Genomic DNA, 115343 nt, shown 5'->3' with positions numbered 1-115343 from the left:
TCCTTTGAAGAGCCAAATCACAGTCTGGTCTTCGTCACGCGAAGAGGGCAGGTGAAACGAACGGAACTGAAGGATTACGTTACCAAACGTTCCGGTGCAGTTGCGGCTTGTAAAGTGGGCAAGGACGATGAAGTGTTATCTGTGCATCTGAGTACTGGTAACCAAGATATTATGTTGATTACAAAAGAAGCCATGGCAATTCGTTTCCGTGAGGATGAGGTCAATCCTATGGGACGTGTATCCGGTGGTGTTCGTGGTATTCAGTTGAGAGATACCGATGAAGTTGTATCCGCCCTATGGGTTGAAGGAGATGAAGGTGAAGTTGCCGTGTTGTCCGATTTGGGATATGGTAAACGTTCATTACTCCTGGATTACGCTGTGCAGAGTCGTGGAGGCAAGGGGCTTGCCACATTCGAGTTCAAGGAAGGCAAACGCGTGAAACCGAATGGCAGCCGTATTGTTGGAGCGTTTTATTGCAAAGAGCAACGTAAGATCACTGTAATGACCAAGGAAGGCCAAGTGTATCCGATCTCTTCGGAAGGTGTTCCGATTACGGAGCGCAAACATATTGGCAAACTGCTTGTTCCTGTGGATAAACAGGACGAGATCGTTGAACTTCTGAGGGACTTCAATGAGAATCAACCATCATCATCTTCATAAAAACAAGCAAACAAGACTTTTCGCAGCGCAGCTAATCCTGTCATGCGAAGAGTCTTTTTTTGTTGTTCGAAGGCGGATTAGAAGATCACATTCATGCGAAGTTTAACAACCTTCGTCGATTACGGTCGATCGCTAGGAAATTGAAAAAAGGCAGCAGGAATGCGGCTTTGGAGGGCGAAAACTTAAGCAGGTGAAGTGATAACCGGTTGCAGAGAGGAGCGATGCAAGATGTATAATTCCGATTTTGCCAAGTGCTGGTCCAGACTAACCAAAGATTATAAACTGCATATGGATCAAGAGCTGGCACCCTCATTAACGGAGGCTCAGCTGGCTGTACTGGAGGTGCTTGAGGATCATCAGAAGATGAAACCTTCGGATCTGATTCCTTATCTGGCGACTACGCCAGCTGCCGTAACCATGCTACTCGATCGGATGGAGAAGAATGATCTGATTCACAGGAATCGGGATAATCAGGATCGACGCATTGTGTGGATATCTCTTTCAGAGAAAGGAAGAATGGAGACTGAGCGGGGGATCACCATCCGTAATGAATTCATGAACTCTGTTCTCAGTAACATTTCGATGCACAACCAACAATTGCTGGTATATCTGTTAGGCAAAATGACAACACCCAAAACCAAAGAGCCTGCATTATCCACTTCGGTATAATACAATGCTGATTCTTCTGAATAACCATAGGCGTACCTGCTCGTTTCATGCAGGAGCCCTATGGTTATTTTAATTACAAATTACATATGATACACACTGTGTCCAGCCAATTTGATTAAAGGCGTGAATCTAACACAGTTAGTATGTCCTAATATTATTTTTGTAAATTCATATGTAAAGAGTTGACTATGTAAATATTTTTGTTATAATAAATAATTGTTCCCCTGATATTTCGTGTACGAAATATTATATTCCAAAAGTAAAAGGGTGAATCAATGACTGATACGTATGAAGTATTCTATATTATTAATTCGTTCCGCCAAGTGAATCAAATGCTTTTTCGAGCATTTTGGAATGAAAACAAGGAGATCGAGCTGACTTCGATCCAGTTTATGGTGTTATCCATTCTGAGGGAGCGTCCTTCCATCGGCATCAACGAAGTGGCTGAACTATGCCATATGGGTAGTAGTTCCATGAGTGCAGTTGTGGAGCGACTGGTCAAAGGCGAGTATATTATTCGGACACGTTCGGATGCAGACCGCCGATCCGTTAAGCTGCAGATTACGGATAAAGGGGAACAGGTCCAACAGGAAACACACCAATTGTGGATGGAAAGAGTGTCACCCATTCTGGATATATCGAAGGAAGACCTTGAACACCTACTTAGAATTCATAGTCAGATGATTGAAAAGTTACAAGGAAGAGAGATGAACAACATATGAGTACGACTACTGCTGCAGCTCCATCCTCCGCGATGGACAACATCAAGAAAGGCCCGATTGTAGCTGCATTGTTAATTGGTGCCTTTGTAGCATTCCTGAACCAAACCCTGATGAATGTAGCGCTTCCTAAAATCATGGAAGACCTCGCGATTAATGCAAACAAAGCCCAATGGTTAACTACCGGTTACATGCTCGTGAACGGTGTGCTGATTCCGGTTACGGCATATCTGATTGCCAAATTCTCAACGCGTCAAATTTTCATTACAGCCATGACTCTCTTTACCATAGGTACATTAGTCTGTGGTCTTAGTCCAACCTTCACCATTCTGATGGTAGGTCGTGTTATTCAAGCGGCAGGTGCAGGGATCCTGATGCCTCTGATGACCGTTGTATTTCTGACCATCTTCCCGATTGAGAAACGTGGTCAAGCCATGGGAACCATGGGGATCGCGATGATTCTGGCTCCTGCGATTGGGCCTACACTTTCAGGTTATGTGGTTGAGCATTATTCCTGGAGATTGTTGTTCTACATCATCTTGCCATTTTCTATTATTGCAACGGCAATCGGTATTGCTTTTGTCAAAAACGTAACACGTCAATCCAGACCTAAACTGGATTATCCAGGCGTTATTTTATCTACACTTGGTTTTGGTAGTTTGCTCTACGGATTCAGTGATGCGGGTACCGATGGATGGGGCAGTGCAATTGTCATTGGATGCCTCGTGGTCGGTGCGATATCCCTGATTCTGTTCGTTATTCGTCAACTGACCACAGATCATCCGCTCCTTGAGTTCCGTATTTTCAAGTACAACATGTATACATTAACCACAATTATCAATATGCTCGTGACAATGGCGATGTTTGCAGGTATGATTCTGCTTCCTATTTTCCTGCAAAATATTCGTGGTTTCTCACCGATTGAATCAGGACTGCTGATGATGCCCGGTGCGATATTGATGGGGATTATGTCCCCAATTACAGGTCGCATATTTGATAAGGTGGGCGCACGCTGGCTTTCGGTTGCAGGTCTTGCCATTACGGCAATTACAACTTGGGGACTGAGTCGCCTGGCAATTGATACTACTTATGGTTACATGATGTTTATTTACACGGCTCGTATGTTCGGTATGTCGATGCTGATGATGCCGATCCAGACAGCAGGTCTGAATCAACTGCCTCAACGTCTGAACGCGCATGGTACTGCGATGTCCAATACATTGCGTACAGTTGCCGGTGCGATCGGTACAGCCATTCTCGTTACCATCATGAGTAGCAAGCTCAAAACACATCTGGCGGATGCAGTGGCTGCTGGCCAAGTTGACCCTAATAATAAGACAGCGATGTTAGCTGCTACAGCAGATGCAACGATTTATGGTGTTAACTATGCATTCATCGTGGCTACCGGAATGACCGTGGTTGCTTTAATTATGGCGTTCTTTATTCGTAAAACAAAACCAGCTGTTGAACCTGTTACGGTAGAACAGGAAAAAGTGACGGCAACAGCATAACGGATATCAGATAAATACCAAAAAAGAGAACTCTAGCAGTTGAAAAGGGGTAACCCTAACTGCCTGAGTTCTCTTTTTTTGGTGTTTGCGATATGAGGAGTAGGAGATGGCGTCCTATTCGGGCTGGATCGTTGGATCAATGAGAAATACAGGATCCGGCTCATGTCCGAACCGATGAAGATTAATGGTTCCGTTCAGTTGAAACTCCACACCTTCGCTAATCAGTTCCGTTTCCTGCATCAGGCGCGAGTGTTCGTCTGGTATGGAGATTTCGCCTTTTGCGTTAACGACACGGTGCCAGGGAAGACGTTCCTTGCGGCTCATGGAGTGCAGGATACGTACGACTTGTCTCGCGGCTCTTGGACTACCGGCATGGGCTGCAATCTGACCGTAAGTCATCACTTTACCTTCGGGAATCGCCGTGATGATCGCAATGACTTGTTTGGTAAATGGGGTCATCCTGATGTCTCCTCTCTGTATGTTAGGTATATAGCTGAAAATATTAAAAAACGTGTCGTTCAGATTCTGTATCTGAACGACACGTGATATGGACAGATCTAACCTGATCTTGTGCTCTTATAGAGGTTGTTCAAAAGCTTTTTGGTACACAGCAGCTGGCCATTCTGCCCAGGGAAATTCTCTTGCAGGCAACGATTGCAAAATAACTTCTTCCTTGGTAACCGGATGCGGAAAAGCTGCAATCGCTGACCAGAGAGCGATCTGTTGCCCGGGTTTATTCACGCTTGCGCCGTACTTCTGATCCCCGTACAGAGGGCAGCCGATTTCTTTCATTTGCACCCGAATCTGATGAGATCTGCCGGTGTGCAGTTCGATATGGACGAGGCTGTAACGGTCTGTCTCCCCGATAACACGGTAATCCAGAACAGCATCCTTACCGCCAGCCGTACCTTTAGGTACAACAGTAACGGTATTTGTGCGTGAATCTTTCAGGAGTGTGTGCTTTAACGTTCCCTGCTGTGCAGGCAACTTGCCATGTACAACAGCCGCATATATTTTACGGAAATGACGTCCTCGCACCGTCTCGGACAATCTCGAAGCTGCTTTGGAGGTCTTGGCAAAGATCATTGCCCCTCCAACCGGACGATCAAGTCGGTGTACTAACCCGAGATAGACATTGCCAGGTTTGTTATATCGTTCTTTCAGATCTTGCTTCAGCAATGTAAGCAAATCCGGATCACCTGATGCATCTTCCTGGGTAGGTACATTGACCGGTTTCGTAATACCTAACAGATGGTTGTCTTCGAACAGAATCGGAATCGCATCGTGATCATGCCGATGTTCTGACATGATTAAGACTCCCAACGGCCCAGAATACCACAAGGCAGATCAAGACCACTGCGTGTGATTGGCAGACCGATTTCACCTGCGGTTATGTCACCGCCGTACTGAGCAGACATCGTCATGGTCAGCATGTTGCGCAGAACGGTGGAGGAGATGCCCGTAGTGTAGGAGTTCACCAGCATGAATAATGGATTATCTGACAAGATCGTCATACATGACTTCAAGAAAGGATAAAGGTTCTCTTCCAGTTTCCATGTCTCACCATTCGGACCGCGGCCATAAGAAGGAGGGTCCATGATAATAGCATCATAACGATTTCCGCGCCGTTGTTCCCGTTGTACAAATTTGAATACATCATCTGTAATAAAACGAACAGGGCGATCAGCCAGTCCGGATAATTGAACATTTTCCTTGGCCCATTGAACCATGCCTTTAGCTGCATCCACATGCACGACAGAAGCCCCTGCGTATGCTGCGGCTACCGTTGCTCCACCTGTGTAGGCAAACAGGTTCAAGACAGAAATAGGGCGTCCTGCATTGGAGATTTTATCCATCATCCAGCTCCAGTTGGCGGCTTGTTCAGGGAACAGGCCCGTGTGCTTAAAGCTGGTAGGTTTAATGTGGAATTTCAGGTTTTCGTATCCGATCGTCCAGCGCTCGGGAATGGGTTTTTTCATATCCCAGTTACCGCCGCCGGAAGAGCTGCGATGATAGTGACCGTGCACTTGCCGCCATTCATTGGTCTCTTGCTCAAGGGGCCAAATAATCTGTGGATCGGGTCTGCGTAAAATCACATCTCCCCAACGCTCCAGTTTCTCGCCGCCTCCTGTATCGATTACTTCATAGTCCTTCCAATTCTTAGCTACGTACATAATGATTTATCCATCCTTCAAAAGTCATTTGGATACTATTGTACAACAAAAAAGGGCTTGTACGCCAGTTGGGGGACGGGATCATTGGAGGAAGGGATTACATCTGACCTTAAAAGGGTGAGGTATTTTGGCTGTGTTGAAATCCAACATGCGCCATATACTGAAAAACAAAGATAACCAAAAATTTAATTTGACAATGATAATCATTATCACATATGATTTTGTTAATTCAAATTCATTCTTTCTTCAGAGAGAATATTAACTTGATCAAACTAAAGTGAGGGAAAAATAGATGGCTAAATTGTTAGTGGCTTATGCAAGCATGACGGGAAATACAGAAGAAATTGCAGAACTGATTGTCGAAGGAATTACACAGGGGGGCCACGAGGCAGACCTGAAATCCGTAACGGATTGTAATGCATCCGATGTATTGGACTATGACGGATTCATGATTGGCGTTTACACCTGGGGAGACGGGGAGTTGCCAGATGAATTCCTTGATTTCTATGAGGAGTTGGATGAACTAGACTTGAGCGGTAAGAGAGCAGCGGTGTTTGGTAGTGGTGATACTTCGTATGAGCAGTTCTGTGGTGCAGTTGATCTCGCGGCTGCCAAGCTGCAAGAGCGTGGGGCGGAGGTATCTCCAGAAATGTTAAAAATAGAATACAGTCCGCTTGAGCAGGAAAAAGATACATGCCGTGACTTTGGCAAACGTTTTGCTGCTGCCGGATTACAGGTGTCCTAAAGATCATGTTAAGACATAATGTTCAGGCAGCAATGCCGGTCGGAAGGAATGACCTTCCCGGGCGTCTGCTTGAAGATTACAGATTGGAAGAAATGCTGCGCAGCCCACACCGGTTCATCCGCCCTGAACCCGTGTCTGAGCAGCGTCCTCCACTGCAATGGAGGCACCGTGTACAATATGCGGTGAGCCATGCGGTCAATGCCTTTTATAGTCTCTACCCGGATGTTCGCAAAGAAGTACCTGTGCAGTATTTACTTGAGAAGTGGTGGCCCAGAAAGACGGACGGTTTCGAATCAGTTCTCCATTACTGGGATGTGAAGAACAAGATCACGGATGAATTGTCACTTGCCATTGCAATGAACGATGAACTGAAGCATCCAGCCATTCTTTTTGAACAGTGGAGAACGGAGTTACCTTCATTATCCATGCATTTATCGATGATATTTCAGGCGGCCTGGCAGCCTGAAGGCTGGGATTCGCTGCTTATTCAGAAATATATGGTTGTCCATGATCCAAACGTAGTTGAGGCGTTTCAGCATATGGTCAGTGTATTTTGTTGGGAAGCGTTCGGGAAATTACCGGGTATGATCGAAATATACTGCTTGTTGGAAGGACGCAAAATCAGGTACATCCCTGGACGCCAGTCTCTGATACGTTCCATGGACTACATTCGCTTGATACGTGATAGCATGCCGCAAGCAGAAGTGGTGGAGTCAGAGCAATTTACGACACGTGATAAAGCGCGTATACACGAAGAGGTAGATCGCTGGAGAACGGAAGCCGTTGAACCGAAGAAAACATGGTTGATGTGAAGGCGGTTGAAGGATAAGGATATATCATGCAGATAGAGGAGGGGAAGTTGCCATGTCTACCAGTCTAAGTCAAGATATAAGCAGCGGCAAACGACGTGCAGGAACTTGCGAGTTCAGTCCGTTGCCAGTGCCCCAGTCGGTTATACGAAAGTTGCTTGATGAAGCTGATCCTTCATTATATGTGATGAGTTCAGAGCCTTGGAGGTTTATGTTGTTTGCAGGCGAAGGGAGACAGTTATATCTGGAAGCGGTCAGACAGAGCTATCCACCCCATCTGGCTGATCGCTATGGCGATTGGGCTACATATCAATACACGGAAGCGATCCCTACACATCTGGTTGTCGTGGCGCCTATGAATGCCCGTGAGGATGATCTTCTGCCGGCCAAAGCCTGGAGCAAACGTTTTAGTATTCTGGCTGCGGAACAGGGCTTGAATGCGGTCTGGAAAATCAATGATTATCAACAACATCCTGTGTTTATGAATTTGATGGGTTTGACAAGTGCAGAGAAGGTGTTAGGGGTATTCCATATCGGTTACGGAGACCAGCCTGCATTGCGGGATATGGATGCAAGCAGACCAGCCTCTGAACTGATGACGGTCTATGACCATCTGGTATAAAAATTCTTTTATTTACTGGTGTTGGATAGAAAATCACGAACGAGCTGACGATTGGTCTGCTCTTTGTTGTAGACGGAGTATAATCGATTGGATACCGTAAGCACATTGCCAAAAAAGAAGCGTTCGAATTGGGTCTGTCTGCCCCCGAATGATCCAGCCCCAAGCTCCCAGATCAGGCGAAACAGAGCGTTGCGTTCATGAGAAGCCATATCGTTCCCTTTCAGATATATATTCAGTGAAGGAGCGATATCGGATTGAAATTCTTCATCCTGAGGGATCATAATCACCCCGCTTGAACCCAAGAGTTGCAGAATTTCAATCATCTCAGGATAAAGTTTCGGGAAAAGGAGATTGGCTGCCATTAATGGTTTGGGTGCAGGTAATACAAATCCTCGTCCGTCTGGTATGGCACCTGCCTCCGCGGCCAAAGCCAATGCTTTTAACGATTCAAGACCTGCGAACACACGTGCAGTTTTCTCTATAACATGTGCTTCCGTATTCAGATCCAGCGTATCCGTGAGAAGCTGGATTGTACCGAGAACAAATTCCGTCTTGGCAATATAACGACACAGTACCTGATGACCTGCGTGAATATGAAAGTTGCTACCACTGAAGAGACGCGAGGACATTTCCTCACTTCCTGCAAAAAATATTCGTTCATGCGGAACGAGCACCCGGTCAAAGATGACGATATTGTCCATTTCTTCATATCTGGAACTCAGCGGATAGTTGGTGTGAGATTCGGCTGCATAGGTATCCCTGCATACCAGACTGATGCCTGGAAGATCATTGGGGACAGCAAAAGAGAATGCAAATGGATTTTCGTCATCAAATGGGGCGGGAGAAGGTGAAGGATAGACAAAAATTTCATCCGAAGTGGCAGCTTGTGTAGCCATCATGAATGCTCCGCTAATAATGAGGCCTTCCTCGGTGCGGTCTACGACCTTTGCGGCAATGGCATCCTCAGTGGCATCCAATTGCCCAGAGATTTTGCTGGCATAGGGCTGAATGAAGGCATGGGATAGCGTAATATCATGATCACGACAGTAGGCATAATAATTCTTTAGATTTTCTGCATATTGGGGAGATAATTCGTTCAGGAGATCGGCACCTGTGTAAAAGGACATGATGGCTGTATTCATGTAATCGGGTGAGCGACCAAGAAAGCCATGATGGAAATTTGCCCAGATATTCATTCCTTCCCGTCGTTTACGGAGGTCGTCGGCACTTGTTGGAGGCAGGAAGGATATGCCCACAGGTTTGCCGTCTGCTGGAGAGGCATACGTCATCGTTTCCGCAAATTTGGGATCAGATTGCAGATCATACATGTGCATCTGAGTTTCCATTAAACCAGCAAATGCTACATGTTCAGAGCGTTTTTCAGTAATAAGGTTACCTTTGTACCAGCAAGGGACGGACTGTGCATCAATTCGTTCACGATACTGTGTGCCACTTTTAACAGGCATTGTTATTCACCTCTTGGTTCTAATCGTTCATGGGCAGAATGACTTCTTACGTAGTGTACGTAGGTGATCTGTCCAATGTGCATTTAAGAGGTGAGAAGCATTTTTACAGATTAGGGCTTGATAATAATTATCATTCTTGTTACAATAGACAAAGAAAAAAGGAACCGGTAAGGGCTCCTTTAAATGGTTCACATGAAACGACTTATTTTACTTCAAAAGTCTTGCAGTCTGTTTCAGCAGACTGACTTGCTTCTTTGTTACTGTGACTCACAATGTAGATCGAAGAAGCGTTACATTTGTTCTCTTGAGCCCAGTGACGACAGGAATTAACTTCACACAATACGTCTTTTGCCATGATTGTTAACCTCACTTTGATTGGATTACATTCGTTGGTATAAAGAAACCAGATACAACAAGTTGCCGCTTGTGAATCTGGAAAATTTTTGCTCTCACGAAATTGGAGGGCTTTTTTGCGTTATACACAACGATGCATATTTAGAATAGCAAATTTTATTGAAGCTTGCAACCAAATGACTTCCTTCTGTGGCAAAATAGTGTACGTGCTGTGGTTATATTTGCAAAAAGGCAGTAGTATGTTATTATTTAATAGTAATAATTACGATTAATGAGTGAAACCATAAATGAAGGAGCATGTGGATCCATGAGCAAAATAAATCATATGAACCGAATTCCCCGCGCGAAGGGGATCGATATGGCTGCTTTTTACACGCCAAAAGAGTGTAGACGCAAAGCCCAGCATATTGTATTCTCCGATGAAAATGAACGCATCATTAATGAATTTATCACCATTCTGGGCATGAAAGAGAGGTTCAGAGAGCATGATGTATCAATCCCCAATAAAATGGTCATGTTCGGGCCTCCCGGTACGGGAAAAACATTAACGGCATCACATCTGGCGGAGCGCCTTGATCTTCCATTGCTTCTCGTGAGATTAGATGCGATCATTCATAGCCATCTTGGGGAGACGGGGAGTAACGTACGTAAGTTATTCGAATATGCACGAATGAATCCCTGTGTGTTATTTTTGGATGAATTTGATGCCATAGGCCGTACGCGTGAGAGCAATGATGAAGTAAAAGAGATGGCGCGTGTCGTCAATACATTGTTACAATGTTTGGACGAATTCGATGGGGACAGTATTCTGGTCGCTGCGACGAATCTGGAAACCCAACTGGATCATGCCATCTGGCGGCGTTTTGATACGAAGATGACCTATGGAATGCCTGATGATTCAAGTCGCAGATTGTATATCAGCAAGTTGGTGGGATCATTTGAACAGGAGACCCGGTTGGAAGATTACATATGTGAACACTTGACCGGGTGCAGTTATGCGGATATAGAGCAGATCGTGTTGAAAGCAAAGCGGAAAGCGATTATTGCCAGTAGTACACTTCATAAGCAACTGATCTCGGATGCTTACGATGAATACAGACCACGTGTATTAGAGTTTTGATTGCTATCATTCTGGATAAAGCAACAAGGAACAACGTTGAACTAGCCCAGTCTCCTGAATGGAGTTCTGGGCTAGTTGTCATGTTAGCATGTTGCGTTATACTTTAACGGCTGCTCCGTATGCTTTTTCTGTATTCATGGCTTCTTGTGTTGCAGTCCAGCGTGGCAGGCTTAATCTGAACATGCTGCCTTCCGGGCTGCTGGAGACAAGTGTCAGTTCACCACCCTGTTCCTGAGCGAGTAGGCGGCTATAGGTTAATCCTAGACCCAGGCCGCGGTTACGACGTTTCTTGAGTTCTCCACGATAGAAGCGTTCGAAGATTTTGGGTTGGTCTTCAGCCGCGATACCTGTGCCGTTGTCCTTGACATCAACGTACAGCATCTGTTCTTCTGCGTGTAGATAAATATCGAAGACAGCCTTTTGTTCAGGAGCTGTGGCATGAAGTGCGTTATTGAGCAAATTAACAATGATCTGCTGAATGCGCAGAGCATCCCCTATGGTAAAGAAGTTGACTGGAGGGGTGTGAAGCTGAACCTCTGGCATTTTGTCCTCATACGCAATCTTCCACTGATAGATGATCTCACCGACCAACAGCTTCAGATCCGTCCGTTCCTTGCGAACGGTAACACTTCCTGCAGCCATGGCGTTATAGTCAAGCAAATCTGCGACCATACGTTCCATACGTTCGGATTCCTTCAAAGCGATATCCAAAAATTCTTTCCCTTCCTGTGGACTCACGACATCGTCACGTACTGCCATAACGAGACCCTTGATGGAAGTTACCGGTGTCTTGAGTTCATGACTGACCCCTGCCAGCGAAAGTGTACGCCATTCTTCGAGTTGTTGGAGACGAGTGGCCATGTCTCGGAATGAATTGACAAGTTCATTAATCTCACGCTCTCGTGTATTGAAGTCAAGACTGACATCATAATTGCCACCTCGAATCTGTTCAGCGGCATAGGCTACCTGACGAATAGGTCTGGATAACTTATTGGACAGGAGATAGATTGTAAACCATCCACAGAGGATTAGTCCTCCGAGGATTAGAGCCACGAGCCATATCGTCTCTGGACCAAATGTAATGGATTGTTTGGACTGCATGACCCACACTTTGCCCAAGGTTTGATCGCCCTCAGATATGTTGACCGTTACACCTGCATATTTGTTGTTTCGCGGTTCAAGATAGTCGTCTGACAGTCGATAATGCACATCTTTTTGCTCCATTTTAGGCTGGGAAAAGATCAATTGATTGTTGTTGTCCAAGATCATGACGCAAAAATAATGATCTGTATTAAATAGTTTCTCTCGCTTGGTTACCAGTCTGTCCAGATCGGGTGGAACCCGAAGCATATTATCTTCACTGGTCACTCGATCGGCAATCTCCAGACCCAGCAGTTCTGCGGTTTTGAGGCTTTTCTCAATGGAAGTTGTTCGAATCCAGTAGAGTGCCCCGGCCGCAATAATCGTGAATCCAATACACAAAATGAGAAAATATCGCAGCGTCCAGTGTGACAGAATGGATATCGTTCGTTTGGGTTTCTTCTGTTTCAGTTGGCGATCCAAAATTGATACCCCATTCCTCGCAACGTCCGAATCTCTCCCGTCTCTGGCGACCAGTGGGAGAGGGCTTGACGTAGTCGTTTAATCGATAGGTCCACAGCACGGTCACTGCCATCATAGTCCATCCCCCATACCTGTTCAATAAGATGATCTCTGGTAAATGTCCGATTCGGATAATCGGACAGGAAGAACAGTAACGACAGGTCGCGAGGTGTGAGTGCAACCTCTGCACCGTTCAGCAGCACCTGCTTGGCAGCAAGATCAATGACGAGATTTCCAAAAGAACGTTTCTCTTCACCACCCGAGGTCCAATGTGGATTACGGCGCAATACCGCATTCACTCTGGCGACCACTTCTTCCGGTACAAAAGGTTTGCTCATATAATCGTCCGCACCGGCATTTAATCCGTTGAGACGGTCTGAAATGTCATCCAGTGCGGTTAGCATGATCACGGGACAAGCACTTTTTTCACGAATAATCCGCAGCAGATCCCATCCGTCCATTCCTGGCAGCATCACATCAAGTAATACCAGGGAAGGCGTTACGGTATCAAAAAGGGTAAGTGCAGTCGGTCCATCTGCTGCATGATGAACTTCAAATTCTGCTTTTCTCAGATAAGCAGCCAGTACTCGTGCAATAGCTTGCTCATCCTCGACGATAAGTATGGATTTCAAGAAAAGCGTTCTCCTTTCGCTTAGTAAACTTGTACTGATTTTACATGAGCAAGAGCGTAAAGCCAATCCTGTATTGCGGATCTGAAAAAAATATGGGACTTGTCTTATCTTGACTTCTTCCTGACACATTCAATTGATATGATTCACTCCAACAAGCAACCTAAACAATAATATACTGGAGGAAACATACAGATGAACAAGAAAGCAAAAGCATGGCTTATTACAGGTGTGGCGGCGGTTGCCGTAATTGGTGGCGGTGGTTACTATCTCGCAAATAGCTACTTGGGGAACAACGTTGAGATTGAGCAGGTGCTTCCTGCCAGCACAGCGACTTCCACAACAACTGTAGATAGCACAGGAACGGCTGTAGCCAATGAAACTGCTGGAGCAGAGCAACTGAACGGAGACTGGAACATCAGTGAAGGTTCCAAAGTATACTTCTCCGTAACCACTTCGCAGGAGACGGTTAATTTTGTGGACGAGCAGGTAACAGGGAATTGGACAATTAATGTAGACGATGCTTCTCAGATGAAAGCAGATGGACAGATTGAGATGGACGGAATTGATTCCGGAAATGGACAGCGTGATGGTCACGTGAAGCAAGCCGATTTCTTCGACATAGCGACATATCCACAGGCAACATTTACAGCGACTTCATTTGAAGGGGTGCCTGCGGAATGGCCTGTCGGTCAAACGGTTGATATCAAAATGAACGGTACCATTACGGTTAAAGGCATTGAAAAAGAAGTCACTTTTGATGCAAAAGCTGCTTTTGAGAATAATGAAGTATTGTTGTCGGCGACATCGATGGTAACGTTTGAAGATTTCGGAATGAAAAATCCGCACTCGGTTGTGCTCTCGACCGAAAATGATATCCAAGTACAACTTGAATTGAAACTCACCAAATAAGTTAAGTGTAACAATGATCATATACCTGAAAATCTGTTCTGTTCTGCCTTCCGGTGGACGGACAGATTTTTTTGTTTCTTTTGCAAAATAGTGTGATTAATATAGCTCAAATGTAACTGTCACAGGATCATATTGTTAAAATAACTGCTGTTTCCTTTGGATAATACCGTGTTACCCATCACTATTAAGCGCTTACAATGAGGAGGGTTCATCACATTCATTGATCCATGCACAATCAAACACAAAAAGGGGGAGATCAAGAGTGAACAAAAGGTACATAAGCGGGTGTCTGGTATTACTGATGCTGTTCTGTGATCTGGGCTTAATGGTTCGTCCAGCGGCTGCAGAAGAGGCGAAAGTGAACGTGGCACTTAACAAGCAGGTTACGGTAAGCACAGAATATTTGGAGTGGGGGAGTAAGAAGGAGCACTTGGTTGATGGTAAAAATGACACACATTGGGCTGCTACGGCGGGAGTGACAACGGAACAACCACAGTGGGTCATGATTGATCTGGGCGAAGACTACAATCTGTCCGGAGCGGAAATAACGTGGAGAGAAAACACGGTTGTGAAATATACGGTAGAAACATCTGCTGACCAGCAAGCATGGACCAACGTTGCTGATCAAAGTGAAAATGCCGATCCCAAACAGATCGCTGATCTGACGTTTCAGCAGAATGATGTACGATATATCAGACTGAATATATCTTTTTTCAAGGGTGAAGACGTCTGGCCGGAAATATTGGAGTTTAAAGTATGGGGAGAATCAGAAGGCACTCAACCGGCGAACATTACGGAATATGATTCAGTCGAAGTGAAAACCGTAACAAGAAGTGCGCCAGTTCTGCCAAATCAGGTAAAAGCATGGTACCAAAATGGAAAATCGGGAATGGTGCCTGTGACATGGGATCATATCGACCCTTTGGAATACGCTTCTACAGGAAATTTTACGGTAACAGGGACTGTATATGGTGCGCCTCCAGAGCCTCGGCCTGAAGCCAAGGTGATCGTTGAGGGATACCGTGCAGACTATGTTAGAGGTGTTGATATTTCCACATTGACTGCCATTGAGGACAAAGGCGGCAAATACGTGGACAGCAACGGAACAGAGCGTGATTTGCTCGATATTCTCAAGGATCGCGGTGTCAATTACGTGCGTCTTCGTCTGTGGAATGATCCACAGAAATCAGGGGGCTACAACGATAAGGAAGATGTCATTCGTTTGGCTACGCGGGTAAAGGAAAAAGGCATGAAAATCCTGTTGGACTTCCACTACTCGGATGAGTGGGCGCACCCGGGTCAGCAGCTTCGTCCCAAAGCATGGGAAGGTCTTTCATTTGAAGAGCTGAAGCAGGAAGTATACAACTATACGGTTGAAGTTGTGGGAGAAATGAAAGCAAAGGGCGCCATGCCTGATATGGTGCAGATCGGTAATGAGATCAACAGTGGTGTTCTGAATGGCCTGAGCAGCGATGTTGATTTCGACGAAAATGTTGCATTGCTGAAAAGTGGAATTGATGCTGTTCGTGCGGTAGAAGGAGAGATCTCCAATAACGCGGATAAGGTGAAGATCATGATCCATCTGGCTGAAGGCGGCAAGGCGGATATGTTCAAATGGTACTTTGGAGAGTTAAGTAAAGGCGGACTGGACTATGACATTATCGGACTGTCATATTACCCATTCTGGCATGGGACGTTTGCGGATGTACAGAATACGATGAATGAAGTGTCAGCTGAGTTTGGCAAAGATGTCATTATCGCTGAAACGTCTTATCCGTTTTCCTACAAAAACGGGGACGCTCATGGGAACATCATCGGGTCGGACGAAGCGCTTCATGTAGGGGGAGCAGACTTCCCCGCAACCGTTCAAGGTCAATATGATGCCATCGCCGGCATTATGGACATGATTGCAAATGTGCCGAATAATCATGGTGCAGGTTTCTTCTACTGGGAGCCAGCATGGATTCCGGCCGGTGTAGGCTGGATTGCATCTGAAGGCAATGCATGGGAAAACCAAGCGATGTTTGACTACGATGAATTTCCGGCTAACGGCGGCCATTCGTATGAAGGCAGAGCATTATGGTCCCTTGATGTGTACAAACGCGGATTAAATCTTCTGCCGGCAGACCGCCAACAACTGGCTGCGGCGCTTGCACGAGCCGAATCGTTGGTACAGACTGATTTTACTTCGGAAACCTGGAGTACTCTGGCTCCGGCAATCTTGGCAGCGAAAGACGTAAATCGTCAGGCATACACGCCGGGTGGGGTGACTCAAGCAGATACAGATGCAGCGACAACGGCATTAGAACATGTGATGCAGCAAATGCAGGTTATCCCTCCGCAGCTTGACGAGCTCAGAGCCAAATTAGTAGATGCGCGTACGTATCAGCAGGCTGACTGGTCTGCGGCCACTTGGGCGGTGTTGACCAAGGCGCTGGAAGGCGCTGATCAGGTCTTGAATGATCCAAGAGCAACACAGACGGATGCGAATACAGCGGTTAAACGTTTAGATGATGCCATTCAAGGTTTATCCAATGTGGACAAAACACAATTGCACCAGTACATTCAACAAATGCAGCAGCAGAATGAATCTTCCTATACACGCCGGAGCTGGTCTGTAATGCAGCAATCTTTGCAGGCAGCGATTCAGGTCCGAGATAACCATGCTGTTGTCCAGTCTGAGGTGAATTCAGCCCTGAATACGTTGAAACAAGCCTTTACTAATCTGGTCTCTCTGGAGGCTTTAACAACAGGCAAAACGGCAACGGCTTCAAGCAGTGCAGGGACTGGAGGCAATCAAGCCAACTCTCCTGAAGGTGCGATTGACAACAATCCAAACACTTCATGGGGAACGGATAAGAGCATTGACCGCTGGTGGCAAGTGGATTTGGGGCAAGTCGCAAACTTGCGCAAGCTTGAGATGTCGATGTGGAGTGGCGGCATCAAATATACGATCGAAGTGTCCAATGATAACCAAAATTTTGTGAAAGTAGTGGACACCACAAGTGATGTTGTTGTATCGACCGCACCTAGCCATGTTCTTCCAGAAGGCACGGAGGGACGTTATATTCGTGTAACGATTAAAACAGGTCCCACATGGGTAGGATTCATGGAATTTGAAGCATACGGTACGTTCCCGGCAGATAAATCGGCACTGCAAGCTACTGTAGATGCCGCTGAGAAATTAAAGCAAACCGAGTACACGACTGCAAGCTGGAATGTGTTCAGTAAGATGCTTTCTGAAGCGAAGGAGCTCATTCTGGATGTGGAATCTTCCACGCAAGATCTAAGCAAAGCGGATCAAGCGTTACAAGATGCTGTGAGTAAGCTTGTGCGTCAAGATACTACACCTGACCCTGGTCAGCCATCCCAACCAAGTGTACCTTCACAACCATCTAACCCGGGAACAGCTCCTTCGACGGGAAATCCGGCTGTAACCCCGCCAGTTGGATCTGGCACTGGACCAGTGAAGGGTTCAATAACGGTAAAAGGAACAGCAACCGGGGATGACAAGTACTCGATTCGTCCGGATGCATCCCAATTAACTCAGGCACTGCAGTCCATGGATACAGGAAATCGTACGTTGAAGCTGATTGCAGATGTGCCTGACACAGCCAAGACAGTCACATTCCAATTGGCTGCAAGCCAACTGGCAACATGGGTTCGTTCCGAGGAAGTGCAATCCCTAAATGTAGTCGTAGGACCGACTACCGTTCGTGTTCCTCTGAAATCACTGCCGCTAACCATTGCGGAGACTGCTGGAACGTTCGACATCGTAGTGGCAAAAGGATCGACAGATACACTGTCCACATCTCAAAAAGCAGCGATCGGTAATCATGCGATTGTTGATGTGAATCTGTTAATGAACAATAAGCCATTGCAATGGACAAACAGAGCGGTTGAAGTTGTTCTATCCAGTGTAGAGCAACCTAAGAAAAATGATGTAGTTATGGTTGTACATTCCATATCTCCAAGTAGGGAAATGAAACCTGTTACGTATTCCAAGTACGATGATAAGACAAAAACGATGGCGTTTAAACCGCTGGAATCCGGCAATTATGCCATTGCAGAAATTGAAGTGCCATTACATGATCTGCAAAATCACAATTGGGCTCTCCTAGAGGTGCAGAATCTCTACGGTAAAGGGATTATTACGGGCATGAGCGCAACTCGTTTTGCCCCGCAAGGTGAACTGACCAGAGCACAATTTTTGCAAATGATTATTAAAGCTATTGGTGATGCACGCCAGCCCGAACCATCTATTTCGCTCCCAACGGATGTGAAGGAAGGGCAGTGGTATGCCGATTCAGTAAGACTTGGCATTGAAATGAACATTATTCAAGGCCGGGCGGATGGAAGCTTTGGAGCGAATGAACGTATTTCACGAGAAGATATGGCCGTTATGCTGAATCGAGCGCTGCAGGTTGTGCAACGTGATCAGGATGCGAACAATGCTGCACAAGGAAATACTTTATTTGTAGATAACGCCGAGATCGCCGGGTATGCAAAAGGAGCCGTAGCCTCGATGCAACAACTTGGACTGCTGAACGGCATGCCTGATGGCACGTTTGCTCCGAAAGAAACAGCGAATCGTGCACAAGGGGCTGTTGCCGTCGCGAGACTGATGGAACGACTCTATTAGAAAATAGGAGCAGGTAAAGAGATCGGATCAATTGATTCGGTCTCTTTATTTTTTGCGGAAAAAAATGAGGTCCAGACTTCATTCCTTTCTCTAAATAGGCAGATGAATAATTTGTTAATGTCGTATTGACAATATCATTTTTATTTGTTATCATTTCGATAATATCAAAACGACAATATTAAGAAATGGGGAATGAACCATGTTTGGATTCCGTTTCGCGAAGTTTCAACCCAGTGAATATGTCATGAAGGTGAAAAATGGTAAGGTACAACGTCAAGGTGTCGGATTATCCTTCTATTATTATGAACCGACTACATCGGTGGTGGTGCTACCCGTGTCCTCGGTGGATGTACCTTTCATGTTCGAAGAGATTACAGCGGACTATCAGACCGTTACTGTGCAAGGGCAGCTAAGCTATCGCATTGTGGATTATTTGAAAATAACGCAGAGTCTGAATTACACGTATAATTTGCGCAAAAATCGGTATATTTCCGACGACCCGGGCAAACTGGATCAACGGGTGATCACCACAGCGAAAGTACTAACCAAGAAACATCTGGAGCAAATGCCGCTGAAGGAGGCCATTCAATCCAGTGAACGGCTGGCAAGCAGCATGAAACGCGAAGTTGTGCAAAGTGAAGAACTGGAGAAACTGGGCGTTGAACTAATGAGTCTATCCATCCTGGCCGTTCTGCCTAATAAAGAGACGATGCGTGCATTGGAAGCACAAGCGCGGGAAGAGATATTACGTCAGGCAGATGAAGCGCTGTATGTGCGTCGCAATGCATCGATTGAACAAGAACGCCGAGTGAAAGAGAACGAACTGAACACCGAAATTGCCGTGGAGACGAAGAAACAGCAAATTCGTGAGACCCAATTGCAGGCAGAGCGCTCGGTGAAACAGAAACAAAACGAGATGGAGCAGGAGCAGCTTCAGTTCAATACAGCGATGGAAGAACGTAAGCAGCAACTGATTGAATTAACCATTGCCAATCACAATGCAGAAGCGGATGCCAAAGCGTATGAGATTGCTGCCGTGATGAATTCGTTGCAACATGTACAGCCCAATGTACTGCAAGCGATGGCAAACATGGGCATGAATTCCGATAAGCTGATTGCACTTGCATTCCAGGAACTGGCTGAAAATGCCGGCAAGATCGGACAACTGAATATCTCGCCGGATCTGTTGCAGGGATTGATGTCTCCCGCGCCGAGCAGAGATCAGGGAGGTCGAGCGAGATGACCGAACACAAGCTGATTCTGGTGAAGCGCCGGACCAGACTGGAAGAGTTGATAGTTCGATATAACACGGTGCAGCAAGCCCAGTTCTATATTGAACGTCTGGGCGCAGACTTCAGTGATTATATGGAGGAAGACCGTCGTTATCGGTTATCTGTGCAGCAGGCGCAGCAGCAACTGGGACAATTGGGACGGGTTCAGACGATTGATCGGGAACATGTACCCAATTTTATCTTTGGAGAGCAGGATATCGTGGTTGTGGTTGGACAGGATGGGCTTGTAGCCAATACCCTCAAATACGTAACCGAGCAGCCGCTCATTGGTGTGAACCCGGACCCGATGCGGTGGGATGGTGTGTTATTACCTTTTACCGTGGAGGATCTGAGCTTTATTGTTCCTGATGTCATTCGAAAACAACGAGCCTTGAAAGAAGTCACTCTTGCCAAAGTAGAACTCAATGATGGACAGTATCTATATGGTGTGAACGATCTGTTCATTGGTCGGAAGACACATGTATCGGCACGTTATGAAGTTCGTTTGGGTACATCCGCGGAACAACAATCCTCCAGTGGTATCATTGTATCCACAGGCATGGGATCAACAGGCTGGTTCAAAAGTGTGCTAGCCGGAGCCACCGGAATTGTTGGATCGGCAGCATGGCAGAACATGAATTCCGAATCCGAGGTTGCTGCAGCATCCGCATCCATTCAGGGAAGCAGGCAGGACCTGAATCATTTTAACTGGGATGCACCCTACTTATATTTTTCAGTACGTGAACCGTTCCCAAGCCGGACGACTGCGGCCAATCTGGTGTTTGGACAGATTCATTCAAAGCAACCATTGCACATTGTATCCCAGATGCCAGAGGATGGTGTTATATTCAGCGATGGAGTGGAGCAGGACTTTCTGGAGTTTAATTCAGGGGTGGAAGCCATCATTGGTTTGGCAGAGAAGAGGGGGCGTCTTGTGGTCTAAACCTTTATTTTCAATCCGTTTCCGACTAGAATGGGTAACTAGATGTGATACATTGACGTCAGGAAACGGAAAGAGGGTTAACGATGCAGTCGATATTGTTGGTTGAAGATGATGCCAAGCTTGCAGGATTGCTGGCGGCTTATCTGACCCGAAATGGATTCCAGGTACAGGTCACAGATGATTTCCGTCATGTATTGGATGAATTTGTGAAGATGGAGCCGGATCTGGTGCTGATGGATGTGAACTTGCCTCAATATGATGGATACTACTGGTGCAGGCAGATACGCACACATTCCATATGTCCCATTTTATTCATATCGGCTCGTGATAGTGGTATGGATCAGATTATGGCGTTGGAACATGGAGCGGATGATTATATTACGAAACCTTTTCAATATGAAGTCGTTCTTGCCAAAGTACGAAGTCAGCTGCGCAGAGCCTATGGTTCTTACGCTGCTGTCCAGCAGGAAGTAACAGTGAAGAATGGTCCCATGATCCTCTATCCTGAGCGATTCGTACTGGAGTATGAGGAACGTTCAACAGAGCTGACACAGAAGGAAGCGATCCTGGTGGAAGCACTAATGGCAAAGGCAGGTCGAGTTGTCAGCCGGGAAAAATTGCTAGAACAGATGTGGGAAGATCAGCATTTTATTGATGATAATACGTTGAATGTCTATATTACACGTGTTCGCCGTAAGTTGAAGGAGCTGGGTGCAGAAGAGATTTTGGAGACGGTTCGCGGAGCGGGTTATCGCGTATTGGAACTGGATTCATCTTCACAGGGGAAAGGCAAATGAGACTTTTCCTGAAAGACCATCAGATGTTAGTCGGATTTTATGTGTTACAGATGCTGTTGGTTCCGTGTGTGTACTGGCTCTCTGGTGAGAGCCGCCCGATGAAGATTGTCCTATATGGCATGCTGATCAGTACTGTTGTGCTGTTGGTCTATCTGGTCATACGTTACCTTCAGCTGCGAGCATATTATCATCTGCTTCAACAACCACGTAAACGGGTTAACGAACCTTTCCAAGCGCTTGGAAATTCGGTCGTGGCGGAAGCCATCCAGGAATTGTTACATGAACTGGAGCGTAATCGGCAGAATGAGATAAGTCAATTACGTACTAGCAAGGAACAGCAGGTGGTATTCATGAATCGCTGGGTTCATCAGATGAAGACACCCTTGTCCATTATCCAGCTGACCCTGGAAGATGTGGACGATGAGACGGCGGGCAGTATTCAGGATGAGTTGGATAAAATGCGTAAAGGACTTGAAATGGTCTTGCATTCATCCCGGCTTGAACAGTTCGAAGGTGATTTCAGGGTGGAGCTGTTGTCCTTACATGAGGTGCTTCGGAGCAGTATAGCGGAAAACCGACGTTTATTTATTCGCAAAGGCATTACGCCGGATATCTGTATGGAGGGCGACCTTCAGATCTACAGTGATTCCAAATGGTTGCGGTTCATGTTCACCCAGATCCTGACCAATGCCGTGAACTATTCCGATAGCAAATCTGGCAAAAAAGTGATCATAACCGGTTATCAGCAGGAAGAACGTACAATCCTGGACATTCAGGATGAGGGAATTGGCATCTCTTCCGAAGATATTCATCGCGTATTCAATCCCTATTTTACAGGCGAACGGGGCAGGCAATACCACGAATCCACAGGGATGGGATTATATCTGGTCCGTGAGATCAGTGCACGTCTGGATAACCGTGTGGAGTTGTTTTCGGAGCCGAATAAGGGAACGTTGGTCAGATTCAGTTGGGTTCATACGAAAGTTCCGAAGTAAAGAGCGCTTTGCCCATGATATGGGTGAGGTGCTTTTTTACATGCACAGAAGTGGGATAGAGAAGCCAGGGGAACAGAATCTTAAACGTTCTGTAAGGGAAGTTTAAGGTAATTCGATAGCACCGTTACGGGAGGTCGGTTAGGATAAGAATAGAATTAACGTATAAAGAATGATGGATCAGGAGGGAATTACGCATGGAAATGTTACAGGTATCGGGACTGAACAAAGTATATCAGGGCAAAGTGCAGACTCAAGCCCTTAGTGATATTCATCTTACTATCAAACAAGGTGAGTTTGTGGGTATTATGGGCCCGTCCGGCAGTGGCAAAACCACATTGTTAAACATGGTCTCCACCATTGATGAACCCAGCTCAGGCAAGGTGCTGATTAATGGCATGAACCCGTTTGATATGAAAAAGAAAGAACTTGCCATGTTCCGGCGTCGGGAACTCGGGTTTGTTTTTCAGGATTTCAACCTGCTGGACACACTGACGGTTGCCGAGAATATTGTACTTCCATTGACACTGGACAAGGTCAAACTGAAGGAGATGGAGAGCAGACTTCATCGCATTACAGCAAAGCTTGGGATTGATCACATTCTGGATAAACGAGTGTACGAAATCTCGGGTGGACAGCGACAGCGCACAGCCATTGCGAGATCCATGATCAATATGCCTTCGATTGTTTTGGCGGATGAACCAACCGGTGCCCTGGATTCTACGTCATCCCAAGCGGTCATGGAGTCACTTGAACAGATTAACCAGCAGGAGAAAACGACCATTATGCTGGTTACGCATGATCCCCTTGCTGCAAGTTATTGCAACCGAATTGTGTTCATCAAGGACGGAAAGCTGGCAGCCGAGGTACACCGCGGAGATAATCGACAGACGTTTTTCCAGCGGATCATTGATACTTTATCCTTCTGGGGAGGGAATTCACATGAGCTTTCCTCAGTTCGCGTTTAATAACATCCGCCGGAATGGGCGAGCTTATATTGCTTTTTTTCTAAGTAGTGTGTTTATGGTCATGATATTCTTCGCTTATGCGGTGTTTATCTATCATCCTTATGTGACAGAGTTGCCAATGGGTGACACAACCGCAACGGGGATGCAGATCGCTTCCATTATTGTTTATGTGTTTGCATTTTTCTTTGTCATGTATTCCATCAGTGCTTTTCTCAAATCACGGAACAAGGAGTTTGGCATTCTGACCATACTTGGTGCAGAGCCCGCGCAGATTCGGAGATTGGTCATTCTGGAAAATATGTTGATCGGCTGCCTTTCCATTATTGTCGGTATCAGCGGAGGCCTGTTATTGTCCAAGCTGTTCCTGATGTTAACCACACGTTTTATCGGGATGGATGATCTGCCCTTTTATTTTCCGGTGAAAGCGATTCTGATTACGATCGGGGCCTTTCTGTTATTATTTTTCTGCATTTCACTCTTCACATTGGTATTTATCGGAAACAAACGGACGTTAGAGCTTTTGACAGGGACCAGCAAACCTAAAAAAGAACCCAAAGCTTCGTGGTTCTTCTCACTTCTGGGCCTGACATTACTTACAATCGGATTTTTAGCACTCCGCAGCCAGTTGAATGGCGGGACGATCTTGCTTGCAGCAGTGACAGGCATCGCGGGGACGTATTTTTTCTACTCACAACTTTCCGTGCTCATTATACGGGGATTAAAGCGTAATCGTAAAACGGTATGGCATGGTACTCGTCTGTTATGGATCTCAGAGATGAGTTACAAAATGAAGGATAATGCTCGGATGCTCTTTATGGTGACGGTAGTCATTGCGATTGCTTCGATGAGTGCAGTTGTGATTTTATCACTGGATCAAGAGAACCGGGAGCAGTTTACCAATAACGATTTTGCAATCCAGTACAATGTGTACACACCTACGGATCAAATGGATATGAGCGCTATTAATTCAGCACTTGAAGCCGCAGGCTTGGATTATCAGCAAATGTATCTGGAGTATTTCTGGTCGGATGCGGATCAGAGTGCAGTCTCGATCATGCCCCTCAGTCATTACAACCGATTCAATACAATTCTAGGCAAAGAGACATTCCAATTGGATTCAAATTCAGCATTGTTCGTAGATTCCCGTAATGAGAAGGATCAGGCTCAGATCGATCGAAACAGGTTTCGCAATTATGCGGAAGGAGACACATTGACCTTGAATCTGGAAGCTGGCCCAATGCAAGCAAGAGTTACAGCTACAGATGTGGAGCCAAGGTTTGCAACCTTGATCTATTCAACAGGTGTAGTTGTCCTCCCGGATGAGAAGTTTGAAGAGATCACACAACAGATCCATGAAAATAGGTTATCTGGCAAAGTTCTGTATCAGATTCCTGCCTGGGGTCATGCAGTACCTGACCGGCACTCCTCGGAAGCCATGGTTAGCGATCAGCTTCTATTCTCCGCGGACTCCATTGAAAACAGCAACGCTTCAACGGATAATCAATCCGGATATCTGAGTACGCGGTACGGTGATTTTGAGAGATACAGACAGGGTACAGCACTCTTTACCTTTCTGGGCATATTTATCGGATTGATCTTCTCGATCTCCTCCGCAAGCTTTCTGTATTTCAGACTGCATACCGATCTTGAAGCAGATGGGAAAATGGTACATTCTCTTTCGAAAATGGGTCTCAGTTTTCAGGAGATGAAACGATCATCCACCGTTCAGATTGCTATCCTGTTCTTCTTACCGATCGGCGTTTCCATAATTGAAACTTTGGTCGTGGTTAAGCCATTCCTGACTGAATTCGGTATTACCAATTATACGATGCCGGTCTTGACTGTATTTGGTGCCTTTGTACTTGCACAGACGTTTTATTTCTTCATTATACGTTCGAGATATATCGCTTCTCTGCGCAAAATGATGGTATAACCATCATAAGAAACAAACGGTCATAAGGACCGACCATGATGTGTTGATTGCCCGCATTTCTTGATTCAGATCAAGGAAAGGCGGGCTTCCTTGCGTTAAGATGAATGCATCAACAGATAACATTATCAAGGAGGACGATTATGATGAGTATCACGTCATTGCAAGAAGTTAAAGCATTCAGTGAGGATCGTTTTACGAAACGAGTTTTATTCCAACAGGGCGGTGGAGTGACCTTTATACTTCATTTTCTGCCAGGTCAGCAGCTTCCCGTTCATAAACATCCGGGCACAGACGTTATTTTGCTGGTGGTCGAAGGCACGGGTACACTTATACTGGATGGAAAAGAACAAGAGGTGAAACAAGAGGATGTAATCCATTGCGGTGGTGAGGTGGAGTTCGCATTCCGTAATACAGGAGATCAGGAAGTTCGTTTGTTCGTGGTGTTAAATAAAGTGCCAGCAGCATCGTATGCAAAGGACATCTAAGATATAATATCAAGGAATTGATTGATATAATGATTCACTGTTCGGCACTAATATAAGGGGAACTCTGTTCTGGAGTTTCCTTATTTATTTTTATTCAAGAATACCTTGATCAAGTGTGTATTCCCATCGCGAAACAAAAAGCATACTTGGGTCTGAGAACATCAGATCTAAGCATGCTTCTTTATATTCCGCCAGCAACTCGGACATTCATCCCGTCTCTTATCATTCTGCCTAGAAGTATCCCAACATTTCCTTGGCTTCATTCGACATCAGCTGTGGAGACCATTGTGGCTCCCAGACTACTTGAACGTCAATATCAGTCTTATTCGTATTCTCCTGCAAAACCCATTTCACCGCACCAACGATGGTATCGTGAAGTGGACAGCCTGGTGTAGTCAGCGTCATCCGTACATGTACTCGTTCAGGTTCTTCTCTTACTTCATACACCAGACCCAGGTCGACGATATTGACACCTAATTCAGGGTCATATACTTCCTTGAGACATTCCAGTAAATGCGTTGTTTGTTCCATCATGTTCACTCTCCAATCACCTTTTTAATATTAACGTCTGAATACTAAAGCAATATTCGCTATATAAACGATGGAGACCAGAGATAAGATTGTTCCTCCAACCATCATGACCTCTGCCAGATTAATCAGAATTCCACTGACAAGCAGAAGGCTTCCAGCCACCATGGCGAGCATACCCCAATGGACATACCGTTCACTCAGCATACCTGCCATCAGCAGTGTTCCGGGTCTGCCTGCCTGCTTGCCATATTTGTGGGTCCACCACAGAAAAGGCACGATTTTGGAGGCATATCCAAGTATGGTGAGGGACACCCAGCCCCCGAGATATACCCATCCAGACAGCAGAACAACCCTTGGATGGAGCAGCAGTTCGGTTCCTTGCGCGGAATAGATCAGTAGGGCGACAGCATATACGGCAAAGGCACGACTTACATAGACAGACCAGCGAATGCCCGGGCCGGGGTTGCTTTTGTGACGTTTCTCCTGAATTTGCTCCAAGTGATACACATAGAAGAGTAGGGCTGCAGTTAGGAGCAAGAGCGCGAACCAGAGCAAGCCTCCCTTGATACCTGTGAGAAATGCGACAACGCCTGTAATTACAGCTGAATTCCATAGAACCAGGACCACTTTCTGCAATCGATTGGAATAATCGTGGGACAGGTAGAACATGGGCAGCATTTTGTAACTGAATCCGGTAATTAACATGCCAAACCAGCCGAGTGTTCCCATCCAGATATGTGCGCCGAATAACCGTTCATGCAGACCATTCCAATCACCAAAGGCAAAATTCAGACCCATCAGCATACCGGATAGCCCGGTAAGAACCAGATAAAGACAGGAACAAGCTGCACTGATCGTTACCGGATTCCACTGTGAGGCGCGGTAAAGAGTAACGCCCATATTCCATCCGAACAACAGAATGCCTGAAAGTGCGAGTGTAGCAGAACCGGCAATCCAGATGACATCTGCACGAATGAAGCCGTATAACATGCCCACAATTCCGATACTGAACAAGAAATAGTGACAATATCCGAGAAACAGACTGTAGATATTCGATTGCAAAATAACATGTATCAACTGATATACGGCACCCATGGCCAGCATGGTTGCCCACCCAAGCACAAACAGATGGGCATGAAACCAGCCTTCGGGTCCTCTGAGTTCATCACCAAGCCAACCTGTCAGCGAGAGCAGAGAGAAGGCGTGATACATTACAAATCCAAAGATGCCCGTGATGATAAAAAGAAACGGCAACCTGGACATGGCTTTCGCCTCCTTACCCTTTTTCAATTCTCACTTTGGCTGTGCCATCGGCTTGATCTTCAACCGTGTAGGTGCAACCGAGATTGTTCAACTCTTCAATTAGGAATACAGGTACACGGTCATTGTGAATCAGCACGACTTCCCCAGGTTTGCAACGCTCCAGTGCGGCAAGTGTTCGCATCATGGGCTGAGGCGGTTCCAATCCACGATTGTCCAATATAACCTTGGGCGCCTGTGGAGGTTCAATATTTTCAATGGCAACAACTGGCTCCTCCGGATGTCCTTTGCATGAAGCTGATTCTTCATCTGACTCGGGTTCCAAATTAACTTCTGATCCAGATAAAACCATTGCAGAAATTGCCTTTGCACCGGTTTTATTTTTTTTGTGCACAAATGTGGTAACCCAGTGATCTGAACTCCTACGTTCAGATGTGCTGGAATACCCCTTCAGCTTAAGAATACCGAGCAGTGGCGTCGGTTTGAATGGAGCATGTAGTACAAACACATCGTCATGCTCAAGGCTTTTGACCGTGTCCATGATCAGCTGAAACGGCTCCAGCTTTTTACTCAGATGAGGACGCACATCCAATTCAACAATATGGACATCAGATGGAGACATGTGCGGTCACATCCAATCCTGCACCAGCTACATCCGTCTGCTGTACCAACTGTAGAGAAGATTCATACAGGGCAGCCATCCCACCGTACAGCGCATAGAAGAATGAGTCCGGTGCATCGAGGGAGAAGGACAGATATGCTTTGGGGTCCATGCCGAGCACACCCTCAAAAAGTCTTGCACTGTCATAAGCGTAGAAACAGAAATGAGTATAGTCGAACACAGGCATTTTTTCGTAAATAGTAATAATCTCTTGCGCATATTCCGCTTGCTCACGCTGTGCCATTTGAACCATGGTTGTGGCGTCTTCCAGCCTTAGCGTGATGCGAAGTGTAGTATCGTCAATGATTTCAACGTGGGCCATAGCGGTTCAGCTCCAATCTATAGTTTGCTGATTTTGACCTGGAAGGTTGTAGGACCCTGCTCAATATACTCCCAGTTGAAGCCATCAGGATGTGTGGACTGGAACTGGAATCGAAGTGGCTTTGGATCGTGATCGTTGATGAGCAGCATGGATTCCTGTGGTTGCAACTGATCAAACGTTTCGAAAATCACTTTATGTTTCAAATGCGGTGGATACTCCGTGGCATTAATGGTTGCAGCGTATGTGTTCATGTGTCATTCCTCCAAATTGGGATAGTGTGGTGTTGCAATTTGATTATAGAAAACGTGAAGAGGGGGCTGTGTGAGCAGGGTCACACATTTCTTTTTGCCATAATTTTGACTTATTTAGACCAGAATCCTGTTTGGAAAAGGGTTGTGGAGCATATATAGATGTGCAAACTGTGCGCTATGTTTCACTTCTTGTGATATTTTGCACAGTTCAGCGAGCGAGACATCCTTATATTTAGCGTCAAGATGACACTGGATGAGAGAAAACAGCTTTCTCCTTCGGCTGAAGTGAAGACAGCACCCTAGAGAAGGGAGGTACGTGTATGGATTCAAAATTAATGGACCCGTTTGGAAGAATACATGATTACTTAAGAATTTCGGTTACGGATCGCTGTAATCTCCGCTGTGTGTATTGCATGCCGGAGGAAGGAATGCAGTTCGAACCGACAGAACGAATCCTGTCCTATGAAGAAATCACGTCCATCGTTAAGGCGCTTGCTCCATTAGGTATTCGGAAATTGCGTTTAACTGGAGGGGAGCCTCTTGTTCGCAAGGGGCTGGATCAACTGATTGCGATGTTGTCCGCCATTCCAGGAATTGAAGATATCGCATTGACAACCAATGGCATTTATTTGGCAGCTTATGCGGATCTGCTGAAGGCTGCGGGGCTAACCCGGGTGAACATAAGCCTGGATTCTTTGAATCCAGAACGATTCGCAAGCATTACCCGAGGCGGCAAGGTGCAGCGTGTGCTGGACGGCATTAAGGCCAGCCAAGAGGCCGGATTTCATCCGATCAAGCTGAACGTGGTTCTGATGAAAGGCGTGAACGACGATGAAGTCGAAGACTTTCTGAGGATGACCCGGGATGAACCCATTCATATTCGTTTTATCGAGTACATGCCTATTGGTGAAAGTGGAGAAGGTTGGAGATCAGGGTATATGCCCCTCGAACATGTGCTGGAAACATGCGGAGCACGATGGGAGTACGAAAGCTGTGGAGAGATTTATGGGAATGGACCTGCAGATAGTTATCGCATTGCGGGAGCTGCCGGAACGTTTGGTCTGATTCACCCGGTGAGCAGCCATTTCTGCGGAAATTGCAATCGGCTCAGGCTGACAGCAGACGGAAATATCAAACCTTGTCTCTACTGGTCAGATGAGTTCAATGTTCGTCCACTCGTAGGTGATGACAAGGCGGTACAGGATCTATTTTACAAGGCGCTCGGAGCCAAACCCGAAACACATGACATGTTAAAAGCCTTAAACGGACAACAGATTGATGGCACGCCAACGCTGCGACATATGTCGCAAATCGGAGGTTAGCAACAGCAGTTCAGGATTCAACTTGCATCAACAGGTCACATATGTGGGAGGACAACAATGCGTAACAAAAGCATGCCCTGGATGGGCAAACTCAAATATTTTGCCAAACGTGAAAAAAGTGCGGAGGGCTGGAGTGAGATGTCCCCGGTCAATCGGGATTGGGAAGATGTCTACCGTCGCCGCTGGCAGCATGACAAAGTGGTGCGTTCCACACACGGCGTCAATTGTACCGGATCATGCAGCTGGCAGATCTATGTGAAAGACGGCATTGTCACTTGGGAAACGCAGGCTACCGACTATCCTTCAACGGGACCGGATATGCCGGAATTTGAACCACGAGGTTGTCCACGTGGAGCGAGTTTCTCATGGTATCTGTACAGCCCGCTGCGTGTCAAACATCCTTACGTACGTGGTGCGTTGCTGGACATGTGGCGTGATGCGCTTCAGACACATGGTGACCCGGTTCAAGCATGGTCCAGTATTGGGGATGATCCGTCCAAAGTGAAAAGATACAAATCGGTACGTGGCAAAGGTGGATTAATTCGCGCGTCATGGGGTGAAGTGACACAGATTATTGCCGCTTCGCTAATTCATACGATCAAAGAATACGGGCCAGACCGGATTATTGGTTTCTCGCCAATTCCTGCCATGTCGATGGTCAGTTATGCAGCAGGGTCACGGTTCCTTTCCCTAATGGGATCACCATTGCTCAGTTTCTACGACTGGTATGCGGATCTGCCACCGGCTTCACCTCAGATCTGGGGCGATCAAACGGATGTGCCGGAGAGCAGCGACTGGTACAACTCGGGATACATTCTGGTATGGGGCTCGAATCTGCCAATGACGCGGACACCGGATGCCCACTTCCTGGCTGAAGCACGTTATCGGGGAACGAAAGTGGTGTCGATCAGCCCGGACTATGCGGAATATGTGAAATTTGCAGATACATGGATGTCGGTAAAACAAGGAACGGACGGCGCTCTGGCGATGGCTATGGGTCATGTCATTCTGAAAGAGTTTTATATTGAAAAGCCTACGGACTATTTCATGCAATATGCCAAACAGTATACGGACTTTCCAAATCTGCTGATTGTGGAAGAAAAGGACGGGATACACACAGCAGGCAGATTTCTCGTTGGGGAAGACCTGGGTATTACGGGCAACAATATGGCATGGAAAACGCTTGTATACGATGAGAACAGTGGAACCTATGCGATGCCAAAAGGAAGTTTGGGCTTCCGTTGGGGTGAAGAAGGCACATGGAATCTCAAAATGGAACAGGTGGAGAACGGTGAGCCGATTGATCCTAGACTATCCATGCTCGGAGTCCATCATGATCTTGTAACCATTCATCTGCCGTACTTTGATGATGAGGGAAAACATGTCATGAAGCGGCAGATTCCTGTACGCCAGATCTGGCTGGGGGACAGATGGATAACGGTAACAGCCGTATACGATCTGGTACTTGCCAAATACGGAATTGAACGTGAAATGACACGTTCTGCGGATTCAGCAGAAGTAGTCACTGGTGCGGAGCAGTTGAGTGTACGTGTTCACCGTGGAGACGACATCTTGAATGCACCACAGGTAAAACCATTCACCCCAGCGTGGCAAGAGAAAATCACTGGTGTGGACGAAGAGACTGTCGTACAGATTGCACGTGAGTTTGCACTAAATGCGATCGATACCAAAGGGCGTTCCATGATCATCATGGGAGCCGGTATTAATCACTGGTATAACTCCGACGTCATCTATCGCGCCATCATTAACTTAATACTGATGACAGGCTGTCAGGGTGTGAACGGTGGAGGGTGGGCGCACTATGTTGGTCAAGAAAAACTGCGTCCGGCTGAAGGCTGGCAGACGATTGCCTTTGCTCGTGACTGGACCGGACCTGCACGTCTGCAGAACGGAACATCCTTCTTCTACTTTGCAACAGATCAATGGAGATACGAGGAGACCCAAGTAGGAGAGTTGACTTCGGCGCTTGAGGGTGAACCGCGGTTCCAGCATGTGGCGGATTATAATGTGATGGCTGCGCGTATGGGCTGGCTTCCATCTTATCCACAATTCAATCGTAACTCGATTGATCTGCATCAGGATGCACTGCAGGCTGGAGCAACGACGAAGGAAGAGATCGGTGCGTATGTAGCCTCAGAGTTGCAGAACAAAAATCTGAAGTTCTCAATCGAACAACCCGATGATCCAGCGAACTTCCCGCGTGTACTATTTGTCTGGAGAGCGAATCTGATCTCAAGTTCCGGCAAAGGACATGAGTATTTTCTCAAGCATCTGCTCGGTGCAACGAACGGATTGCTGAATGATGACGATCATGGACTGCGCCCAGAGCATGTGGAATGGGTGGATGAAGCACCGGAAGGCAAACTCGACCTGATGATCAATATGGATTTCCGGATGGCAGGTACGGCGATGTATTCCGATATTGTTCTGCCAGCAGCGACCTGGTATGAAAAAAGCGATCTGAGCAGTACGGATATGCATCCATTCGTTCATCCATTTAATCCGGCGGTAGCCACGCAATGGGAATCCCGTTCGGACTGGGATACTTTCAAGGAAATTGCGCGTGTATTCTCTGAGATGGCTGCGCAGCAATTTGATGGTCCACAGAAGGAGATCATAGCTACACCGCTGTTGCATGATTCACCAGATGAGCTTGCTCAACCATACGGAGAGATCAAAGACTGGAGTGCGGGAGAATGTGAAGCAATCCCGGGTAAAACGATGCCACATATTCAGGTCGTGGAACGTGACTATGCTGCCGTATATAACAAAATGATCAGCCTTGGACCTGTGGTGAAGGATAAACCTATCGGTACCAAAGGCATATCCTGGTCAGCCAGTGAAGAGTATGAAAAACTCAAGGGCATTCTGGGTGTGCACCGTAAAGATGGCATTGAACAAGGATGTCCGGATCTGAGCACAGACCGTAACGTTGCGGAGGCCATTCTGACCTTGTCCAGTACAACGAACGGCAAGATGGCTGTGCGTGCGTGGGAGGCGCTTGAACAGAAAACAGCATTACATCTGAAAGATTTGGCTGAGGAACGGTCGGAGGAATGTTTTACGTTTGACGAGATCACTTCCAAACCGAAAACGGTCATTACCTCGCCTGCATTCAGCGGATCGGAAAAAGGTGGACGTCGATATTCGCCATTCACCACCAATGTGGAGCGCCTGATTCCCTGGCGTACATTGACAGGCAGACAGCAGTTCTACATTGATCATGCGATGCTTCGTGAGTTCGGAGAGACATTAGCGACATTTAAACCTGTGCTGAAGCATACGCCGTTCCATCCAAACAGCAAACGTCCGATTGAAGGTGGCAAGGAGATTGTCCTGAATTACCTGACACCGCATAACAAGTGGTCGATCCACAGTATGTACTATGATGCGCTGCCGATGCTGACTTTGTTCCGAGGTGGCCCGACAATCTGGATGAACTACGAAGATGCAGAAGAAGCTGGACTGGTCGACAACGACTGGATCGAATGTTTCAACCGTAACGGGGTAGTCGTTGCCAGAGCTGTAGTGACGCACCGTATTCCTCGCGGCATGGCATTCATGTATCACGCGCAGGACCGTCACATTAACGTTCCGGGTACCAAAATTTCACAGACACGTGGGGGTACGCATAACAGTCCGACACGTATTCATGTGAAGCCTACCCATATGATCGGTGGTTATGCCCAGTTAAGTTATGGATTCAACTACTATGGCCCGACAGGCAATCAGCGTGACCTCAATGTCATCATAAGAAAACTGCAGGAGGTGGATTGGCTTGAAGATTAAAGCACAAGTCAGTATGGTCATGAATCTGGACAAATGCATAGGGTGCCATACATGTAGTGTTACGTGCAAAAACACCTGGACCAATCGTCCAGGTGCAGAATATATGTACTGGAACAATGTAGAGACCAAGCCAGGGGTCGGTTATCCGAAACAATGGGAGGACCAGGAGCGTTATCGGGGTGGCTGGGAGATGAAGAATGGAAAACTGGAATTGAAGTCCGGCACACGGGCAAGACGCTTGCTTAACATTTTCCATAACCCGGATCAGCCTACCATTGATGATTATTACGAGCCATGGACCTATGAGTATGAGAAACTGACGAACAGCCCGGAGAAAAAACATCAGCCTGTAGCCAGACCGAAATCCCAGATTACCGGTGAATATATGAATCTGGAGTGGGGTCCGAACTGGGAGGATGATCTGGCAGGTGCCCATGTAACCGGGATGGAAGACCCTAATATGAAGGGTGTAGAGGATTCGATCAAAATGGATTTTGAACAGGTATTTATGATGTATCTGCCACGGATCTGTGAACACTGCCTTAACCCGGCCTGTGTGTCCTCCTGTCCTTCCGGAGCGATGTACAAACGGGAAGAAGACGGGATTGTACTGGTTGACCAAAATGCATGCCGCGCATGGAGATTCTGTGTATCGAGCTGTCCTTACAAAAAGGTCTATTTCAATTGGCAGACAAACAAAGCCGAGAAATGTACGCTATGTTTCCCGCGGATTGAAGCGGGTCTGCCAACGATCTGTTCCGAAACCTGTGTGGGACGTATCCGTTATATCGGCCTGATGCTGTATGATGCAGACCGTGTTGAAGCCGCTGCTTCAGTTGAAAATAATCAGGATCTCTATGAATCCCAAATGGATATTTTCCTTGATCCGAATGATCCTGAGGTGATCCGCGAAGCGCGTGCGGCAGGGATTCCAGAGGATTGGATTGTTGCAGCGCAGCAGTCCCCTATTTATAAAATGGTTATCGATTGGAAAATTGCGCTCCCGCTTCATCCGGAATACCGCACCATGCCAATGGTATGGTACATTCCACCGCTTAGCCCGATTACCAATCGGGTAGAGGGACAGGGAAGTTCATTGGAGGCTAATGATATTTTCCCTGCGATTGATAACATGCGTATTCCGGTGGAGTATCTTGCCAATCTGCTTACAGCAGGAGATACGGATCGAATCCGTGAGGTCCTGCGGAAGATGGCAGTTATGCGCATTCACATGCGTAATCAGCAGACGGGTAAGACCAGTGAATCGGCATTGCTGGAAAGAGTGGGTATGGATGCACAGGAAGTGGAGAACATGTACCGACTGCTCGCGATTGCGAAGTACAACGACCGTTTTGTCATCCCGCCAGCCCACCGTGAGGAAGTGGAAGATCTCTTCAGCGAACAGGGAAGCTGCGGACTTGATTTTGCAGGGGGTCCAGGTTCTTGCGGGGTATTCTGATGGGAAAGGAGACAACGACAACGATGACGATCGATACCAATGAAGGAACAGGTCAGACTCTGGTTTACGATGCGGATACGAGAAGAATGGTCTGCAAACTGATCTCCTACCTGTTGCAATATCCGGATACAGCGTGGAGAGAGGGGCTATCGGGTGTTCAGGAAGCCATACAGTCCATTTCGGATGAGACGGTGAAGCAGATTCTGTTGACATTTGTGGATGATGCACAGGCGGTAAGCTCGATTGAATGGCAGGATGCCTATGTTCGTACATTCGATTTTGATAAAAAGTCTAACCTCTATCTCACATATGCTCTCCATGGCGATGAGCGGGATCGGGGTCCGGCTTTGATTGAATTGAAGCGCAGATACGAAGCTGCGGGATTTTACATGGAAGTAAGTGAGTTGCCGGACTATCTGCCTATGGTGCTTGAATTTGTGGCTGAGGCTCCCGAGGAAGATGCCTTAGGTGTGCTCTCCAGTTGCCATAAGGCGTTGATCACAATGAGCGAAAGCATTACGGAACAGAACAGCCCGTATGGACCATTACTCAGCCTGATGTTACAGGTCGTTCCTGAGCCTCCTGCCCCTGATGTGCCAGAACAAGAAGAAACCGTTAACCAACAACCAGCAGATCTTATGCAGATTGCGGCCCAGATGAGGAGGGGGAATCGGTGAGTACACTGGAACTGTTGTTATGGGGCGCTCTTCCCTATATGGTCATTGTTTTCTGTATTACGGCGACGATCTGGAGATATGTGACGAATCCCTTCAGTTGGACGTCCAAGTCCAGTGAGATGTTGGAGAAACGCATGCTGAAATGGGGCAGCTTACTCTTTCATATCGGAATATTCGCCGTAATCTGTGGACATATTGCCGGTTTGCTTGTTCCAGTGGAGTTCTATCGCTGGATCGGCCTGAGTGATGAAGGGTATCACTTGATGGCTATTGCAGGAGGACTGCCTGCGGGGATCATTGCATTTGCAGGTGCAGTCATTTTGCTGGTTCGCCGTTATGTTGCTCGCAGAGTACGGGCAACGAGCAGCATCGGGGATTGGCTGGCACTTGCCATGTTGATCATTGTCATTGTCACCGGAATACTGGCGACCTCGGCTAATGCGGTGAATCACACAGGTTTTGACTATCGAACAACAATTAATCCGTGGTTGCGCGGTCTGATCGTATTCCAGCCTGATCCGGTTCTGATGCAGACGGTACCAATGAACTTCAAAGTACACATTCTGCTAACCTTTGTCCTGTACTGCGTGTTTCCATTTACTCGTCTGGTTCACATGTTAAGTATGCCGCTCAGTTATCTGAAACGCAGTTATGTGTTGTATCGCAGAAGAGATGGAGCTGTGTATCCGAATCAGGAACAAAAAAAAGGAAAGGGCGATGTAGATGCAACATAAAGGAAAGATTCAACTGCCCTTGCAAACGGCAAGTCTCGTTCTTGGGTTCATGGTATGGGTTATCCTGTCCTCTCTCATGCCATTCATTAAAGAGGATATTGCGCTTACTTCTTCCCAGCTTGCATGGGCGACAGCGATTCCCGTATTGATTGGATCGATTGCCCGTATTCCGATTGGTTATTGGACGAATCGATATGGTGCACGCAATATTTTCATGATCAGCTTTGTCCTGTTGCTGGCCCCGGTATGGTGGATTAGCCGTGCGACGTCGTTCAGTGATCTGGTGATAGGTGGACTGTTCCTCGGTATTGGTGGGGCCGTTTTCTCGGTCGGTGTAACTTCACTGCCCAAATATTATCCGAAAGAGCGACATGGATTTGTTAACGGGATCTACGGGATTGGTAACCTAGGGACAGCACTGTCTGCTTTTGGAGCACCACTGATTGCCGATCGAATGGGATGGTCTACGACGGTTCTGCTCTACAGTATTTTACTACTGGGGATGGCTGCGCTGAATTTCGTTCTGGGTGACAAACAGGAAGTACGTGTTAACGCTCCATTGATGCAGCAATTGAAGGCCATATCACGCAACAATAAACTATGGTTGCTCTGCTTGTTTTATTTTCTGACATTTGGCTCGTTCGTGGCGTTTACGGTGTACTTGCCGAATTTTCTGGTTAGTCACTTTCAGATGGATAAAGTCGATGCAGGTATTCGTACAGCGGGATTCATTCTCGTTGCAACCATTATGCGGCCCGTGGGAGGTTGGCTTGGAGATCGATTTAATCCATTCAAAATATTAATGTTTGTGTTCGGCGGATTAACGATCGCAGCGATTGTATTATCCTTCGCGCCATCATTCTATATCTATACGATTGGATGTCTGACTGTGGCATTATGCGCAGGGACAGGTAACGGAACCATTTTCAAATTAGTGCCAATGTATTTCGTCAAACAACCAGGTGTAGCGAATGGGATGATCTCCGCTATGGGGGGACTGGGTGGATTCTTCCCTCCGTTGATGTTGACTTTGTTGTACAGCATGACCGGTCATTATGCCATTGGTTTCATGGCTTTGTCTCAGATCGCGTTGGTCAGTCTTGTACTTGTGATCTGGATGTTCTATCAGGAGAAGCTTCAGTTATCTGCCAGCATTCTGGAGAGTACCATTGAAGCCATTCTGATCACAGATACAAACAGTGTGATTACATCCGTGAATCCGGCCTTTACTGCGGTCACTGGGTATAGCGCTGAAGAGGCGGTTGGACAGAAGCCAAGTCTGCTGAAATCCGGTAAGCAGGATAAACATTTCTATGACCAATTATGGCTGGAATTACGTGAAAAAGGATATTGGCAGGGCGAGATCTGGAATCGGAAGAAAAATGGAGAGATCTATCAGGAATGGCTGAGTATTACGGCAATCCGTAATGAAGCAGGCGAAGTCAAATATTATGCAGGCATGTTCAGTGACATGGGCAGGCCAGAGCTCACAATCGCCTGATACATGTATCGGTAATTGTGCATACAGCAAGAGACCTTAACATCGATTGCAGGCGTTGAGGTCTCTTTTTGCACATACGGAATGGTGTAAGGATATGAGGTGAACAGCAGTTAATTAGGATGATCATGCATCCCGTTGTTCTTTCAAGGCTTGTAAATCAAGAATGATAATCCGGCTGCGATCGACTTCGAGCAAATGCTCTTTCGTAAGCTGGTTTAGAAGGCGGTTCGCTGTTTCTCTGGTAGTTCCAATGGAATTCGCGAACTCCTGATGTGTCATTGGCAGGTTGATGATAATTTGGTCCCCATGTGTCTGTCCATGTTGCTCTGCGAGCATCAAGAGGAAGGAAAGCACTCGGTTTCGCACATCCTGACCAGAAAGTACCTGCAATTTATCCTGTAATTCTCGTATTTTGTCTCCGAGTACACGCATGATTTTGATCGCAATTGATGGTGTACTCAGCATTAATCGTTCGAACAGTCTGACGGGTATGGCCAGTAGTTCGGTAGGGGTAATCGCTTCAGCGGTAGCCGGGTAGGGATGTGTGTTAAAAAAGCCGGTGTGTGGGAACATATCCCCTGTTTTGAGGAAAGAGACAATCTGTTCATGCCCGTTCTCATCCGTCTTATATGCTTTTACAATGCCAGTACGAATGAAAAAAACAGCTTCTTTTTCGCTACCTTCGCTAAAAATGACCGTTTTCTTATGAATGTTTCTGGAAATGGCGATATCTTCGACCTGCTTTAATTCTTCTGGACTAAGGTCCTGAAAGATGGGGAACTGTTGTAGAAACTCCGCTGCTGAATCTTTGTTTACCCTGCTCATGAGAATCTTTCCTCTCTGTGTTCATATTTCTGAACTTCGACATCATTCAATCCTAGGAGGTTAACTGTGAAGTGAAAACCAATACGCATTCAATCGTTATCCCTCATGAACATGGCGGCTGGGCCATGGTTAGTGTACCTTTTCTGGTAGGTGTGATTGCAAGTGAACCGCACTGGTTACATGTGCCCTTATTTGTAGCCTGGCTTGGACTATATCTAACCGCGTATCCCTTACTGCAGTCTCTGAAAAGAAATGCCAATCGACATCGCCTGTACAAATGGGCCGCAATCTACGGTACTGTAGCTCTAATCTGTCTTATTCCACCCGTTCTGGGTCAGACCTCATTGTTATTCTTCGGCCCTGTGTTGTGCGGTCTGTTACTCGTAAACATCTGGCATGTGAGACATAAAGTAGAACGCTCGCTTACCAATGACCTTTGTGCCATGCTGGTCTTCTCTCTAGGCGGAGCAGCCGCTTATCTCATTGGAGGTGGGCAGTGGGACTATGGCATGGCGATCGTAGTTTTGTTTTCTTTCTTACATTTTACAGGAAGTACGTTCTTTGTGAAATCAGTCTTTCGAGAGCGAACGAATAAGCGTTGGCTGATGTTAACTCGCATGGTACATGTCCTACTAATCATCATACCGATGGTGATCGGATATCCATGGATGTCTTTGGCGTATGTCTACTCCGCTGTGCGAACCTTCATATATGCAGGCAGGACACTACGCCCTATGAAGGTTGGTATCATCGAAATTATTGGAGCCGTGCAGTTCTTGCTTTGGTCTATTCTATTGTAATTGGCATCATTTCATCATAGCGTGATTTTTGAACACAGCAGGTGATATAGGTCACAACGTCGCAGGAATGTTTTTGATTCGTCAGCCAAGGTTAATGGAATGATGGAACATAATTGAACTTGAGAGGGGTCGGCCCGGATGTGGACTGCATTCATGTGGGGCGGCATCTCTGCCTCAGCGGTTGTCATTGGTGCACTTGCAGCATTGTTTTTAAAGATTCCTAAACGAGTCATCGGATGGATCATGGCTTTTGGGACAGGCACATTAATCGGAGCAGCAACCTTTGAACTACTCGGAGATGCGCTGAATGATGGAGGGATTATTCCTACTGCCCTTGGTTTTACGGCGGGTGCCGTCGTATATACCTTGTTTGACCTACTCATCTCGGCAAAGGGTGGGGCAGGGCGTAAACGTTCGGGAAGGTCAGGAGACTCGAATCAAAGCGGGCTCGGGATCTTTGCAGGCACAGTGATTGATGCTATTCCGGAATCCATTATGCTTGGAGCCAGCTTGCTGGCCGGCAACGGTGTCAGTGTGGTGCTGGTAGTATCAATCTTTGTCAGCAAGATCCCAGAAGGTCTGTCGAGTACGGTTGGATTGCAGGGCAGCAAGTACAGCAGAGCGAAAATCATGTTAATGTGGCTGAGTGTACTGTTGATCTCTGCACTTGCAGCACTGGGTGGATACCTGTTTCTCGAGCAGCTTCCTGAGGAGATGGGTGCAGCGATTGGTGCATTTGCAGGTGGCGGAATCATTGCGATGATCTGCTCGACGATGATGCCTGAAGCCTTTGAAGAGGGGGGGCCAGTTGTGGGTTTGATTGCTTCCATGGGATTGCTCGTATCTCTGTTGTTGGATCTGTAGATGACAGAACCAGCTTTCGGTCACTGTCCTCTCCGTTTTTGTGTAAATATTAGTTGAATTTATATGAAAAGAGTATCCGAACAGAGTGATTTCTGATCGGATACTCTTTTTATTATTAAACAAAGGATGTTCTTAGTGGTTGCTGGAACAGCTTCCTCCACACCCACAAGCTTCCTTACCTAGTTCATTGGCCTCGGGCAGGCGGTTCAATTCCACGGATTTCGTAAAATAGTGACTGATCTGTTGATGCAGCTGACTGAACTCCCGTTGAGCATAGATGAACCGACGAATGAGGGGATGATCATAGAGTGCACGTTCTTCCTCTTCATATACCTGAATTTCAGAGGCAAGCAACTCAATATTCTGCCGTTCTTTCTCCTCCAGTGCCTGGTGTTTTTCCATAAAACGCTCATACTGGGCTGTGGCTTGCTCATCTGCAGCAAACTGATCAATCATGTCCCGCATCTCTTTGTATCCTTCATCCTGTAATAATAGTGAACATAACTCCTGCATTTTGTGCATAATGATCTGTTTGTCCAATTTAACAACTGTATTCATCGCAAAACCCTCCTGTATATCTTTTCTTAACTGTATACGCTAACGCTAGCCCGCACTGTGACGATACTCACATCTAATGTGAATTACATTACTTGTCTAAATACGCTGTTATTCAGTCATCGTAATGTTAGGTAAATAAGCTTTCGTTCAGTAGTTAACCATTTCCATAAGCTGCTCCAATTGAAGAATCAGGATACAGTTCCCTGTAACCTGAAGTAATCCATGGGTTTGCATTATGGCGAGTTTACGACTAAGTGTTTCGGGTGTAATACCGAGCAGCACAGCCATATCTTTTTTGAAAACAGGCAAGCGGATCTCATGCCTTGCATGATTTCGGGTATGGAAATACAAAAGCAGCTTGGCAATCTTCTGTTCCGTTGTCATCCTACTTAGCGAGCTGTTCCATTCATCTGTTTCTCTGAGAAGATTGGAAATGGCAAGCAGGAAATGATAAGCAAGCTTCGAATCATGTTCGAGTAACTGGTCAAAGTCATGCTTGCTGATGGAGCATATGGCCGAAGGCTCCAGAACTTCGGCGTTCGCGCCGTGTGGTTGTTGATGTAACAGGGAATCTTGTCCAAAGAAATCTCCGGGAAACAGAAATCGGACAATGTGTTCCTTCCCATTTTCGTTGTATTTGGATAACTTCACACATCCCTGATGAACCACATAAAGCGTATCTGAGCGTTCGCCCTCCTGAACGACAACTTCACCTTTGTTATAATTACGGGTATGCAGAAGAGAGGTCAGCAATGCAGATTCGGATGGATCAAGATGCTTGAACAGAGATACTTTGGAAAAACAGGCATCCTTTGCTTCGTGCGTACAGATCATCGTTTAATCACCTCGAATGGTTCAGGATAGTCATAGCCATTGTCATGTTTCAGTGGGACATTGCGGGTCCACCATGATCAGTGCCATCCTTGGTCACACGTAGAACAGCGGAAGCTCCTTTGGCTACATGGTTGAACTGATGGGTTACAATCGCATAATCGCCTTCTTCGGTCACGGTAAACTCTACGACTGCTCCACCACTTGCAGGAAGCATAACCGTCTGTATTCCATACTGGATGTTACGTGGATTCCCATCGGTGTACACACGGTCCATAATTGTACCTACAACGTGGAAGGATGAGACTTCATTGGGTCCGGCATTACTGACGTAGATCCGCACTGTATCTCCTACTTTGGCTAACAGGGGATGTTTTACTAACCCATAATCATTCCCATTAAATACGACATAATCCGGTTCCCCGTTCAAAAAAGCTTCGTAATCATGCTCTTTATACCATTCACTCTGAACAAGGGTATACTCACGATCAACCAAATGATTAGAAGGGTATCCAGCCTTGGGTTCAACAATAATCATGCCGTACATACCGTTCGCGATATGGGCAAGCACCGGTTTGGTTCCACAGTGATACATAAATACACCGGGGGAAGAGGTTGGATAAGTGAACGTGCCTTCCTTGCCAGGCATAACATCAATAAATTTGCTGCTGGGGGCAGCATGTACAGCGTGAAAATCCATGGAGTGAGGCGAGCTGGAATCTTTATTTTTCAACGTGAACACCAAGGTATCTCCCTCGGTCACTCGTAGAACAGGTCCGGGAACGGTACCATTAAATGTCCAAGCGTTGTAGATCACACCTTCGGAGATTTCGATGTCTGTAACCTGAGCCGTCATTTCAATATATACCGTGGTACCTTCTCTGCGGATGACCGGGTCCACCGGGGTTTGACTGATGGCCGAAGGCGAGATTTCATTATGGTGAACCGGTTTAACCTGATCGGTAGAACTGCAATGAGACAGTGTAGCTGTGAAAATGCTGAATACGAGTGACCATTTATATACATTCTGGTTCAGTAATGAAAACATAGATACACAACCTTTATTCAAGTGATGTTTTTCACAAACTAAAAAAGTGTTCTTTCTTTCCATTCGTTATTTAGTAATAGATTACGTTATAGAGGCAGGAACGGGTGTGATGAGGAACACACTTGGTCATGTCATATTAGAGTCAATTCCAACAATCTGCCTTCAATTCTTGTGCTGAGGAACGGAGTTTCATATAATTTTAGACAGATGGATTGGTAAATGTTGAGTATTTTGAAGCTATGTGTGTCGTAATTTCAGAAGAAAGGTGGATACGAAATGAAACGTTTCGAAGATGAAGGTGCGTATAAGTACAGTTTTTATTCGGTAATTCGACGGGGCGAGCGGGTTGATGTGAAATGTCCCCAATGCGGAGGACACGCTTCGATTGAACAACAGAACGATCAACTGGGCTGGAAGTGTTTCGAATGTTACGCTCAAGCTCTTGAAGAACCAGTGTATCAATATAAAGCCAGGGGGAATTGTGCTGTGTGTGAACGCTGGTTCAACGTGGAAGTAACTGACGAGAAGAAGACGTCTCATCGATCAACGCATGTGGAATGTCCACATTGTGCTTCTGTAAATCAGGTCGAATTACATGCGAAGCCGACATACGGAAGGTGTTTTTCCGAGATTCGTGCAGGAAAAGATCCTGTATTCGGCCTGGAACTATACTTCCTGGATGATTTCAGAGGAAAAATAATATGGGCTGTGAATCGGGAGCACCTGAATTATCTCATCGCTTATGTTTCGGCAGAGCTGCGTGAAAAACCTGGAAATATGCCTTTAAAAACAGCTTCACATAGTATCCCGGCTTATATTAAGGATGCGAAGAACAGGGATGTGGTTGTGCGTACACTGTCGAAGCTTCAGCACAAGACTGGATGAGACTGAAATTGAAGATGAAGCGTTTAAGCCGCAAGGAGAGAAGACATGAAACTACGATTTAAATTGACTATTTTTGCAATCATTCTGGGTATGTTGATGATTCCGGCTTATTTTATTTTACAGACTTATGGCATATTTCAAAAACAGACAGTCTTATCTGACTATGCTCTCGCGGTTGATGTGAATGGCAAGTCCTATGCAGCCTGGCCGCTTGTCAACAGTTTCGCAGCAATGGATAAACAAGAGGATAACCGTCAGTTTTATTACCGGATGAACATGAGTCATCTCCAATATCTGTTTAATTTGGCCTATCGGGAGTACGAAGTGAAGCCCGGTGGAGACAATCCATATCTGGCTGGTACTGTAAACTATCAACATACGGATCACAACTACGTACAGACCGAGAAACAGTATGAGAACGCCAATGATTTCTCAACGGTCTTGAATCTGTATGATCAGGATGGGCAGGTGATCTACACCTACGATAACAATGGCAAGGGCGATAAACAGCTCGTACAATCCATCATTCATCAGGGCATGACCCGTTCTACGAATGGTGGTGGCGGTGAAGCCGTGCGTGATCCTTATATCAATATTACGGCGTTATTTCGCGACAAGCTGAACATCGATGTGAAACTGACGGTGGATGAGGAACACAAAGTGGTTACCATTCGAATGAACAAATCGGAGGCGAGATGATGAATGAGTATGGTGTGCAACATGGACCTGCTTATCTGGAAGGTCTAATAAGGAAGGAAGAGGACATAAAGGTCGAGGAAGTGGAGTGGAAAGGTAAACTTCAATCGAGTGACGGACATGATAAATTCCATATTTTTTATTATGGTGACTTAATGGAAGATGATCTGATTACCTGGCATGATTCGACACCGCTTCTTGTATATGCAGAGCATACTGTCACAGGTGAACGCTATCTGCTCATTGATGCCGCCAAGCATGGATATGATGCCATGGTATGTGAGACCTATCTAGAAGAAGCGCTACATGACAGACCTCTTCGCCCTTATCTGGATGTTGAAGGAGAGGACATCTTTGAGGTGGAACTAACGGCCTACTACAATGTGCCTTGGGATGAAGAATTCGGCGAAGATGTAGATGAAAATGGTGCATATGAATTGATTACGGGAGAGCGCATGGATTTTGATCAGGTCAAGCGTGATGGATATGATGCTTTCGTCATTCGTATTCTGAATCGTAAAGGGGTATGGACTGACATTGTACAGGAAGAACTGGCTTAGATCTGATTAAGAGTGAATCAAATGAGAAATGGGGATGTTCACCAATGTATATCGTATCCCGTGCACTTAAGCCGGTTCCAGCAGAGGAACTGGATCACTTTGAACAACAGCACGCCATCTCGCTACCTTCGTCATACCGTACCTGGATTGAACAATACGGGGAAGGTACCTACACAGGCTGGATGAATGTTCAAAGACCGGACACGGAAGTGCTGAAGCCTTTTGTTGAATATGATTTTTGGATACATACGGATGAATCGCCTATAAGCCAGCATCAACTTGAGCAGTGCATCACCATCGGCAGTTCTGTAGATGGAGATTTCCTTGCTGTTCATCCGGAAGTTGAAGGGCTGTTGTGGCTACCGCGTCATGATGAGAATATCACCTTATGGACATGCTCGGAGACTGAATTTGGTGAAACGCTGGACCGAATCTATTGTGGGTATTATCGTCAGGATAAACCGATAACCCCATCATACTTTGAACCGTGGAATGAGTTGCGGAAGCACACGTTTTATCACTATACAGGTCTCGAGCAGGGAATTTCAATGAAGGAACTGGCGGATCTGTGCAAAACGGAATTTAAATGGGACGCTGTCCTGGAAAATGAGTATACATGCAAGCTGTTTATGGCCTCGATGGGAGGATATGTACGTTATAACTATGCGAATGGGAGAGAAATTGCCCTGTTCTACGAAGAAAAAAACGGTGCTGAGGAGGCGACAGATAACGATATCAGTCTGTTTTTGCAAGCACATCATTGCACGGCATATGAATAGGGTTAGAGTGGAGGGGAACAGATGAGTTGGTTAAAAGAGGACATCGCGGAAAAATGGCGTAATGAAGGCAAGCGTTATGCAAGGGATGTTAATGCATTTGTACGGAGAGTCATAGAGGGAGAACAACCAGATGAATCCGAGCTGAAGGAAGATTCCAGAAGCGGTATGAGTACTGAAGTATTGCATATGGTGAGACAGGCCAATCTCCACGGTGACTTGGAGGTGGTTCGACGTGAGCTGCCCCCAGCGACGTGGCCATTGAACGAAGCGTTTCAGGCCTCTATGCAAGCTGTCAAAGTTGTGGGTTATCTGAACGAGAAAATGATTGTATGTCAGACGGGTATTTTCACGGAGAATAGTCAGATATATACAATGGATCAGCACGGATGGCAGTTAATTTCTTCGTATACTTTTGCAGGTTGCTCACCAGACGGATTGAACTATGCGCTTGCAGGACCGGAAGGGATTCGTGTTATCCGTCAGCCAGATCGCAGGTTGGAAGGACAGGAAATAGCGACATATCGGTGGGAAGATATTCAAGCCCGGATACAGTCGTCCTTACCTCGGATTGAATCACTTGCGGACTGTGAGCATCCCGAGCGGACACTTGAGGGACTTATACCTTTGGATGAAGGCAGAGCACTACTTATACATTCAAGATACGGGATATATCTCGTCACACAAGCCCAGGTGACCTTGCTTCATCCCGATCTGGCAGAGATCGAAGAGTATGAGCTAGAGGATACACAGATAGATATGGGACATGCAGCTGTATCAAGGAATGGTCGATGGATTGCCTATGGCAGCCAAGGAAGCAATCATATGGTGATGGACCGTCAGCTGAACAAGATATACTCTCTTTATCCAGAATCGAGCTACCCTCATTATGCAGCATTCACCAGTAATAACCAGACCGTCTGGTTTAACGCATGTCATTTCTATAACGGGGTCACGATACAGGTCCCGTTGGAATCTATTGCAGGCAACGAAACGAAGGAAGACTGGCCAGTGATGGATGAGAATGCACGGGTGTATGCAGCAGTGGAAATAGAGGCAGGCATGGTGCTTGGAGACGCATACGGTTATCTGTATTGTGTGAATAGCAATGGAGAGGAAGTATGGCGCCATTTTGTGGGTAGTACGATCTATTCTCTCGCCGTATCACCAGGGCAGTCAAAGATGGCAGTTGGTACATATGGTGGCATGCTGCATGTGCTCGATCTTCGTTCCAAAGAAATGGACGAGTACGGGATCGGTACAGGTACCCTTCGTGAGCTGGAGAGATATGTGTTGTGGCGTGGAGAAGAACCTCTGCGCTGGTGAGGCAGCATTTTGACCTAGTTAGGGGTGAAGGAATGGAAGGTGAAGAGGCAGTAATGTTATTAAAATGTCATGCTTTTTCCTATGATGATCTGAGTCATCCCAAGATGGAGAACGGTTTTCTTGGCAGTCTGCGGCCTTTTCGTGGACATTTGATTGAGGAGAATTTTCATGAGTTGATGGAGATATTGCAAGTTCTGGCACCAGAACTTGCACGGCCTTCACTGGATCGGGAAGTCATGGCATGTCTATGGGGAATTACTCACATGGCCCGTGCTTGGGCTGTTGAACCTGATGGTATGCTTCGCAGCAACAACCTCATTTCGGACGAACAGGCGGCCTTGATGGAACAATGGCTTAATTTGTTATCTTACGCAGTCATGGTTCTGATTGAAGGTGGCGGAGAGGAAGAAGCGTTTTGGGAATATCATCAATATGTGCAAGAAGAGGATGGCAGAGCTGAGAAAGGGGAGATCTAGTGAAACCGGAGTCGAATGTAACAATAAACGTACTTATGGACGAGCTAAACCGCTTGCTGGATGAAAAAATACAGGATCACGAGATTCGCCAATTGTTTGAAGAATATCAATATCTGGATGGGGCATCCGATGAAAGTCTCGATCTATTCGAAAAGGAGTATGGCGTCCGGCTGCCTGGGGATTTTCGTACCTTTTACCACAGAAAAGATGGCAGTGGCTATGGGTTGCATGTGCTGTACCTAGGTGATGCGGAGGGTGGGCGTTGTACACCTTTTTATCTGATGTCATTGGAAGAGATTCGAGATACCAAACAATACTTCTGTGAAGTGGATGAGAGGCTCGAAGAGTATTATTCTGCGGAGGAAATGAAGCAGTTGGACCCGGAGATCAAGCCATTCCTGTTCCATAAACCATGGATTCCTTTTGCAACGATTGCGGGAGGTTCACTATATCTGATGCTCGATTTCGATCCAGCGGCGGAAGGGACGTATGGACAGATTATTATGTATGTGCACGATCCGGACTTTGTTTATTACCTAGCGCCTACCTTTACGGATCTTCTCTGTATGTCGAACCATAATCTGACGATGATGGATGAGATCACGTATTAAATCCAGAACGATTACAATTAGACAATTCCTTTATCTGAACTGAAAAGTATTATGAATAAGTCTAATGATTACCACTGATACAGCAGATTGAAGAATAATAAATATAGTGACATGAGGGGGAACCTATGGTGGCTGTAGCTTTTCACACCGATCCCAAAGGAACTGCCTATGAACTGTTGATTGATGAATTGATCGAGAAGGCAGATCGTTTTATGCTGGTTGACAGACAGTATGCAGAAGAAGGTACACCTGTAGGAGTTGCCAAAGTGTTACAGAGGCTCGAACCGTACCTGATTGAAAGTTGTGCGATGGAAGAAATGATGATACAGAGTAGTGCCATGTATGCAGAAGGCAACTATTACATATATCGTTGTACGACTGAATCCGGGCAGATCCTTAAGGAGGAAGCCAATCGTTTTCATGACTGGTGTTATCCGTCATTGCCAGATGATCTCTGTTTTCTGAAAGAGGATGGGAGCGATTACTTCTACACTGTTGCGCATGAGGATATATATGGGATGCATATTACACAAGAAGAAGCAATAGAGCTAATGGGGCGGATCAAAGGCTTATTTTTTAGGTTAGAACGACATCAGGATATTCATTGCTTACTGGAAGACGCAATCAGGCATCAGACGGATGTGCTGAATATTAGTTCACATTACTTGAAAGAGATTCCGGAAAGGATTCGGGAATTGAAGCACTTGAAACGTTTGACGATTTTTGAGCAGGATGTTAGTACACTTCCTCAGGCCCTTTTTGAACTGACATCATTGGAAGAATTAGAGATCATGACGGCGGATTTGGAAGGTATTCACCAAGACATTGGGAAATTAAAACAACTTCGAGAGCTTAGAATTTATTGTGGTAGTTCAGATCATGTTCCAGCAGGGTGGAAGCCGAAGGAAAAGTCGCATCTTGGTCTGAAATATATTCCTGCTGAAATTGGTGAATTGAATGAACTGCTGACTTTAGATATAGGGTACTCGGGCATACGTGAACTTCCGCCTGAACTGGAGCAACTAAAGAAGCTGCGTTATTTAAGTGTAACTAATAGTTTAATCGAGGAAACGCCGGACATGGTGAAGCGGATGACCTGGCTTCAGAGTGTGAATCTGAACAGTACTCCATTAGGAATCAGTTTGGAGCACATCTTGGCCGAAGAAGAATCTTAATAACCAATGAGCCCTGCTCGGGACGTCCGGGTCAGGGCTCATTAATTATACGATGAAAATTGGAGGAAATGGGCTCACGCATCTGGGCGCTGGGCATAAGCTGGCATATAGGCTATCACCTAAACCGAGAGCGAAGGGCAGGCGTTTTATTTTGGCAACTTCATACATGGATTACACTTTACCAAGCACTCAATTTACTTATGATTTAAGCAAGAACCCGTTATTCAAGAAGGATGAGAACAACTACATTAATTCTCTATCCATCAACCAGTTAAACACACTCGGCAATACTTCTTTACTGGATATTTTCCTCAGCACAGGCAATGTGGTTGAACCTCATATTCATCAGAATGCAACCGAACTGGTATACTGCATCAGCGGTTCAGCAGTCGTGTCACTCATTAATCCGTTCACAAACGAGTTGCTTCATTTCCCGATTACACCAGGGCAGGTAGCTAATGTACCTCAAGGCTGGTGGCACTATGAAGTGGCTACTGCAGATCATACGCATTTACTGGCGATCTTTGATGCTCCTGTGCCTGAGGCGATATTTGGCTCAGACATCCTGCGTCTTACACCTGCCAAACTTCTCGCTTATACGTACTGTCTGGACGAGAAAAAAGTTCAAGAAGCACTGGCTCCCATCCAAAAAACAGTGATTATTGGCCCGCCGGCCGATTGCAAGACTTCAACTGCCCCTGTCTCTAACAGTGCTCCAAATGTGAATCATCAGCCTTACGTAATGCCAAATGTCCAACCGAACGTACAGCCAAATATGCAACCAAATATGCAGCCCAACACAGAGCCAAACATGCAGCCGTACGTACAACCAAACACACAGCCAAACAACCAACCAAACATGCAACCTTACGTGAACCGTCTTCCGTACTGGGGCACGTGGGTTGATCCACGTATTATTCATGAGCCGGGCTGCCCGTATTATACAGAGCTTCCTGTGAATACGAATAATCAAGAGGAAAGATGACGTTTATTAGGTAAGGTCTATCAGATGATGACGAAGGAAGGCTTATCTAATACACATAGGTACTTCAATTAAATGGGGTATTGATTAAAAAGCTTCCGCAAAGGGGAGCTTCTTTTTTTGATTAAAGGTGTCTTCAAACTTGCTGAAAGCTGATGCATATTTGAACCGTGTCCAGAGGAGCAAATCATGAAGCACTAACGAATCGTAGGCGTCTTATTTTCTACCCATTAAAAAAATCGGATAAAAAATCTGGGGATAACAGTGATCGTAAAGTTATTCTGCCATCGGAGCGCCAGTGTAACTATTCGTTAGTTGAACTTATATATTCATCTAATTTAAGATGTGTAATTTCGTCCCAAACCAAGCTCCGTTAATAATTGACGATAAGCAATCGAAGTACGGTCTGCGGGAATATGGGCTTCGGCATGCAGATCAAGGGGAAGATCCTCCGGTTTCTGTGACTCGACCATCTCACGGTCTTCTTCAAATACCTGCAAGTTGAACTTGATTGTATCTTCAATTGGAGCGTCTTTGTCAAAGTTGCGTGTGATTGGACAGAATAGACGTGTATAACGGGCAGAGATGGGCGAAGCACAATTGAGAATATTCAACCTGTCATCTCCTGGGAAATGTACTGTCAGTGAAGCCGCAAAAGGTGGGAACACTCGAAACTCGCGCAACCATTGGAAACCTTCTGGCGCAACCAGATCTTGCCCTTTGCCATAGTTACTGACAGTACTCCAATACTCGGCGATCAACTCATTCCCCTCGCGTTTCACTTTGTATTGAGGGACTTCAGTGTTATTTCGGTCACCAAACGTTTCCGTATGCACATAGGCAAAATGGGATACATCCAGAAAGCCCTCCATTTGTCGTCCAGAAGAACCGGCAATGTCAAAGTTGGGTGGCAAAATATTAATATAATCCGGATCATCCCATCCAGGGAAGGAAGGGATCTGTTCTTCCGTTCCCGCCAGTGTGGTCCAGATTAAGCCATAACGTTCAACTGCCGGGTACACGATAAGTTTGAGCTTTGGCGAGATTTTGGAGCTTGGGTGCGCAGGTACGGCAGTACATTTTCCTTCACAATTATAACGGAAACCGTGATAAGGACAGACAATCTCGCCATTTTCTACCCAGCCTTTGCTAAGTGGGGCCCCGCGGTGAAAACAAAGATCCTTGGCTACCACAATCTGATCATTACTGCGATAAAGAACCAGCTTCACATCGAGTAACTGAGCAGCCAACGGTTTGTCGGTTACTTCGGTTGCTTGTGCTACCGGATACCAATATTGGGATAATACATGCCAGTCTTCAGCGGTGAACGTACAACCTCTAGGCAATTCAGACGTCGCATTATGGTTTGCGTTGGAAGTTATCATAGTAAACACTCCTTGCCGATATGAGTAAAACGATTCTCTGATCATGTCAGAAAACTTAACTTGATTAGTCGTATGTTACTACTCTTTTGGTCAAAGTATCAATATATCCACCTTACTTTTGGTTGAAATCACAAACGGTACAGCAAAAACCGTACATGAATACGGAAATTTTCGGATTCACATTACGTCAGATGTTAATAGTAAAAGATTTTTACCAAGAATGTCACAGATCCCGGCTGTCATTTGTCTACAGTATGTAAACCAAATGACGGAGGCGAATGAAATGAATTTAAGAACAAACTACAGAGCAGTGAGTCCAGGCGCTTTTAAAGCGATGATGGCAATGGAGCAATATATATCCGGGCAATTTGAAGACAAAGTGTTATACGAGCTGTTGAAAATCCGCGTGTCCCAGATCAATGGCTGCGCCTTTTGTCTCGATATGCATGCCAAAGATCTGATGAAAATGGGAGATTACGCGGATCATATTCTCTTGTTAAGTGTGTGGCGTGAAGTACCTTTATTCACGGATCAAGAACGTGTTATGCTGGAGCTGGCTGAAGCCGTGACACGAATCTCGGAACAGGGCGTACCCGTTGCGTTGTACGATAAGGTTCGTGAACATTTCAGTGAATCCGAGCTGGTGGATCTGATCCTGGCCATTAATACGATTAATAACTGGAATCGGATTGCGATCACAACTGGGATGTATCCGGGCTGCTTTAACTAAAAAAACACGTACCATGCCAGAGGAGGCCATTCTTATGAATTCCAATCCCTACACCAATGAGCCAGAAGTGTCTTCTCTGGACGTTGGTGAGTTGTATATTCGTTATAAAAAATATGCATTTTCAATAGCTTACCGCATGCTGGGCAGTGTGGTAGAAGCTGAAGATATTGTGCAGGATAGTTTTGCGGGGATTCAGAGCACGTCTCAGGATATTCGTAATCCCAAGTCCTACATCGCCAGACTGGTTGTGAACCGAAGCTTGAATCTGCTAAATTCTGCCCGTAACCAGCGGGAAAGTTATATTGGTGAGTGGCTGCCAGAGCCGATGGCTGACAGAGAAGTGGGGAATATGCCAGAGGAAACGATGCAGAAGAAAGAGATGATCTCCTACGCCTACTTGGTCATGTTGGAGCGTCTATCGCCCATGGAACGGGCAGTGTTTGTACTTCGTGAAGCGTTCCGGTATGACTATTCTGAAATAGCGGATTGGCTGGGCAAAACGGAGAGTAACTGCCGCCAAATCTTTAGCCGTGCCAGACGAAATCTGCCCGAAAGACTTCCGCCGATCGAGCAGAGTGATGCGGATATGATAGCCAAAAGTGAATTGCTGAGTCGTTTTACAACGGCTTTCCTTCGTTATGATGTCGCTGCCATGCTTGAGTTACTGGCGGATCAGCCTGTATTTACAGCAGATGGCGGTGGCGTTGTGCATACCGTTATGAGAACGATGAACGTTCATAAAGGTGTGCTTGCACTCCTGACCTCACGGCGAGTCCTTACGCGATTACGTGAAAGAGAATGGGTACCCATGTGGATCAATGGTGAGATTCAACTTGCGTTGATGAAAGAAGGGCATTTGTCCGAGGTAATCTGTTTGGAGTTGGACCCTTCCGGTGAGCGGATTGAGGGAGTATATCTCGTCGTAAATCCGAACAAACTTACATCTATTGACACGTCAACTCTTTGATTAATCGTGCGGATTGGATATTTAACCTTAAAAGCGGCAACCTCTGTCACGAGGATTGCCGCTTTTTTTTGCATTCACATTATGTTATTCAGTAATGGGTTGAAGAGACTGTTCTGGGGAATCGGACTTTGTTTTCTAATTAATGAAGTGGTTTATTGCTGATAGGCATCTGAGGTGCTCCGGTTGCTGGGATGTATGCCTGAAGCATCTGTTGTGTATCACTTGGCGTGAGTTGAGGTACTTGATAATAGGCATTTTTATTCTGGAACATGAAAATCTCATAAGCCATCTCGATAAAATGCTGGATCTGTGAAGCGATGACTCGGCGAACCGTTCCATTCGTGATCTCGCTACAGGACATGCCAAGAAGACTCGCATGTGACTTGATCAGTCCCAGCATGTGACCGCTAATCCCGGCATCCTTTACATCAGCCAAGCTCTGGTTTGGCTTTTTCGGTGCAGAGGGCTTAAGGCCATATACCGGCGGTACCATGTTGGGGATCATGTAAGTTGCTGTCTCTTCATGAGGCTTCTGTCCAGATGCAAAACACTCTGCTGTCAGATTGTACTGGGATAAAATGAAGTTATACTGCCGGTCCAGAATGCCAATCAGTTCCTGGCTCTGCACGAATGAACGGAAGATCATATATTGATCCAGCACGTTAATGGTGGAGGACAGGATCTCGTGTACATCGAACATCTCATGACCGCCATGATTCATGTTAGGCGTAACATTGGGATTTGTGTTTAAAGTAGGTTGTACTAAATTCTGCGAGTTCATCGAATTTGGATTCATTGGTAATTTGATTCTCCTTTGGTAAATGGTATGATTCTAGTATGCTTGCAGAGTAGTGAAATTATGTACATAAGTGAGGTTAGAGTCATTGAGAAAACTGAATTATATTCGCATATTTATTTTCCTTAGTGTGGTCACAATAGTAACGCTTGGCTTGTACTACGTAGCGGCAGATTGGCTGGATCAGCGTTATTTCCGCTTCCTGATCTGGAATCTGTTCTTGGGCTGGATTCCTTTTGTGTTCTCTTATGCAGCTTACTTTCTAAGTCATGTGAAATGGAAAGGTGCTGTATGGCTCGCAGTCGCAAGTGGACTGCTATGGTTGTTATTTTTTCCGAATTCTTCGTACATTGTTACGGATTTAATTCATCTGACAGCGAGAAGTTCCCGGTATTATGATGGTAACGGGGTGGACTACACGTACTGGTACGACTTAAGTGTTGTATTAATGTTTGTCTGGACAGGGCTCCTGCTTGGATTCCTGTCGATGTATCAGCTTCAGGAAGTGATTTATCACCGCATTGGACGCTGGACATCATGGATCTTTGTACTGGCTGGCTGTGCTCTGGGAAGTTATGGCGTATTGCTTGGACGTGTATATCGACTGAATAGCTGGGATGCACTGACGAACCGCGAGACGCTAATTGAGCTGATGCACGAAAGTGTAAGCCGCCCGTCTCTTGCATTTTGCCTGTTCTTTGGCACGTTTATCATCACAATCTATGCCACACTATACTATCTGATCAATACAGGGTCTCCCCGTGAAATGAAGAAGAGTGCAGGAAGCTCCGAGGCGGACCTGCAAGCGTTACGCTAATTTATGTTATCTTGGGCTGAACTCATTACATCTAATCTTAATGTATATTGCTGAAAAGGCTGTTCCAAGTCATACACATGGCTTTTGGAACAGCCTTTTAACATCGGATCGAGTCCTGGATCTACTGAAGAAAAATACCTCTACTTATTAGACATTAACTCAATGATGGTTTTCACAACCAATTCGGGTTCATCGTGGATAACCATATGACCACTGCGGGTGGCCGTGATGAGCCGACTATCCTTCGATATATTCAACATCTTACGCTGTCCCGATTGCCATATGGATTCGAGCTTCTGACCAATTTCAATCGGAATACCTGCACTAGCATAGTCTTGAGGACGTCCGCGTGCAATGATACGTACAGGGATTGCTCCAAGAGTTTGGTCACGAATGGCATCTTCTGTTGAATGAGCGTGGAGGGCTTCTTCTTCTTTGGCGTGAAAATAGGAGAGGGTGGCAATCACATTAACAAAAGTATCCCGATCTTGCTTGGCAACCAGACCATCAAGCATAAAGTCTGGAAATAATCTGAAAGTTCCAGATACCTTTAGCAAAGATAATAGGAATGCAGGCGGGTTTCCCTGAAACTGGGCCTGTTCCAACAAAGCCTTCGTATTCTGCTCATCATCTTCAGGTCTCGCATCAATGAGGACAAGGCTTTGAATCTCACTTGTGTAGGTCTGTGCGAAGAGCCTTGCATACATACCACCGAGAGAATGACCTACCATAACGTAAGGACCACGAATATTCTCCTTCATCAGAGCTGCATGTAAATCCTGAACGATATTCGCTCCAGTACGTTCTGTGGATGCAGATTCACTCCAGGCATACCCTGCGCGATCATACGTGACCACCGTTGCATGTTTGGCTAGTTCCGTCGGAATGTCTCTCCACGACAAACTGGTCTCCCCACTTCCAGCCTCCATAAGGATGGTTGGCGAACCACTGCCTTGTTTATGAATGTGCAGTTGGTAACCGCCGACTTGAACTAAAGTACCAGGAGGCGGAAAGTTCTTTTTGGCCTGCGACGAGGCAAACCATTCATAAAGAAATGCCGCTCCGATTAGCAATAACATTGTGTAGCATATCCTTATGATGAAGGTGAGAACTCTGAATTTCTTGCGTTTTGAGGCTGGGATAGTTGTATGCGTGGTCATATGAATTCCTCTCTTACAGTTGTTTTTATTTAGTACAATGTATTAAAAATTATTATAGCACAGTGTATTACTAAAAGAGAAGGATGGTGTATAATATGGTCATGCCAAAAATCGTAGATCATGAAGCTCAAAGGAAAATCGTTGCTGATGCAGCAATTCGGGTCATACAAGATCATGGACTCGAGCATGCTACAGTTCGAAATATAGCAAAGGAAGCGGGACTATCTGTTGGTTCCATGCGTCATTATTTTGCCACACAGGCCGAATTGTTCACCTTTTGTATGAATCTTTTTGCAGAACGGGTACAGAAAAGGGTGGAGGCGTTACAGATGAGTGAATCTGTACTGCAGGATATGAAGAATCTGCTCTTGCAATTTCTCCCGTTGGACGAAGACAGAATGATGGAAATGGAGGTCTGGTTTACGTTTACAGCCAAATTATTGGTGTACCCTGAATTAAAAAAGTTAAGTGATCAGATGCATCAGGGGATGTATCGGTCTGCTCAGCGGGTAATACAGGAGTTGCAGGAGCAGGGCATGACACATCCTGATCTGGATGCCGAGATGGAGACGGAGAAGTTATATGCTCTTGTGGATGGACTCGCCATTCATATGTTAATGCAGCCAGATAGACTTACAGTAAAACGAGTGAATCAAGTGATTGAACAGCACTTGAGTATGCTATGTCCAACTTAATTTTACATTGTATGAAGAAGGGTTATTTCCTTTTATAAGGGGGTAATCCTTCTTTTTATGAAAATGTTGCAGGTATGCAGGATATGACGAAGAATTAAGAATGAGAATGTAATGAATACATAGACAAGTAGGTGAACAACAAAATGTTGAATGTATTAGAGCTGACAACAAAAGTAGAACATGTCATGGAACGTGTGAATTTTTCGGGTGTTGTATTACTCCAGCAAGCCGGGAAAACCCTTCTGAATATGAACCGTGGTTATGCGAATCGCAGTGAAAAACTTGCCAATCAGGTGGATACACGCTTTGGAATTGCATCAGGATGTAAAATCTTCACGGCAGTGAGTATATGCCAACTCATTGAAGCGGGTAAGTTATCTGCTGATTCCAAGCTGAACGATGTGTTGGATGTGGAGTTTCCGCTGTGGGACGAAGGGATCACCATCCAGCAATTGTTAACCCACACGTCAGGTATTCCGGATTATTTCGATGAAGAAGTAATGGAAGACTTTTCAGAATTGTGGAAAGACAGACCGGTTTACGCAATGCGGCGTTTAAGTGATTTTCTGCCCATGTTTCAGCATCTGCCGATGAAGTCTGCTCCGGATGAACGTTTTCACTACAACAATGCGGGTTTCATTGTGCTGGGGCTTATCGTGGAACAGCATTCAGGACTGTCGTTTACAGATTATGTGGAAGAATACCTTTTCAAAAGGATTGGCATGAAGGACTCCGGTTATTTCGTAACAGATCAGCTTCCGCGTAACACCGCTTTAGGGTATATCGATCATGAAGATGGCTCCTGGAACACCAATATGTTCTCCATCCCTGTCAAAGGTGGATCAGATGGTGGGGCCTATGTTACAGCGCCGGATATGGTTCGATTTTGGGATGCTTTGCTGGGTCACCAATTGTTGAATGCTGAGACAACACGGCAGTTATTAACTCCACATGCTCATCAAGAGGATGAAGAGTATTATGGGCAGGGGATCTGGATTGACCGCAAGGGGGAAGGGATTTTCAAATTTCATGTCATGGGGTTTGATCCAGGGGTGTCGTTCATGTCTTCCGTGTATCCGGACTATGATCTGCAGCTGGTTGTGGTCTCTAATCAAGAGTCTGGTCCATATCCAATAACGATGGCCATCGAAGAAGCTTTGGCATGAAGAATAAACCCTCAGCCTATAGGCAGGTTATGGCCACAAGGTTGGGGGTTCATTTATAGGACGAGATAGATAGAATGCTCGTGCTCATAACATTTTCCAAAGTTCAGGGGCGATTAATCGAGGGAAAACATCCAGTGGAGGTTTCTCTTTCTTTCGTTTGTCATTGGTTAGCACCGTAACAAGTTCCAGCTGAGGGACAATATATACATACTGACCACCAAACCCTCGCGCGTAATAATAATGAAGATTGGGTCTGTCGTTTTCAGCAGCAATATCTTCGGCGGCAGACCTTTCATTCGGATAGACATCGACCCACCAATGCCAGGCATAACTGCCGTGATTCGGTGGAGTGACTGTAATGAAAGGCTGCGTCGAACGGGATAGGAGATCACTTGAAATAAGAGACTCACCCTCCCACATACCTTGCTGTAGAAACAGCTGGCCGAATTTCAGCAGATCTGCGGGCAACATCTTCATACCGAATCCGCCAGTATGGACACCTTGTGGGTCACTTTCCCATTCATAGTCCTTAATTCCCAGCGGGCCAAAAAGATAACGTTCTGCGAACTCGGCTACGTTCATGTCTGCATTTTGCATCAGGATGGCGGATAGAATCTGTGATACTCCTGAATTGTACTCCATATGTGTACCCGGTACATGACTTAACCGTTGTTCCAACGCAAAATCCACCCAATGATCGGTGCGGGTCATGCGAGGGAATGAATTCTGCCCGCCGAACTCATCCCAGTTGAATCCGGCTGTCATGGTGAGCAGTTGTTCCAGCGTGATCGCAGGTTTACGCGGGTCAGGATCGGATGTCAACTGTGGGAAAAAGGTGGAGATTGGGGTTGATGCCTCTGGTAACAAGCCTTTATCCATCGCAATACAGATGAGTGCGGATAGCACACTCTTGGTACAGGAATTGATTTTTGCAATATCGGTCGCAGCCTCTTGGTTGCGGTAGTGTTCGTACATAAGCTCACCGCGTACGCTGACGAGGCCGCTTCGCAGATCCAGCGGTGGAATGATCTGTTGTAACTTGAATGACAGTAATGAAGGATTCATAGTGTCCTTTCTGTACGGTTGATTTGTAAGAATTTTTGTGGGAATAGGTGTCCATTATCTTAGCATACTCCCAAGGTAGGGCTCAACAAGCGCTACATTATTATGTCAAAGCAAACATGTAAAATGCGATTTTTTTGCGAGTGGTTTCAGATTTGGGACGTTGTTTAGGATCGAGAATGGATACTCAAGCTAATATTTTGATTTTTCACAATTTGTGGTTATATAGTTAACCTCTTTCCTATGAACATATGGAAGAATTTTTTACCATTATGAATATGCGAATATAGGAAAAATATCATATGAAAAATGAACTATGTTAGTGCGTATTAAGGTTAGAAATGGTAAAATATCAATGCCTAAACATGGAATAAGCAGATGAGAGATAAATAAATATAGGGTATAGTGTAGAATCAGTGTTTTAGCAAAAGAACTTATTTGAAATTATAGTAATCTAATACTGAATTGAGGAATTAAACATGGCGATTATTGATGTAATTAAGTATGATGGCTCACCTGATGTGTTTGCTTGGAAACATCCTGAGACTGAACTGGGAACATGGACCCAGTTAATTGTAAATCAATCTCAACAAGCAATTCTTTTCAAGGATGGAAGAGCGCTTGATATGTTTGGACCCGGAAGGCATACGCTGAGTACTGCGAATATCCCAATCTTGAACCGACTCGTTAACCTTCCGTTCGGAGGAAAGTCACCTTTTGCAGCAGAAGTATGGTATGTCAATCAAGTAAGCGCATTGGACGTTAAATGGGGAACGGCGAATCCGATTCAGATTCAGGATCCCAAGTATAATATTATTGTTCCCGTAAGAACATTTGGACAAATGGGAATTAAAATTTCGGATTCACGAAAATTTTTGGTCAAGCTTGTGGGCACACTGCCTGAGTTTAATCAAGTTAATATGATTAATTACTTCCGCGGGCTGATTATCATGAATATTAACTCCATGTTGTCCTCATATCTAATACATAGAAAAGTAAGTGTTTTGGAGATCAATGCATATATCGCTGAGATATCACGACATTTTGCAGATACGATAGCTTCTACTTTTGAAGAATTTGGTATTGAGTTAATCAACCTGTATATTCACAATGTCAATCTGCCCGAAGAAGACCCTTCCGTCATTCGATTAAGAGAAGCTTTGGCACGCAAAGCTGAGATGGATATCATTGGGTACACATATCAGCAAGAACGTTCGTTTGATACGCTTGAAGGTGCAGCGAAGAATGAAGGAAGCATGCAGTCAGACATCATGGGCGCAGGGCTTGGTATGGGTATGGGAGTTGGTCTGGGGGGTTCTTTCAGTAGCGAAATGTCCCAGATGTCTAAAGTGATGTCTACTAAGGAAACGCCTGCAGTAAGCATATGTAAGCAGTGTCATCATCCGAACCAGGAGAACAGCTCTTTTTGCAGCAAATGTGGCAATTCGTTAGCCGAAAAATCGGTAGCAACAACAGATTGCAACAATTGTGGACATGCCTTGCCAAAGGGAACCAAATTCTGTCCTAACTGTGGTGACAAATATCATGCATGTCCTTCATGTGGGGCGGATAATGCGGAGAATGCATTGGAATGTAAGCAATGTCATCAACCGATGCCTAGCCCATGCCCTAACTGTAACCATATGAATTCCGGTCATACAAAATTCTGTGGCAACTGTGGCACAAGTTTAAGCTTGAAATGTAGTCGGTGCCAACATGAAGTAAAACCCGGCCAGAAGTTCTGTCTCGATTGCGGAAACAATCTGCAAGAAGGAGGACAGGCATAGTGATGGTAAAACGGAGCAATCTCTTGATTTTGGATGTCGTCTATTTAATATGCATGTTATTATCCTCAATCGTTTCTTTTACGCTGTTTAATCATGCGCTTCTATCGTTTGCTTTTTGGATGAATCTCGTTGCTTCTTATGTAGCGATTACGGCTATTTGGATCTACGCACGGTTCATCATGCAAAATATGGATCGGTTTAAACGATTTGTTCCAGGATACACAGCTTTAGGTGTAGTATTGGTTATTTATCTGATTTGTGTGATGATCTACACGTTGTTAACAGGTTCAGCAGATCATGCGCTTCGCTGGTTCGTATTGTTACACACGTTAACGATTGCGATCGCAATTATTTTGTGCGGAATCATTATGATCTATATTCAGAGTGCGCGCCGTCATGAAACAGATGAACATACCAAAATCGCAAACTTACAATTAATTGAAAAAGCTTTACAGCAATTGCTTCACACTATGGTGCAACAACCGGTCCTAACTGTGGAAGAGGAGCGCAAAACCGTTCAATCATTAATTGAACTTGTAAAGTATAGTGACCCAATCACTCCGGATTCCCTTGAGAAAAATGACCGCCAGATCTTGCTGGACATTGAATTGATGAACAGTGAGCTTGCAAATCAGTACGAAGCAGGGGAATTGGTAAATAGTGAACGTTTTGCTTCGCAATTATCCCAGTTAAAGTTCCGTTTGAAAGAGCGCAATCAACAGATCATGACAAGTAAATCATAAATTGCAGGAGGAAACGCGGTGAAGAAATTTTTTGGCATTTTATTCATTATTCTTTCGTCCGTGACGATCCTGTTATCTTTAATATTAATATCCGAAGGAACAGAAACGGCTATTATCAGTACGATTATTCTTTTTATCCCTGGGGTTATCGTACTTGTTACGGGCATTAAAATGTGTGGTCGACCTAAATCTCAGTCTAAGATTGATCCATACCAGCATTACGATTCTAATGATAGGCAAGATCAGGTATATCAGCATCATGTGAAATATGAAGAGGCCCCTCAAGAAACTGTAGCCGTGAATTGTTCAGGGTGTGGAGCCAAGGTAAGGGGATATCCTACTTCGTCTGCGGATTGTGAGTATTGCGGAACAACGATGAGGATCTCGTAGTTGTAGCTAATACCAATACACTTAACTGCTTTTACAGATACCTGTAGTGTTTACCGCTAGGTATAGAGTGTTGTTTTTGGGAGGAATCAGATTGAGGAAGTTTTTCGGGCTCATTTTTATGGTGTATGCAATTGGCATACCCATTGCTTTTTTCAATGCAGACAATCACAAAAGTGGAGATCTATTTGGCATAATAGGAGTTATGATCGTTGAAACTTTATTTTTGTTTTTTGGCATTAAATTGCTTAGGAAAAAACGTGTTAAGAAAAAGCGTGGCCCGGAACGAAAGTTTTATGGGGGAGATTATGGAGGTCATCTTGATCGCGAAAATTCGAATCCGCATACTTATTCAAGTTACAATAGCAACACCGTGAGTTACAGTAGTCATAATACAATCAACTATACAGAGATCAATTTTTCAGATATGGAAAACGATGAAGAGAAGGTCGAAGAAAAAGTAGAGGAGCCGCAAAGGCCTATTTCAGTAAGTTGCCCGGGATGTGGGGCGAAGGCAAAAGTGCTTCCTAAGCAATCAACGGACTGCGAGTATTGTGGAACAACAGTTGTAGCAACTTAGACGGTTCAGCATGGATGCGAGAAAGGATTGAGCCTTATTCCTATGGAGTCAGGCTTTTTTTTCCCCTCATTTAAGAATTTAAAACTCTGCCTTAATGTGGCCCCGATAATGAAACGTTTCGAAAATTATATTTATTGATAATCCCTATTATATATAGCATTTGTAAGCGTTCTATTTTGTGGTTTACTGAAATGGGAATTTTATGATAACATATACACGAAACGTTTCGAATCCATTTGAAGGGAGAACATCATGAAAAAAGCAAAAATATTCAGCTTCATTTTAACTTTGTGTCTGTTGGCTAATTTAGCTTTAACTCCTATGGCCTCAGCAGGTGACTCAAGCCATTTAATTGGATTTCGAGCAGAATTGAAAGCGATTGCATATAAAACCTATACGTTTTTTGAGGACTATACGGATCAGAACACCGGCTTGACTTACGATGAAGTACGGCTCATTGAAAACGGGACAGAAGAAGCCAAACGTACCTCACCCACGAACATCGCAATGTATATGATGAGTACCGTTTCAGCGCAACAGTTGGGCATTATTTCTAAGAAAGAAGCTGTACATCGTCTGCAAACGACTATCAATTCCCTAGAAAAGTTAGAAAAGTGGAACGGCCTATTTTATAACTGGTATAACACAGATGACGGTTCAGTGAAGAAAGATTGGGGACAATTTATATCCCAAGTCGATAATGGCTGGCTATCCGCTGGTTTAATTGTTGTTGGGCAAGCCTATGAAGAACTTTATGGGGCAACGAGCGATTTGGTAGAAAATATGAATTATACTCCGTTATATGATCCTGAAGTCGGTCAATTCCGCGGAGGCTATGATGTGGCTAAAGGCGCGCTGACGGACCACCATTATGGAATGTTTTACACGGAACCACGTGTAGGCAGTTATATTGCTATTGGGAAAGGTGACGTTCCTCAAGAACATTGGTGGAAGATGTATCGCACATTACCTCAGGAATGGGATTGGCAAGCTCAGATTCCTCAAGGCAAATCCGTTAAGTACGATGGAGTGGATGTGTTTGAAGGAAGTTATGTATACAAGGATACAAAGTTCGTGCCAAGCTGGGGAGGCAGTATGTTTGAAGCTCTTATGCCCGGTATGGTTATAAAGGAAAAAGACCTGGGTACTCAAGCTTTGGGATTGAACAACCAGCGTCATGTCGAATTGCAAATCGAATATGCCAAAGAAAAAGGGTATGCGGCATGGGGCTTTTCACCTTCTGCAACTCCGACAGGTTACAGTGAGTTTGCAGCAACGCTATTAGGTACCTCAGGTTATAAAGATGGAGCAACAGTGACCGCACACGCAACATTCCTTGCCCTGGATTACGCCCCTGAAGCTGCTCGAAAGAACATCAAAGTTTTAAAGAACTTCAAAATGGTTGGCAAATATGGCTTCTATGACTCCGTCAATGTGGAAACGGGAGAGATTGCGAAGGCTTATCTGGCACTGGATCAAGGGATGATTATGGTGTCGATTGCTAACTATCTTCAGGATGGCGTTATACGCAATTATTTTCACAGTGATGAGATAGGGCAAAAGCCAGAAGGATTATTGAAAAAAGAAGTGTTTTCCATTCAATAAAGGGTTGCTTTAGATTAGAGCAAGTTCACTAACGAAATGGGACGAAGATAAAAAGATGGGCGGAACGAAGCAGGGTGTCAGCATGCTTCGTTCCGTTTTTGCGTTTACCACTGATAATGAAGTCGCAGATCGATTAGATTATGGGGCTTATCCGCATTGGGGATCATATGATGCTCCTTTTGTTCTGCACTAATCGATGCTAAGCTACTTGATATCTAGTAATCTGTAGAAATATGAATAAATGAATTATATTAAAGCCATTCAGAGACTTCTATTTGTGGATAGAGTCTGACTCGCTTCAATTCACTTTATAAAAAAGGAACGATGTTATGGACACAGGTATGAGTCGCAACAAGATACTGGGTGCGTTTTTGAAATCGCGGAGAAGCCGCATTCGGCCGGAACAAGTCGGATTGACGGGATCTTATGGACAGCGAAGAACGCCGGGTCTGAGAAGGGAAGAAGTAGCCGTATTGGCTGGTGTCAGTGCAACGTACTACACGTGGCTTGAACAGGGTAGGGAATTCGCGGCTTCGCGAGAAGTGATGGAGAGCATAGCGAACGCGCTCCAGTTAACGCTTGAAGAGAAGAATCATCTGTTTGACATATGGGACCCTAATCAGGAACATGAATTTCTTGCTTCGTATTCTCAGCTGGAGCCAGGGTGGCAGAGCATTATTGGTCAGTTGACTCACCCCGCTTTTATTACGAATGAACGGTCCGAGGTACTTGCCTGGAATGAGGCTGCCAATACGAACCTCTTCAACTTTTCCTCGATGAATGTGAATGAACGTTTAATGATGCGGATTTTATTTCTGGATACTACGCTCAGGGAGCGTATGCACAACTGGGAGGAATTCGCACGGCACTCCGTAGCGGTTTTCCGTACGTACTATGACAAGTATTCGAGTGACCGCGAATTTAGCAAAATCGTAAAACAATTGAGTGAAGAAAGTGTAGACTTCCGAAGAATTTGGAATCTGCACCAAGTCGAAATGAAACAAGTCAATCGTGTCCTGCTTGAAACGACGGATCGGACAGATGGTATTGGGTATGCGTACGATATCTTTTCCATGAATAATCTAAACAGCCAATCAGGTATTCATTGTTGTATTTATGTTCCTGTTACCGGGTAACGGTTCGGTCATCCTGGTAATTTCTTTACTAGCATAAACAGAGTGTGGTTGGGGTCCCGGGAGTGAAATAGAATGAACTCAAGTTCAAACGTTTTTATTTAATGTTTCACTAGACGTTTCTATTTTAACGTGAAAAGAGGGAGCCACATGCTCAAGACAAGAACACTGGGAAATGATCAATTGCGAATATCCGGGCTCGGCCTAGGTGTAATGATGATGCCGGATAATGACGAATCGGTTCATACCATTCAGGGTGCATTGGATGCAGGAGTCACCATGTTTGATACGGCAGATCTGTACGGAGAACATGAAAAACAGCGATTTGGAGGGAATGAAAAGTTGCTTGGGCGTGCGCTGCAAGGTCGGAGATCGGAGGCCATCGTTGCTACCAAATTTGGTATAACACACACGCAGGGCCCCAAGGGAGATCCGGCCTACATCAAAAAGTCAGTAGATGCGAGTCTCTACAACCTGGGGATGGATTATATCGATCTGTATTATCAGCATCGTCCTGATCCCAATACACCCATTGAAGAGACCATCGGCACGCTTGCCGATCTGGTTCAACAAGGGAAGATACGTTATATTGGTTTGTCCGAGGCGCCAGTAGAGATCATTCGGCGTGCGCATGCCGTTCATCCGATTACAGCATTGCAGACGGAATATTCATTGTGGAGTCGAGAAATTGAGGATGAGATTATGCCTGTCCTGCACGAATTGAACATTGGCTTGGTTCCATACAGCCCATTGGGACGTGGCTTCCTGACTGGTCAGATCCGATCTATAGACGATTTGCCGGAAGATGATTATCGTCGTCACTATCCGCGCTTCCAAGGTGAGAACTTTCAGAAGAATCTGGAGGTAGTTGGATTAATCCGAGAGATGGCTGTGCAAAAAGGATGTACGGTTTCTCAGCTTGCCTTGGCTTGGTTGCTTGCAAAGGGAGAACATATCGTTCCCATCCCGGGGACTCGCAGCTTGGAAAGAGTTCACGAGAACTTAGGAGCGTTACAGGTTTCGCTTACGCATGATGAGATGAAGCAGATCGATCATATATCACCTCAAGGGATTGCAGCCGGAGGCAGATTCCCTGGTCAAGCCTAGTTCATTAGTACATGGATGAAGAACTATATATAACATGTGTCAACAGTATTATCTTTCTATTCTCCGGCATACAGTACAACGATGAGATGTATGCTCAAGGAGGAGAAATGATCGTATGATAAATCCGGTTTTGCAAGCCCCGAATGTTCCGCTGGCTGCCGATTCCAATGCGGTTGTCAATTATCAGCGGGATTCACGCAACTATGTAACCCAGTTGTTTGGAGAACAGCTGCCGACCATTGCGAATGGTTTCTTTAACGTGTACTTAAGCAAAGGGATTATTGTACAGCCGCACTGGCACACCAATGTCACGGAGATGGTTGTGGTCATCACCGGTGAAATTACAGCGTCAGTCTTCAATCCGTTTATGCGTGAACGATTGACATATCGTCTGAAACCAGGTCAGGTTGTGGTATTTCCGAAAGGCTGGTTTCACTGGTTTGTCGCTGAGACAGATGATGTATATGTGTTAACGATCTTTGATCAACCTACGCCTGATATTGTGTTTGGAGCGGATTTCTTGGCTGCTACACCGCCGGAGGTAGCTCATCGCGCGTACTGTTTGGATGAAGAGGCGTATGCCAGAGCCGTTGCGTCCATTAAAAATGATGCCATTCTGGGCCCTCCAATAGGGTGTGATACGCAGGTTTCTGATCAATCGACATCACCTTCCAAGACGTCTGTGTCGCCATCCAGTAAACTGAAGTCTTAATTCAAAATTTCTTATTTATGATCAAAGTACACAGCCTGTAACTGGAGAATAACAGTTGCAGGTTTTTTGACGTGTTGATGTAATAATCGTTAGTATAGTATGAACATCCAACAAAAACGGAGGACTCATGTAATGAACATACCAGAAATGAAAACGCTTGAAACTGCAATGAGTTATGCACCTATTTTGATGTTTGACAGAGCCGAACCTTTTTATCCTGATTTTGTTGGCATTTCTGTGTTGCATCAATCTGGGCCTTCACCATCGTTCAGAAGGGACATTAAGTTTCCAACCGAGGCAGTACAATATGTAATTGAATATGCAATCTGGTGGGATTATGAGATTGGACATCTGTATGAAATGGAGCATGTATGGGTTTATGTGGGTCATGACGGAGAGGTAGTAGACTGTGAAGCCAGCTTTCATGGGAAGGTGCTGCGCGGATTGTTGAAGGAACGGGTCAATGTGGTTGGACATCATGTATGTCTGTACTCGCAGCCTGGCAAACATGCTTTCTCACCACTTCCGGTTGTATTTGAGTTATTGCCAAACCTGTATAGTGCAGCAGGTGCCCAAGCTGGATGTGATGGGCTACTTGTGAATGAGTTGTTTCAAGATTATTTTGAAACGAATGAACAGATCGATGCTCAGGTAGAGCGTTATCTGCAGACCAAAGCGTTTGTACCTACCATGGAGTTCGAAGAATATATACTAAAACCAGAGATGTTCATGACGTGGGATAATCTGTTTCGTATTATTCCGCATAGGATTAAGGACCGATTAATGGAACTTGAGCAGCTTTACAGCACATAGTTAAATCGTTTTAAACGGGTTTTATGTAAATTTAATGTGTGTTTATTCGCTTCAAAACCAAACTTGGTTGATTCGGGTTTGGTTTTTTAGCGTGGAAAATGATATGTGTTAGACGGAAGAACTATACAACTTCTTATGCAAAATTAAGAAGAGCATATCATATGAGGGTTTGTATGGAGATGTATGTATAAGTCAATACGGAATGTTAAGTATACGTACATATGTAATTTGTAAAAACGATTTAGTAGGTAAAAAGTTTTAATTATATTAAAAAGAAGATTCTTTATATCTGAAATAAAAATTCATAATTGTGCAAAATTGTAGAAATAAAAACATTCTATTCAGTTTTAGTATATTTATGTCGAAATAGATCGTAAGTTGTCTGGAGCGCGACCTAGAGAAGGGTTTACCAACCAAGCGTTATATACATAACTGGACACTACTAGCCTAGGAGGAGATTACATGAAGTGGTTTGGAAACTTGAAAACAGCAACAAAGATTATCTCAGCATTTTTAATTGTGTCGATAATCCTTGCGGCGCTTGGAGTCTACTCGGTAGTAACATTGAGAAGTACGAACGAACGAATGCAAGAGATGTATAACAATAATCTAATCTCTGTGAAAGAGTTATCCTCTGCTCAGATTGATTATCAGAGATTGCGAGTTAACGTACGTGATTTGAACTTCGAAACAGTAGCAGCAGCAAAGACCACAATTACGGAGAATATTGCGATGATTCGTCAATCCATGGAGGATCGACTTGCTACATACCGTCCTCTTGCAACTACTCCTGAAGAAATGGAATTGCTTCGTAAATTAGATCCCCAGTATGGCACTTATATGAAACTATATGATCAAGGTGTCACTATGGCGTTATCGGATGGTACCTCTGCTTTTCAGACATTTCTGAAAGACTCACTGAAACAGCCGGGTGATGAACTTGTACAAACGTTGACGGATCTCATAACCCTGAATGGAACATTGGCTGAACAGGCGAATACGAAGGCAGAAGAAGCGTACACAATGGCCTTTACGGTAACCATTGTTCTGGTAGTTGCATCTGTACTTTTTAGTATACTGATCGGTTACATGATCTCTCGCTCGATTTCCAAGCCACTGATGGCCATGCTTGGTCTGGCTACGGAAGTTGCAGGTGGAAATCTGACCCTCAAGTCAGACATCTCCAGCAAAGATGAAGTAGGTCAACTGGCTGGGGCACTGAATCGTATGGTGGATAACTTGAAAGAGTTAATCAACAACATCGTGATGAACTCCCAAAGTGTTGCTGCTTCTTCGGAACAGATCTCAGCCAGCACACAGGAAATAGCAAGTACCAGCACAAGTCAATCCAGCGAGGCAGGAAACATTTCCGAATTGTTCAAGGAGCTCTCACTTGCAATTAACTCTGTCGCTGCAAGTGCGGAAGAAGCGGCTGAATTGTCCAATGATACTGTGAAGACTGCGCGTGAAGGTGGACTCGTTGTGCAGAATTCATTGGTAGGCATGCAAGCTGTTAATACGAAAATGACCAAACTTGAAGATGATTCCCGTAAAATTGGTGACATCATTGAAGTGATTGACGATATCGCTGAGCAGACCAACCTGCTTGCGCTGAATGCAGCAATTGAAGCGGCACGTGCTGGAGAACAGGGACGAGGGTTCGCTGTAGTAGCAGATGAAGTCAGGAAGCTTGCAGAACGAAGCGGCGAGGCGACCAAAGAAATTACAGCTATTATCAAAGCGATGCAGGAAAATACGAGACAAAGTGTGCAGGCAGTAGCAGCCAGTGTTGAGCAGTCTTCCATGACTGGACAGGCTTTTGATCAGATTATTGATATGGTCAATAACTCCTCACAGAAAGTAAACGAAATTGCTGCTGCATGTGAAGAGGAAGCAGCCCAAGCCGCAGAGGTGATGAGCTCTGTTGAATCCATCTCGGCTTCCAGTGAGGAATCCGCGGCTGCATCGGAAGAGACGGCGGCAACCTGCCAGTCTCTGGCACATCTGGCGGAAGAACTGGCGAATTCTGCAGCTGTCTTCAAAACCCAATAAACCAATTGAATTGAGAGTGAATCGATGTCTTCACTTCAGAAGGAACAATATATTGAACTGTCTGTAGGTGCAGAGACTTGCGCCATTCGAATCGAAGAAATTCACGAAATTATTAAAATACTGAGCATCACAGATATCCCATTCAGTCGCCCAGAGATCAAAGGGGTCGTTAATCTGCGTGGCAAGGTTGTATGCGTGATGAGTCTGCGGAACCTGCTGGGTATGCCGGATGAACCGGACACCAGAGCAACGCGTATCATCGTAGTACGACATCAGGATGAATATATTGGTCTGATCGTGGATCGAGTGAACAAGGTAACCACCTATTCGGAAATACATCCGCCAACCGGAGGTTATGGTCGTAACCGTGAAGGTTTGTTCCATGGTGTGGGTCAACAGGAAGACAAGCTTGTGGGCATTTTGAAACTGGACGAAATATTGGGCGGTTAGGGAGGTATATACGAATGATGGATTTGTCTGCCTACCGTGACATCTTTATCGAAGAACTGAATGACCAACTGGAACGTATGGATCAGTCTTTGCTGGCATTGGAACATTCGTCTTCTGTTGAACTGGTTCAAACACTGTTTCGGGCAGCCCATACCATCAAGGGATCGGCATCCACAATGGATTTTCGTGAATTAAGCGACCTCACGCATGAAGTGGAGTATGCCCTTGAATGGGTCCGGGAGAAAAAACCGGAGATGACTTCGGAGCTAATTGATACGTTGTTCCGCTCTTTGGACGCCATGAAGGTGCTTCGTGATCAGTATATCCGTGGAGAAGCCTATTCAGACTTTCGAGCGGTAGTACGAGAAATAAAGGATTTAATTCAAACCCCTGCAGTAGTTGGGCAACTTAAAGCACCTCTTTTGCAACCAGCAGAATCGATTGTGGCACAGGCAGCTATAGTGTCAGGCAAGCAGTTATTGTCCATTCATATTGTGCTGGAACAGAAGTGCATGATGAAAGCGGCCAGATATCATATTTTACAACAACGCATTGGGGACATCTGTGGTACGGTTGTCGCTACTTCGCTCATGGAGAGCCAACCGGGCTCGGAGAATGAAGATGATCATTATAGTCAGTTCATCATCATCGCGGCTACTTCAAAGGACACACAGCAGCTTAAGGCAGAGCTGTCTTCAGACTCGGATATCCATATGTTGGAGATTGATCCATATCTGCTGAAATCTAATGAGGTTGCAGCGACTTCTGCACCGCTTGAACTAATCTCTGAAACAGAGCAAACGAAACAAAGGTTACCTACCGTGAATACAACTGGCCCGGATGAGAAAGTGAAAGCTGCTCAACCTACAGTTCGTGTGAGTGTTGAACGTCTGGACCATTTAATGAATTTGGTTGGCGAACTCCTAATTGATCAAACATCCCTTGCAGATCTTAGTGGATCGGGTGCGCGTAAGGAGTCTTCTACACTCATCCAGAGTATTAGTGGTGTATCCGATCATATGGGCAGGGTGATCAAGGAACTCCAAGAAGGTGTAATGAAGACACGGATGTTACCCATTGATCAATTATTCAGTCGCTTCCCGAGATTGGTTCGTGACCTTTCGCAGAAGCTGGGTAAGGATCTGGAACTGGTTATTCAAGGTGGGGAGACTGAGCTTGACCGGATGATTATTGAAGAATTGAGTGACCCGCTGATCCATCTCATTCGCAACAGTGCTGATCATGGCATTGAAAGTGCAGAGGTTCGGGGGGAGAAAGGTAAACCGTCCAAAGGACGTATTACATTAACTTCGTTTCATGAAGAAAATCATGTCGTCATTCGTTATTCGGATGATGGCAAAGGTATCGATGGGGAGAAGATCAAAGCTTCCGCTTTGGGTAAAGGCATCATTAGTGAGGAACAGGATGCACGTCTTACAACACAGGAAGCTGTCCATCTCATATTTGAGCCCGGTTTCTCTACCGCTTCTTCTGTAAGCGAAGTATCGGGACGCGGCGTTGGAATGGATATCGTGCGTAGTCAGATCGGACGGCTCAACGGCATCATTGATATCGATACAGAAGTTGGTGTTGGAACCACGTTTACGATTCGTCTGCCGCTCACTTTGGCCATTATTAAAGGTCTGTTAGTCAAAGTGTCGGGTCGTGTTCTGATCTTGCCGATGTACAATGTGGCCGAAATTGTTCGAATTTCACCTGAAGATATTCAGATGATCCAAGGGCAACAAGCCATCCTGAATCATGGTCGAATTGTACCTTTTCACAGACTGTGTGACAAACTCAACTATCCGCGAATAGATCGTAAATCCAAAACCATTCCACTGGTGATTGTGCGTTCCGTCGACAAAATTGCAGCATATGCAGTAGATGAGATCATAGGAAATCAGGAAGTCGTTATTAAGACACTTGGGACGTATCTGGGTGCGATGAACCATCTTTCTGGTGCAACGATCCTTGGTAATGGTAAAGTAGCCCTTATATTGGACGCGTCCTATCTGGTCAGTCACTAATCGTTAGATAAACTTTACATTATGCAGGCCAAAGAGCCTCATCATTCTTAAATGGATGGTGAGGCTTTTGGTTGTACCCTTTTGACATTGCAGCCACTCAGGATTTGAAAATGAGATCCATAAACCGGTTGGCAGCCAGAGAAATCGGCATATTGCGCTTGGTCATGATTCCAACATGGGAAGGGGGAAGCGGTACATCAAGCTGAATTTCGAAGAGAGAGCCTTCCTCCAGCTCTTTGGAGATGAATTCTCGTGTGACATAGGAAATACCCAATCCCCGACGGGCAAATTCAATGAGCAAATCAACGCTACCGACTTCAATCTCAGGCTTCAACGTGTAATTATAGCTGTTAAACAACTCGGTTATAGCCATCCGAACCCGGCTGTTCCGCGAGAAGAGAATCAGTTGATGCTCTAGAAGCATCTCAAGTGTCATGACTTTACCCTTTAACTGAGCATAACGTTCCCCTGCCACAAAACAGTCTTTCAACTGAATGCTTTCTCTGACTTCGAGCTGTGGATCAACAATGGGCATCCGAACAACACCAAGATCGATCTTGCCTTCTTTGAGAAAGGTGATGACTTCCGGCGTGGTTCCATGACTCAGATGTAGCTTGATGTTAGGATACAGGGTGTGGAATTCCTCTAAATATGCCAGCATGTAATGCTTGAACAAGGAGTCACTGCCACCAATCCGGAGTTCACCATTGTCGAGATTCTTCAGTGCGGCCATTTTTTCTTCCGCAAGTGAGATCAGAATCTGGGATTGTTCAATATAGGAGTACAGACTGGCACCTTCCTGTGTCAACGCTACACCCTTAGAATTTCGATAAAACAAAGTGAGACCAAAGCTCTCTTCCAATTGCTTAATGGCATGACTGACGCTGGGTTGAGTGATGTACAGTGCTTTCGCAGCCTGTGTCAAACTTCCCGTTTTGGCGGCCCAATAAAAGACTTTATATAGTTCGTAATTTGTTGTCATAGATGTGGTCTATAGCTCCTGTGAAATATATTAATTACTTGTATGGCTATAAAACGTATTATAGTGTAACTACAACAAAGAAACCAGAGTTACTTGGAAGGAGAACGGTGAGATGGAACCAACTACCATTGTTTTATTTGGTGCTACTGGCGATTTAGCCAAAAGAAAAATATATCCTGCCTTATATAACTTATATCTTGAGCAGAAGCTTCCTGAAACCTTCTCATTGATTGGTCTGGGGCGTAGAGATTGGTCTGATGAATTCTTTCAGGCACAAGTGGAAAAATCATTAAATGAATTTTCCAGACGCCAGGCTGATCCTGAAGATGTGAAGTCATTTGTGAAAGCTTTCCGCTACAGTGTATTGAATATAAGCCATAAGGAAGATTATATAAAGCTGTTAGGTCTAGTTGAACAAAGAGAAGCTGAGCTTGGCATTCCGTCCAATCGCTTGTTTTATCTCTCGGTTGGTCCGGAATTTTTCGAACCGATTGCCGAGAATATTCAAGAAAGTGGACTGGGTTCCACAGAGGGCTGGAAACGCCTCGTCATCGAGAAGCCATTTGGTCACGATTTACAGTCCGCCAGAGACCTTAATCGCAAATTAAGCGAATCGTTCACGGAGGAAGAGATTTATCGGATTGACCACTATTTGGGCAAACCAATGGTACAGCGTCTGGAGACGTTGCATCAGAGTAACCCGATCATGAAGGCGCTATGGAACAATCGTTACATCTCCAATGTGCAAATTACGGCGAATGAGACTGTAGGTGTTGAAGAACGTGCATCCTATTATGATCATGTAGGCGCTGTGAGAGACATGTTCCAGAATCATATGTTGCAATTGCTTATGATGATGGCGATTCAGCTTCCATACAACAGTACTTCCGAAAAAGTTGGATTGAAGAAAAAACACATTATGGAATCGATCCAGCCGTTACAAAAGCAAACTGTGGGCGCAAGCATCATCCGTGGACAGTATGCAGCAGGCAACATTCAAGGCCAACCGGTTAATGCTTATACTGCTGAACCGGGTGTAGCAGAGAATACGATGAATGACACATTCATTGCTGCCAAATTGCAAATTGATGATTTCTTCTGGCGTGGTGTTCCATTCTACATTCGTACGGGTAAAAGAATGAAGGAGAAATCAACACGTATCGTGATTGAATTCAAAGAACCTTCAGGACAGACGAATGTGCTGAAAAACAAAGGTTCCAAGCCAAACCTGCTCGTCATTGAGATGAGTCCGGATCAGAGCATGACATTGCAACTGAATGCAAGTGATCCTGAGAATAAAGGTGAATTCAAACCGGTTCATATCGATCTTTCTCCTGATAAAGGTGACCTCGCGGAAGCTTACGAGAATCTGATTCGTGATGCTTTGCTGGGTGATCCAACATTCTTTGCCCACTGGGATGAAGTAGAATTGTCATGGGCATGGGTGCAACCCATTCTGGATGCCTTCCAGGAAAATCTGTTGCCACTTCACCTGTATCCTGCGGGTAGCTATGGACCGGCTGAATCGGATGCTATGCTTGCAGAAGAAGGTCACCACTGGTGGTTTGATGAGCCGGCGGATCAGGAGTCTGTAGTTACAAATAGCATACCCTTGGCGGTTAATGCGAATCTTTAAACCATAATAAAAAAATTATATCTGGAGGTAATTAAATCATGAAATTTTTTATCGATACAGCTAACGTGGAAGATATCCAAAAAGCATACAAAATTGGCGTATTGTCTGGTGTAACAACTAACCCATCTTTGGTAGCCAAAGAAGGTGTGAAATTTGAAGATCGTATTGAAGAAATCTTGCGTTTGGTACCTGAAGTGGAGTCCGTTTCTGCGGAAGTAACACCAGATGCCCTTACTGCTGAAGAGATGATTGCGCAAGCAGACGAATTGATCAAAATTAACAACAGCGACAAAAATATTACGATTAAATTGCCAATGACACTTGCAGGACTTGAAGCTTGCCGTTACTTGACCAAAAAAGGCGTGAAAACCAACGTAACGTTGATCTTCACTGTGAATCAGGCGCTTCTGGCTGCTCGTGCTGGTGCGACATATGTATCCCCATTCCTGGGACGTCTTGATGATATCTCCGAAGATGGCGTACAATTGGTTGCCAAAGTTGCTGAATTGTTCCGTACACATAACCTGGATGCACAGATTATTGCGGCTTCTGTAAGACATCCGGATCACGTTACACGTGTAGCGATGGCTGGAGCACATATTGCTACTGTTCCATTCTCCGTCATCGAACAGATCTCCAAACACCCGCTGACAGATCAAGGTATGGACAAATTTGCAGCGGACTGGAAAAAAACTGTACAATAATCACTGAACATTTATTCGTTTCAACTTACTATATAAATAATGGAGTATTGGGAGGACATAATGAGTAAACAACAGATTGGTGTTATTGGATTGGCAGTAATGGGTAAAAACCTGGCTTTGAATATTGAAAGCAAAGGTTTCTCGGTATCGGTATTTAACCGCTCCCCGGAGAAAACGAACGATCTTCTGAAAGAAGCAGAAGGTAAAAACCTGACAGGTGCGTTCACCATTGAAGAATTCGTGGAGTCCTTGGAGTCCCCGCGCAAAATTCTGATCATGGTACAAGCCGGCAAAGCGACAGATGCTACTATCGAGCAACTGCTTCCTCATCTGGATCAAGGCGACATCATTATCGACGGAGGTAATGCTTACTTCCCTGACACACAACGTCGCAGTAAAGAGCTGGAAGAAAAAGGTTTCCGCTTTATCGGCGCAGGTGTATCCGGTGGTGAAGAAGGCGCACTGAAAGGTCCGGCAATCATGCCAGGCGGTCAGGAAAGTGCATATCAACTCGTAGAACCGATCCTGACAGCAATCTCGGCCAAAGTTGGCGATGATGCTTGCAGCACGTACATCGGACCTGACGGTGCTGGACACTATGTGAAAATGGTGCATAACGGTATCGAGTATGGAGACATGCAGTTGATTGGTGAAGCTTACCACTTGCTCAAATCCGTATTGAACGTTTCCGTTGAAGAACTGCATGAGATCTTCACCGAGTGGAATCAAGGAGAGCTGGACAGCTACCTGATCGAAATCACAGCAGATATCTTCTCCAAATACGATCCAGAAACCGGTAAGCCAATGGTTGACGTGATTCTGGATGCGGCTGGACAAAAAGGAACAGGTAAATGGACAAGCCAAAGCGCGCTGGATCTCGGCGTACCTTTGTCCATGATCACGGAATCCGTATTCTCCCGTTTCCTGTCTGCCATGAAGGACGAGCGTGTAGCAGCAAGCAAAATTCTCAGTGGACCAGCAACTGAAGCATTCTCTGGCGACAAAAAAGCGTTCATCGAGAACGTACGTAAAGCGCTGTTTGCAAGTAAAATCGTATCTTATGCACAAGGATTTGCCCAAATGCGTGCAGCTTCAGATGAGTATGGCTGGGATCTGAAATACGGTAACATTGCCATGATCTTCCGTGGTGGCTGCATCATCCGTTCGCAGTTCCTGCAAAACATCAAAGAAGCATATGACAAAGATGCAGAACTCAAAAACCTGCTGCTTGATCCTTACTTCCAAAACATCGTTGAGTCTTATCAAGGTGCATGGCGTGAAGTTATAGCAGCAGCTGTAAAACAAGGTATACCGGTACCTGGATTCTCCAGCGCATTGTCTTACTATGACAGCTACCGTACGGAGCGTTTGCCAGCAAACTTGCTGCAAGCACAACGTGACTACTTCGGGGCTCACACATTCAAACGTGTGGACAAAGAAGGTTCATTCCACTTCCAGTGGATGGACACAAACGAGTAATTTTAATTCCGAAAATATAGCATTCCTGCAGTTCTCCTTGAATTTAACTATTCAGGGTGGCTGCGGGAATGCTTTTTCTCGTTAATGGTTCGAATTTGAATATCACTAAATTGTAATAAAATGTACGAATCTGGGTTGGGCAAACAGATGATCTGACGCTTCAACTACGTTATACTTGTTCAGACGGATCTGTGTCCGTGATGAAAATTCAGAATACAACTTATTAACGTGGAGGTTAGACCGGGCATGTTTGTATTAGCGGGTATATTGTTTTTGGTCGTATACGGTTTATTAGTGTTCTACATAGGCTGGAGCGGTTGGAGTTGGATGAAACCAGTTGTGTCCGCCAGATTTCGATGGTTTTATATCATAGCGCTCGTATTCCTTGCCGTTTCCTTCATTCTGGCACGAGTATTTGGAAGCATTTCGTTCCTCGGTATCATCGGTTCTTACTGGCTGGCGATCTTCTCGTTGTTATTGTTGATCCTGCCAGTCGTTCACCTTACGATGTGGTTGCTGAGATTAACCCGTATTCCTAGACATCACACACAGAAATGGGCGGGAGTCGTTACGCTGGTGCTGTTAGTGTCTACAATGGGTTATGGAATTTTCAACGCCTACAGCCCGGTAGTGAGAACATATAATATCCAGATTGATAAAAAAGTAGAAGGTGTAGACAAACTCAACATTGTCATGGCCGCCGATATGCACTTCGGACTTCTGTCTGGCCCTGCACATGCCAAACGCATGGTGGAGGAAATTAATGCGCTGAAGCCGGATCTGGTGCTGTACCCTGGAGATATTATTGATGACAATTTGGATATGTACCTCAATAGCGGAATTGCCGACATTATCAGTGACATTCAGGCTCCATACGGTGTCTATGCTTCTCTCGGGAATCACGATAAGTTCGATGGTCCGATTGAAGATCTAATCGCTGCGCTGGAGAAGAGCAACATACAAGTTTTGTATGATGACAAGATTGTTTTGGAGGACAAGATTACCCTCATTGGTCGGAAAGACCGCACAGAGAAGGATCGTGCAGAAGTGGCTACTTTAATGCAAAATACCGACTTGAGCCAACCGGTACTTATGATGGATCACCAGCCGTATGATCTGGATATTGCGGAACAGAACAATGTAGATCTGGTCGTATCCGGTCACACCCACCGTGGTCAGATTGCGCCGGCTCAGTTTATCACACAGGCTATTTATGAGAATGATTGGGGTTATCTGCAAAAGGGTTCCATGCACTCCATCGTAACGTCGGGATTTGGATTCTGGGGGCCTCCAATTCGTACAAGCAGTCGTTCGGAGATTGTGCAGATTAATGTGACCTTCCAGTAATGATGAAAGGCCTTTCGAGAGAAGGAACTTTTAAGAGCTTGGAATAGATCAACCTATACAGGCCCCCGGGTAACTGGTATTACAGCGCCGGGGCGCCTTTTTAATATCATCTCGCAAGGTTCTCACCAACACTAAATGGCACTTTAATGCATAAAAGATGACTACATTACATTGTGGATGGTATACTGTGATCGTAATGGGGGAGGGATAAACATGAAGAAGCCTATTATTGCTGTAGATATGGATGACACGATATGTCATCTGGTCAAGCGGGCCATATATCACAACAACCTCAACTTTCCGACCCATCCGTTGCGTTACGAGGATATGATTCATTGGGATACATCCCATTTGCGTCATCCCGAGAGCACGCATGATGTATTTTATGGTCGGCCCGGTCTGTTCGAGGAATTGGAGTTATATGATGAGTATGTTGTAGATGAGATGCGCAAGCTGAACGAAGCTTATGATGTCATTGTCGTGACGGCAGCAGAACCAAGAACAGTTGTTGAGAAGTGGAACTGGCTTCAGCAGCACATGCCTTTTATAACCGCTGAACAGTTTATTACATGCAAACGAAAAAACTTGCTCGGATTCGATCTGCTCATTGATGATGGAGCACATAATCTGATTCCCGCGCATGAGGATGGCAAAAAGGTTATCTGTATCCCGCATCCGTGGAATATACAGGAGCGTGAGCGATACAACTTTCCGTTGATGTCTTCATGGAAAGAGGCCAAGGCATACATAGATAAAGTGTTACAGGTTGTTGGTGTCTGAAAGTAAATCTTATTGCCCAGAGTGCTGTGCTCTGGATTTTTTGCGATAGGCGAGAGGTGTTTCGCCTGTTATTTTTTTGAATGCAGCATAGAATGAATCCATATCCCGATATCCGACCAGCTCGGCAATCAGGCTGACTTTGTGCTGTGAACTCTTTAGAAGTTCGCAGCTTTTTTGGATACGCAGGTGTTGCAGGTGGCTGCTAAAGGTCTGACCAGTATGTCGCAGAAACATTCGCCCAATTTGCTTCTCGCTCCAGCCTGATATATGGACCAGATCAGACATTCGAATACGATTGCTTACGTGTTCCTTGATATAGTGAAGGATGTAATCAAAACCGGTGGAATGATTCTCTTCATCATGATCCTCTTGATAAAGTTGTCTGTAAGTCATCAATACCAATTGGCTCACCAAGGTGTATAACATGGTAGACGAACCGATTCCCTGAACGGAGGATTCACGGTATAACTTCACCATTAGTTCTTCAATTCGGTCGTTGTGATCCACAACGGATATATAAGGAACCTGATTTTGTGCCAGATCCATCAGATGTTGAATGATTTCTATTTCCTGAATGATGGCAGTCAGCTTGTTGATCAATCCAGCATTAAAAAGGCAATTATATATAATCAACGGATGCTCGGTTACGTTTGTGCTGACAGGACGAAAGACATGAGGAACGCCGACAGGAATGACAAACAGCATGCCTTTCTTCACGGGAATGACATCTTCACCGATATGATGAAAGCCCTTTCCTTCGGCAACATAGCTATACTCAATAAAATCATGGGCGTGAAAAGGAAGCATAAAATCCTCAGAGCAACGATTGACGAACAATTGCAGATGATTATGCAGGAAGTATTCACTCTTCATGAGTTGTACAGATGAATTCACAGGCAACCTCCTCGCACACAGATGGCTGAATCACCGGATGAAATAGTCCGACTCACCGGGTATTTACGACAGCAGGGTCGATATAATTATATCGTAACCCCGAATGGGAAGCCAAGATGGAAAGGAAGATTTGCTAATGTTCAATGTTATACACCTTCGCTGTGAGTATAGAATCAACCCGATTGGACTCGATGTGAAATCACCGAGATTAAGCTGGAAGTTGCAGTCCGATCGGCGAAACTGTATGCAATCCGCATATCAGGTACAGTTGTCTCTGACGAAAGATTTTGATGAGATTGCATGGGATTCTGGCGAGAAAAGCACGGATCAATCCATACATGTGGAACTAGACGATTTTCAGCCTTCTCCGCAAACGCGATACTATTACCGGATTCGGGCATGGGATGATACAGGAAGTGATTCAGACTGGTCCGAAACGGCTTATTTCGAGATGGGACTGATGGATAGCAACAACCGATGGAAAGCGGAATGGATTACAGCTCAACCAGCGGACAATGGGGAAAGGTCATGCCCGCGAATGCGCAAGCAGTTTAATGTGAAACAACCAGTTACGTCTGCCCGCATATATGTGACTGCACTTGGATTATATGAATTGTACATGAACAACTCAAGAGTAGGAGAAGATTATTTTACACCTGGCTGGACCTCTTATCGTAAGCGGTTACAATATCAAACTTATGATGTTACTCATCTGCTTCAGCATGGACAGAATACATTAGGTGCTAATCTGGGAGATGGCTGGTACCGAGGGTATCTTGGCTGGAACAAAGAACGGGAGATATTTGGTTCAACGTCCGCATTGCTGTTGGAACTACATATGAAATATGCAGATGGAACAGAGGAATGCATTCTATCCAATGGGGAGTGGACGGCTGCGCCAAGTGCCATTCGCATGTCGGACATCTATATGGGGGAGACGTATGATGCACGAATGGAGTCAAATTGGTCAGATTCATCTCAAGTGAATTGGTCACCTGTGAGCGTAATGGAGCATCCGAAGGATATCATAGTTGCGCAGGAAAATGTGCCCGTCACCCAAGTCGAACAGCTACAGCCAATCGCCTTGTTAACAACCCCACAGGGAGCTCGTGTATTAGACATGGGGCAGAATATGGTGGGATGGGTGAAATTCAGCATTCAAGGTGAGGCAGGTCAGACGGTTGAGCTGCACCATGCTGAGATATTGGATCATGAGGGCAACTTCTATACCGATAATCTTCGCGCCGCCAAGCAGTGTATTCGCTACACCTGCAAGGGGAATGGAGTGGAAACATTTGAACCGCATTTTACGTTTCAAGGGTTTCGCTATGTGAAGCTGGTTGGCTTCCCGGAACACGTTTGTCTGGATGAATTCACCGGAGTAGTGCTGCACTCCAATATGGAGCAAACAGGTCGGTTCTCATGCTCCAGCCCATTGGTGAACCAACTGCATCACAATATACTGTGGGGGCAAAAGGGGAATTTTCTGGATGTGCCGACAGATTGTCCACAGAGGGATGAACGGCTTGGGTGGACTGGCGATGCACAGATGTTTGTCCGCACGTCTTCCTACCTGATGAATACGGCACCCTTCTTCACCAAATGGCTGCGGGATCTGGAAGCGGACCAGGGAGAAGATGGAGGTATTCCATTTTTCGTTCCGGATCTGAGAAGTTCCACGTCAGAAGGATGGGGTGACACCAGTCATTCTTCAGCAGCTTGGGGTGATGCAGCAGTCATCTGTCCTTGGACCATCTATGAGATGTATGGGGATGCCAGATTACTGGCCGAGCAATATGAGAGTATGAAACGGTGGATCGAGTACATTCACGTGCAAGGTGACAATCCGTATCTATGGAACACGGGATTTCACTTTGGCGATTGGCTGGGACTGGACTCCAAGCCTGATAGTTATGTCGGTGCAACGGACACGGATTATGTGGCAACTGCATTCTATGCCTATTCGGTCTCGTTAACTCAAAAAGCGGCTGAGGTGCTTGGAAAGACAGATGATGCTGAATATTACAAGCAGCTGCATACAAACATTGTTCATGCGTTTCGAAATGAATTCGTGACTCCAGCCGGCAAAATTGCTGTTCCAACGCAAACAGCGCATGTTCTTGCGCTCCAATTTGACCTATTGGACGCCACTGCTCGAACTCGTGCAGTTGAACAATTGGCAAAACTCGTGAAAGAGGCAGGGAATCATCTTACTACAGGTTTCGTGGGCACACCTTATCTGAATCCAGTATTGAGTGACGCAGGTCTTCACAACCTGGCTTATACATTACTTTTTCAAGAGGACTATCCATCTTGGCTATATCAGGTGACTCAAGGCGCAACGACCGTCTGGGAACATTGGGATGGGATCAAAGAGGACGGCAGCCTCTGGAGCGCTGACATGAACTCATTTAACCACTATGCGTACGGGGCAATTGGAGAATGGTTATATCGTTATGTTGCCGGCATTCGGTCCGATGAACATCAGCCAGGATTCCGATTGGTGCATATCGAGCCGCAACCCGGCCCTGGGCTGGATTGGGTGGAAGCGAGTCTGGAGACGATGTATGGTCAAGTTGCTTCAAGCTGGCACCGACTGGCGGAGGGTGAAATGGAGATTCGGGTGCATATTCCCGTTAATACGAGAGGCACGGTTCGTTTGCCTGGAGCTGGTGCTCAATTGATTCTGGAGCAAGGGAAACCTTTGGAGCAAGTGAGTGAAGTTCAGGATATTCGAACCATTGGAGACGATGTTGAAGTCAGACTGGGATCCGGAAGTTACCAATTCACTTACACAGACACGAATGCAAAGAAGGATCGGGATGTTCAGGAGTCTACATTGACAGAGTCCGTATAATGATAGAATAAGCGGTAACATGTACAGTTGAAGAGGATCTGCACACACGCAGGTCCTTTTCTAACTTGTCTGATGGAAGAGCAAGAACGTTGTGTCCTGGAAGAGAGAACGTGGCAATATCAATTTCTGTTGGGAGGATGTAATGATCATGGGGAAAGAACACGTTAGACTAATTAAACCATCACCAGCGTATAAGGATGCGTATTTGGCATTTTATGAAGACTGGGTCAGAAGTGGAGAATTGATGGTACCTTGGGTCATTTCCAAAGATCCTTATGCGTTTGATGAGATGTTGGCGTTTTTGCAGCGCAATGAACAAGGCATCGATATTCCGGAAGGCTGGGTCAAAGACAGTACATACTGGCTGGTCACGGAGAGTCAACAAATCGTGGGAGCCGTGAATATAAGGCATGAGCTTAACGACAAATTGTTCAACAGCGGAGGACATATTGGATATGGCATTTGTCCAGGAGAGCGGAAAAATGGCTATGGTTCCGAAATTCTCAGGCTTTCTTTGGAGAAAACCATAGAGCTTGGAATCTCCAAAGTGTTGGTCGTATGCGATGCAGTTAATGAGCCTTCCAGAAGGGTTATCCTTCGAAATGGCGGTATTCAGGATGAAGATTATGTGGAGTCCAATGGCAATGTTGTTGAACGATTCTGGATAGAGAATGTCGAATAATGCGGAATAATGATGTGATTTAACGAAAATAATATAGATTATGATTGTAATACCCTCGCGTGCTGATTAAAATGAAGCATAGAATCTGGATTGCGGCCGGAAACTATCATCCCATATCAGGCACAAGTGAGGTTATCTTTATGAATCAACCGGTTAATCGGCCCCGGCGTATTGAGTATCTGGATCTCTACCGTGCTTTTGCCATCATGGCAGTAGTAGCCATTCATGCGACTTCAACAGCAGTTGCGCATTACCCCAAACACACGTTAGATCATGATGTGTATTACTTCTGGAACACGTTCCTGCAATTTGCCGTTCCAGCTTTCCTGTTCCTGTCATCCCTGGTCTTGTTCTACAACTACAAAGCCAAGGTGAATGAGAAGGGTTGGATACTCGCTTTTTATAAGAAGCGTTTATTCTATGTATTTGTACCGTATGTGGTGTGGTCCCTTATCTACTTTGCCATTAAACAGTTGCTTGCGGGCAGAGAACCTTTGACCCACAGTGTTCAATTTGCCAAACAATTAGTGATGGGAACCGCTCATACGCACCTGTACTTTTTTCTGATTATTCTTCAATTTTATATCGTGTTTCCATGGCTTCTGTCGCTAACGCGTCATCGTCTGTTTAATCGGTACTTGCCATTATTCTTTATTGCGGGCCAAGCGATCTTTTATGCAGTACATTTGCAGTTTCAATTTGAACGGACAGGCAGTTTATTACTCAGTTATCTGACCGTCATCGGATTTGGCGCATGGGTTGGGCTGAACTTTGAATGGGCATTGAATAAACTGTATATCCACCGTTATGTGCTTATTGCTGCGTTATTGAGTGGGGGTGCCATTTTTATATATGGTAATGCTTATATCAAAACCGCCTTCGCTGCATATCCGGTGGTAACCTATACCATGCTGTTCCTGTTCCGAAATCTGTTTACGTTGTCAGCCTGCCTGCTGCTGCTGATCTTTAGTGAACGAATTGGCTCAGTAAAACATGCTGAAGTTCGTAAAGCTACGCATGTTCTGGACTCCTTGGGTACAGTTGCGTTCGGTGTATTTCTAATGCATCCACTCGTATTGCTCTTCTGGAGACGTGAATTCACAGATGAACTGGCTCGGCATTTCAGCCTGGGTATCATTCTATCTTATGTTGTGGCGCTCTTGATCTCATGGATCTGCGCGATGGGATTGCGCCGGATGAAGTGGGGATGGGTACTGATTGGACGTTAATTTAAAATAAACATATGCCATTTAAGATAAGAGTTTTCAAGCCCTCAAGCGTTGAGGGAATCACTTGAAATCTCTTTTTTATTTGCGCCAAAGAAGGTATTATAGAGTTTAATGTCCATAAAATTGAATTAATGGAATGAACACTACCTTGTCAGGAGTGATCGAATGAAATTGGTGATTATTTTTGGCCCGCAGGCTGTGGGAAAAATGACGGTTGGGCAAGAACTGGAGAAGATAACAAATCTAAAATTGTTTCATAACCATATGACTATTGAGTTGGTGTCTCCTTATTTCAGCTATGGTACACCACAAGGCCAAGGGCTGGAGCGTAACAAGAGTCCGAATCGCCTGCTGCATAAGCCAACAAAGCGAGATATCGCGTTGTCTGAACGAGATTTGCTAGATACAATGAAGCATTATCGACTGAACTCGGAAGCGGGAGAAATCACGCATGAACACTATATAAGGATTGATAACACACACAAGAGCCCGGATGAAGTGGCAAAGTTAATTCAGGAACGTTTTTTGATTTGTAAATTGAGAAACGTCTATCTTAGTAGAGTAGATACTTGATATGAGAGGGGCATTATTTTTGCGTTTTAGTAAGAGATGGATAAAGAGTACACGCAAGTCGATCGTTTGGATTCAGAACAAATGGACATGATTAATCGAAGAATTGAAGCTGAACTGGAGAAAGGAAGCAAAAACAATAAATCGTAAATCTTTGTAAAATAATTCTTGTTTTGTTCACTCCTATGAGTATATTTACCTAGATCGGGAGTCATGCTAATGCGATATTAACTTTTTGTTGCACTGTGTAGAATTTTGTAATAGTATGAGGGAAGCGCATACAACATATCGGGTTGTAACTGTTGAATCAGGCAAAGCCGTTTACCTTGAGAAAAGGGACTGGTTTGTCTTTTTCTGTATATTGGAGTGATAAAGTGAAAATCGAGAAGGTGCTGAACAATAATGCTGTAGTTGCAATGAATGACGAACAACGGGAAGTTATTATTATTGGCCGTGGAATTGCTTACCAAAAACGGGCGGGTGATATGGTTTCCGAGCAGCATATCGATAAGATATTTACTTTACAGAATGAAGATATTCAGGAAAACTTCAAGGCATTAATCTCAAGTATTCCTCTGGAATACATGAAAGTATCCGAGGAAATCATAGCGTACGCCAAATTAAAACTTGGCAAGAAATTAAATGAGAGCATTTACTTGCATCTCACAGATCATATTCACTTTGCCATTGAGCGGTATCACAAGAATCTGCCCATACGCAACGGGTTAATTTGGGAGACAAAACAGTTATACAAAGAGGAATATGAAGTCGGAATGGAAGCACTCAATATGATCTGTGATCAGTTTGGTGTGATCTTGCCCGAGGACGAAGCCGGTTTTATGGCACTTCACTTTGTCAATGCAGCTTTGAACGAGGAAATGCCCAACATCAAGAGTATGACGCAGGTCATGCAGGAAATCCTGACGATCATCAAGTATCATTTCAAGATTGATTTTGATGAGAACTCACTGACATTTTATCGCTTTGTCACGCATTTGAAGTTTTTCGCGCAACGTTTGGTGAAGGGAAAACATTACAAGAGCAACAACGATGATGAATTGTTCCTGATGATTCAGAAAAAGTATCCATCAGCACACAAATGCTCGGAGAAAATCAAGAAATTCATTGAAAGCAACTACACGTATCAACTCACTGACGAAGAATTGATGTACTTAACGATTCATATTGAGAGAGTTGTGAACGCAACTTCTGAATAATCCCATAGATCAGCTTGCAGGGTTGCAACCACAGGGCAAAACCTGAACGATTGAATGACAGAACATACCGTTAACCGGATGGTTCATACATTCAGATGTTCAGGTTTTTTTATTCTCTCCAATATGCTTTGAGCTAGTGTATATCCGACCTTCATTTTCGCTCACTCCAATGTATTTGTGAATTTAATAAAATAAGTGTTGCAAATGTAGTTCAGATGTACTATGATGAGATCAAGAAGTAAGCGCATACATCAATCGGGTTGTAACTGTTCAATCAGGCAATTCCGGCCATCCTCAGTTCTGAGGATATGGAATGCAACTTACTTTCGTTATCAAAATTAATTAAATACCAATGTGTACAGCCTTACAGGGTTGCAACCGTTAAGGGCAAAACCTGAATTGCTGAATAACACGACTGATTTCCGGACGATCCGGTATGTTGTGTATGTTCAGTGGTTCAGGTTTTATTTGTTTCAAAAGGCATGGGGAGTCTACTTAGAGAGGGAGAATTACAATGAGCAACTACGATCAATTAGCTAAGGACATTCTGTCACGTGTAGGTGGTCGCGAGAATGTAAACAGTGTGTTTCATTGCGTAACAAGACTGCGGTTTAAACTGAAAAATGAAAGCGTAGCCAAAACAGAAGAACTTAAAAATCTGCCAGGTGTTATTACCGTCATGCAAAGTGGTGGACAGTATCAAGTCGTTATCGGCAACGAAGTGCCGGATGTATATAAAGCAGTTGTAAAAGCGGGCAATTTCCCAACCGAAGGTCAGTTTGAGGAGGAAGCAGACAACTCAGGCAAGAAAGTTGGATTGTTCAGTCGATTCATCGACATGATCTCCGGTGTGTTCACACCATTACTCGGTTTGCTGGCTGCAACAGGTATGATCAAAGGTTTTAATGAGATGTTTGTAGCCTTTGGCTGGTTAACTCAGGATTCCGGAACGTATCAATTATTGAAAGCAACGGGGGACTGTCTGTTCTACTTCTTCCCGATCTTCCTGGGTTACACTGCAATCAAGAAGTTTGGCGGTTCACCGTTCCTGGGTATGGCGATAGGTGCATCTCTTGTTTATCCGACATTGGGCGGTCTTAAGGCAGGAGATCCACTGTACACCTTGTTTACAGGTACATTGTTTGAATCACCTATCCACATTACATTCCTGGGTATGCCGGTTATCTTGATGGACTACGCATCATCGGTTATTCCAATCATTATAGCGACATTTGTAGCTGTAAAATTAGAAAGATTCTTCAAGAACGTTATTCCGAAAGTGGTAAGCACATTCCTTGTTCCCTTTTTCACCTTGCTTGTAATTGTTCCAGCGACTTTTTTGGTCATTGGTCCAATCTCCACATGGGCAGGACAATTGATTGGCGCGGGAGCTACTAATATTTATGAATTAAGTCCTATTGCTACAGGATTGATTATCGGTGGACTATGGCAAGTGTTTGTATTATTCGGACTTCACTGGGGACTGGTTCCGGTTGCATTATTGAATCTTAGTACGTCAGGCGCTGATCCGGTTATCGCAATGTCATTTGCTGCTTCTTTTGCTCAAATCGGTGCTGTACTTGCAGTATTATTCAAAACAAAAAATACGAAAATAAAAACACTCAGTGTACCAGCATTTATCTCCGGTATATTTGGAGTAACAGAGCCTGCGATCTATGGTGTTACGCTTCCATTGAAAAAACCGTTTATTATGAGTTGTATTGCTGGGGGGATCGGAGGCGGTATTCTCGGTTATGCAGGTTCGAAGATATACATGATTGGCGGACTTGGCGTATTCGGTTATCCCACTTTTATTAATAAAGAAACAGGATTAGACTTCGCGTTCTACATGGCTATAGTTGCTTCATTGATTGCGTTCGTTCTTGGTTTCGTATTGACATATGTGGTTGGATTCAAAGATCCGGTGGAAAAAGTGGCTACTCCAGCACCTGTACTTGATCCAAATCCGAACAGCAGATACGAAATTGTAAGTCCAATGGCTGGTGAAGTTGTTGCACTGAATGAAATTAATGATGTAACGTTTGCAGGAGAGCACATGGGTAAAGGGATTGCAATTCGTCCAACCAGTGGCAGAGTGGTATCTCCGATCACAGGTGTCGTTCAAACCGTATATCGTACCAAACATGCTATTGGTCTTGTAAGCGATGATGGTGTAGAGATGCTGATCCATATCGGACAGGATACAGTCAAGCTGAAAGGCGAACATTTTACAACCCATGTGAAAGATGGAGACCGTGTTAACGCAGGTGACCTGATTGTTGAGTTTGATCTACAAGCGATTAAGGACGCAGGATATGAGACGGTTACACCGATCATTGTCACGAATACTTCAAATTATCTGGACATTGTGGGAACAAAAGATTCATCCGTTCACGAGAAAGATAAATTGATCACGGTATTAAGCTAATTGAAATTACAGATGGTTTAGGAGGAACTGCTTAATGAATGATAAATTTACAGCCTTCCCGGAGAATTTTCTATGGGGAGGAGCAACCGCAGCAAACCAATTGGAAGGTGCCTATCTGGAAGGTGGCAAAGGGTTGACTACTGTAGATCTGATTCCGATTGGTGCCAATCGATGGAATATTGCTCTGGGTAATCTGGATTCATATGAGCCAAAAACAGGGGAATTTTATCCTTCACATGAAGCCATTGACTTCTATCATCGATATAAGGAAGATATTGCGTTATTTGCAGAAATGGGGTTTAAGTGCCTCAGGCTTTCCATAGCCTGGGCACGGATTTTCCCTAATGGTGATGAAGCGGAGCCAAACGAAGCAGGTTTACAATTTTATGATGATGTCTTTGATGAGTTATTAAAATATAACATTGAACCTGTGGTAACGATCTGCCATTTCGATGTACCTGTACATTTGGTCGCAACATACGGCGGATGGAAGAATCGCGAGATGATTGGTTTCTTTGAGAAATATGCGACAACGTTGTTCAATCGATACAAGAATAAAGTGAAATACTGGATGACGTTTAATGAGATCAATATGTTGCTGCATCTCCCGTACATTGGAGCGGGTATCGTTCTGCAGGAGGGTGAAAACAAAGAACAGGTTCTGTATCAGGCAGCACATCATGAATTGGTAGCGAGTGCACTTGCTGTTAAGGCTTGTCATGAGATCATTCCGGATGCACAGATTGGTTGTATGTTAGCCGCTGGAATGGTGTATCCATACAGCTCTAACCCGGATGACGTGTGGAAGGCTATGGAGAAAGACCGTGAATCGTTCTTCTTCATCGACGTGCAGTCGAAGGGAGCATATCCGGGTTATACGAAAAGATTTTTCAGGGAAAATGACATTCGGATTGACATGCAACCGGAAGATGCAGAGATTCTGATGCAGAATACGGTTGATTATATCGGTTTTAGCTACTATGCAAGCCGCTGTACAAGTACGGACCCTGAAATTTTGAAAGATTCGACTGAAGGCAATGTATTTGGTTCAGTGAAGAACCCGTATCTGAAAGCATCCGAGTGGGGATGGACGATTGATCCTAAGGGGCTTCGAATTACGTGTAATCAGCTGTATGACCGCTATGGCAAACCTTTGTTTATCGTAGAAAATGGACTTGGGGCAACCGATGTGCTCTTAGACAATGACTCCGTGGAAGATGACTATCGCATCGAATATTTGAATAGTCATTTTGCCGAGATGGCTGAAGCAATTCAGGACGGTGTAGAACTCATAGGTTACACAAGCTGGGGACCGATTGACCTGGTCAGTGCGGGTACCGGAGAGATGAAGAAACGGTATGGCTATATCTATGTAGACAGAAATAATGATGGCACGGGCACACTTCGCAGAGTGAAAAAGAAGAGTTTTCACTGGTACAAGGATATCATTGCGAGTAATGGAGCACAATATTTCTGATGCAAGTTGATTGGCGCTATAGAATAAACAAAGAGCAGTCTCGTTATTACGGGATTGCTCTTTGTTTATGAGGGGATGAATTTGACCCATGATGTCGCCTTTAGATATAATAAAAAAATCAAGAGAATCTTGTCACTTAAGAAGGGAGGAGCATCCACTCATGAAGAAAAAATCACTTGCGTTTATATCTTCGGGATATGGATACTCCACTGCTGTCTTTTTCTAGAATCTATTCCAAGGGTGAGGTCTGCCCAAAATCGGAAGAAAACTAGGAAATAACGCAGAAAAATCTTAAGAATGATGAGGTAAACCAGATGAATATGGACAAAATTACTAGAACAAATCCAGCAAATATGCCAGCTCCTGTAGGTCAGTACACGCATATTACAAGAATCCCGAGGAATGCAGAGTTATTTGTGACTTCTGGTCAAATTGGAGCAGATTGCAGTGGACTCTTTCCAGAGAGTCTGAATGAGCAAGTTACGAATACATTTAATAATATTAAAACAGTGCTCGAATCGGAGCGTTTAGATGCTGAACATATTATCAAAGTGAACATATGGGCAACGGAGAAAATTGATTGGGATTTCTTATATGCCGAGTGGGGACAATTATTTAGTACGGATTATCCTGCAATGACGATTGGATACATGACGGCGTTAGGTCTACCAGAGATTAAAATTGAAATAGAGCTTTGGGCAGCAAAAGTGTAATATCCAGTACTTTTTAACCAAACGAAGGAGCATCTCACTACAGATGCCCTTCGTTTTTTAATTTGTTAAAAATGGAAAGGATATGTCTGTGTGCAATCATGAGCGATAGTAGGTGTATTATGGCACCTCCAAGCTCTGATGAGCATTTAGTCGACCATATGTCCAGTAGATTCCGGAGCCTGAGACCGGATCAGAAGCGAAACACAGCGCATCCCGAATTTGAGCATTAGTTTTCCCTTGTGCAGCGAGAAGTGCAGCTACTCCAGCCACATGAGGGGCAGCCATGGACGTCCCGCTAAGGTAGGCATAGGAACCTCCCAGGTATGTGGATAGAATGGTATCACCCGGTGCAGCCATATCCACCCAGGAACCATAGTTGGAGAAATTAGATTTGAGATCGGAAGGGTTGGTTGAAGCGACGGCAATCACGTTGGGATAGGATGCGGGTACGATGGGGAATGAGGTGTTGTCGTTACCAGCTGCAGCAATAATCACAGCTCCACGATCCCAAGCATACTGTACGGCAGCTTGAAGGAAAGCATTTCCCATTGGGCCACCAAGGCTCAGGTTAATAACCTGTACACCGTTATTGGCAGCAAAGACAAGCCCGTTGCCGACATTACCTATCGATCCTTGCCCGTTGTTATCCAGTACCCGGAGCGGAACGATGGAGGCGAGTGGTGCAACGCCTGCGATGCCCACACCATTGTTGGTAACGGAGGCAGCGATCCCGGCCACATGGGTGCCGTGACCGTTCCCGTCCTCAGGAATGTTATCATAATCCACATAATCATAACCGGGGAGAAGCTTGGAGGCCAATTCTGGATGGTTCAGCTGTACACCGGTATCGATAATGGCGATTTTGACAGAGCTGTTACTTTGAGTAATGTCCCATGCGGCGGGTGCATTAATTTTTGACAGGTTATACTGGTAAGGGAAGAACGGATCATTAGGTGTGAAGGATGCCTCAACGAGGTAATTTGGCTCTGCATGTTCAATAAGCTCATGATCTTTGTAGTGTTTGAATATCCGGTGCATTTTTTTGCGGGATTCCACACGGTACCATCCTAAATCTTCGTATGTCTCAGCGACTTTACATCTCCCTTTTTTGTGAAGGGTGTGCATCTCATCCTCCGTTGTTCCTTCCTTGAATTTGACTAAGAGCTGCTTGGGAGCGTGAGGGTGAAACTTGCTCTCGGCACGTTGGTTCAGATAACGATACACGAACCCGATGATTGCTAGCGAAATGAAACCAAAAATACCTAACCATAACCACATGGGCGCTTATCCCTCCAATATGAATTGTGACACGCCTTATCGTATGCGAACCCTATCAGAGTGCGCGGGCACTCTTGCAATTTGGTTAGTAGTGTAGATAGATTGATAGGAAGGGATAAATTCGGTAAGATGAGATGAAGTGAGCCGATCTTGGCATGAACAAGATTCAGGGAAGGCCAAGAAGTAGCTCCTAATACAGAGGATAAGGAATGTGGATTTATTGACACAACTTCAGAGTATACCGACAGTCACACCAGTTCAGTCACACCAGATTGATGATGCCATTGATTTCGCCATGCGTGTACGCAGAGAAGTGTTCCCCATGATGGATCATACGAAATTGCCTGAGGACTTCGAGCAGTTCAGAGAACATTATCTGGACTCCGACGGTTCGATCTTTCTCGTTGCAATGATAAGGGATACGGGTATCGTCGGATCTATTGGGATATTACCATATGATGGACGTATTGAAGCTGTGGACGGTCGATATGCAGCCCAGTCTGCAGCCGAAATTGTGAAATGTTATGTAGATCCTGCTTATCGTAGATACGGCATTGGTTCGATGCTGGTAAAAGAACTGGAGAATGTGGTGAAGGATATGCACTATAGGACACTGTATCTGCATACACATCGCTTTTTGCCAGGAGCCGTAGACTTCTGGAAACGCCAAGGGTTTACGGTTATTACTGAGCAGGAGGATGACTGGCAAACGGTACATATGGACAAGTTGGCATGTAAGTGACCATTAGAATTATTGAAGGAATCGGTAATTTTATACTCAATAACATAGACATAGACAATTTACATGATGGGGGCTAGGCAGATGAACGAAACGAAGCGAAAAATTGTTTTTATTGATATTGATGGCACATTGGTGGACGATGACGGAAGTATTCCGTTGTCAGCACAGAAGGCTTGTAAACAGGCTCGTAAAAATGGGCATTTGCTTTATTTATGTACAGGTCGCTCCAAGGCGGAGATCTATGATTCCATCTGGGATGTCGGATTTGACGGTCTGATTGGTGCAGGTGGAGGCTATGTGGAGTTTGGCAAGGACGTGTTATATCACAAAAGAGTAACAGCGGAAGATGTACGTCATATGGTCGATTTCTTCAATGAACATGAGATTGACTTCTACCTTGAATCCAATTCGGCTCTGTATGCAAGTAGTAATCTTCAACCTCACCTGGAACGCCGTATCTATGGCGATGTGGAGAATGATCCAGCGGCTAGAGAGAAAAAAGAACTTAAACCACATCCGTTTATTGCCGGATTGACGTATGGTGAAGTTGATTTATACAAGGATGACGTAAACAAAGTATGTTTTCTGGAAAGCTCTACGATTCCGTTTGACCGGATCAAGCAAGAGTTTGAAGGGAAATTCGAAGTCATTCAGTGCACCGTTCCGATCTTTGGTGAAGGAAGTGGTGAGCTGATGATCCCTGGCATTCACAAAGCGATTGCGATTGCCGATCTGTTGGAACATCTGGGCATGTCGCAGGAGGACACATTCGCCATCGGTGATGGCATGAATGATGCCGAGATGCTGGAGTTTTGTAACGTCGGCATTGCCATGGGTAATGCAAAGCCAGGTCTGAAAGCCATTGCTGATGATATTACTGGCACAGTAGAGGAAGATGGATTGTATCATAGTTTTGTGAAGTATGGATTGATTGAGGGGTAAGTATTTTTTTTGTTTCTTCAACATTTGATCCTCACTGACCGATATATATTAAGTACCCCAAAAGTAAGATAGAGAAAGGAGTACAGAGCATGGATATTGCAGCATTATCAATGGCGATGAGCCAAGCTTCAGTAGTACAGTCGGCAAGCTTGCAAGTGATGTCGATTACGAAAGACATGGCACAGCAACAAGGCCAGCAGATGGCTGAAATGTTGAAGTCAGTGCCCGCTCCTCATCCCAATCTTGGTGGAAGTCTCGATCTTTCGGTTTAGTTGTAGTTACAGTAGTGTCCTCATGTTAACACCCATTGCAGCAAGCAAAACCCGAACAGCTCCAATTCGAATGAATTGAAGCCGTTTGGGTTGTTTTTTTTCTATATACTCATTAAGAAATTACGATCTTATTAGGCGATCTTTTCAGCGAAACTTTGACAAGATTGGCGATCTTCTTTCAAAAGGCATTTTATCCTTCAAGGTCCATAACTCATCGTAACTAGAAATCTGAAGATCGGCTTTGGACAAGTCCTGATTGCCTGATCCCGGATTGTGATAGCCGATGCAGCGCATGCCTGCACTTTTGGCCGCCTGAACACCATTGCGGGAGTCTTCGATCACCAGACAATTCGACGGAGATGCGCCAATCATTTCAGCTGTGGTCAGGAAAATATCTGGTGCCGGCTTGCCATGTGCGACTTCCTCTCCGGTCATTCGTACCTTAAAGTATCGCCCAAGTCCGGTCTTCTCCATGATCAAATCAATCAGTGCACGTGGAGAGGAAGAAGCAACGGCTATGGGAATGTGTTGCTCATGCAACCAGCTTAACCAGCGTTCCACGGAAGGCATTGCCGTCAAGTTCGAATGAGCCAGCATGGTTTGCATTACATTGTGCTGATGATAAGCAAATACTTCTTCTAGCGTAGCCGTCAGTTGATGTTTATCCAATACTTGCTGCCACATGGACTCCAGCGTAACTCCAACATAAGTGTGGTGTTCTTCTTCCGTCATCACTGCGCCAAAATGGGCAAAGGAGCTACGCTCAATCTCGAAATAAATCGGTTCGCTGTCAATCAGTACACCATCCATATCAAAAATGACTGCTTGAATGATGTTACCATCGGCTGCACCCAGTCCGCCAGACTCTTGGTTTGCTACCATGTTGTATTCCTCCTCCAGGATTGTGTAAACATATATCTCTAATCTATTCCATCATGGTTAGCTTTCCGCTTTAGAAACTGGAACCGCTGGATTGCAGTACAACTTTGATGGCATGTGAAGAGGCTTGAAGTGTGCGTCCCTGAATATCGCAGCCAAGTGTGCGGAATGCCTCTTCGTAATCCTCCAACGGGAAGGAGTGGGTGATGATTTTTTTCGCTGGAATGATCTCTTGCTCAATCATGTAATGTGCTGTTGCGAATGTGCCCAGAGAATCGATGGAACCGATAATTTTGAGACTGCGGTCCACGACTTCTTTTGGATTAAAGGACGTATTTCCATCTCTTAGACCTACCAACATCAGATAACCGCCACTGGCAAGCTGGGAGAGCACTTGTGTACCTACAACACCTGTTGTATCCACAATCATGTCGACCTGATGGGTTGCGGGTGACAGCGATTCTATTGCATTTTCGAAGGATGAATGAACCTGCCAACGTTCGGGTGCAATGGAGCCGGCAATCGCTAAGCGTTCCTCCGAGATGTCGACCAGACAGCCGGTAACACCTTTGGAAGCGAGGGCGTAGCTGTACAGAATGCCAATCGGGCCTGCACCGAGGATGATCGTTCTGAAATTCGGCAGTAGATGGATCTGATTAATCCCCGTCAGCATACAACTGAGCGGTTCCGTTAAAGTCGCTTCCTCATAGCTCACATGATCCTTTAATTTGTACAAAAAGCGATCTTCGGTCACGTAATAATCCGTAAATGTCCCGTCAGCACTTACACCTGTCTCTGTAACGGACTTATGTGTGCAATGATTTTGTCTGCCTGTTCTGCACATGTCACATTGTCCGCAATAGTAGGTAGGATCGATCACAACACGGTCGCCCGGTTGCAATGTTGTTACAGCAGAGCCAACATCAATGACTTCCCCGGCAGATTCATGACCGAGGATGACGGAAGGGACCGCATGATATTTACCGCTGACAATACCGAGATCGGTACCGCACACGCCTGTTGCCCGAATACGAACCAACACCTGATTATCTCTAGTAATTTCCGGGACAGGCCGTTCCTCAAGCGCGACATCCCAGGCTGATTTGTATACCAATGCAAGCATGATATAACCTCCTTATAATAATAAAAAATATAAATATAGCGTTTCACCTTAAAGCAGTTTCTGACAAGAAACGAAAGTAGTGAAGGGGACGAAATCGATTCTGTAGAAGCGAAGCGTTCGCCTCAAAGCTTTCTGAAAGAAAGCTGCTTCGGAAGCATACGCTATCAACGGATTTTCCCCTTGGGAAAAGGGGAATCAAAAAATCCGGGGATAACAGCGATCATAGGAACGATTCGTAACCGGAACGACTACTTCGAACAAGTTGCATTGAAATGTTTTAATAAACGCTGGCAAGTACTGAATCCAGACGCTCCACAATCTCTACCAGTTCGTCTTCAGTTGTAGTAAGGGAAGGCCGGACCTTAACCACGTTACCGAAGCCATATCTTGAACTTCTCAAGATCAGATGCTCATCTGTAAAAGCGCGGTCAACAATGGCATTGGTTTTAAGTGTATCCGGTTCATTACCGTCACCTACGATCTCCAACCCCCACATTAATCCGACGCCACGGGCTTCCCCGATACTTGGGTATTTTATAGTCAATTCATGCAGTAATTCACCCAGAATTTCACCTTTGCGTTTCACGGCATCGAGAAATCCGGGTTCAGATACCACCTCCAGGGTGGATTTGGCAGCGGTTACGGAAATCAGATTGCTTCCAGAGGTGAAGGAGTGCTCGTGCTTTTCGAGCACATTTAATCGGGATTGCATTAATACAGCAGCAACAGGTACGCCGATTCCGCCAAGACCTTTCGCAAGGGTAATCATGTCAGGCTGGATATCAAACAGTTCGCTGGCAAACATGGTTCCCGTACGACCAATGCCGGTCTGTACTTCGTCGGCAATAAGAAGCATATTGTACTCATCACACAGTTTACGCAGTCGTTTGAAATATCCGGCAGGAGGAATGATATTGCCGCCATTCCCAAGAATGGGTTCGATGATCATGCAGGCGACTGAGCCGGAACTTGCATATTCTATTGCATCAGAGATAGCTTCAACGCATTGATAGCCGCAGTCTCCGTTTGAGGATTTGAATGGGCATCGATAACAGTATGGGGCAGGTACATGAACAGCGTTAGCCGCTGCTGAATTGGGGAACCGTTTCCGTCTAAAGGCATTCCCCGAAATCCCGGTGGCAAATTGGGTCTGTCCATGATGGGATAGATACAAGCTGATGATGTCTGTCGATTCGGTATATTTCTGTGCAATTTTGGTCGCACATTCGTTTGCAGTTGAACCGGTAATATCCCGCATCCATCCGGCATTAATGTCGTTTGGAGCATATTCGATTAAGTGATCAAGTACTTCATTTACGTATGGTTCAGTGAAGGAGGAAGACATATGCGTCAGATTGCCGACTTGTTCCTGAATTTTGCTGACTACATGTGGGTGATTATAGCCCAGTGACAGATTGAACGTACCTGACACGCCATCGAGGTATTCAACACCTGAATCGTCAATCAACTTAATCCCTTTTCCGGTTATGAAGCGGTTGTTGGTTAAAGTTTGCATACGATTTCCTCCAATATTATGGTGTACTAGCTCGAACAAAGCTCAACAATCCCGGATGATGCAGGCATCACCTCCCTTAAGAAATGAAGTTTACATTTCCTTACTATGTTGTGCGAGAGCGGCACGTACTGCATTATTTTTTACAGTCCATAGATGAGAGACCATCAATGTGAGAAGCAGGATCAGACAGAATCCGGCCAAAATCCAGATTGTATTCACAACAGGCCAAGTACTCATACTCCATCCAGTCACATACTGCAAGACGGCACCTCCAATACCACCCGATGCGATCAGGATACTGGTTGTGCGTTCGGTCATGCCGGGAATCAGAACATTTGCATAGACGAGTGCAATACAGAACAGCCCTGACATGAACAGACCGGTTCCGAAGATCAGCACATACGTTGCCCACTGTCCAGTTACAAATACCATAGCGACTGCGAACATAAGCGTGCCGATCGTACTCCAGATCAGGAAAGGCATATAGTTGACCGCTTCCGCTATTTTTCCCGAGAAAAGACGGCCGATGATCATCGCAATCCACAGGATGGAGACACTTAGCGATGCAACCGATTCCTGAAGCTGCAGTCGTTCTACGAGAATGGAGGGCAGGAAGTTCATTAATCCCAGTTCAAGTCCCATGTAGATGAAAAAGAAGATGACAAAAATCGTTAGTAGCCCTAGCTGTTTTCTTGAATAGCGGGCTTTACCTGCTGCATGCGCCACTGTATTCTCACCAGCTTGTTCCAGATATAGTGCGGCTGGCCGGGGCATAGTGATCCACAGCAGCATGAGAACCAGTGACAACACGGCCACCGTATAAAAAGTGAGATGCCACATGTCCATCCAGATAAATAAAGCAGCGACAGCCGGGATGAGAAGTGCTCCAAGTGCAAAGAAGACATCCAGCTTGGACATGGCGACTGCCTTCTGATTCTCAGTGAATTCGATCGTGAATGCTCCAACGGAAGGCTCAATAATGCCTGAGCCAAAGCCTATGAGAATAGTAAGTAGAAGAACGCTAGTCCAAGATGGCAAAAATCCGAGAACAGCATAAGCAGCCACAATACAGATCAATGCAAAAGTCAGCATCGCTTTTCTTCCGATACGGGCTGTCAGGGCAGGAGCTACAAGTACACCGGCAAGAAATCCAAGAAACTGCAGAAATAACAAAAATCCGCCATCACTGTAACCGCGCTCATAATATGACAATAAAACAGGGAGAAGGGCACCGAGCACAACGCTGGTTATGCCGATTAACAGATAAAAACCGCAGCTAAGAGCAAATATTCTTTTCAAAAGCCTACCTCCTAGTTGGATAAAAAATTTATATTTTGTAATTAATGTTTATTTAATATATAACTTATACCATAATTGTCCAAATGTACATGCTTTTTATTGTAAAATAATGTTAAGTTTTGGACGTTGGAAATATTTCTTGAGTTTGTATTTTTCTAAAACGATTTCGTGTCGAAAGGATAAATTCGATTCAATCCAGATGATCTTTTAACAGTGTTGTCACTTGTATGGAACGAGGATTGTAAACCATGTGAATATTAAAAAAACGCCCCCTGCCTAAGTAGACAGGAAACGTTCTGACTAGCCGTTCTATATGCTGGACCTGACACACGTATCACCATTAAGCAGCCTGTACAAAGAAAATTCCAGCGAATGGTGCATGAGCAGATGCTGGACCCTTTCGCAAAAATAAATAACCGTTTGCATCAGTAAGACCCAATATATCCCGATATGGTTCAGGAAAATCTCCGGAATATATCTGACACACCAGTTGATATTCCTCTAGCAGGTGGTTAATTCCGTTCACACCGTTTGGTAAAGTGGGAGAAAAGAATGAAAATGCAGGAAATTCCTGTTCGTCTAACTCCATTTCAATCAAACGTACGCCGCTTAACGGAATGGGTGGCACGGGACATACGGAAGTAAGTGGATGCGAAGATACCGAGACATAAGTGCATCCGGCGAGAATATTCTCGTTCCATTCCAGCTCATCTCCCGCATAGGTTACCTGATCCAGAAAATATTCGGAGGCCGAGTAGGTCGAGAAGACCGAGATATATTTATCTTGTGGTAAAGAAGGGATATGGACCTGCTGTGAAAGTGTGTTGCAATGGATGGAGAACAGATGCAATAAAGGTTGCCCATCAGGGTTGAGCGGCCAGTCTGCAACATATGCCATTTCTCCACCAATCCACATGCCAGAGTCTTGGTGTGGATCATCGGGGTCAACTTTAAATCGAGTAACGTTGTACATGTGAAACTCCCTTCAGTGTGTATAGTAGCTTTCCTATGTACTGCTCTATGTGTTTTCATATAATCATTCATTGCTTCATTTCAGTATAAATGAGATGATGTGGAATAAGAATCAGTACAAGGTACTAACTCTTGCGTGAAGTTAATGAACGAATCATTAATCAATGAACCAGCTGAACTATTACAGATGAGAAGCGGTGACACATGTTAATTAACAAATACATAAGTGAAACGGGATTCTGCTCCCGCAGGGAAACGAACCGATTAATTGCAAACGGACGCATAACGATCAATGGCAGGGTTTGTGAAAAAGGAGCCGAAGTTGAACCTCATGATGTGGTCCTTATTGATGGCAATGAGATTCCTCGTAATGACAGCGAACCTGTCTACATTGCTCTGAATAAACCCATCGGTATTGTCTGCACAGCAGCAGAACATGTGGAGGGGAACATCATTCAATATATGAATTATCCTTCTCGCATATTTGCAATAGGCAGGCTGGATAAGGCATCTGAGGGGTTGATTTTGCTTACGAATGATGGAGGCATTGTGAACAGGATGATGCGTTCGGAGCATAATCATGACAAAGAATATGTAGTGACTGTAAACAAACCCATAACAGATGAATTTGTAAAGTCCATGTCTGAAGGTGTTGAAATTCTGGACGTGGTGACCAAGCCTTGCGAAGTGAATAAACAAAGTGAAAATGTGTTTCGTATTATTCTGACACAGGGGCTCAATCTGCAGATCCGCAGAATGTGCAAAGCCTTAGGGTACCGCGTATTGAAGCTGGAGCGCATCCGAATTATGAATATTACGCTGGATCAACTGGAGCGGGGGCAATGGCGTCATCTGGAGCAAGAGGAACTGGAGATTCTGCTGTCTCAATTGAATGAGATCAAATGAAGTAAAAAATGAAGAGAAAACTGAAGCAAACACTAACCCCTCAGCGGATTAGTGTTTTTGTTGTTAAGCTTGTGTGCTTTGCGCTCTGAAATGTAAGAGCCGAATAGTGTTAAGGACGCACCAATTACAATTACCCAAGTGATCTGTTCCCGAAGAACGAGTGCAGAGGACACGACAGTAATGACAGGCACCAGATAGATATATACACTCGTTTGCATAGCTCCGAGAAGATTCACAGCCCGGTTCCAGGTCACGAAACACAACGCGGAGGCCCCCAGACCGAGGTAGAGAAGATTAGAAAGATTGGTCATCCTTGTGAAGCGCCCGAGTTCCCAATGGAATTCGAACAGAAAAAGAGCTGGCAGCATGAAGATCAGGCCATAGAAAAATACTTTGCGGGTCGCACCAATGGTGTGGAAGCCAAGCTGGCCAATTTTTCGCATTAATACAGAATAAATCGCCCATACCGCAGGTGCTATAAAAGCAAGCAGATCACCTACCGGATTCAGTTGCAGCACGAGATTGCCATTCAGTGCGATGAGTAGGATTCCACTCAAGGCAATCCCAAATCCGATAAGAAAACGGCGTGTTAACTTCTCACCATCCAGGAAGAAATGTGCGAGCACGGCAGTGAAGAATGGAGCAATGGAGACAATAACACCCACGTTGGAAGCGGTTGTGTACAGCAGCGCAATATTTTCAATGAGAAAATATAGAGTCACTCCACATATTCCTGCTCCGATAAATAAGCATTCTTCCCTGAATGAAGAGGTTCGCAGTGAACGCGGATAGATCAACACGAGTACCAAATATCCGATCAGGAAGCGAAAGAACAAAATTTCCACTGGGGTAAAGTCAATCAGCAGAACCTTCGTTGAGACAAAGGTAGTGCCCCAGATCAATATGGTAAACAAAGCGAGTAAATGTCCGGTAGAGACCTTGGTGTTATATCGACTCGTCATACGATGTGATGGGTGGGTCGTTTCGGCTCGGTATCATGATTGAAGATACGTCGGTATTGCTTGGGCGTCAGGCCAATCAGTTTTTTGAAAAAATTCGTGAAGTGGCTCTGGTCGCTAAATCCTGTCTGTGCAGCAACTTCAATCGGAAGCTGGCCTTGTTCCAATAATCGTTTGGCTTGGTTAATACGAATCGTCTCCAGGTAGCGGTAGGGTGATATGCCCTTCTGGCGAGTGAACCAACGCAGCAGGTGATATTTGCTCATCTCTGTCAAGTCGGCTAACTCGTTTAATGAGATGATCTCCATGTAATGAGATTCGATGTACTCACATATGCGTCTGATCTCCATAGTGACATCCTGAGTGGAAACAGGCGGTTCAGCATCTGAATAATCTCGCATCAATTGATCCAGCAGAAAGAGTAACAATTCTTCTTTGCAGAAATCCGATTGCTCCTCCAGAATCATCTGATGCAGCTCATGCAGGGAACCAACCAGTTCACTTTGATAGAGAACGGGGGATGTAAACCGTGGCAAGTAAGCTTGTCCGGTAATCTCTCTCGCATATTCTCGCATCACCTCAGGCTGGACGTTGATACAGCGATAATCGAGGGTTCTGCCATCAACCTGTTCGCAGGTATGAGGATCATGTGGATTAAAGACAATCATGTCTCCGCTATTCAAAATATATTCTTCATTGTTACAGACGAGGCGACGCTTGCCTTGCTCAATAAATCCAATGACGTAATAGTCATGAAAATGATTGGGAAACTTCTGCATAATGCCTTCAAACTGATAAGCTTCTAGCTGTAAGTTGGTATCAAATACCACAGTCCGGACTTCCCGAGTCATGATGCACCTTCTTTCTGGTATGTTAATGTCATTATAGGTTGCAAAGAAGGAATTTTCTTGAACGATATTGCTATTGCTCGAAGGGTTTGATCGTACAGATATCTCCAAAAACAAAATACCCGCAATCCCGGAGGGATTGCGAGCCCTTTGCATAGTAAAGTTGATTCATGAGTTCAAACCTACATATATGGGAGAAAAAAATGTCTGGAACAATAAGTTATTGTTCTTAGTATAGCGTAGCCAGTGCTTCAGGTGTAAAATCCTGAATTTCAGATACGCGGCCTTCGCGTATTTTGGCAGCCCATGCCGGATCACCAAGGAGTGCACGTCCGACCGCTACCAGGTCAAACTCCTGTTGCTCATATCGCTTCATAAGTTCGCTCATCCCCGGATGTTTGACTTCATCGCCTTCTGCTCCAGGCTCATCTGCCATGCCTACAGAACCGACCGTTATCGTGGTTTGACCACTTAGCTTCCGCACCCACCCTGCAAATCCAAGATCAGATCCTTCAAATTCGGGCTCCCAAAAGCGTCGTGTGGAGCAGTGGAAGATATCTACACCTGCGTCAACCAGCAAACGGAGGAATTGTTCCAGTTGTTCCGGTGTGTCGAATAGTCGGGCTTGATAATCATTCATCTTCCATTGGGAAATCCGCATTGCAATAGGGAAATCAGGACCCACCGCAGCACGAACTGCCATGACAAGTTCAATCGCAAATTGAGTTCGTTTCTGAAGGTCACCACCGTAGCGGTCCGTCCTTCTATTCGTCGTTTTCCAGAAAAACTGATCGATCAGAAATCCGTGTGCACCGTGAAGCTCAATTCCGTCAAAACCGATGCGTTGCGCATTGGCTGCTGCATCTGCATAAGCTTGAATCACTTTCGAGATCTCCGCCTCCGTCATTGGCTCACCTACTTGAGTACCTTCCATATCAACTCCCGATGGACTCAGTGACGCAGCTTCCGGGTGTGGGTTAGATCCTGAAGGACGAACGATTCCCATGTGTAAAATCTGCGGAAAAATCTTGCCGCCGGCATCATGAACTTGTTCGACTACTTTAGCCCAGCCTTGAAGAGCTGCTTCCCCATACATATGAGGGATTCTAGGCTCACTTGATGCAGACGGATGCTCAATGGTCGCACCTTCGGTAATAATGAGTCCAACACCATGCTCGGCACGCCGACGATAATATGCGGCTACATCGGGGCCCGGAACACCATCCGGGGAGAAGGCGCGAGCCATGGGAGACATGACGATGCGCGAGGGCAGGGTTAGCTTTGCAACGGTGTATGGTTGAAACAAACGCTCTGTAGAAATAATGTTATATTGTGGACTACTCAAAATATGCACCTCCGTTATGTTGTACCTCTCAGCGGGTACGAGTGCAATGTTAACAATCCCTACAAGTTTACTCAACCAACAGTTTGATTGTTTTGTTGCTTAAGCGAAAGACACGGATTATTGTATGGTGTCATTGCACTTACTTTGACTTGTTGAACCAAAAGCACTTATCTATAATGAAGAAGCCTGGCCAAATATGTTGTGTACAAAAGGAGGATTGAGACATGTCGGGTGTATTGTCTCCAAACTCGAACGATCCGCGTGTCATTCGCACTCGGCAATTAATCCTTGATGCGTTTTTAAATCAATTGAATCTTAAAAATTTCAACAGCATTACGATTCAGAATATTACGGAACAAGCCACAATTAACAGAGCCACTTTTTACGCCCATTTTCAGGATAAATATGCACTGCTTGAAGCCTTGTTATCGGATGCTTTTATGGAATATGTAACAAAAAGGGTGGACCCGGATGCCCGGTTATCAGCGGAAACGATACAGCAACTTATATTTTCATTATGTGATTATCACGTCTCAAGCAATGATTGCATCAAGAAATATGAGACGGTTGCACCGATAATTGAAGAAAACATTAAGACACAGCTGGAACAATTTCTGCTGGAATTAATGAGCAAAGTGGCAAAGGATGTAGTTCCCAAAACGCTGAAAATAACTGCAACCATGCTAAGCTGGTCGATCTATGGAATGACGTACCGATGGAATATGGATGGAAGACAGGAGTCTCCCAATGACCTGGCCAAGCGAGTTGTCCCCTATATGATGGGCGGATTGGAATTGTTGAATTAACTTGATGAGTTAACTTCATGAATGAAATCGCATTACTATTCGATGGACAGAGGAGAAGTGACAAGATGATTGAACATTTGGTTGTTTTTAAATTTAACGATAAAACTACGCTAGCCAAACAGCAGGAGCTGGTGGACCAGTTGCTCGCTTTACAGGAACAAATCCCGGGGATTGTCGCGTTGACCGCAGGGATTAATGTAACGGAAGAAACGGACCGTATTCAAGGTTATACGATTGGATTGAGAGTGACGTTTGCAGATCAGGACGGATTGAGTGCTTATGGACCACATCCTGCCCATCAGGCATTTGTAGCTTCACTCGATGGTTGGGTGGAAGATGTCATTGTCGTTGATTATGCGATATAAAGCTGCAATTATAGAGGTTTGACGACTATAGGAGTTGAAGATTCCCATGTGTTTAATTTTATTTGCGTACAACATGCATCCAACGTATCCGCTTATACTGGGATCAAATAGGGATGAATTCTATCACAGACCTACGGCTCAAGCACATTATTGGGAAGATTACCCTCAAATATTGGCAGGGCGAGACTTGTCAAAAATGGGAACTTGGATGGGCTTAACAACCGGTGGGCGTCTGGCTGCTGTTACGAACTATCGTGATCCGAATGAAGAGGTGCATGGCAAGGGCTCAAGAGGAGATCTGGTTGCTGACTTTTTAAAGGGAACGTCCACACCTGAGCAATATATCCAACGTGCGGAGCAAAGCCGAGATCATTATCTAGGCATTAACATGAATCACTGAAGTTAAATCCCATGATCATGTTTCATTGCTTCTGAGTAAAAGAATTATTTAAATTTTATGTGTCAACTAATATAACGCGACATAAACGGTTTGAAAATACCTTTTGTATAACACGCCCAATTATAGTTATGCTCTTTATCTCTTGTCACAATTCTATGTTATGAATCATGGAACTTCCCTGAATAATTTATATAATGTGAATCAACATAACATGATTTTGCAGCGGTTCAGTTGATTCTAATTTCAGGGGGGGTAACGTGGGATGAAAGAAACCAAAAAGATGAGAGTATTTTCACTGGGGATTCAGCATGTACTCGCGATGTATGCGGGAGCAATTCTGGTACCTTTGCTTGTGGGCAGAGCACTAAATCTGACGGCAGAGCAGTTGGCGTATCTGGTATCCATTGACCTGTTAACGTGTGGGATTGCAACATGGCTTCAGGCTCGGAAAGGGAAGTACCTGGGTATAGGTTTGCCAGCAGTGCTTGGAAGTTCTTTTGTAGCGGTGACACCCATGATTGCGATTGGATCGCAATACGGAATTCCTGCCATATATGGGTCGATCATTGCAGCGGGTTTATTTATCGTCATCTTTGCCGTGTTTTTCAGCAAAATCGTCAAATTATTTCCACCCGTTGTGATCGGTACAGTGGTAACCATCATCGGTCTTGCTTTAATTCCAACCGGTATTAAAAACATGGCGGGTGGAGCAAACAGCGAGAATTTTGGAAGTTTGGACAATTTGGCCTTATCTTTTGGCGTATTACTTTTCATTCTAATTCTGAATCGATATGCTCGCGGTTTTGTGAAATCCCTGGCTGTTCTCCTTGGCATTATTGTGGGGACCCTCATCGCAGCCTTCATGGGAAAAGTGAATTTTACCGCTGTGCAGGATGCCTCCTGGTTCCATTTGCCCCAACCCTTTTACTTCGGATGGCCTACCTTCGAAATTGGCCCGATCATTACAATGATTATTGTAGGTACGGTTGTGATCATCGAATCAACAGGTGTATTTATGGCTTTGAGCAAAATCTGTGATCAACCCATTAACGAGAAAGATCTGGCACGGGGATATCGCGCTGAAGGTCTCGCGTTTGTTCTCGGCGGCATATTTAATGCTTTTCCATACAATACATTTGCACAGAATGTTGGTTTGGTTCAGCTCTCGAAGGTGAAAACGACCAATGTCGTTGTTGCAGCCGGCGGTATTCTGATCTTTCTGGGACTCATTCCAAAGGTAGCTGCTTTTGCAACCATTATTCCAAGTGCTGTCCTCGGAGGAGCGACGGTTGTCCTGTTCGGCATGGTCGTCTCATCGGGGATCAAAATGCTGCAAAACGTCGACTTTGGCAAACAATCCAATCTGTTAATCGTGGCTTGCTCCGTTTCTCTTGGACTTGGCGTTACCGCTGTACCCGATCTGTTTGCCCAGCTTCCTCAAAGTATTCGCATCATTGTGAGTGACGGTATTATTACAGGAAGCTTGTCAGCGATCCTGCTCAATGTGTTCTTTAACCTCGGTTTCAAAAAAGAAAGCTTGCCTGTACAACCCGTACAGGTTCAGGAAGCACACACGTAATCCTTGTAATAACAGACGTGTCATCTGGCAGTAAGTAAGCCGAATAGATCCAAGACGGTTTTTCTGGGAAGTGGAATGAAAGGGAATGACTCCACTTTGCAGAAAACCCACTTGGATTTTTTTGTACGAAAAGAACGATAGATGGACATTTTATCAAAGTTACTACTTAAGAATGCAAAAGGAATGCAAATATGCTAAAGTTTCATCAAGAACATTTTAGATGTTCGTTTAAGTCAACAACCTCTTGAATTGAATTTCCATGCGACTACATATAATGAGCATTGGTTCACAGGGCTAAAATAGAACCAGGGGGTATCCCTTAGGTACAGAAAAGGAGTTGTGATCACCATGCAACAAGAAACGTTGAACAAAGGGTGGAACTTGGAGAATAGTTATGCGCAGTTACCGCAACCCTTTTTTACAAGTCAGGGCGCAGTGCCTGTTGAATCACCAAAGCTTATCATTTTCAATAGACTGCTTGCATCGAGCTTGGGACTGGATGTGGAGTCTCTTGACAGTGATGAGGGAGCGCAAATTTTTGCAGGTAATTCGATTCCGGAAGGAGCCGAGCCTTTAGCTCAAGCCTATGCAGGACATCAATTTGGCAATTTTAACATGCTTGGAGATGGACGTGCTTTGCTGCTGGGTGAACAGATTACGCCAGAGGGCGAGCGAGTGGATATCCAGCTGAAAGGATCAGGAAGAACACCCTACTCCCGTGGAGGAGATGGACGTGCTGCTGTAGGGCCCATGTTGCGAGAATATATTATTAGTGAAGCGATGTATGCACTAGGTATTCCAACGACACGCAGTCTGGCGGTGGTATCAACAGGAGAAAACATTATCCGCGAAACAGAGCGGCCTGGGGCCATATTGACCCGGGTGGCTTTCAGTCATATCCGGGTAGCAACCTTCCAGTATGCAGTCAGATGGGGGTCTATCGATGATCTTCGGGCGTTGGCTGATTACACGTTGAATCGACATTTTCCTGAGGTTGCTCAAGCTGAAAATCGTTATCTTCTGCTCCTTCAGGAAGTGATTAAGCGGCAAGCGGCTCTCATTGCCCAATGGCAGCATGTTGGTTTCATTCATGGCGTGATGAACACGGATAACATGGCGATCAGTGGTGAGACCATCGATTATGGTCCGTGCGCCTTTATGGATGTTTACAATCCTTCAACCGTATTCAGCTCCATTGATAGACAAGGTCGTTATGCTTATGGCAATCAACCGTATATTGCCGGATGGAATTTGGCTCGTTTTGCCGAGACACTTCTGCCGTTGTTGCATGAAGACGAAGAGCAGGCGGTGGAACTCGCGCAGGATGCCATCGCACAATTTTCTGAATTGTACCATCATCATTGGCTCAAGGGAATGCGTGCCAAACTGGGCTTGTTGGGTGAAGAGGCCAAAGATGAAGCGTTGATCAAGGAGCTTCTTGAACTCATGGAGAAGCATAGTGCAGATTACACCAATACGTTCCTGGCATTGACCTTTGATAATTTGGAAGGGACAACTTTGTTTGGCACGACAGAATTTGCTGAATGGAATGAGCGGTGGCAAGCAAGATTGGACAGACAGGAAGAGGAGAAGGAAGTCTCTCGGCAGTTGATGAGAACGAACAATCCAGCCGTCATTCCCCGAAATCATCGGGTCGAGGAGGCCCTTGAGCAAGCGGAGAACCACGGAGATCTTAGCGTGATGCAGAAGCTTCTGGCGGTTCTTTCAGACCCGTTCGCGCACTCACCTGAACAGGCTGAATATGCTGAACTACCTGCACAATGCAATACTTCGTACCAGACTTTTTGTGGGACCTGATTGAACAGGATGAAAGAAAAGGCTGCCTTGGGCAGCTTTTTCATTTTGTCATCTTTCCGTAGGGAACAGATGCAGAACTATGTTAACCGCTTGTTTGGGTTGTTGGAAAAAAGAATGATTCTGGAGACGGATGGGCAGCCTTAACTTCAAATGAACAGGAAATTGCTGCTCTCTGGCTGTTAGAGGCAGATGTCTTTAATGGTGGCTTTATACAGTTTTTCTGCAACTGGGGGGAAGAGGCATACCGTTACGCATTGCGAGCACTGGAGACCATTGATGCGAAGCAAGTGTCAGGCATTATTACGTCAGCATACGACTGCATCAAGCACTTGGAAGAGGACGAAAGGCTTACTGAACTTTGGGATATTCCTAAATTACTCTCAATGGAACAAGAGCAGCAGTTAGATGCCTTGGATGAGCAATTTTGGAATAATGAGGATCAGATTGCGGAGAAAGCGTACGGTTATTATCACGGAAAATTGAACATGATGATCATATAATCTGGTTTCAAATATGCATACGTTCTTCTATTCCAAGTTTGAATACTCGGTCTTGCAATGACTGAAACGTTCAGCTATACTTGCTATAAATTGAATACATGAATCACGTTGATAGAGCGCAGTAGCGGCTTTGTCCCTGTTACAGAAAGTCAGGGGTTGATGGAACCTGATACATACAAGGGCTGCGAATTACACTCTGGAGTACTTGGGTAATGCCAAGCGGATGGGCAAACGATATATTGCCAAAAGTGGTATGGATAACGTGTTAAGCTCACGTGTTGTCCATGCAATTTGGGTGGTACCACGGTTATGATAATCGTCCCTGTGTCTAATGAAGACAAGGAGGCGATTTTTTTGTGTCCAAAAAAGCCGTTCCAGCGTGTAAATTCGTAATTTAACGTAGATCATGACTGAATTTTGAGGATAGAAAAGGGGTTATACGAATGAATATTATTGATGAACTACAGTGGCGTGACGCCATTAACCAGCAGACGGATGCAGAGGGATTACGTGAATTGACTGAAACGAAGTCCGTTTCTTTGTACTGCGGTGTTGACCCTACGGGGGATAGCATGCATATCGGACATCTCATTCCCTTCATGATGCTGAAACGGTTTCAACTGGCAGGACATCGTCCAGTCATTCTGATTGGGGGAGCTACAGGCACGATTGGTGATCCAAGTGGTCGTCAGGCAGAACGTTCTTTGCAAACGATGGAGCAAGTGCAGGAGAATGTGGATGCACTGACAGCACAGATGAAGAAGTTGTTTGTAACAGACGGTGATAATCAGGTTCGCATGGTGAACAACTACGATTGGACGCACAAAATCAATGTCATTGAATTTTTGCGTGACTACGGCAAAAACTTTAACCTCAACACCATGCTGGCTAAGGATGTAGTTGCGAGCAGACTGGAAGGCGGAATCTCCTTTACCGAGTTTTCCTACCAGATCCTTCAATCCCTCGACTACCTGCACCTGTTCCAGAACGAAGATGTACAGCTTCAAATCGGCGGTTCCGATCAATGGGGGAATATCACGAGTGGTCTTGATCTGATTCGTAAAAAAGAAGGATCTGAAGCGAAGGCGTACGGTCTGACCATTCCGCTCATGCTCAAATCCGACGGTACGAAATTTGGTAAAACAGCTGGCGGCGCAATCTGGCTTGATCCGAACAAAACGACACCATTTGAGTTCTACCAGTTCTGGGCGAATACAGATGACCGTGATGTGATCAAATACTTAAAATACTTTACCTTCCTGAGCAAAGAAGAAATTGAAGCTTTGGCTGAAAAGGTAGAGACAGAGCCGCACAGACGTGAAGCACAGAAAGCACTCGCGGAAGAAATGACAAAATTCGTTCACGGCGAAGAAATGCTCGAACAGGCTAAGCGTATTACAGCGGCGCTGTTCAGTGGTGATATCCGTTCCCTGACAGCCGATGAAATCGAGCAGGGTTTCAAGGAAATGCCAACATTTGAGACGGACGGCGAAGCCAAAAATATCGTGGACTGGCTCGTGGATCTGGGTCTGGAGCCATCCAAGCGCCAAGCGCGTGAGGATGTTACCAAAGGTGCAATCTCCATGAATGGTGAGAAAATCACGGAGCTTGAATTCACAGTGTCCGCAGAGCATGCCATTGGCGGTAAATTTATCATTATCCGTAAAGGTAAAAAGAATTACAGTCTGGTTAAACTTCAATCCTAGTACAGTACAAACTCCAGAAACAAAAAGACCGTCTTCCATCTCTGTCAGGCGACAGAGCGGAGACGGTCTTTTGTATAACAGGTCATGGCTTGACCTAATATTATTGATTGACGATCGCTGTGATCTCTTCATCCAGATCAAGTCGTACGTTCTCACGGTACGCCCGAATGTTGTATTCACTATGCAGGTAACGAAGAATTGCTTCAATCATATTGGATTCTACCAAATATTGACTGCGGCCTTGAATCCATACTTCAGCGGAATAACCGGTATCTTCTTCCCAGCTCAGTTCTACATTCACATCGGTTGGACGTACGCCCTTACGTTCTGCCATATGAATACAGATTGCATTCACAATTTCATCCATGCTCAGAACCATAGAGATTAGTACCGTCCGTTTCTGTTACGGTCATCATCACGATCGTTGCGGCGGTCATAACGGCCATCCGCAGCAGGTTTACGACGATTGGAGATGGCTCTGAAGAGTGCCATAGCCAGCATAACAATCAACATGATTGCTGCAACGTTCACGAGCAATCCAAGGATGTTACCCAGGGCGCCCATGCCACCGAACAATCCACCAAACATCATACCAGCAAGACCACCAAGCATCATGCCTTTCATGAAGCCACCGCCACCGCCGAAGAATCCACCACCACGGGTTGCGGCTGCACCAGTACCGGAGTTATTACCGGAATTGGATTGATTCACGTTGCTGTTGGAGTCGGATTTCTTAGGAGTGTTGGTATAACTTTTTGTACCGGATTTGAATCCGCCACCACGTCTTGCATCTGCAGAATCCGGATTCGTTACTCCCACTGTTGCGAACAACAACGTAAAGGCCATAAATACCATCATTAGATGTTTAACTCCAAATTTTTTCTTCATTGTAAAGATCGTAACCCCCCGATTAATTTGTTTGAATACCCAAAAATGGGCCTTACTCATGTAATACGGTTAACTTGCAGGAACGTTTCAAATTTTATTGAATTTCTGAAACGCTTGGACTTGGGTCTTGAATTGCAGCTTGGCCATCAAGCAATTGGGTAACCCAATGACACCATTCCAGGCCTGTTTGTGCGTGCATCAACCCTTTTTGTACCAGAATGTAGCTTCCAAAATCTCGGTTGCCTACACGAAGATTATCCTGAGGTATACGTGACTTCAGATCCTCGAAATAACGTATGCGTTCCGTAAACCAGTTTTTACGCTCGTTAAGAATGCGTCTCATGCTTCCGTCTTCCGCTATGCCAACGCACAAAATACGCAAATTAAATTCATCGCGTGTAACCGGTGCGGTAACAGGAGTAATCATCCATTCCAAGAGTTTTTCAATGCCTTTTTCCGTAACTGCGTACATTTTCTTGTCCGGTTTGTCAGACTGTTGTACCCAACGGGAGGCCAATAACTCATCGTTTTCCATCTTGGACAGGAGTGGGTAGATCTGGCTGTGTTTCGCCTGCCAATGCGGTTGGATCTTCAGCATCAGATCATAGCCCGATGACTCCTCGCGGGTAAGCAGCCCGAGCAATCCGTAGGAAAGTATGTTCATGCACATGTCTCCTTAATATTAGGGCTAGGTCAGAAAAATAAACGATTTTAATTTCTTTGACCGCTTTCATAAAAAGTGTACACTGAAACTGTATGGTTTGACAACCTGACAGAGCAACTGCCTTAATTTAGACAAAAAAAGTGCGAACCATAAGGTCCGCACTCCAAACCATTTAGAGAGATGCCTGTTGTCCATACCCCTCAGCGACAAGATCAAGCTCGCCTGTGGCAGAATCGATAACCATGCCGTGGACGGGTACATTGGGAGGAAGTAAAGGATGCTTCTTGATCACTTCCACAGTATGTTTTACCCCTTCTTCGACGCTGTCAAACCCACGCAACCACTTTTGCAAACGGATGCCAGAGTTCTCCAAAGTTGTCATGACTTCTTCAGATACGCCACGCTCAACCATATGTCCAATCATCGTCTCTGCGTGGAGGGAAGCCATACCACATTCCGTATGTCCAACAACCAGGACTTCATCTGCACCCAGTTCATAGATGGCGACAAGCACACTACGCATTACACTCCCGAAAGGTTGAGAGATAATCGCGCCTGCGTTTTTGATGATTTTTACATCACCGTTTTTCAGGTTCATAGCCTTGGGCAGCATTTCCACCAGACGTGTATCCATACAAGTGATGATAACCATCTTTTTGGTTGGAAACTTGCCAGCCGTATACTTTTCGTATTCTTTAGTCTCGACAAATGATTTGTTGTAAGCCAAAATCTCTTGAATGTTGTTCATGTCCATTGCCTCCTGTTATCCAATACGACGAGCACGGCCACTTGCATATGATGCAACTTGTCCTACGCGCCTTTGCTTTGATAGAATTTCACGGTCAGCAGATGGCATTACTCCAACCTTTTAGAGGTTGTTCAAAAAGTCCACTTTTGATTACAAGTCATGTCTGAGGGCATCATCAGCATTGAAGTTGAATTGCATTTCTATCTTCTCGGCAATGAAAACCAGACTTTTTGAACACGTATCTTTAGGAGAATAATGCAATTTTCATCTGTTAAAAGTTGATTATACGCAATGCAAAAAGTATCATCAATAGGGTATAACATTTTTTTTGAAGAGGTGAACGATAACAATGGATAAACAAACACAGGAACATTTGGAATCCTTCCGTAATCTGGCTCGTAAAATTAAGAGCTATCATGAAGCCATTGGTTTGCTTCACTGGGATCTGCGCACAGGTGCGCCGAAAAAAGGCGTTCCGACTCGTTCCGAGACGCTGGGTATGTTGTCCACCGAAGCATTCAAGTTGCAAACCTCGGCTGACATGAAGACTTACCTGGATGCATTAACGACTCCAGCGGTATTGGAACAGCTCGAAGATATAGATCGTCGTCAAGTTGAAGATTGCAAGAAAGAATATGATCGCAGTCAGTCT

General features: G+C 45.1%; 111 protein-coding genes, 1 pseudogene and 1 other annotated feature (2 of these 113 only partly in view). Of the genes and pseudogenes, 77 read left to right on the top strand and 35 right to left on the bottom strand.

Annotation, left to right across the window (positions count from 1 at the left end):
- The 4 genes from gyrA to ABTV53_RS17220 all read left to right on the top strand — a co-directional run.
- On the top strand, window positions 1-660 hold the 3' end of the coding sequence (gene gyrA, locus ABTV53_RS17235) for a DNA gyrase subunit A (protein WP_433744623.1). It extends 1803 nt beyond the left edge of the window; only the last 660 of its 2463 coding nucleotides appear in the window; its start codon lies beyond the left edge, outside the window; the stop codon is at window positions 658-660.
- A gap of 228 nt (window positions 661-888) precedes the next feature.
- Window positions 889-1329, top strand: coding sequence for a MarR family winged helix-turn-helix transcriptional regulator (locus ABTV53_RS17230; RefSeq protein ID WP_421891008.1), 441 nt, complete (start codon window positions 889-891; stop codon window positions 1327-1329).
- A 275-nt stretch (window positions 1330-1604) separates the two neighbouring features.
- Window positions 1605-2051: a MarR family winged helix-turn-helix transcriptional regulator gene (locus tag ABTV53_RS17225; RefSeq protein ID WP_433744620.1), complete on the top strand. Its 447-nt coding sequence runs from the start codon at window positions 1605-1607 to the stop codon at window positions 2049-2051.
- Complete coding sequence (locus ABTV53_RS17220; RefSeq protein WP_421891003.1) at window positions 2048-3559, top strand: DHA2 family efflux MFS transporter permease subunit; 1512 nt, start codon at window positions 2048-2050, stop codon at window positions 3557-3559. The genes ABTV53_RS17225 and ABTV53_RS17220 overlap by 4 nt, the downstream gene beginning before the upstream one ends.
- A 114-nt stretch (window positions 3560-3673) precedes the next feature.
- Here the strand turns inward: ABTV53_RS17220 and ABTV53_RS17215 are convergent, their stop codons facing one another.
- The 3 genes from ABTV53_RS17215 to ABTV53_RS17205 all read right to left on the bottom strand — a co-directional run bounded on the left by ABTV53_RS17215 (window position 3674) and on the right by ABTV53_RS17205 (window position 5733).
- Complete coding sequence (locus ABTV53_RS17215; protein ID WP_433744616.1) at window positions 3674-4018, bottom strand: MGMT family protein; 345 nt, start codon at window positions 4016-4018, stop codon at window positions 3674-3676.
- A 117-nt stretch (window positions 4019-4135) separates the two neighbouring features.
- Window positions 4136-4867, bottom strand: a complete 732-nt coding sequence (locus tag ABTV53_RS17210; protein WP_421890997.1) for an RluA family pseudouridine synthase — start codon at window positions 4865-4867, stop codon at window positions 4136-4138.
- 2 nt (window positions 4868-4869) lie between these two features.
- Entirely contained in the window at window positions 4870-5733 is an 864-nt protein-coding gene (locus tag ABTV53_RS17205; protein ID WP_017687801.1) for a class I SAM-dependent methyltransferase, read from the bottom strand.
- Window positions 5734-6025: 292 nt separating this feature from the next.
- On the opposite strand from ABTV53_RS17205, the gene ABTV53_RS17200 reads away from it, so the two are divergent.
- The 3 genes from ABTV53_RS17200 to ABTV53_RS17190 are packed head-to-tail and all read left to right on the top strand — an operon-like array spanning window position 6026 to window position 7909.
- Window positions 6026-6478, top strand: a complete 453-nt coding sequence (locus ABTV53_RS17200) for a flavodoxin (RefSeq protein WP_433744612.1) — start codon at window positions 6026-6028, stop codon at window positions 6476-6478.
- 5 nt (window positions 6479-6483) lie between these two features.
- Window positions 6484-7290, top strand: a complete 807-nt coding sequence (locus ABTV53_RS17195) for a hypothetical protein (RefSeq protein WP_433744610.1) — start codon at window positions 6484-6486, stop codon at window positions 7288-7290.
- Window positions 7291-7342: 52 nt separating this feature from the next.
- Window positions 7343-7909 (top strand): nitroreductase family protein, encoded by a 567-nt coding sequence (locus ABTV53_RS17190; protein WP_421890987.1) that lies wholly within the window; start codon window positions 7343-7345, stop codon window positions 7907-7909.
- An 8-nt stretch (window positions 7910-7917) separates the two neighbouring features.
- Here ABTV53_RS17190 and ABTV53_RS17185 read toward each other — a convergent pair whose 3' ends face one another.
- Both ABTV53_RS17185 and ABTV53_RS17180 read right to left on the bottom strand, forming a co-directional pair.
- Window positions 7918-9375, bottom strand: coding sequence for a 4-hydroxyphenylacetate 3-hydroxylase family protein (locus ABTV53_RS17185; protein WP_433744606.1), 1458 nt, complete (start codon window positions 9373-9375; stop codon window positions 7918-7920).
- Window positions 9376-9577: 202 nt separating this feature from the next.
- Window positions 9578-9730, bottom strand: a complete 153-nt coding sequence (locus ABTV53_RS17180) for a DUF1540 domain-containing protein (protein WP_076209985.1) — start codon at window positions 9728-9730, stop codon at window positions 9578-9580.
- 306 nt (window positions 9731-10036) lie between these two features.
- Here ABTV53_RS17180 and ABTV53_RS17175 point away from each other — a divergent pair, with 306 nt between their 5' ends.
- Window positions 10037-10849, top strand: a complete 813-nt coding sequence (locus ABTV53_RS17175) for an AAA family ATPase (RefSeq protein WP_433744604.1) — start codon at window positions 10037-10039, stop codon at window positions 10847-10849.
- A 96-nt stretch (window positions 10850-10945) separates the two neighbouring features.
- Here the strand turns inward: ABTV53_RS17175 and ABTV53_RS17170 are convergent, their stop codons facing one another.
- Together ABTV53_RS17170 and ABTV53_RS17165 are read right to left on the bottom strand one after the other, a co-directional pair.
- On the bottom strand, window positions 10946-12412 hold the full coding sequence (locus ABTV53_RS17170; RefSeq protein WP_433744601.1) for a HAMP domain-containing sensor histidine kinase: 1467 nt from the start codon (window positions 12410-12412) through the stop codon (window positions 10946-10948).
- Entirely contained in the window at window positions 12397-13083 is a 687-nt protein-coding gene (locus ABTV53_RS17165) for a response regulator transcription factor (protein ID WP_036613325.1), read from the bottom strand. The genes ABTV53_RS17170 and ABTV53_RS17165 overlap by 16 nt, the downstream gene beginning before the upstream one ends.
- 192 nt (window positions 13084-13275) lie before the next feature.
- On the opposite strand from ABTV53_RS17165, the gene ABTV53_RS17160 reads away from it, so the two are divergent.
- The 9 genes from ABTV53_RS17160 (at window position 13276) to ABTV53_RS17120 (ending at window position 26023) form a co-directional block, all read left to right on the top strand.
- Window positions 13276-13992 (top strand): YceI family protein, encoded by a 717-nt coding sequence (locus ABTV53_RS17160; RefSeq protein WP_433744598.1) that lies wholly within the window; start codon window positions 13276-13278, stop codon window positions 13990-13992.
- A 262-nt stretch (window positions 13993-14254) separates the two neighbouring features.
- Complete coding sequence (locus ABTV53_RS17155; RefSeq protein WP_433744595.1) at window positions 14255-18634, top strand: glycosyl hydrolase 53 family protein; 4380 nt, start codon at window positions 14255-14257, stop codon at window positions 18632-18634.
- A gap of 199 nt (window positions 18635-18833) precedes the next feature.
- On the top strand, window positions 18834-19877 hold the full coding sequence (locus tag ABTV53_RS17150; protein ID WP_433744592.1) for an SPFH domain-containing protein: 1044 nt from the start codon (window positions 18834-18836) through the stop codon (window positions 19875-19877).
- The gene (locus ABTV53_RS17145) at window positions 19874-20848 is read left to right on the top strand and encodes a sugar kinase (RefSeq protein ID WP_433744589.1); all 975 of its coding nucleotides are present in this window, start codon (window positions 19874-19876) and stop codon (window positions 20846-20848) included. Before ABTV53_RS17150 ends, ABTV53_RS17145 begins: the two co-directional genes overlap by 4 nt.
- Before the next feature lie 83 nt (window positions 20849-20931).
- Window positions 20932-21645 carry a response regulator transcription factor gene (locus tag ABTV53_RS17140; protein WP_433744586.1) on the top strand — a complete coding sequence of 238 codons (714 nt, stop codon included), beginning with the start codon at window positions 20932-20934 and terminating at the stop codon, window positions 21643-21645.
- Window positions 21642-22640, top strand: a complete 999-nt coding sequence (locus ABTV53_RS17135) for a sensor histidine kinase (RefSeq protein ID WP_433744583.1) — start codon at window positions 21642-21644, stop codon at window positions 22638-22640. Before ABTV53_RS17140 ends, ABTV53_RS17135 begins: the two co-directional genes overlap by 4 nt.
- A gap of 194 nt (window positions 22641-22834) precedes the next feature.
- Window positions 22835-23605 carry an ABC transporter ATP-binding protein gene (locus ABTV53_RS17130; protein ID WP_017687815.1) on the top strand — a complete coding sequence of 257 codons (771 nt, stop codon included), beginning with the start codon at window positions 22835-22837 and terminating at the stop codon, window positions 23603-23605.
- The gene (locus tag ABTV53_RS17125) at window positions 23580-25538 is read left to right on the top strand and encodes an FtsX-like permease family protein (RefSeq protein WP_433744579.1); all 1959 of its coding nucleotides are present in this window, start codon (window positions 23580-23582) and stop codon (window positions 25536-25538) included. Before ABTV53_RS17130 ends, ABTV53_RS17125 begins: the two co-directional genes overlap by 26 nt.
- Before the next feature lie 140 nt (window positions 25539-25678).
- Window positions 25679-26023, top strand: coding sequence for a cupin domain-containing protein (locus ABTV53_RS17120; protein WP_433744577.1), 345 nt, complete (start codon window positions 25679-25681; stop codon window positions 26021-26023).
- A gap of 231 nt (window positions 26024-26254) precedes the next feature.
- Here ABTV53_RS17120 and ABTV53_RS17115 read toward each other — a convergent pair whose 3' ends face one another.
- Genes ABTV53_RS17115 through ABTV53_RS17095 form a run of 5 tightly spaced genes read right to left on the bottom strand, consistent with a single transcriptional unit; the run spans window position 26255 to window position 29048 of the window.
- Window positions 26255-26554, bottom strand: a complete 300-nt coding sequence (locus ABTV53_RS17115; protein ID WP_036613395.1) for a metal-sulfur cluster assembly factor — start codon at window positions 26552-26554, stop codon at window positions 26255-26257.
- A gap of 30 nt (window positions 26555-26584) precedes the next feature.
- Entirely contained in the window at window positions 26585-27817 is a 1233-nt protein-coding gene (locus tag ABTV53_RS17110) for a hypothetical protein (RefSeq protein WP_433744574.1), read from the bottom strand.
- Window positions 27818-27830: 13 nt separating this feature from the next.
- On the bottom strand, window positions 27831-28436 hold the full coding sequence (locus ABTV53_RS17105; RefSeq protein WP_433744571.1) for a DUF2249 domain-containing protein: 606 nt from the start codon (window positions 28434-28436) through the stop codon (window positions 27831-27833).
- Window positions 28423-28797: a hypothetical protein gene (locus ABTV53_RS17100; RefSeq protein WP_433744568.1), complete on the bottom strand. Its 375-nt coding sequence runs from the start codon at window positions 28795-28797 to the stop codon at window positions 28423-28425. The genes ABTV53_RS17105 and ABTV53_RS17100 overlap by 14 nt, the downstream gene beginning before the upstream one ends.
- A 17-nt stretch (window positions 28798-28814) precedes the next feature.
- On the bottom strand, window positions 28815-29048 hold the full coding sequence (locus ABTV53_RS17095) for a DUF2249 domain-containing protein (RefSeq protein ID WP_036613358.1): 234 nt from the start codon (window positions 29046-29048) through the stop codon (window positions 28815-28817).
- A gap of 320 nt (window positions 29049-29368) precedes the next feature.
- Here ABTV53_RS17095 and moaA point away from each other — a divergent pair, with 320 nt between their 5' ends.
- The 6 genes from moaA to ABTV53_RS17065 are packed head-to-tail and all read left to right on the top strand — an operon-like array spanning window position 29369 to window position 38551.
- A complete protein-coding gene (gene moaA, locus ABTV53_RS17090) occupies window positions 29369-30370 on the top strand; it encodes a GTP 3',8-cyclase MoaA (protein ID WP_433744565.1) in 1002 nt (333 codons plus the stop codon).
- A 57-nt stretch (window positions 30371-30427) separates the two neighbouring features.
- A complete protein-coding gene (locus ABTV53_RS17085) occupies window positions 30428-34180 on the top strand; it encodes a nitrate reductase subunit alpha (RefSeq protein ID WP_433744562.1) in 3753 nt (1250 codons plus the stop codon).
- Window positions 34170-35639: a nitrate reductase subunit beta gene (gene narH / locus ABTV53_RS17080; protein ID WP_433744559.1), complete on the top strand. Its 1470-nt coding sequence runs from the start codon at window positions 34170-34172 to the stop codon at window positions 35637-35639. Before ABTV53_RS17085 ends, narH begins: the two co-directional genes overlap by 11 nt.
- Entirely contained in the window at window positions 35624-36316 is a 693-nt protein-coding gene (gene narJ / locus ABTV53_RS17075; protein ID WP_433744557.1) for a nitrate reductase molybdenum cofactor assembly chaperone, read from the top strand. The genes narH and narJ overlap by 16 nt, the downstream gene beginning before the upstream one ends.
- Window positions 36313-37050, top strand: coding sequence for a respiratory nitrate reductase subunit gamma (gene narI / locus ABTV53_RS17070; protein ID WP_433744554.1), 738 nt, complete (start codon window positions 36313-36315; stop codon window positions 37048-37050). Before narJ ends, narI begins: the two co-directional genes overlap by 4 nt.
- Window positions 37040-38551 carry a nitrate/nitrite transporter gene (locus ABTV53_RS17065; RefSeq protein WP_433744552.1) on the top strand — a complete coding sequence of 504 codons (1512 nt, stop codon included), beginning with the start codon at window positions 37040-37042 and terminating at the stop codon, window positions 38549-38551. Before narI ends, ABTV53_RS17065 begins: the two co-directional genes overlap by 11 nt.
- Window positions 38552-38674: 123 nt before the next feature.
- Here ABTV53_RS17065 and ABTV53_RS17060 read toward each other — a convergent pair whose 3' ends face one another.
- Complete coding sequence (locus ABTV53_RS17060; RefSeq protein WP_433744549.1) at window positions 38675-39376, bottom strand: Crp/Fnr family transcriptional regulator; 702 nt, start codon at window positions 39374-39376, stop codon at window positions 38675-38677.
- 71 nt (window positions 39377-39447) lie between these two features.
- On the opposite strand from ABTV53_RS17060, the gene ABTV53_RS17055 reads away from it, so the two are divergent.
- Window positions 39448-40176: a YwiC-like family protein gene (locus ABTV53_RS17055; RefSeq protein ID WP_433744546.1), complete on the top strand. Its 729-nt coding sequence runs from the start codon at window positions 39448-39450 to the stop codon at window positions 40174-40176.
- Window positions 40177-40314: 138 nt separating this feature from the next.
- A complete protein-coding gene (locus ABTV53_RS17050) occupies window positions 40315-41040 on the top strand; it encodes a ZIP family metal transporter (RefSeq protein ID WP_433744544.1) in 726 nt (241 codons plus the stop codon).
- A 132-nt stretch (window positions 41041-41172) separates the two neighbouring features.
- Here the strand turns inward: ABTV53_RS17050 and ABTV53_RS17045 are convergent, their stop codons facing one another.
- The 3 genes from ABTV53_RS17045 to ABTV53_RS17035 all read right to left on the bottom strand — a co-directional run bounded on the left by ABTV53_RS17045 (window position 41173) and on the right by ABTV53_RS17035 (window position 43477).
- Window positions 41173-41598 carry a YlbF family regulator gene (locus ABTV53_RS17045; RefSeq protein WP_433744541.1) on the bottom strand — a complete coding sequence of 142 codons (426 nt, stop codon included), beginning with the start codon at window positions 41596-41598 and terminating at the stop codon, window positions 41173-41175.
- Window positions 41599-41745: 147 nt separating this feature from the next.
- On the bottom strand, window positions 41746-42432 hold the full coding sequence (locus ABTV53_RS17040) for a Crp/Fnr family transcriptional regulator (protein WP_433744538.1): 687 nt from the start codon (window positions 42430-42432) through the stop codon (window positions 41746-41748).
- A 49-nt stretch (window positions 42433-42481) separates the two neighbouring features.
- A complete protein-coding gene (locus ABTV53_RS17035) occupies window positions 42482-43477 on the bottom strand; it encodes a multicopper oxidase domain-containing protein (protein WP_433744536.1) in 996 nt (331 codons plus the stop codon).
- Between the two features lie 276 nt (window positions 43478-43753).
- Here ABTV53_RS17035 and ABTV53_RS17030 point away from each other — a divergent pair, with 276 nt between their 5' ends.
- From ABTV53_RS17030 to ABTV53_RS16990, 9 genes are all read left to right on the top strand, one after another.
- Window positions 43754-44362 carry a hypothetical protein gene (locus ABTV53_RS17030; RefSeq protein WP_433744534.1) on the top strand — a complete coding sequence of 203 codons (609 nt, stop codon included), beginning with the start codon at window positions 43754-43756 and terminating at the stop codon, window positions 44360-44362.
- A 45-nt stretch (window positions 44363-44407) separates the two neighbouring features.
- Window positions 44408-45061 (top strand): hypothetical protein, encoded by a 654-nt coding sequence (locus tag ABTV53_RS17025; RefSeq protein WP_433744531.1) that lies wholly within the window; start codon window positions 44408-44410, stop codon window positions 45059-45061.
- Window positions 45058-45618, top strand: coding sequence for a hypothetical protein (locus ABTV53_RS17020; RefSeq protein ID WP_433744528.1), 561 nt, complete (start codon window positions 45058-45060; stop codon window positions 45616-45618). Before ABTV53_RS17025 ends, ABTV53_RS17020 begins: the two co-directional genes overlap by 4 nt.
- A 44-nt stretch (window positions 45619-45662) precedes the next feature.
- Window positions 45663-46397 carry an SMI1/KNR4 family protein gene (locus ABTV53_RS17015; protein ID WP_433744525.1) on the top strand — a complete coding sequence of 245 codons (735 nt, stop codon included), beginning with the start codon at window positions 45663-45665 and terminating at the stop codon, window positions 46395-46397.
- Window positions 46398-46418: 21 nt separating this feature from the next.
- On the top strand, window positions 46419-47720 hold the full coding sequence (locus tag ABTV53_RS17010; RefSeq protein ID WP_433744523.1) for a hypothetical protein: 1302 nt from the start codon (window positions 46419-46421) through the stop codon (window positions 47718-47720).
- A gap of 32 nt (window positions 47721-47752) precedes the next feature.
- Window positions 47753-48196, top strand: a complete 444-nt coding sequence (locus ABTV53_RS17005) for a hypothetical protein (RefSeq protein WP_433744520.1) — start codon at window positions 47753-47755, stop codon at window positions 48194-48196.
- Entirely contained in the window at window positions 48196-48807 is a 612-nt protein-coding gene (locus ABTV53_RS17000; RefSeq protein WP_433744518.1) for an SMI1/KNR4 family protein, read from the top strand. Before ABTV53_RS17005 ends, ABTV53_RS17000 begins: the two co-directional genes overlap by 1 nt.
- 125 nt (window positions 48808-48932) lie before the next feature.
- Entirely contained in the window at window positions 48933-49982 is a 1050-nt protein-coding gene (locus ABTV53_RS16995) for a leucine-rich repeat domain-containing protein (RefSeq protein WP_433744515.1), read from the top strand.
- 151 nt (window positions 49983-50133) lie between these two features.
- A complete protein-coding gene (locus tag ABTV53_RS16990) occupies window positions 50134-50967 on the top strand; it encodes a cupin domain-containing protein (protein WP_433744513.1) in 834 nt (277 codons plus the stop codon).
- 335 nt (window positions 50968-51302) lie between these two features.
- Here ABTV53_RS16990 and ABTV53_RS16985 read toward each other — a convergent pair whose 3' ends face one another.
- Complete coding sequence (locus tag ABTV53_RS16985; RefSeq protein ID WP_433744511.1) at window positions 51303-52349, bottom strand: Rieske 2Fe-2S domain-containing protein; 1047 nt, start codon at window positions 52347-52349, stop codon at window positions 51303-51305.
- 283 nt (window positions 52350-52632) lie between these two features.
- On the opposite strand from ABTV53_RS16985, the gene ABTV53_RS16980 reads away from it, so the two are divergent.
- A complete protein-coding gene (locus tag ABTV53_RS16980; RefSeq protein WP_433744508.1) occupies window positions 52633-53079 on the top strand; it encodes a carboxymuconolactone decarboxylase family protein in 447 nt (148 codons plus the stop codon).
- 34 nt (window positions 53080-53113) lie between these two features.
- Window positions 53114-54046 carry a sigma-70 family RNA polymerase sigma factor gene (locus ABTV53_RS16975; RefSeq protein ID WP_433744505.1) on the top strand — a complete coding sequence of 311 codons (933 nt, stop codon included), beginning with the start codon at window positions 53114-53116 and terminating at the stop codon, window positions 54044-54046.
- A gap of 139 nt (window positions 54047-54185) precedes the next feature.
- On the opposite strand, the gene ABTV53_RS16970 is transcribed toward ABTV53_RS16975, so the two are convergent.
- A complete protein-coding gene (locus ABTV53_RS16970; RefSeq protein ID WP_433754250.1) occupies window positions 54186-54827 on the bottom strand; it encodes a spore coat protein in 642 nt (213 codons plus the stop codon).
- 103 nt (window positions 54828-54930) lie between these two features.
- Between ABTV53_RS16970 and ABTV53_RS16965 the strand changes: the two genes are divergently transcribed.
- Window positions 54931-55659 carry a DUF1361 domain-containing protein gene (locus ABTV53_RS16965; RefSeq protein WP_433744503.1) on the top strand — a complete coding sequence of 243 codons (729 nt, stop codon included), beginning with the start codon at window positions 54931-54933 and terminating at the stop codon, window positions 55657-55659.
- A 140-nt stretch (window positions 55660-55799) separates the two neighbouring features.
- On the opposite strand, the gene ABTV53_RS16960 is transcribed toward ABTV53_RS16965, so the two are convergent.
- Window positions 55800-56738, bottom strand: coding sequence for an alpha/beta fold hydrolase (locus ABTV53_RS16960; protein WP_433744501.1), 939 nt, complete (start codon window positions 56736-56738; stop codon window positions 55800-55802).
- A 176-nt stretch (window positions 56739-56914) separates the two neighbouring features.
- Here ABTV53_RS16960 and ABTV53_RS16955 point away from each other — a divergent pair, with 176 nt between their 5' ends.
- Both ABTV53_RS16955 and ABTV53_RS16950 read left to right on the top strand, forming a co-directional pair.
- A complete protein-coding gene (locus ABTV53_RS16955; RefSeq protein WP_433744498.1) occupies window positions 56915-57514 on the top strand; it encodes a TetR/AcrR family transcriptional regulator in 600 nt (199 codons plus the stop codon).
- 143 nt (window positions 57515-57657) lie between these two features.
- Entirely contained in the window at window positions 57658-58680 is a 1023-nt protein-coding gene (locus tag ABTV53_RS16950) for a serine hydrolase domain-containing protein (protein ID WP_433744495.1), read from the top strand.
- A gap of 84 nt (window positions 58681-58764) precedes the next feature.
- On the opposite strand, the gene ABTV53_RS16945 is transcribed toward ABTV53_RS16950, so the two are convergent.
- Complete coding sequence (locus ABTV53_RS16945) at window positions 58765-59745, bottom strand: serine hydrolase domain-containing protein (protein WP_433744493.1); 981 nt, start codon at window positions 59743-59745, stop codon at window positions 58765-58767.
- Window positions 59746-60221: 476 nt separating this feature from the next.
- Here ABTV53_RS16945 and ABTV53_RS16940 point away from each other — a divergent pair, with 476 nt between their 5' ends.
- The 13 genes from ABTV53_RS16940 (at window position 60222) to ABTV53_RS16880 (ending at window position 73141) form a co-directional block, all read left to right on the top strand.
- A complete protein-coding gene (locus ABTV53_RS16940) occupies window positions 60222-61529 on the top strand; it encodes an SPFH domain-containing protein (RefSeq protein WP_433744490.1) in 1308 nt (435 codons plus the stop codon).
- Complete coding sequence (locus ABTV53_RS16935) at window positions 61529-62272, top strand: hypothetical protein (protein ID WP_433744488.1); 744 nt, start codon at window positions 61529-61531, stop codon at window positions 62270-62272. The genes ABTV53_RS16940 and ABTV53_RS16935 overlap by 1 nt, the downstream gene beginning before the upstream one ends.
- Window positions 62273-62290: 18 nt before the next feature.
- Entirely contained in the window at window positions 62291-62662 is a 372-nt protein-coding gene (locus ABTV53_RS16930; RefSeq protein ID WP_433744486.1) for a hypothetical protein, read from the top strand.
- Window positions 62663-62753: 91 nt separating this feature from the next.
- Window positions 62754-63239: a hypothetical protein gene (locus ABTV53_RS16925; RefSeq protein WP_433744484.1), complete on the top strand. Its 486-nt coding sequence runs from the start codon at window positions 62754-62756 to the stop codon at window positions 63237-63239.
- Window positions 63240-63491: 252 nt separating this feature from the next.
- Window positions 63492-64844: a glucoamylase family protein gene (locus ABTV53_RS16920; RefSeq protein ID WP_433744482.1), complete on the top strand. Its 1353-nt coding sequence runs from the start codon at window positions 63492-63494 to the stop codon at window positions 64842-64844.
- A gap of 55 nt (window positions 64845-64899) precedes the next feature.
- Window positions 64900-65037, top strand: a complete 138-nt coding sequence (locus ABTV53_RS16915) for a hypothetical protein (protein WP_433744480.1) — start codon at window positions 64900-64902, stop codon at window positions 65035-65037.
- Window positions 65038-65173: 136 nt separating this feature from the next.
- The gene (locus ABTV53_RS16910) at window positions 65174-65980 is read left to right on the top strand and encodes a helix-turn-helix transcriptional regulator (protein WP_433744477.1); all 807 of its coding nucleotides are present in this window, start codon (window positions 65174-65176) and stop codon (window positions 65978-65980) included.
- Window positions 65981-66127: 147 nt separating this feature from the next.
- Window positions 66128-67084, top strand: coding sequence for an aldo/keto reductase (locus tag ABTV53_RS16905; RefSeq protein WP_433744474.1), 957 nt, complete (start codon window positions 66128-66130; stop codon window positions 67082-67084).
- Window positions 67085-67199: 115 nt separating this feature from the next.
- Window positions 67200-67796: a cupin domain-containing protein gene (locus tag ABTV53_RS16900; protein WP_433744471.1), complete on the top strand. Its 597-nt coding sequence runs from the start codon at window positions 67200-67202 to the stop codon at window positions 67794-67796.
- A gap of 132 nt (window positions 67797-67928) precedes the next feature.
- Window positions 67929-68609, top strand: a complete 681-nt coding sequence (locus tag ABTV53_RS16895; protein WP_433744468.1) for a hypothetical protein — start codon at window positions 67929-67931, stop codon at window positions 68607-68609.
- 462 nt (window positions 68610-69071) lie between these two features.
- Window positions 69072-70661, top strand: a complete 1590-nt coding sequence (locus ABTV53_RS16890) for a methyl-accepting chemotaxis protein (protein WP_433744465.1) — start codon at window positions 69072-69074, stop codon at window positions 70659-70661.
- A gap of 24 nt (window positions 70662-70685) precedes the next feature.
- Complete coding sequence (locus ABTV53_RS16885; protein WP_433744462.1) at window positions 70686-71111, top strand: chemotaxis protein CheW; 426 nt, start codon at window positions 70686-70688, stop codon at window positions 71109-71111.
- A 14-nt stretch (window positions 71112-71125) separates the two neighbouring features.
- The gene (locus ABTV53_RS16880) at window positions 71126-73141 is read left to right on the top strand and encodes a chemotaxis protein CheW (protein ID WP_433744460.1); all 2016 of its coding nucleotides are present in this window, start codon (window positions 71126-71128) and stop codon (window positions 73139-73141) included.
- 97 nt (window positions 73142-73238) lie between these two features.
- On the opposite strand, the gene ABTV53_RS16875 is transcribed toward ABTV53_RS16880, so the two are convergent.
- Window positions 73239-74123: a LysR family transcriptional regulator gene (locus tag ABTV53_RS16875; protein WP_036672843.1), complete on the bottom strand. Its 885-nt coding sequence runs from the start codon at window positions 74121-74123 to the stop codon at window positions 73239-73241.
- A 112-nt stretch (window positions 74124-74235) separates the two neighbouring features.
- Here ABTV53_RS16875 and zwf point away from each other — a divergent pair, with 112 nt between their 5' ends.
- The 5 genes from zwf to ABTV53_RS16850 all read left to right on the top strand — a co-directional run bounded on the left by zwf (window position 74236) and on the right by ABTV53_RS16850 (window position 80069).
- Window positions 74236-75759 carry a glucose-6-phosphate dehydrogenase gene (zwf, locus tag ABTV53_RS16870; protein ID WP_433744457.1) on the top strand — a complete coding sequence of 508 codons (1524 nt, stop codon included), beginning with the start codon at window positions 74236-74238 and terminating at the stop codon, window positions 75757-75759.
- Window positions 75760-75797: 38 nt separating this feature from the next.
- The gene (gene fsa, locus ABTV53_RS16865; RefSeq protein ID WP_076210039.1) at window positions 75798-76463 is read left to right on the top strand and encodes a fructose-6-phosphate aldolase; all 666 of its coding nucleotides are present in this window, start codon (window positions 75798-75800) and stop codon (window positions 76461-76463) included.
- A 60-nt stretch (window positions 76464-76523) separates the two neighbouring features.
- A complete protein-coding gene (gene gndA / locus ABTV53_RS16860; protein ID WP_124116334.1) occupies window positions 76524-77942 on the top strand; it encodes an NADP-dependent phosphogluconate dehydrogenase in 1419 nt (472 codons plus the stop codon).
- Window positions 77943-78188: 246 nt separating this feature from the next.
- Complete coding sequence (locus ABTV53_RS16855; protein WP_433744452.1) at window positions 78189-79289, top strand: metallophosphoesterase; 1101 nt, start codon at window positions 78189-78191, stop codon at window positions 79287-79289.
- 213 nt (window positions 79290-79502) lie between these two features.
- Window positions 79503-80069 carry a 5' nucleotidase, NT5C type gene (locus ABTV53_RS16850; protein WP_433744450.1) on the top strand — a complete coding sequence of 189 codons (567 nt, stop codon included), beginning with the start codon at window positions 79503-79505 and terminating at the stop codon, window positions 80067-80069.
- 9 nt (window positions 80070-80078) lie between these two features.
- Here ABTV53_RS16850 and ABTV53_RS16845 read toward each other — a convergent pair whose 3' ends face one another.
- Entirely contained in the window at window positions 80079-80963 is an 885-nt protein-coding gene (locus tag ABTV53_RS16845; protein ID WP_433744447.1) for a helix-turn-helix domain-containing protein, read from the bottom strand.
- Window positions 80964-81099: 136 nt separating this feature from the next.
- On the opposite strand from ABTV53_RS16845, the gene ABTV53_RS16840 reads away from it, so the two are divergent.
- From ABTV53_RS16840 to ABTV53_RS16805, 8 genes are all read left to right on the top strand, one after another.
- On the top strand, window positions 81100-83820 hold the full coding sequence (locus ABTV53_RS16840; RefSeq protein ID WP_433744445.1) for a family 78 glycoside hydrolase catalytic domain: 2721 nt from the start codon (window positions 81100-81102) through the stop codon (window positions 83818-83820).
- A 142-nt stretch (window positions 83821-83962) separates the two neighbouring features.
- Window positions 83963-84502 carry a GNAT family N-acetyltransferase gene (locus ABTV53_RS16835; protein WP_433744443.1) on the top strand — a complete coding sequence of 180 codons (540 nt, stop codon included), beginning with the start codon at window positions 83963-83965 and terminating at the stop codon, window positions 84500-84502.
- 140 nt (window positions 84503-84642) lie between these two features.
- On the top strand, window positions 84643-85731 hold the full coding sequence (locus ABTV53_RS16830; protein ID WP_433744440.1) for an acyltransferase: 1089 nt from the start codon (window positions 84643-84645) through the stop codon (window positions 85729-85731).
- 165 nt (window positions 85732-85896) lie between these two features.
- Window positions 85897-86304, top strand: coding sequence for a hypothetical protein (locus tag ABTV53_RS16825; RefSeq protein ID WP_433744437.1), 408 nt, complete (start codon window positions 85897-85899; stop codon window positions 86302-86304).
- 371 nt (window positions 86305-86675) lie between these two features.
- Window positions 86676-87518, top strand: a complete 843-nt coding sequence (gene licT / locus ABTV53_RS16820; RefSeq protein ID WP_421890714.1) for a BglG family transcription antiterminator LicT — start codon at window positions 86676-86678, stop codon at window positions 87516-87518.
- Between the two features lie 514 nt (window positions 87519-88032).
- Entirely contained in the window at window positions 88033-89946 is a 1914-nt protein-coding gene (locus ABTV53_RS16815) for a beta-glucoside-specific PTS transporter subunit IIABC (RefSeq protein WP_433744433.1), read from the top strand.
- A 34-nt stretch (window positions 89947-89980) separates the two neighbouring features.
- The gene (locus ABTV53_RS16810; RefSeq protein WP_433744430.1) at window positions 89981-91423 is read left to right on the top strand and encodes a 6-phospho-beta-glucosidase; all 1443 of its coding nucleotides are present in this window, start codon (window positions 89981-89983) and stop codon (window positions 91421-91423) included.
- Between the two features lie 314 nt (window positions 91424-91737).
- The gene (locus ABTV53_RS16805) at window positions 91738-92136 is read left to right on the top strand and encodes a RidA family protein (RefSeq protein WP_433744428.1); all 399 of its coding nucleotides are present in this window, start codon (window positions 91738-91740) and stop codon (window positions 92134-92136) included.
- A gap of 117 nt (window positions 92137-92253) precedes the next feature.
- Here the strand turns inward: ABTV53_RS16805 and ABTV53_RS16800 are convergent, their stop codons facing one another.
- A complete protein-coding gene (locus tag ABTV53_RS16800) occupies window positions 92254-93414 on the bottom strand; it encodes a S8 family peptidase (RefSeq protein WP_433744425.1) in 1161 nt (386 codons plus the stop codon).
- A 211-nt stretch (window positions 93415-93625) separates the two neighbouring features.
- Here ABTV53_RS16800 and ABTV53_RS16795 point away from each other — a divergent pair, with 211 nt between their 5' ends.
- The 3 genes from ABTV53_RS16795 (at window position 93626) to ABTV53_RS16785 (ending at window position 95370) form a co-directional block, all read left to right on the top strand.
- Window positions 93626-94156: a GNAT family N-acetyltransferase gene (locus ABTV53_RS16795; RefSeq protein ID WP_433744423.1), complete on the top strand. Its 531-nt coding sequence runs from the start codon at window positions 93626-93628 to the stop codon at window positions 94154-94156.
- Window positions 94157-94237: 81 nt separating this feature from the next.
- On the top strand, window positions 94238-95098 hold the full coding sequence (locus tag ABTV53_RS16790) for a Cof-type HAD-IIB family hydrolase (protein ID WP_433744420.1): 861 nt from the start codon (window positions 94238-94240) through the stop codon (window positions 95096-95098).
- An 89-nt stretch (window positions 95099-95187) separates the two neighbouring features.
- The gene (locus ABTV53_RS16785) at window positions 95188-95370 is read left to right on the top strand and encodes a YjfB family protein (RefSeq protein ID WP_017687882.1); all 183 of its coding nucleotides are present in this window, start codon (window positions 95188-95190) and stop codon (window positions 95368-95370) included.
- 144 nt (window positions 95371-95514) lie between these two features.
- Here the strand turns inward: ABTV53_RS16785 and ABTV53_RS16780 are convergent, their stop codons facing one another.
- From ABTV53_RS16780 to ABTV53_RS16760, 5 genes are all read right to left on the bottom strand, one after another.
- Window positions 95515-96252, bottom strand: coding sequence for an HAD family hydrolase (locus tag ABTV53_RS16780; RefSeq protein WP_433744417.1), 738 nt, complete (start codon window positions 96250-96252; stop codon window positions 95515-95517).
- Between the two features lie 70 nt (window positions 96253-96322).
- Window positions 96323-97372, bottom strand: a complete 1050-nt coding sequence (locus tag ABTV53_RS16775) for a zinc-dependent alcohol dehydrogenase (protein WP_433744414.1) — start codon at window positions 97370-97372, stop codon at window positions 96323-96325.
- Window positions 97373-97649: 277 nt separating this feature from the next.
- Window positions 97650-98888 (bottom strand): aspartate aminotransferase family protein, encoded by a 1239-nt coding sequence (locus ABTV53_RS16770; RefSeq protein ID WP_433744411.1) that lies wholly within the window; start codon window positions 98886-98888, stop codon window positions 97650-97652.
- 90 nt (window positions 98889-98978) lie between these two features.
- On the bottom strand, window positions 98979-100187 hold the full coding sequence (locus ABTV53_RS16765) for an MFS transporter (RefSeq protein ID WP_433744408.1): 1209 nt from the start codon (window positions 100185-100187) through the stop codon (window positions 98979-98981).
- A 340-nt stretch (window positions 100188-100527) separates the two neighbouring features.
- Complete coding sequence (locus ABTV53_RS16760; protein ID WP_433744405.1) at window positions 100528-101160, bottom strand: hypothetical protein; 633 nt, start codon at window positions 101158-101160, stop codon at window positions 100528-100530.
- Window positions 101161-101363: 203 nt separating this feature from the next.
- Here ABTV53_RS16760 and ABTV53_RS16755 point away from each other — a divergent pair, with 203 nt between their 5' ends.
- Entirely contained in the window at window positions 101364-102065 is a 702-nt protein-coding gene (locus ABTV53_RS16755; protein ID WP_433744402.1) for a pseudouridine synthase, read from the top strand.
- A 32-nt stretch (window positions 102066-102097) separates the two neighbouring features.
- On the opposite strand, the gene ABTV53_RS16750 is transcribed toward ABTV53_RS16755, so the two are convergent.
- The 3 genes from ABTV53_RS16750 to ABTV53_RS16740 all read right to left on the bottom strand — a co-directional run bounded on the left by ABTV53_RS16750 (window position 102098) and on the right by ABTV53_RS16740 (window position 105217).
- Window positions 102098-103027: a DMT family transporter gene (locus ABTV53_RS16750; protein WP_433744399.1), complete on the bottom strand. Its 930-nt coding sequence runs from the start codon at window positions 103025-103027 to the stop codon at window positions 102098-102100.
- Window positions 103024-103875 carry an AraC family ligand binding domain-containing protein gene (locus ABTV53_RS16745; protein WP_433744396.1) on the bottom strand — a complete coding sequence of 284 codons (852 nt, stop codon included), beginning with the start codon at window positions 103873-103875 and terminating at the stop codon, window positions 103024-103026. The genes ABTV53_RS16750 and ABTV53_RS16745 overlap by 4 nt, the downstream gene beginning before the upstream one ends.
- Window positions 103876-104101: 226 nt before the next feature.
- Complete coding sequence (locus ABTV53_RS16740; protein WP_433744393.1) at window positions 104102-105217, bottom strand: NADH:flavin oxidoreductase; 1116 nt, start codon at window positions 105215-105217, stop codon at window positions 104102-104104.
- A gap of 224 nt (window positions 105218-105441) precedes the next feature.
- Between ABTV53_RS16740 and ABTV53_RS16735 the strand changes: the two genes are divergently transcribed.
- The 7 genes and pseudogenes from ABTV53_RS16735 (at window position 105442) to tyrS (ending at window position 112391) form a co-directional block, all read left to right on the top strand.
- Window positions 105442-106023 carry a TetR/AcrR family transcriptional regulator gene (locus ABTV53_RS16735; RefSeq protein ID WP_433744390.1) on the top strand — a complete coding sequence of 194 codons (582 nt, stop codon included), beginning with the start codon at window positions 105442-105444 and terminating at the stop codon, window positions 106021-106023.
- A 65-nt stretch (window positions 106024-106088) separates the two neighbouring features.
- A complete protein-coding gene (locus ABTV53_RS16730) occupies window positions 106089-106388 on the top strand; it encodes a Dabb family protein (protein ID WP_433744388.1) in 300 nt (99 codons plus the stop codon).
- A 46-nt stretch (window positions 106389-106434) separates the two neighbouring features.
- Window positions 106435-106788: an NRDE family protein gene (locus tag ABTV53_RS16725; protein WP_433744385.1), complete on the top strand. Its 354-nt coding sequence runs from the start codon at window positions 106435-106437 to the stop codon at window positions 106786-106788.
- Window positions 106789-107050: 262 nt separating this feature from the next.
- Window positions 107051-108367 (top strand): nucleobase:cation symporter-2 family protein, encoded by a 1317-nt coding sequence (locus ABTV53_RS16720; protein WP_433744382.1) that lies wholly within the window; start codon window positions 107051-107053, stop codon window positions 108365-108367.
- A gap of 348 nt (window positions 108368-108715) precedes the next feature.
- Window positions 108716-110185, top strand: coding sequence for a protein adenylyltransferase SelO (locus ABTV53_RS16715; protein ID WP_433744379.1), 1470 nt, complete (start codon window positions 108716-108718; stop codon window positions 110183-110185).
- A gap of 149 nt (window positions 110186-110334) precedes the next feature.
- Window positions 110335-110685: pseudogene (locus ABTV53_RS16710) on the top strand (DMP19 family protein); the annotation flags it as partial.
- 99 nt (window positions 110686-110784) lie between these two features.
- Window positions 110785-111012 (top strand) — a binding site (T-box leader).
- Window positions 111013-111128: 116 nt separating this feature from the next.
- Entirely contained in the window at window positions 111129-112391 is a 1263-nt protein-coding gene (gene tyrS / locus ABTV53_RS16705; RefSeq protein WP_091011938.1) for a tyrosine--tRNA ligase, read from the top strand.
- Window positions 112392-112491: 100 nt separating this feature from the next.
- Here the strand turns inward: tyrS and ABTV53_RS16700 are convergent, their stop codons facing one another.
- The 4 genes from ABTV53_RS16700 to ABTV53_RS16685 form a co-directional block, all read right to left on the bottom strand.
- A complete protein-coding gene (locus ABTV53_RS16700) occupies window positions 112492-112770 on the bottom strand; it encodes a YxcD family protein (RefSeq protein ID WP_017687903.1) in 279 nt (92 codons plus the stop codon).
- A gap of 5 nt (window positions 112771-112775) precedes the next feature.
- Complete coding sequence (locus ABTV53_RS16695) at window positions 112776-113279, bottom strand: hypothetical protein (RefSeq protein ID WP_124116370.1); 504 nt, start codon at window positions 113277-113279, stop codon at window positions 112776-112778.
- 94 nt (window positions 113280-113373) lie between these two features.
- A complete protein-coding gene (locus tag ABTV53_RS16690) occupies window positions 113374-113943 on the bottom strand; it encodes a PadR family transcriptional regulator (RefSeq protein ID WP_433744375.1) in 570 nt (189 codons plus the stop codon).
- A 172-nt stretch (window positions 113944-114115) separates the two neighbouring features.
- Entirely contained in the window at window positions 114116-114691 is a 576-nt protein-coding gene (locus tag ABTV53_RS16685; protein ID WP_062835011.1) for a beta-class carbonic anhydrase, read from the bottom strand.
- A 349-nt stretch (window positions 114692-115040) separates the two neighbouring features.
- On the opposite strand from ABTV53_RS16685, the gene ABTV53_RS16680 reads away from it, so the two are divergent.
- Window positions 115041-115343: the beginning of a carboxypeptidase M32 gene (locus ABTV53_RS16680; RefSeq protein ID WP_433744372.1), read on the top strand. Its footprint extends 1212 nt past the window's final position; only the first 303 of its 1515 coding nucleotides appear in the window; it begins with the start codon at window positions 115041-115043; its stop codon lies beyond the right edge, outside the window.

Source organism: Paenibacillus amylolyticus, assembly GCF_050990605.1.
Taxonomy (GTDB): domain Bacteria; phylum Bacillota; class Bacilli; order Paenibacillales; family Paenibacillaceae; genus Paenibacillus; species Paenibacillus amylolyticus_H.
Note: the sequence above shows the minus strand (reverse complement) of the source record. Positions and strands in the feature narration are given on the sequence as shown.

What these genes read in the sequence shown, in the direction of transcription:
- ABTV53_RS17230 (WP_421891008.1), top strand. Translation starts at nt 889, where the DNA reads ATGTATAATTCCGATTTTGCCAAGTGCTGGTCCAGACTAACCAAAGAT.
- ABTV53_RS17225 (WP_433744620.1), top strand. Translation starts at nt 1,605, where the DNA reads ATGACTGATACGTATGAAGTATTCTATATTATTAATTCGTTCCGCCAA.
- ABTV53_RS17220 (WP_421891003.1), top strand. Translation starts at nt 2,048, where the DNA reads ATGAGTACGACTACTGCTGCAGCTCCATCCTCCGCGATGGACAACATC.
- ABTV53_RS17215 (WP_433744616.1), bottom strand. Translation starts at nt 4,018, where the DNA reads ATGACCCCATTTACCAAACAAGTCATTGCGATCATCACGGCGATTCCC.
- ABTV53_RS17210 (WP_421890997.1), bottom strand. Translation starts at nt 4,867, where the DNA reads ATGTCAGAACATCGGCATGATCACGATGCGATTCCGATTCTGTTCGAA.
- ABTV53_RS17205 (WP_017687801.1), bottom strand. Translation starts at nt 5,733, where the DNA reads ATGTACGTAGCTAAGAATTGGAAGGACTATGAAGTAATCGATACAGGA.
- ABTV53_RS17200 (WP_433744612.1), top strand. Translation starts at nt 6,026, where the DNA reads ATGGCTAAATTGTTAGTGGCTTATGCAAGCATGACGGGAAATACAGAA.
- ABTV53_RS17195 (WP_433744610.1), top strand. Translation starts at nt 6,484, where the DNA reads ATGTTAAGACATAATGTTCAGGCAGCAATGCCGGTCGGAAGGAATGAC.
- ABTV53_RS17190 (WP_421890987.1), top strand. Translation starts at nt 7,343, where the DNA reads ATGTCTACCAGTCTAAGTCAAGATATAAGCAGCGGCAAACGACGTGCA.
- ABTV53_RS17185 (WP_433744606.1), bottom strand. Translation starts at nt 9,375, where the DNA reads ATGCCTGTTAAAAGTGGCACACAGTATCGTGAACGAATTGATGCACAG.
- ABTV53_RS17180 (WP_076209985.1), bottom strand. Translation starts at nt 9,730, where the DNA reads ATGGCAAAAGACGTATTGTGTGAAGTTAATTCCTGTCGTCACTGGGCT.
- ABTV53_RS17175 (WP_433744604.1), top strand. Translation starts at nt 10,037, where the DNA reads ATGAGCAAAATAAATCATATGAACCGAATTCCCCGCGCGAAGGGGATC.
- ABTV53_RS17160 (WP_433744598.1), top strand. Translation starts at nt 13,276, where the DNA reads ATGAACAAGAAAGCAAAAGCATGGCTTATTACAGGTGTGGCGGCGGTT.
- ABTV53_RS17150 (WP_433744592.1), top strand. Translation starts at nt 18,834, where the DNA reads ATGTTTGGATTCCGTTTCGCGAAGTTTCAACCCAGTGAATATGTCATG.
- ABTV53_RS17145 (WP_433744589.1), top strand. Translation starts at nt 19,874, where the DNA reads ATGACCGAACACAAGCTGATTCTGGTGAAGCGCCGGACCAGACTGGAA.
- ABTV53_RS17140 (WP_433744586.1), top strand. Translation starts at nt 20,932, where the DNA reads ATGCAGTCGATATTGTTGGTTGAAGATGATGCCAAGCTTGCAGGATTG.
- ABTV53_RS17135 (WP_433744583.1), top strand. Translation starts at nt 21,642, where the DNA reads ATGAGACTTTTCCTGAAAGACCATCAGATGTTAGTCGGATTTTATGTG.
- ABTV53_RS17130 (WP_017687815.1), top strand. Translation starts at nt 22,835, where the DNA reads ATGGAAATGTTACAGGTATCGGGACTGAACAAAGTATATCAGGGCAAA.
- ABTV53_RS17125 (WP_433744579.1), top strand. Translation starts at nt 23,580, where the DNA reads ATGAGCTTTCCTCAGTTCGCGTTTAATAACATCCGCCGGAATGGGCGA.
- ABTV53_RS17120 (WP_433744577.1), top strand. Translation starts at nt 25,679, where the DNA reads ATGATGAGTATCACGTCATTGCAAGAAGTTAAAGCATTCAGTGAGGAT.
- ABTV53_RS17115 (WP_036613395.1), bottom strand. Translation starts at nt 26,554, where the DNA reads ATGGAACAAACAACGCATTTACTGGAATGTCTCAAGGAAGTATATGAC.
- ABTV53_RS17110 (WP_433744574.1), bottom strand. Translation starts at nt 27,817, where the DNA reads ATGTCCAGGTTGCCGTTTCTTTTTATCATCACGGGCATCTTTGGATTT.
- ABTV53_RS17105 (WP_433744571.1), bottom strand. Translation starts at nt 28,436, where the DNA reads ATGTCTCCATCTGATGTCCATATTGTTGAATTGGATGTGCGTCCTCAT.
- ABTV53_RS17100 (WP_433744568.1), bottom strand. Translation starts at nt 28,797, where the DNA reads ATGGCCCACGTTGAAATCATTGACGATACTACACTTCGCATCACGCTA.
- ABTV53_RS17095 (WP_036613358.1), bottom strand. Translation starts at nt 29,048, where the DNA reads ATGAACACATACGCTGCAACCATTAATGCCACGGAGTATCCACCGCAT.
- moaA (WP_433744565.1), top strand. Translation starts at nt 29,369, where the DNA reads ATGGATTCAAAATTAATGGACCCGTTTGGAAGAATACATGATTACTTA.
- ABTV53_RS17085 (WP_433744562.1), top strand. Translation starts at nt 30,428, where the DNA reads ATGCGTAACAAAAGCATGCCCTGGATGGGCAAACTCAAATATTTTGCC.
- ABTV53_RS17065 (WP_433744552.1), top strand. Translation starts at nt 37,040, where the DNA reads ATGCAACATAAAGGAAAGATTCAACTGCCCTTGCAAACGGCAAGTCTC.
- ABTV53_RS17060 (WP_433744549.1), bottom strand. Translation starts at nt 39,376, where the DNA reads ATGAGCAGGGTAAACAAAGATTCAGCAGCGGAGTTTCTACAACAGTTC.
- ABTV53_RS17050 (WP_433744544.1), top strand. Translation starts at nt 40,315, where the DNA reads ATGTGGACTGCATTCATGTGGGGCGGCATCTCTGCCTCAGCGGTTGTC.
- ABTV53_RS17045 (WP_433744541.1), bottom strand. Translation starts at nt 41,598, where the DNA reads ATGAATACAGTTGTTAAATTGGACAAACAGATCATTATGCACAAAATG.
- ABTV53_RS17040 (WP_433744538.1), bottom strand. Translation starts at nt 42,432, where the DNA reads ATGATCTGTACGCACGAAGCAAAGGATGCCTGTTTTTCCAAAGTATCT.
- ABTV53_RS17035 (WP_433744536.1), bottom strand. Translation starts at nt 43,477, where the DNA reads ATGTTTTCATTACTGAACCAGAATGTATATAAATGGTCACTCGTATTC.
- ABTV53_RS17030 (WP_433744534.1), top strand. Translation starts at nt 43,754, where the DNA reads ATGAAACGTTTCGAAGATGAAGGTGCGTATAAGTACAGTTTTTATTCG.
- ABTV53_RS17025 (WP_433744531.1), top strand. Translation starts at nt 44,408, where the DNA reads ATGAAACTACGATTTAAATTGACTATTTTTGCAATCATTCTGGGTATG.
- ABTV53_RS17020 (WP_433744528.1), top strand. Translation starts at nt 45,058, where the DNA reads ATGATGAATGAGTATGGTGTGCAACATGGACCTGCTTATCTGGAAGGT.
- ABTV53_RS17015 (WP_433744525.1), top strand. Translation starts at nt 45,663, where the DNA reads ATGTATATCGTATCCCGTGCACTTAAGCCGGTTCCAGCAGAGGAACTG.
- ABTV53_RS17010 (WP_433744523.1), top strand. Translation starts at nt 46,419, where the DNA reads ATGAGTTGGTTAAAAGAGGACATCGCGGAAAAATGGCGTAATGAAGGC.
- ABTV53_RS17005 (WP_433744520.1), top strand. Translation starts at nt 47,753, where the DNA reads ATGGAAGGTGAAGAGGCAGTAATGTTATTAAAATGTCATGCTTTTTCC.
- ABTV53_RS16995 (WP_433744515.1), top strand. Translation starts at nt 48,933, where the DNA reads ATGGTGGCTGTAGCTTTTCACACCGATCCCAAAGGAACTGCCTATGAA.
- ABTV53_RS16985 (WP_433744511.1), bottom strand. Translation starts at nt 52,349, where the DNA reads ATGATAACTTCCAACGCAAACCATAATGCGACGTCTGAATTGCCTAGA.
- ABTV53_RS16980 (WP_433744508.1), top strand. Translation starts at nt 52,633, where the DNA reads ATGAATTTAAGAACAAACTACAGAGCAGTGAGTCCAGGCGCTTTTAAA.
- ABTV53_RS16975 (WP_433744505.1), top strand. Translation starts at nt 53,114, where the DNA reads ATGAATTCCAATCCCTACACCAATGAGCCAGAAGTGTCTTCTCTGGAC.
- ABTV53_RS16970 (WP_433754250.1), bottom strand. Translation starts at nt 54,827, where the DNA reads ATGAACTCGCAGAATTTAGTACAACCTACTTTAAACACAAATCCCAAT.
- ABTV53_RS16960 (WP_433744501.1), bottom strand. Translation starts at nt 56,738, where the DNA reads ATGTTATTGCTAATCGGAGCGGCATTTCTTTATGAATGGTTTGCCTCG.
- ABTV53_RS16955 (WP_433744498.1), top strand. Translation starts at nt 56,915, where the DNA reads ATGGTCATGCCAAAAATCGTAGATCATGAAGCTCAAAGGAAAATCGTT.
- ABTV53_RS16950 (WP_433744495.1), top strand. Translation starts at nt 57,658, where the DNA reads ATGTTGAATGTATTAGAGCTGACAACAAAAGTAGAACATGTCATGGAA.
- ABTV53_RS16945 (WP_433744493.1), bottom strand. Translation starts at nt 59,745, where the DNA reads ATGAATCCTTCATTACTGTCATTCAAGTTACAACAGATCATTCCACCG.
- ABTV53_RS16940 (WP_433744490.1), top strand. Translation starts at nt 60,222, where the DNA reads ATGGCGATTATTGATGTAATTAAGTATGATGGCTCACCTGATGTGTTT.
- ABTV53_RS16920 (WP_433744482.1), top strand. Translation starts at nt 63,492, where the DNA reads ATGAAAAAAGCAAAAATATTCAGCTTCATTTTAACTTTGTGTCTGTTG.
- ABTV53_RS16915 (WP_433744480.1), top strand. Translation starts at nt 64,900, where the DNA reads ATGGGCGGAACGAAGCAGGGTGTCAGCATGCTTCGTTCCGTTTTTGCG.
- ABTV53_RS16910 (WP_433744477.1), top strand. Translation starts at nt 65,174, where the DNA reads ATGGACACAGGTATGAGTCGCAACAAGATACTGGGTGCGTTTTTGAAA.
- ABTV53_RS16905 (WP_433744474.1), top strand. Translation starts at nt 66,128, where the DNA reads ATGCTCAAGACAAGAACACTGGGAAATGATCAATTGCGAATATCCGGG.
- ABTV53_RS16900 (WP_433744471.1), top strand. Translation starts at nt 67,200, where the DNA reads ATGATAAATCCGGTTTTGCAAGCCCCGAATGTTCCGCTGGCTGCCGAT.
- ABTV53_RS16895 (WP_433744468.1), top strand. Translation starts at nt 67,929, where the DNA reads ATGAACATACCAGAAATGAAAACGCTTGAAACTGCAATGAGTTATGCA.
- ABTV53_RS16890 (WP_433744465.1), top strand. Translation starts at nt 69,072, where the DNA reads ATGAAGTGGTTTGGAAACTTGAAAACAGCAACAAAGATTATCTCAGCA.
- ABTV53_RS16885 (WP_433744462.1), top strand. Translation starts at nt 70,686, where the DNA reads ATGTCTTCACTTCAGAAGGAACAATATATTGAACTGTCTGTAGGTGCA.
- ABTV53_RS16880 (WP_433744460.1), top strand. Translation starts at nt 71,126, where the DNA reads ATGATGGATTTGTCTGCCTACCGTGACATCTTTATCGAAGAACTGAAT.
- ABTV53_RS16875 (WP_036672843.1), bottom strand. Translation starts at nt 74,123, where the DNA reads ATGACAACAAATTACGAACTATATAAAGTCTTTTATTGGGCCGCCAAA.
- zwf (WP_433744457.1), top strand. Translation starts at nt 74,236, where the DNA reads ATGGAACCAACTACCATTGTTTTATTTGGTGCTACTGGCGATTTAGCC.
- fsa (WP_076210039.1), top strand. Translation starts at nt 75,798, where the DNA reads ATGAAATTTTTTATCGATACAGCTAACGTGGAAGATATCCAAAAAGCA.
- gndA (WP_124116334.1), top strand. Translation starts at nt 76,524, where the DNA reads ATGAGTAAACAACAGATTGGTGTTATTGGATTGGCAGTAATGGGTAAA.
- ABTV53_RS16855 (WP_433744452.1), top strand. Translation starts at nt 78,189, where the DNA reads ATGTTTGTATTAGCGGGTATATTGTTTTTGGTCGTATACGGTTTATTA.
- ABTV53_RS16850 (WP_433744450.1), top strand. Translation starts at nt 79,503, where the DNA reads ATGAAGAAGCCTATTATTGCTGTAGATATGGATGACACGATATGTCAT.
- ABTV53_RS16840 (WP_433744445.1), top strand. Translation starts at nt 81,100, where the DNA reads ATGTTCAATGTTATACACCTTCGCTGTGAGTATAGAATCAACCCGATT.
- ABTV53_RS16835 (WP_433744443.1), top strand. Translation starts at nt 83,963, where the DNA reads ATGATCATGGGGAAAGAACACGTTAGACTAATTAAACCATCACCAGCG.
- ABTV53_RS16830 (WP_433744440.1), top strand. Translation starts at nt 84,643, where the DNA reads ATGAATCAACCGGTTAATCGGCCCCGGCGTATTGAGTATCTGGATCTC.
- ABTV53_RS16825 (WP_433744437.1), top strand. Translation starts at nt 85,897, where the DNA reads ATGAAATTGGTGATTATTTTTGGCCCGCAGGCTGTGGGAAAAATGACG.
- ABTV53_RS16815 (WP_433744433.1), top strand. Translation starts at nt 88,033, where the DNA reads ATGAGCAACTACGATCAATTAGCTAAGGACATTCTGTCACGTGTAGGT.
- ABTV53_RS16810 (WP_433744430.1), top strand. Translation starts at nt 89,981, where the DNA reads ATGAATGATAAATTTACAGCCTTCCCGGAGAATTTTCTATGGGGAGGA.
- ABTV53_RS16805 (WP_433744428.1), top strand. Translation starts at nt 91,738, where the DNA reads ATGAATATGGACAAAATTACTAGAACAAATCCAGCAAATATGCCAGCT.
- ABTV53_RS16800 (WP_433744425.1), bottom strand. Translation starts at nt 93,414, where the DNA reads ATGTGGTTATGGTTAGGTATTTTTGGTTTCATTTCGCTAGCAATCATC.
- ABTV53_RS16790 (WP_433744420.1), top strand. Translation starts at nt 94,238, where the DNA reads ATGAACGAAACGAAGCGAAAAATTGTTTTTATTGATATTGATGGCACA.
- ABTV53_RS16785 (WP_017687882.1), top strand. Translation starts at nt 95,188, where the DNA reads ATGGATATTGCAGCATTATCAATGGCGATGAGCCAAGCTTCAGTAGTA.
- ABTV53_RS16780 (WP_433744417.1), bottom strand. Translation starts at nt 96,252, where the DNA reads ATGGTAGCAAACCAAGAGTCTGGCGGACTGGGTGCAGCCGATGGTAAC.
- ABTV53_RS16775 (WP_433744414.1), bottom strand. Translation starts at nt 97,372, where the DNA reads ATGCTTGCATTGGTATACAAATCAGCCTGGGATGTCGCGCTTGAGGAA.
- ABTV53_RS16770 (WP_433744411.1), bottom strand. Translation starts at nt 98,888, where the DNA reads ATGCAAACTTTAACCAACAACCGCTTCATAACCGGAAAAGGGATTAAG.
- ABTV53_RS16760 (WP_433744405.1), bottom strand. Translation starts at nt 101,160, where the DNA reads ATGTACAACGTTACTCGATTTAAAGTTGACCCCGATGATCCACACCAA.
- ABTV53_RS16755 (WP_433744402.1), top strand. Translation starts at nt 101,364, where the DNA reads ATGTTAATTAACAAATACATAAGTGAAACGGGATTCTGCTCCCGCAGG.
- ABTV53_RS16750 (WP_433744399.1), bottom strand. Translation starts at nt 103,027, where the DNA reads ATGACGAGTCGATATAACACCAAGGTCTCTACCGGACATTTACTCGCT.
- ABTV53_RS16745 (WP_433744396.1), bottom strand. Translation starts at nt 103,875, where the DNA reads ATGACTCGGGAAGTCCGGACTGTGGTATTTGATACCAACTTACAGCTA.
- ABTV53_RS16735 (WP_433744390.1), top strand. Translation starts at nt 105,442, where the DNA reads ATGTCGGGTGTATTGTCTCCAAACTCGAACGATCCGCGTGTCATTCGC.
- ABTV53_RS16730 (WP_433744388.1), top strand. Translation starts at nt 106,089, where the DNA reads ATGATTGAACATTTGGTTGTTTTTAAATTTAACGATAAAACTACGCTA.
- ABTV53_RS16725 (WP_433744385.1), top strand. Translation starts at nt 106,435, where the DNA reads ATGTGTTTAATTTTATTTGCGTACAACATGCATCCAACGTATCCGCTT.
- ABTV53_RS16720 (WP_433744382.1), top strand. Translation starts at nt 107,051, where the DNA reads ATGAAAGAAACCAAAAAGATGAGAGTATTTTCACTGGGGATTCAGCAT.
- ABTV53_RS16715 (WP_433744379.1), top strand. Translation starts at nt 108,716, where the DNA reads ATGCAACAAGAAACGTTGAACAAAGGGTGGAACTTGGAGAATAGTTAT.
- tyrS (WP_091011938.1), top strand. Translation starts at nt 111,129, where the DNA reads ATGAATATTATTGATGAACTACAGTGGCGTGACGCCATTAACCAGCAG.
- ABTV53_RS16700 (WP_017687903.1), bottom strand. Translation starts at nt 112,770, where the DNA reads ATGGTTCTGAGCATGGATGAAATTGTGAATGCAATCTGTATTCATATG.
- ABTV53_RS16695 (WP_124116370.1), bottom strand. Translation starts at nt 113,279, where the DNA reads ATGAAGAAAAAATTTGGAGTTAAACATCTAATGATGGTATTTATGGCC.
- ABTV53_RS16690 (WP_433744375.1), bottom strand. Translation starts at nt 113,943, where the DNA reads ATGAACATACTTTCCTACGGATTGCTCGGGCTGCTTACCCGCGAGGAG.
- ABTV53_RS16685 (WP_062835011.1), bottom strand. Translation starts at nt 114,691, where the DNA reads ATGAACAACATTCAAGAGATTTTGGCTTACAACAAATCATTTGTCGAG.